The organism is Vibrio sp. R10-SG3-ISO10 (genome assembly GCF_059834185.1).
Genome location: NZ_JCBDHG010000011.1, coordinates 1 through 115,343, shown reverse-complemented (window position 1 = coordinate 115,343; position 115,343 = coordinate 1). Strand labels below are relative to the sequence as shown.

97 protein-coding genes (1 of these 97 running past the window's edge) are annotated in these 115,343 nt (G+C 43.5%); 43 read left to right on the top strand and 54 right to left on the bottom strand.

Going from position 1 to position 115,343, the window contains the following annotated elements; genetic code table 11:
- From pulA to AC6R16_RS05270, 5 genes are all read right to left on the bottom strand, one after another.
- Positions 1 to 3,428 carry the 5' portion of a pullulanase-type alpha-1,6-glucosidase gene (gene pulA, locus AC6R16_RS05290; RefSeq protein ID WP_500673804.1) on the bottom strand. The gene continues 2,614 nt to the left of window position 1, outside the view, so 3,428 of the gene's 6,042 nt are visible here — the first part of the coding sequence; the start codon lies at positions 3,426 to 3,428; its stop codon lies beyond the left edge, outside the window.
- A 324-nt stretch (positions 3,429 to 3,752) separates the two neighbouring features.
- Positions 3,753 to 4,451, bottom strand: a complete 699-nt coding sequence (locus AC6R16_RS05285) for a DUF1223 domain-containing protein (protein WP_500641010.1) — start codon at positions 4,449 to 4,451, stop codon at positions 3,753 to 3,755.
- A 129-nt stretch (positions 4,452 to 4,580) separates the two neighbouring features.
- Positions 4,581 to 4,772 (bottom strand): hypothetical protein, encoded by a 192-nt coding sequence (locus AC6R16_RS05280; RefSeq protein ID WP_004742675.1) that lies wholly within the window; start codon positions 4,770 to 4,772, stop codon positions 4,581 to 4,583.
- 286 nt (positions 4,773 to 5,058) lie between these two features.
- Entirely contained in the window at positions 5,059 to 6,018 is a 960-nt protein-coding gene (locus AC6R16_RS05275; RefSeq protein ID WP_239856160.1) for a TerC/Alx family metal homeostasis membrane protein, read from the bottom strand.
- Between the two features lie 498 nt (positions 6,019 to 6,516).
- Positions 6,517 to 8,268 (bottom strand): bifunctional metallophosphatase/5'-nucleotidase, encoded by a 1,752-nt coding sequence (locus AC6R16_RS05270; protein ID WP_500673803.1) that lies wholly within the window; start codon positions 8,266 to 8,268, stop codon positions 6,517 to 6,519.
- Positions 8,269 to 8,499: 231 nt separating this feature from the next.
- On the opposite strand from AC6R16_RS05270, the gene AC6R16_RS05265 reads away from it, so the two are divergent.
- A complete protein-coding gene (locus AC6R16_RS05265) occupies positions 8,500 to 10,131 on the top strand; it encodes an ATP-dependent endonuclease (protein WP_500641008.1) in 1,632 nt (543 codons plus the stop codon).
- Between the two features lie 111 nt (positions 10,132 to 10,242).
- On the opposite strand, the gene AC6R16_RS05260 is transcribed toward AC6R16_RS05265, so the two are convergent.
- Both AC6R16_RS05260 and AC6R16_RS05255 read right to left on the bottom strand, forming a co-directional pair.
- Positions 10,243 to 10,728 (bottom strand): DUF1097 domain-containing protein, encoded by a 486-nt coding sequence (locus AC6R16_RS05260; RefSeq protein ID WP_500673802.1) that lies wholly within the window; start codon positions 10,726 to 10,728, stop codon positions 10,243 to 10,245.
- Positions 10,729 to 10,893: 165 nt separating this feature from the next.
- Positions 10,894 to 11,799 (bottom strand): LysR substrate-binding domain-containing protein, encoded by a 906-nt coding sequence (locus tag AC6R16_RS05255; protein ID WP_049846217.1) that lies wholly within the window; start codon positions 11,797 to 11,799, stop codon positions 10,894 to 10,896.
- A 250-nt stretch (positions 11,800 to 12,049) separates the two neighbouring features.
- Between AC6R16_RS05255 and focA the strand changes: the two genes are divergently transcribed.
- Positions 12,050 to 13,498: a formate transporter FocA gene (gene focA, locus AC6R16_RS05250; protein ID WP_500673801.1), complete on the top strand. Its 1,449-nt coding sequence runs from the start codon at positions 12,050 to 12,052 to the stop codon at positions 13,496 to 13,498.
- A gap of 112 nt (positions 13,499 to 13,610) precedes the next feature.
- On the opposite strand, the gene AC6R16_RS05245 is transcribed toward focA, so the two are convergent.
- The 3 genes from AC6R16_RS05245 to AC6R16_RS05235 form a co-directional block, all read right to left on the bottom strand.
- A complete protein-coding gene (locus AC6R16_RS05245) occupies positions 13,611 to 14,180 on the bottom strand; it encodes a YceI family protein (RefSeq protein WP_004748099.1) in 570 nt (189 codons plus the stop codon).
- On the bottom strand, positions 14,177 to 14,716 hold the full coding sequence (locus AC6R16_RS05240; RefSeq protein WP_500673800.1) for a cytochrome b: 540 nt from the start codon (positions 14,714 to 14,716) through the stop codon (positions 14,177 to 14,179). Before AC6R16_RS05240 ends, AC6R16_RS05245 begins: the two co-directional genes overlap by 4 nt.
- Before the next feature lie 141 nt (positions 14,717 to 14,857).
- Positions 14,858 to 15,106 carry a DUF2164 domain-containing protein gene (locus tag AC6R16_RS05235; RefSeq protein ID WP_038197765.1) on the bottom strand — a complete coding sequence of 83 codons (249 nt, stop codon included), beginning with the start codon at positions 15,104 to 15,106 and terminating at the stop codon, positions 14,858 to 14,860.
- 103 nt (positions 15,107 to 15,209) lie between these two features.
- On the opposite strand from AC6R16_RS05235, the gene AC6R16_RS05230 reads away from it, so the two are divergent.
- The 4 genes from AC6R16_RS05230 (at position 15,210) to dcuC (ending at position 19,462) form a co-directional block, all read left to right on the top strand.
- A complete protein-coding gene (locus tag AC6R16_RS05230) occupies positions 15,210 to 15,845 on the top strand; it encodes a hypothetical protein (RefSeq protein ID WP_239854648.1) in 636 nt (211 codons plus the stop codon).
- A 76-nt stretch (positions 15,846 to 15,921) separates the two neighbouring features.
- Entirely contained in the window at positions 15,922 to 16,710 is a 789-nt protein-coding gene (locus AC6R16_RS05225) for a lipase family protein (protein ID WP_500673799.1), read from the top strand.
- 283 nt (positions 16,711 to 16,993) lie between these two features.
- Positions 16,994 to 17,839 carry an EAL domain-containing protein gene (locus AC6R16_RS05220; RefSeq protein WP_500673798.1) on the top strand — a complete coding sequence of 282 codons (846 nt, stop codon included), beginning with the start codon at positions 16,994 to 16,996 and terminating at the stop codon, positions 17,837 to 17,839.
- A gap of 255 nt (positions 17,840 to 18,094) precedes the next feature.
- The gene (gene dcuC, locus AC6R16_RS05215; RefSeq protein WP_500673797.1) at positions 18,095 to 19,462 is read left to right on the top strand and encodes an anaerobic C4-dicarboxylate transporter DcuC; all 1,368 of its coding nucleotides are present in this window, start codon (positions 18,095 to 18,097) and stop codon (positions 19,460 to 19,462) included.
- A 64-nt stretch (positions 19,463 to 19,526) separates the two neighbouring features.
- Here the strand turns inward: dcuC and AC6R16_RS05210 are convergent, their stop codons facing one another.
- Both AC6R16_RS05210 and narQ read right to left on the bottom strand, forming a co-directional pair.
- Positions 19,527 to 20,159, bottom strand: a complete 633-nt coding sequence (locus tag AC6R16_RS05210) for a response regulator (RefSeq protein WP_371718847.1) — start codon at positions 20,157 to 20,159, stop codon at positions 19,527 to 19,529.
- On the bottom strand, positions 20,146 to 21,879 hold the full coding sequence (narQ, locus tag AC6R16_RS05205; RefSeq protein ID WP_500673796.1) for a nitrate/nitrite two-component system sensor histidine kinase NarQ: 1,734 nt from the start codon (positions 21,877 to 21,879) through the stop codon (positions 20,146 to 20,148). The genes AC6R16_RS05210 and narQ overlap by 14 nt, the downstream gene beginning before the upstream one ends.
- 242 nt (positions 21,880 to 22,121) lie before the next feature.
- On the opposite strand from narQ, the gene napF reads away from it, so the two are divergent.
- From napF to AC6R16_RS05175, 6 genes are all read left to right on the top strand, one after another.
- The gene (gene napF / locus AC6R16_RS05200; RefSeq protein WP_500673795.1) at positions 22,122 to 22,604 is read left to right on the top strand and encodes a ferredoxin-type protein NapF; all 483 of its coding nucleotides are present in this window, start codon (positions 22,122 to 22,124) and stop codon (positions 22,602 to 22,604) included.
- 14 nt (positions 22,605 to 22,618) lie between these two features.
- Positions 22,619 to 22,930, top strand: a complete 312-nt coding sequence (locus AC6R16_RS05195; RefSeq protein WP_239854627.1) for a chaperone NapD — start codon at positions 22,619 to 22,621, stop codon at positions 22,928 to 22,930.
- Positions 22,927 to 25,416 carry a periplasmic nitrate reductase subunit alpha gene (napA, locus tag AC6R16_RS05190; RefSeq protein WP_500673794.1) on the top strand — a complete coding sequence of 830 codons (2,490 nt, stop codon included), beginning with the start codon at positions 22,927 to 22,929 and terminating at the stop codon, positions 25,414 to 25,416. The genes AC6R16_RS05195 and napA overlap by 4 nt, the downstream gene beginning before the upstream one ends.
- Before the next feature lie 72 nt (positions 25,417 to 25,488).
- Positions 25,489 to 25,944 (top strand): nitrate reductase cytochrome c-type subunit, encoded by a 456-nt coding sequence (locus AC6R16_RS05185; protein WP_004748078.1) that lies wholly within the window; start codon positions 25,489 to 25,491, stop codon positions 25,942 to 25,944.
- A 26-nt stretch (positions 25,945 to 25,970) separates the two neighbouring features.
- On the top strand, positions 25,971 to 26,549 hold the full coding sequence (locus AC6R16_RS05180; RefSeq protein WP_004748077.1) for a NapC/NirT family cytochrome c: 579 nt from the start codon (positions 25,971 to 25,973) through the stop codon (positions 26,547 to 26,549).
- A 13-nt stretch (positions 26,550 to 26,562) separates the two neighbouring features.
- Positions 26,563 to 26,700 (top strand): TIGR02808 family protein, encoded by a 138-nt coding sequence (locus AC6R16_RS05175; protein WP_500640996.1) that lies wholly within the window; start codon positions 26,563 to 26,565, stop codon positions 26,698 to 26,700.
- Positions 26,701 to 27,022: 322 nt separating this feature from the next.
- Here the strand turns inward: AC6R16_RS05175 and galE are convergent, their stop codons facing one another.
- Entirely contained in the window at positions 27,023 to 28,036 is a 1,014-nt protein-coding gene (gene galE / locus AC6R16_RS05170; protein WP_500673793.1) for a UDP-glucose 4-epimerase GalE, read from the bottom strand.
- 61 nt (positions 28,037 to 28,097) lie between these two features.
- On the bottom strand, positions 28,098 to 30,089 hold the full coding sequence (locus AC6R16_RS05165; RefSeq protein ID WP_500673792.1) for a diguanylate cyclase domain-containing protein: 1,992 nt from the start codon (positions 30,087 to 30,089) through the stop codon (positions 28,098 to 28,100).
- A gap of 222 nt (positions 30,090 to 30,311) precedes the next feature.
- Here AC6R16_RS05165 and AC6R16_RS05160 point away from each other — a divergent pair, with 222 nt between their 5' ends.
- From AC6R16_RS05160 to AC6R16_RS05150, 3 genes are read left to right on the top strand one after another with little or no spacing between them, the layout of a single operon-like run.
- Positions 30,312 to 31,067 carry a 5-oxoprolinase subunit PxpA gene (locus tag AC6R16_RS05160; protein WP_500640993.1) on the top strand — a complete coding sequence of 252 codons (756 nt, stop codon included), beginning with the start codon at positions 30,312 to 30,314 and terminating at the stop codon, positions 31,065 to 31,067.
- The gene (locus AC6R16_RS05155) at positions 31,064 to 31,771 is read left to right on the top strand and encodes a 5-oxoprolinase subunit B family protein (RefSeq protein WP_500640992.1); all 708 of its coding nucleotides are present in this window, start codon (positions 31,064 to 31,066) and stop codon (positions 31,769 to 31,771) included. Before AC6R16_RS05160 ends, AC6R16_RS05155 begins: the two co-directional genes overlap by 4 nt.
- Positions 31,768 to 32,700, top strand: a complete 933-nt coding sequence (locus tag AC6R16_RS05150) for a 5-oxoprolinase subunit C family protein (RefSeq protein ID WP_500673791.1) — start codon at positions 31,768 to 31,770, stop codon at positions 32,698 to 32,700. Before AC6R16_RS05155 ends, AC6R16_RS05150 begins: the two co-directional genes overlap by 4 nt.
- Before the next feature lie 20 nt (positions 32,701 to 32,720).
- Here the strand turns inward: AC6R16_RS05150 and AC6R16_RS05145 are convergent, their stop codons facing one another.
- The 3 genes from AC6R16_RS05145 to AC6R16_RS05135 all read right to left on the bottom strand — a co-directional run bounded on the left by AC6R16_RS05145 (position 32,721) and on the right by AC6R16_RS05135 (position 37,570).
- Entirely contained in the window at positions 32,721 to 34,166 is a 1,446-nt protein-coding gene (locus tag AC6R16_RS05145; RefSeq protein ID WP_500640990.1) for an FAD-dependent oxidoreductase, read from the bottom strand.
- A gap of 288 nt (positions 34,167 to 34,454) precedes the next feature.
- Positions 34,455 to 36,896, bottom strand: coding sequence for an ABC transporter permease (locus AC6R16_RS05140; protein ID WP_500673790.1), 2,442 nt, complete (start codon positions 36,894 to 36,896; stop codon positions 34,455 to 34,457).
- A gap of 2 nt (positions 36,897 to 36,898) precedes the next feature.
- On the bottom strand, positions 36,899 to 37,570 hold the full coding sequence (locus AC6R16_RS05135; RefSeq protein ID WP_500640988.1) for an ABC transporter ATP-binding protein: 672 nt from the start codon (positions 37,568 to 37,570) through the stop codon (positions 36,899 to 36,901).
- On the opposite strand from AC6R16_RS05135, the gene tesA reads away from it, so the two are divergent.
- The 8 genes from tesA (at position 37,569) to AC6R16_RS05095 (ending at position 46,452) form a co-directional block, all read left to right on the top strand.
- A complete protein-coding gene (gene tesA, locus AC6R16_RS05130) occupies positions 37,569 to 38,168 on the top strand; it encodes a multifunctional acyl-CoA thioesterase I/protease I/lysophospholipase L1 (protein ID WP_500640987.1) in 600 nt (199 codons plus the stop codon). The genes AC6R16_RS05135 and tesA overlap by 2 nt on opposite strands.
- A 77-nt stretch (positions 38,169 to 38,245) precedes the next feature.
- Complete coding sequence (gene fabV / locus AC6R16_RS05125; RefSeq protein ID WP_500673789.1) at positions 38,246 to 39,436, top strand: enoyl-ACP reductase FabV; 1,191 nt, start codon at positions 38,246 to 38,248, stop codon at positions 39,434 to 39,436.
- Positions 39,437 to 39,652: 216 nt separating this feature from the next.
- Positions 39,653 to 41,575 (top strand): bifunctional diguanylate cyclase/phosphodiesterase, encoded by a 1,923-nt coding sequence (locus tag AC6R16_RS05120; protein ID WP_500673788.1) that lies wholly within the window; start codon positions 39,653 to 39,655, stop codon positions 41,573 to 41,575.
- A gap of 78 nt (positions 41,576 to 41,653) precedes the next feature.
- Positions 41,654 to 43,309 carry a P-loop domain-containing protein gene (locus AC6R16_RS05115; RefSeq protein WP_500673787.1) on the top strand — a complete coding sequence of 552 codons (1,656 nt, stop codon included), beginning with the start codon at positions 41,654 to 41,656 and terminating at the stop codon, positions 43,307 to 43,309.
- A gap of 64 nt (positions 43,310 to 43,373) precedes the next feature.
- Positions 43,374 to 43,895 (top strand): GNAT family N-acetyltransferase, encoded by a 522-nt coding sequence (locus AC6R16_RS05110; RefSeq protein ID WP_500673786.1) that lies wholly within the window; start codon positions 43,374 to 43,376, stop codon positions 43,893 to 43,895.
- A gap of 153 nt (positions 43,896 to 44,048) precedes the next feature.
- Complete coding sequence (locus AC6R16_RS05105) at positions 44,049 to 44,810, top strand: ABC transporter permease (protein WP_500673785.1); 762 nt, start codon at positions 44,049 to 44,051, stop codon at positions 44,808 to 44,810.
- The gene (locus tag AC6R16_RS05100) at positions 44,794 to 45,495 is read left to right on the top strand and encodes an ABC transporter ATP-binding protein (protein ID WP_500673784.1); all 702 of its coding nucleotides are present in this window, start codon (positions 44,794 to 44,796) and stop codon (positions 45,493 to 45,495) included. The genes AC6R16_RS05105 and AC6R16_RS05100 overlap by 17 nt, the downstream gene beginning before the upstream one ends.
- Before the next feature lie 9 nt (positions 45,496 to 45,504).
- Positions 45,505 to 46,452, top strand: coding sequence for an ABC transporter substrate-binding protein (locus AC6R16_RS05095; RefSeq protein WP_500673783.1), 948 nt, complete (start codon positions 45,505 to 45,507; stop codon positions 46,450 to 46,452).
- 59 nt (positions 46,453 to 46,511) lie between these two features.
- Here the strand turns inward: AC6R16_RS05095 and AC6R16_RS05090 are convergent, their stop codons facing one another.
- Positions 46,512 to 47,129, bottom strand: coding sequence for a DNA-J related domain-containing protein (locus AC6R16_RS05090; RefSeq protein WP_500640982.1), 618 nt, complete (start codon positions 47,127 to 47,129; stop codon positions 46,512 to 46,514).
- Positions 47,130 to 47,261: 132 nt separating this feature from the next.
- Entirely contained in the window at positions 47,262 to 48,101 is an 840-nt protein-coding gene (locus AC6R16_RS05085; RefSeq protein WP_500640981.1) for an isopenicillin N synthase family dioxygenase, read from the bottom strand.
- A 230-nt stretch (positions 48,102 to 48,331) separates the two neighbouring features.
- On the opposite strand from AC6R16_RS05085, the gene AC6R16_RS05080 reads away from it, so the two are divergent.
- Positions 48,332 to 48,943 carry a DUF2238 domain-containing protein gene (locus tag AC6R16_RS05080; RefSeq protein ID WP_500673782.1) on the top strand — a complete coding sequence of 204 codons (612 nt, stop codon included), beginning with the start codon at positions 48,332 to 48,334 and terminating at the stop codon, positions 48,941 to 48,943.
- On the opposite strand, the gene cutA is transcribed toward AC6R16_RS05080, so the two are convergent.
- A complete protein-coding gene (gene cutA / locus AC6R16_RS05075) occupies positions 48,907 to 49,227 on the bottom strand; it encodes a divalent-cation tolerance protein CutA (protein WP_500673781.1) in 321 nt (106 codons plus the stop codon). The two genes, AC6R16_RS05080 and cutA, sit on opposite strands and share 37 nt — an antisense overlap.
- A gap of 9 nt (positions 49,228 to 49,236) precedes the next feature.
- Complete coding sequence (gene helD / locus AC6R16_RS05070; RefSeq protein ID WP_500673780.1) at positions 49,237 to 51,297, bottom strand: DNA helicase IV; 2,061 nt, start codon at positions 51,295 to 51,297, stop codon at positions 49,237 to 49,239.
- Positions 51,298 to 51,539: 242 nt separating this feature from the next.
- Between helD and yccS the strand changes: the two genes are divergently transcribed.
- From yccS to AC6R16_RS05050, 4 genes are all read left to right on the top strand, one after another.
- On the top strand, positions 51,540 to 53,708 hold the full coding sequence (yccS, locus tag AC6R16_RS05065) for a YccS family putative transporter (protein WP_500640977.1): 2,169 nt from the start codon (positions 51,540 to 51,542) through the stop codon (positions 53,706 to 53,708).
- A gap of 202 nt (positions 53,709 to 53,910) precedes the next feature.
- Positions 53,911 to 54,072, top strand: a complete 162-nt coding sequence (locus AC6R16_RS05060) for a hypothetical protein (RefSeq protein WP_004743716.1) — start codon at positions 53,911 to 53,913, stop codon at positions 54,070 to 54,072.
- Between the two features lie 53 nt (positions 54,073 to 54,125).
- Positions 54,126 to 54,407 (top strand): hypothetical protein, encoded by a 282-nt coding sequence (locus tag AC6R16_RS05055; RefSeq protein WP_500640976.1) that lies wholly within the window; start codon positions 54,126 to 54,128, stop codon positions 54,405 to 54,407.
- A gap of 88 nt (positions 54,408 to 54,495) precedes the next feature.
- A complete protein-coding gene (locus tag AC6R16_RS05050; RefSeq protein ID WP_500673779.1) occupies positions 54,496 to 55,755 on the top strand; it encodes a hydroxymethylglutaryl-CoA reductase in 1,260 nt (419 codons plus the stop codon).
- Between the two features lie 48 nt (positions 55,756 to 55,803).
- On the opposite strand, the gene luxQ is transcribed toward AC6R16_RS05050, so the two are convergent.
- The 6 genes from luxQ to AC6R16_RS05020 all read right to left on the bottom strand — a co-directional run bounded on the left by luxQ (position 55,804) and on the right by AC6R16_RS05020 (position 62,022).
- Positions 55,804 to 58,350 carry a quorum-sensing autoinducer 2 sensor kinase/phosphatase LuxQ gene (gene luxQ, locus AC6R16_RS05045; RefSeq protein ID WP_500673778.1) on the bottom strand — a complete coding sequence of 849 codons (2,547 nt, stop codon included), beginning with the start codon at positions 58,348 to 58,350 and terminating at the stop codon, positions 55,804 to 55,806.
- Positions 58,350 to 59,447, bottom strand: coding sequence for an autoinducer 2-binding periplasmic protein LuxP (locus tag AC6R16_RS05040; RefSeq protein WP_500673777.1), 1,098 nt, complete (start codon positions 59,445 to 59,447; stop codon positions 58,350 to 58,352). Before AC6R16_RS05040 ends, luxQ begins: the two co-directional genes overlap by 1 nt.
- Positions 59,448 to 59,594: 147 nt before the next feature.
- Entirely contained in the window at positions 59,595 to 60,752 is a 1,158-nt protein-coding gene (locus AC6R16_RS05035) for a conjugal transfer protein TraF (protein WP_500640972.1), read from the bottom strand.
- Positions 60,753 to 60,837: 85 nt separating this feature from the next.
- A complete protein-coding gene (locus AC6R16_RS05030; RefSeq protein ID WP_500640971.1) occupies positions 60,838 to 61,140 on the bottom strand; it encodes a GIY-YIG nuclease family protein in 303 nt (100 codons plus the stop codon).
- Positions 61,140 to 61,793, bottom strand: a complete 654-nt coding sequence (locus tag AC6R16_RS05025) for a YceH family protein (RefSeq protein ID WP_500673776.1) — start codon at positions 61,791 to 61,793, stop codon at positions 61,140 to 61,142. The genes AC6R16_RS05030 and AC6R16_RS05025 overlap by 1 nt, the downstream gene beginning before the upstream one ends.
- 34 nt (positions 61,794 to 61,827) lie before the next feature.
- On the bottom strand, positions 61,828 to 62,022 hold the full coding sequence (locus tag AC6R16_RS05020; protein WP_500640969.1) for a hypothetical protein: 195 nt from the start codon (positions 62,020 to 62,022) through the stop codon (positions 61,828 to 61,830).
- A gap of 184 nt (positions 62,023 to 62,206) precedes the next feature.
- On the opposite strand from AC6R16_RS05020, the gene AC6R16_RS05015 reads away from it, so the two are divergent.
- The gene (locus AC6R16_RS05015) at positions 62,207 to 62,524 is read left to right on the top strand and encodes a DUF496 family protein (protein WP_004743727.1); all 318 of its coding nucleotides are present in this window, start codon (positions 62,207 to 62,209) and stop codon (positions 62,522 to 62,524) included.
- A 306-nt stretch (positions 62,525 to 62,830) separates the two neighbouring features.
- Positions 62,831 to 63,070: a YgjV family protein gene (locus AC6R16_RS05010; protein WP_174263834.1), complete on the top strand. Its 240-nt coding sequence runs from the start codon at positions 62,831 to 62,833 to the stop codon at positions 63,068 to 63,070.
- Positions 63,071 to 63,155: 85 nt separating this feature from the next.
- Here AC6R16_RS05010 and AC6R16_RS05005 read toward each other — a convergent pair whose 3' ends face one another.
- Positions 63,156 to 63,773: an OmpA family protein gene (locus AC6R16_RS05005; RefSeq protein ID WP_500673775.1), complete on the bottom strand. Its 618-nt coding sequence runs from the start codon at positions 63,771 to 63,773 to the stop codon at positions 63,156 to 63,158.
- 279 nt (positions 63,774 to 64,052) lie between these two features.
- Between AC6R16_RS05005 and AC6R16_RS05000 the strand changes: the two genes are divergently transcribed.
- The gene (locus AC6R16_RS05000) at positions 64,053 to 64,673 is read left to right on the top strand and encodes a thiol:disulfide interchange protein DsbA/DsbL (protein WP_425667043.1); all 621 of its coding nucleotides are present in this window, start codon (positions 64,053 to 64,055) and stop codon (positions 64,671 to 64,673) included.
- Between the two features lie 17 nt (positions 64,674 to 64,690).
- The gene (gene bamJ / locus AC6R16_RS04995) at positions 64,691 to 65,164 is read left to right on the top strand and encodes a BamJ family beta-barrel-assembly machinery protein (RefSeq protein ID WP_425667042.1); all 474 of its coding nucleotides are present in this window, start codon (positions 64,691 to 64,693) and stop codon (positions 65,162 to 65,164) included.
- A 75-nt stretch (positions 65,165 to 65,239) separates the two neighbouring features.
- Here the strand turns inward: bamJ and AC6R16_RS04990 are convergent, their stop codons facing one another.
- The 5 genes from AC6R16_RS04990 to nrdD all read right to left on the bottom strand — a co-directional run bounded on the left by AC6R16_RS04990 (position 65,240) and on the right by nrdD (position 70,578).
- Positions 65,240 to 65,632, bottom strand: a complete 393-nt coding sequence (locus tag AC6R16_RS04990) for an NUDIX hydrolase (protein WP_500640965.1) — start codon at positions 65,630 to 65,632, stop codon at positions 65,240 to 65,242.
- Between the two features lie 213 nt (positions 65,633 to 65,845).
- Positions 65,846 to 66,502 carry an ATP-dependent zinc protease family protein gene (locus AC6R16_RS04985; RefSeq protein WP_500673774.1) on the bottom strand — a complete coding sequence of 219 codons (657 nt, stop codon included), beginning with the start codon at positions 66,500 to 66,502 and terminating at the stop codon, positions 65,846 to 65,848.
- 62 nt (positions 66,503 to 66,564) lie between these two features.
- Positions 66,565 to 67,746, bottom strand: coding sequence for an amino acid aminotransferase (locus AC6R16_RS04980; RefSeq protein WP_500673773.1), 1,182 nt, complete (start codon positions 67,744 to 67,746; stop codon positions 66,565 to 66,567).
- A 174-nt stretch (positions 67,747 to 67,920) separates the two neighbouring features.
- The gene (nrdG, locus tag AC6R16_RS04975) at positions 67,921 to 68,388 is read right to left on the bottom strand and encodes an anaerobic ribonucleoside-triphosphate reductase-activating protein (RefSeq protein WP_239855671.1); all 468 of its coding nucleotides are present in this window, start codon (positions 68,386 to 68,388) and stop codon (positions 67,921 to 67,923) included.
- A gap of 69 nt (positions 68,389 to 68,457) precedes the next feature.
- Positions 68,458 to 70,578: an anaerobic ribonucleoside-triphosphate reductase gene (nrdD, locus tag AC6R16_RS04970; protein ID WP_500673772.1), complete on the bottom strand. Its 2,121-nt coding sequence runs from the start codon at positions 70,576 to 70,578 to the stop codon at positions 68,458 to 68,460.
- 293 nt (positions 70,579 to 70,871) lie between these two features.
- On the opposite strand from nrdD, the gene AC6R16_RS04965 reads away from it, so the two are divergent.
- Positions 70,872 to 71,759: an endonuclease/exonuclease/phosphatase family protein gene (locus AC6R16_RS04965; RefSeq protein WP_500673771.1), complete on the top strand. Its 888-nt coding sequence runs from the start codon at positions 70,872 to 70,874 to the stop codon at positions 71,757 to 71,759.
- On the opposite strand, the gene AC6R16_RS04960 is transcribed toward AC6R16_RS04965, so the two are convergent.
- The 5 genes from AC6R16_RS04960 to AC6R16_RS04940 are packed head-to-tail and all read right to left on the bottom strand — an operon-like array spanning position 71,760 to position 77,371.
- The gene (locus AC6R16_RS04960; RefSeq protein WP_500673770.1) at positions 71,760 to 72,806 is read right to left on the bottom strand and encodes an efflux RND transporter periplasmic adaptor subunit; all 1,047 of its coding nucleotides are present in this window, start codon (positions 72,804 to 72,806) and stop codon (positions 71,760 to 71,762) included. It lies immediately after the preceding gene.
- Positions 72,799 to 76,140: an efflux RND transporter permease subunit gene (locus tag AC6R16_RS04955; RefSeq protein WP_500673769.1), complete on the bottom strand. Its 3,342-nt coding sequence runs from the start codon at positions 76,138 to 76,140 to the stop codon at positions 72,799 to 72,801. Before AC6R16_RS04955 ends, AC6R16_RS04960 begins: the two co-directional genes overlap by 8 nt.
- 17 nt (positions 76,141 to 76,157) lie before the next feature.
- Positions 76,158 to 76,616, bottom strand: a complete 459-nt coding sequence (locus tag AC6R16_RS04950) for a DUF6691 family protein (RefSeq protein WP_500673768.1) — start codon at positions 76,614 to 76,616, stop codon at positions 76,158 to 76,160.
- Positions 76,617 to 76,623: 7 nt separating this feature from the next.
- Positions 76,624 to 77,040, bottom strand: coding sequence for a YeeE/YedE family protein (locus AC6R16_RS04945; RefSeq protein ID WP_239855676.1), 417 nt, complete (start codon positions 77,038 to 77,040; stop codon positions 76,624 to 76,626).
- Positions 77,041 to 77,059: 19 nt separating this feature from the next.
- Positions 77,060 to 77,371 carry an ArsR/SmtB family transcription factor gene (locus tag AC6R16_RS04940; protein WP_171323384.1) on the bottom strand — a complete coding sequence of 104 codons (312 nt, stop codon included), beginning with the start codon at positions 77,369 to 77,371 and terminating at the stop codon, positions 77,060 to 77,062.
- A 164-nt stretch (positions 77,372 to 77,535) separates the two neighbouring features.
- Between AC6R16_RS04940 and AC6R16_RS04935 the strand changes: the two genes are divergently transcribed.
- The 4 genes from AC6R16_RS04935 (at position 77,536) to AC6R16_RS04920 (ending at position 81,718) form a co-directional block, all read left to right on the top strand.
- Positions 77,536 to 77,721 carry a YgaP family membrane protein gene (locus tag AC6R16_RS04935; protein ID WP_004743759.1) on the top strand — a complete coding sequence of 62 codons (186 nt, stop codon included), beginning with the start codon at positions 77,536 to 77,538 and terminating at the stop codon, positions 77,719 to 77,721.
- 11 nt (positions 77,722 to 77,732) lie between these two features.
- Positions 77,733 to 79,436, top strand: coding sequence for an FAD-dependent oxidoreductase (locus AC6R16_RS04930; RefSeq protein WP_500673767.1), 1,704 nt, complete (start codon positions 77,733 to 77,735; stop codon positions 79,434 to 79,436).
- A 187-nt stretch (positions 79,437 to 79,623) separates the two neighbouring features.
- Positions 79,624 to 79,806, top strand: coding sequence for a hypothetical protein (locus tag AC6R16_RS04925; RefSeq protein ID WP_069669565.1), 183 nt, complete (start codon positions 79,624 to 79,626; stop codon positions 79,804 to 79,806).
- 142 nt (positions 79,807 to 79,948) lie between these two features.
- Complete coding sequence (locus tag AC6R16_RS04920; protein ID WP_500673766.1) at positions 79,949 to 81,718, top strand: choice-of-anchor I family protein; 1,770 nt, start codon at positions 79,949 to 79,951, stop codon at positions 81,716 to 81,718.
- A 74-nt stretch (positions 81,719 to 81,792) separates the two neighbouring features.
- Here AC6R16_RS04920 and AC6R16_RS04915 read toward each other — a convergent pair whose 3' ends face one another.
- The 5 genes from AC6R16_RS04915 to AC6R16_RS04895 all read right to left on the bottom strand — a co-directional run bounded on the left by AC6R16_RS04915 (position 81,793) and on the right by AC6R16_RS04895 (position 93,430).
- The gene (locus AC6R16_RS04915; protein ID WP_500640954.1) at positions 81,793 to 82,272 is read right to left on the bottom strand and encodes an aminoacyl-tRNA deacylase; all 480 of its coding nucleotides are present in this window, start codon (positions 82,270 to 82,272) and stop codon (positions 81,793 to 81,795) included.
- Positions 82,273 to 82,454: 182 nt separating this feature from the next.
- Positions 82,455 to 82,787 (bottom strand): hypothetical protein, encoded by a 333-nt coding sequence (locus tag AC6R16_RS04910; RefSeq protein WP_500673765.1) that lies wholly within the window; start codon positions 82,785 to 82,787, stop codon positions 82,455 to 82,457.
- Positions 82,788 to 82,986: 199 nt separating this feature from the next.
- Positions 82,987 to 83,496: a hypothetical protein gene (locus tag AC6R16_RS04905; RefSeq protein WP_500673764.1), complete on the bottom strand. Its 510-nt coding sequence runs from the start codon at positions 83,494 to 83,496 to the stop codon at positions 82,987 to 82,989.
- Positions 83,493 to 87,062 carry an RHS repeat domain-containing protein gene (locus AC6R16_RS04900; protein ID WP_500673763.1) on the bottom strand — a complete coding sequence of 1,190 codons (3,570 nt, stop codon included), beginning with the start codon at positions 87,060 to 87,062 and terminating at the stop codon, positions 83,493 to 83,495. The genes AC6R16_RS04905 and AC6R16_RS04900 overlap by 4 nt, the downstream gene beginning before the upstream one ends.
- A 101-nt stretch (positions 87,063 to 87,163) precedes the next feature.
- Positions 87,164 to 93,430, bottom strand: coding sequence for a LamG-like jellyroll fold domain-containing protein (locus tag AC6R16_RS04895; RefSeq protein ID WP_500673762.1), 6,267 nt, complete (start codon positions 93,428 to 93,430; stop codon positions 87,164 to 87,166).
- Positions 93,431 to 93,894: 464 nt separating this feature from the next.
- On the opposite strand from AC6R16_RS04895, the gene AC6R16_RS04890 reads away from it, so the two are divergent.
- The gene (locus tag AC6R16_RS04890; protein ID WP_171323375.1) at positions 93,895 to 94,140 is read left to right on the top strand and encodes a hypothetical protein; all 246 of its coding nucleotides are present in this window, start codon (positions 93,895 to 93,897) and stop codon (positions 94,138 to 94,140) included.
- Between the two features lie 121 nt (positions 94,141 to 94,261).
- Positions 94,262 to 97,018 (top strand): immune inhibitor A domain-containing protein, encoded by a 2,757-nt coding sequence (locus tag AC6R16_RS04885; RefSeq protein WP_500673761.1) that lies wholly within the window; start codon positions 94,262 to 94,264, stop codon positions 97,016 to 97,018.
- Between the two features lie 75 nt (positions 97,019 to 97,093).
- Here the strand turns inward: AC6R16_RS04885 and AC6R16_RS04880 are convergent, their stop codons facing one another.
- Positions 97,094 to 98,533, bottom strand: coding sequence for an aerolysin family beta-barrel pore-forming toxin (locus tag AC6R16_RS04880; RefSeq protein ID WP_500673760.1), 1,440 nt, complete (start codon positions 98,531 to 98,533; stop codon positions 97,094 to 97,096).
- Positions 98,534 to 98,954: 421 nt separating this feature from the next.
- On the opposite strand from AC6R16_RS04880, the gene AC6R16_RS04875 reads away from it, so the two are divergent.
- On the top strand, positions 98,955 to 100,196 hold the full coding sequence (locus AC6R16_RS04875; protein WP_500673759.1) for an SGNH/GDSL hydrolase family protein: 1,242 nt from the start codon (positions 98,955 to 98,957) through the stop codon (positions 100,194 to 100,196).
- Between the two features lie 51 nt (positions 100,197 to 100,247).
- Here AC6R16_RS04875 and AC6R16_RS04870 read toward each other — a convergent pair whose 3' ends face one another.
- From AC6R16_RS04870 to AC6R16_RS04830, 9 genes are all read right to left on the bottom strand, one after another.
- Positions 100,248 to 101,417, bottom strand: a complete 1,170-nt coding sequence (locus AC6R16_RS04870) for an MFS transporter (protein ID WP_500673758.1) — start codon at positions 101,415 to 101,417, stop codon at positions 100,248 to 100,250.
- Entirely contained in the window at positions 101,414 to 102,106 is a 693-nt protein-coding gene (locus AC6R16_RS04865; protein WP_500640945.1) for an aspartate/glutamate racemase family protein, read from the bottom strand. The genes AC6R16_RS04870 and AC6R16_RS04865 overlap by 4 nt, the downstream gene beginning before the upstream one ends.
- Before the next feature lie 427 nt (positions 102,107 to 102,533).
- Positions 102,534 to 104,312 (bottom strand): class I poly(R)-hydroxyalkanoic acid synthase, encoded by a 1,779-nt coding sequence (phaC, locus tag AC6R16_RS04860; RefSeq protein ID WP_500673757.1) that lies wholly within the window; start codon positions 104,310 to 104,312, stop codon positions 102,534 to 102,536.
- 55 nt (positions 104,313 to 104,367) lie between these two features.
- Entirely contained in the window at positions 104,368 to 104,715 is a 348-nt protein-coding gene (locus tag AC6R16_RS04855; RefSeq protein ID WP_004743779.1) for a phasin family protein, read from the bottom strand.
- Positions 104,716 to 104,750: 35 nt separating this feature from the next.
- Entirely contained in the window at positions 104,751 to 105,959 is a 1,209-nt protein-coding gene (locus tag AC6R16_RS04850; protein ID WP_425667016.1) for an acetyl-CoA C-acetyltransferase, read from the bottom strand.
- Positions 105,960 to 105,971: 12 nt separating this feature from the next.
- Positions 105,972 to 106,712: an SDR family oxidoreductase gene (locus AC6R16_RS04845; protein WP_500640943.1), complete on the bottom strand. Its 741-nt coding sequence runs from the start codon at positions 106,710 to 106,712 to the stop codon at positions 105,972 to 105,974.
- A gap of 657 nt (positions 106,713 to 107,369) precedes the next feature.
- Entirely contained in the window at positions 107,370 to 110,432 is a 3,063-nt protein-coding gene (locus AC6R16_RS04840) for an efflux RND transporter permease subunit (RefSeq protein ID WP_500673756.1), read from the bottom strand.
- The gene (locus AC6R16_RS04835) at positions 110,429 to 111,484 is read right to left on the bottom strand and encodes an efflux RND transporter periplasmic adaptor subunit (RefSeq protein ID WP_500673755.1); all 1,056 of its coding nucleotides are present in this window, start codon (positions 111,482 to 111,484) and stop codon (positions 110,429 to 110,431) included. The genes AC6R16_RS04840 and AC6R16_RS04835 overlap by 4 nt, the downstream gene beginning before the upstream one ends.
- A gap of 1 nt (position 111,485) precedes the next feature.
- Positions 111,486 to 112,562, bottom strand: a complete 1,077-nt coding sequence (locus tag AC6R16_RS04830; protein WP_500673754.1) for an efflux RND transporter periplasmic adaptor subunit — start codon at positions 112,560 to 112,562, stop codon at positions 111,486 to 111,488.
- Positions 112,563 to 112,743: 181 nt separating this feature from the next.
- Here AC6R16_RS04830 and AC6R16_RS04825 point away from each other — a divergent pair, with 181 nt between their 5' ends.
- Together AC6R16_RS04825 and AC6R16_RS04820 are read left to right on the top strand one after the other, a co-directional pair.
- A complete protein-coding gene (locus AC6R16_RS04825) occupies positions 112,744 to 113,475 on the top strand; it encodes a TetR/AcrR family transcriptional regulator (RefSeq protein WP_500640939.1) in 732 nt (243 codons plus the stop codon).
- Positions 113,476 to 113,655: 180 nt separating this feature from the next.
- Complete coding sequence (locus AC6R16_RS04820) at positions 113,656 to 113,919, top strand: hypothetical protein (protein WP_500673753.1); 264 nt, start codon at positions 113,656 to 113,658, stop codon at positions 113,917 to 113,919.
- Positions 113,920 to 113,921: 2 nt separating this feature from the next.
- Here the strand turns inward: AC6R16_RS04820 and AC6R16_RS04815 are convergent, their stop codons facing one another.
- A complete protein-coding gene (locus AC6R16_RS04815) occupies positions 113,922 to 114,815 on the bottom strand; it encodes a LysR family transcriptional regulator (RefSeq protein WP_500673817.1) in 894 nt (297 codons plus the stop codon).
- 120 nt (positions 114,816 to 114,935) lie between these two features.
- On the opposite strand from AC6R16_RS04815, the gene AC6R16_RS04810 reads away from it, so the two are divergent.
- Positions 114,936 to 115,343 (top strand): NAD(P)-dependent oxidoreductase (locus AC6R16_RS04810; RefSeq protein WP_500673752.1); only part of this gene is annotated, 408 nt, incomplete at its 3' end.

The window sequence follows — 115,343 nt, the reverse complement described above, 5'->3', positions numbered from 1 at the left end:
CCACCATATTGGTAGTCTTTGCCATACACTACGCTGCCACTATAGGTTTCAAGAGGGTAATTTTGTAAGTTGCCTGTCATACCATAACGGATTAGATCCATTTTCGACTTCAATTCGTCGTCAAACCTCTCCCCCGCGTTTGCAAAGCCAGGAGTCTTCAACAGTGCATCACCACTATCGAAAGGACCACCACCACGTACTCCATCACGCAGCCTATCGTTATAGGTACCGATTCCTGTGCCCGCCATTGGCCATTGCGTTGCGTTTTCACCACGTTGACCATTTGCAACTTCACCAAAGTTCCATCCTTCACCATAGAACCAAGTGTCTGGGTCAACTTGTTTCGTCTTATCATAAACATGCAGCATGCTCGACTTCATCAAGTGGCCCATTAAATCAAAACGGAAACCATCAATCTTGTAGTCTTGAGCCCACATCATTACGCTATCTGCAACTAGCTTTTCAAACATGCGGTTTTCTGATGCGGTGTTATCACAACAAGTGGAGTTTTCTACCGCCCCGGTAATCGGGTTTAGACGGTGGTAGTAACCCGGAACAGTTTTATCGAGCACAGATTTGTCGTAAAGACCGGATGAATACGTATGGTTGTACACCACGTCTTGAACCACGCGGAATCCCATTTCATGCAGTTTCTTGACCATTTCTCGATATTCACGAATACGGTCTGTGCCGTCTTTTGACACTGCGTAGCTACCTTCCGGCGCACTGTAGTGGAACGGATCGTAGCCCCAGTTGAAACCATCGAGTGGCCTGATGTCAGCAAGAAGCGCTTGTGCCTCACCGGTATTAGGATCGGTCTTTTCTAGAAGGGATAAGATCGTCGAACTGTGGCTGGTTCCATCTTCACACAATTTCGCTTTAGGATTAACTGAACATAGTTTACCCACCGTATCATTTAGGTTGACCGTTTTAGATTCCTGTTCCGGAATAGAAGCAAGGTCATAGCTTGGCAACAAGTGAATCGTTGTTAAACCAGACTCCTTCAACGACTTGAGTTGCTTAACACTGTCACGCTCATCTTCTAAGAAAGCGGTATACTTACCGTTCCTTTCAGGCGTACCATGCTTGTCACTAACGCTGAAATCACGAATGTGCAATTCATAGATGATATGGTCTTCTGGATTTTGCAATACCGGGATATCGTGCGAGTCCCAACCGTTTGGTTTAGTTTGCGCAGAGTTTAAGTCCACAAGTTGAGAATGTAAGCTATCTGTACTCAAAGAAAGTGAATAAGGATCGGTACTCATCATCCATTCAACCTGATCCGTTTTCGGGTGATAAGCTTTGACGCGATAACGGTAGAAGATATTTTCTAATGAAGAGCTGCCTTGGTAACCCCATACACCAGTGTCTGAGTTTAACGTCATCTTAACCGGCGAAGCTTGAACAAGCGCTTTGTCACTATCGTATAGATAAAGCTCCACATCCTGAGCTGTTGGTGCCCAAACCGCAAAGTTAGCCGTATCACCGTCAATCCAACTCCCGAGCTTCGCTTCATCGGCATCGTTTGGTCCACTGGTGTATAGCGCATCTATCACTCCAGGGATCTGAATGCGTGTCGCGACCAAAGGTTTGCCTTGCTCATCAAGAGCAACTGCAATTAATTGCTGCTTGAGTAATGCCTTCGCCTCTTCCGCAGTTACAGCCAGATTGAACTGAACTCGACCTTTAAGGTGTGGGAATTTAGCATTATCAACTACGCCTGCTAGCCCTAGATCGAGTTTAGTAAACATCTCAGGTTTAGTTATATCACCCGCTCCCGCATAGGTAGACCAAAGCTGGTAACTTTTCGCTTGTGAATGATCAAACCAAGCTAAATTATTAAGATCTAGCCAGTGTGCTGCAGCGCCAGAGAGTTCAACAACCGTTTGTTCGTTCGGAGAATACTTAAGAGTTGAACTACCGTGAGTGGTATAGAGAGTATTGCCTTTGGTAAATTCAAGTTTGAGATCGTCGCCACCCAATGCCTTATCATTGCCTTTATGTACGATGAAGTTCATACATGTGCCGTGCGCATCTTTAAGGGATACAACAAATTTAGCGCCGAACTTAGGGTCAATTTCCTTCCAAGCAAGCGGGTTCGCCCAATCGACACCTTTCAATGCATCGTCACTTACTGCATCACAGCTTCCATTGTTCCAAAGGTGCAGTCCCCAATCGGCGTAATTGCCGTCTTCGCGCTTGTAATAGATAACCGCTTCTTGATACGTTGGGGCGGGTTCTGTAGACGTATTATCAGGGCTCTTAGGGTTAGGGTCGATGGAGTCAGGTATCCCATCTCCATCATCATCACTTGATGCAAAGTCTCCTAGACCATCGCCGTTAGTATCCTTGCTTTCGAGTCTATCCTTTGGAAATGCATCACTGTTATTAGGCGCACCATCACCATCAATATCTGTGTCTTCTGAATCTGCAATCCCATCTCCATCATAATCACTTGGCTTACTTTCTGCTGAGTAGGGATTGCTTCCCAGACGTTCTTCGTCAATATTGCTCCAACCATCGCCATCGATGTCTGGGTCTAAACTATCTGGAATTTTGTCTCCATCAAGATCGGCAGGTTGACTAGAAGCACTGTAAGGATCAGTGCCTAATTCACGCTCCACTTGGTCTGAGAATCCATCATTATCATCGTCTGTATCACGATGGTCACCAATTCCATCATTGTCACTATCAACGGACTCTTGAATATCGTGAGGGAAAGCATCTACGCTGTCTGCAACGCCATCGCCATCTGAGTCCAAAGTCACTATTGGATTACCGCCATTCAGTGCCAGTGTTATGCCTTCTAGTGTTCGGTTACCGCGTTTCTTTTCTTCACCTAAGGCCTTTGTACCCTGCTCTATTGTGTCTAAAAGTGGCTCTAAAGTTTGCTCTTCAATAGAGTCAGGCAAGATTTGACTTAGGGCTTTCGCACTTTTTGCTACAAGCGCATTGCCATTTTCAATGTAATCGGAATCTAGATCGAGATGGGGCTGCTTTAACTGACGACGGAGTTTTTTCAGTGCTCTCTTTTCGCTTTTACCATCCATCATTTGTAGCGACACATAGGTCGTCAGTGGCGTAATGTGACTGTACTCCGCTGGAGCGAGCATAACGTACTCACGTGCTGCTGTTACGCCGGGAATATCGCTATCAATCGACTCCCCTCGTTTTACTTTCGCTATCAGGTGCGCGTTTCTATCACGCTTAGAGAGCCCACTGATATCAAGTACCGCATAGCCTTTCTCGTCTGTAATAGATGAGGGCTCATCGCCATCTTGCTTGTAGTTTCCATTTACGTCTAGCCAGACTTCGGCTTTTTCAATGTAGCCATCCATCACTTGTACTTCTAGCTGATCATTACAGCCAGCTAGTAGCCCAAGCGACGCCATGGCGATGCTGAGTTTGGTTGGTTTGATGTTCATTTTTATATCCATTTTAAATTCACGTTCTAAGGTCAAACTTGTTGAAATAAAGTCACAAAACCTCAGGTTTACGTTATATTTGGATATCAAAATCTCACCTCATCCTATAAAACCTCTCTCATAGGCGTAGACAAAAAGGAGTAGAACTGTTTTTGGATTGAATCTCACATAGCTAAGGCTGAATTCGATCGGAACATTACACTCATGTGGCACATAGAGTGAGGAAAGTGGCACTTTGTAGCAGTAGATGGCCGATTATCTGTAGGATTACAACAATGTGCCTCAAATATGAGAATTATGATCTAGTACGTGTTCTAGCGAAAGTTACTCTATCTTGCCAGCAACTGTCTGAATTCGATTGAAACTTCCAACTGGAGTGATCCACGCAGCAACGGCATCTATATCGCTCAAGTTCCCTTCATAAGTAAAAGTCCAATGACCTTCTGAAGAGCGAGCTTGTGATCGGCTTACTGCGATAAAATCATGCTCTAGAGTCCTTCCTCTGTTTTCACCTGCTCGAATCTGCGTCGTTTGATTGTTTGAAAGAAAGATGATCGTTGCATCCAATGTCGAGTCATCATCGTATTTCAGTTGGAAAGCATTATCCTTTCTTACTAAGGTCAAGCGTTTTGCCGCAGTTTGCTCGTTTTCAGGCAGCTTCCTGTTTACCCAATTGAAAAAGCCTCGCCACTCTTTACCGTCGACGACAAAACCGGGAGTGTAAACACTTCCCACTACATCATAAGCGTTATACAGGCGTTGTAATTGGGAGAACTCTGGCTTAGCAAACTTATCTTTCCATCCGAGATAATCCCAATAATCTACGTGATAAACTACAGGGATAAGCTCGTCCCACAAGCCACTATTATTTTCAAATTTAGAGATGTATTTGTCTGCTGGTGGGCAGCTAGAACACCCCTCTGAGGTAAACAGTTCTACTACCTGAGCTGGCTGTCCTTCGTTAACCCAGATTTGGCCCGCGGATACGGTAGATACAACGGAGAGAGCGATCAAAGCGGTCATCATCAAATCCTTTCTGTGATACTTTTACTTATCTGAAGAGATTGACCGCCTGATGTTCGATTTAATTTCCTGAAAGCAAAAAAAAACGCTAGCGTTCTGCTAGCGTTTTAGTGAAATCTGAAATCGAAATTAACGATAAAGACCAATATCTTTCTGCATATGACCCGATAGATCACTCGCATAGTGAGAGCGAGGTTCACTGTTGTCAGTGAAAAGAATATCTAATAGGTGTGCAATCAATCCTTTGAAAGAAACCGCGTAGGTTTTTTTATCCATAGAGATAGGAGCTTCGATGTTACCGATTTGCATTGCTTGTGCCATGATTGCCTCTCTATAAACTGTGTAATTCGTTTTGATGCGGCAATATTAAGCAATAATTTACTGCTCAAAAAATGACTATTTTTATATTTTCGGATTAGTTTTACTTATAAAACAAACCATTAACAACGCGCCTTACCCATTATGCAAGCTAAGTGAATAGTATTTCATTACAACCCGCAAGATCTGAATTATTATTTTCTGAACAATAAAAAAGCCGCCCTCAGATCACAAATATTTTACAACATAATTGGTTTTACTGGCGGCTAGTCAGTTTTAAATTATTAGTTTATTTATCAACAACTACATTAGTTTTCATTGACTCATTTCTCTGCTTAATGACAGAAGCTATAACGGCAATTGTCATCGTCGTTAGCAGAACCAATAAAGAGACGACCGTCGGGATTTCCCACTCTGAACCAACAAGCATCATCTTGATACCGATGAAAACCATGATGAAAGACAGAGCCGGTTTAAGATAGATAAACTTATCCATCATACCTTGTAAAACGAAGTACAAAGAGCGTAAACCAAGTAATGCAAATACGTTAGCTGCTAGCACTAAGAACGGTTCTCTTGTTACCGCAAATATCGCTGGAATTGAATCAAGCGCAAACATAACATCCATAAACGCAATAACCGCAATCACAATGAACATTGGAGTCGCAATACGCTTACCCTGCTCTACGATTGTCAGAGCGTTGCCTCTATAGCTTTCACTTACCGGAATAAATCGGCGTATAATTCGCTCAGGTAGTGGGTTGATTTCTTCATCCCCTTTATCTCTCGCAAGCTGGATACCTGTCCAGATGAGGAATAACGCAAACACATATAGTACCCAGTGGTACTGAGCAAGCAGTTGAGCCCCCACAGCAATCATTATCGCACGTAAGATCAGCGCACCTATCACACCCCATAGTAGAGCGCGTGGGCGTAGGTGTTCAGGAACTGCATACTGATGGAAAATAATCGCGAACACGAACAGGTTATCGACACTTAACGACTTTTCTAACAAATAGCCAGTGATAAATGAAACGGTCGCTTTCTCAGCTGTGTACTCACTACCCGGTGCATAGAAATCCCAGAATAAGTAGATGGTAGCTGCAAACAAAAACGCTAAAGCGAACCAAAATACGCTCCAAACCGCTGCTTTCTTGATCGTGATTTGTCCACCGCGCGTTTGCCATATATCAAGCGCAACAAGGGCTAGTGTCAGTATGCCGAAGCTAAAGTAAGTAATTGGGGTCATAAATCCTCCAGAGGCGGAGGGATCGGATGTATATTGAAGTGTGACGATCCCTACCGCAAACAAACACTCTACCCCAATGTTTTTAAACACTGGTGTAGCATTTGATTACGTTGGTCTCGTCGAAATACTGCCTGATAGCGATTATCAGCAATACTTATACTTACCGGATAGAACTGCGTCTAACGAGATGACGATAAGTAAACCAGAGGCGACTACTCCCCAAACAAGGCGAATACTATTCCTAAATTGAGCGTGAGTCCATATTAAAAATCAAAAAGGAGCAAATTATTTGCTCCTTTTCCACTGCGTTCCTGCGGTGATATTTGTGACGGTAACATTGGCTTATATGGCCCTATACTCCACCGACAGGAATAAAGTAGACCAGTGCAGACCAAACGCCAACCCAGCTAACGACGACGGCAACATCTATCCAATCTTTACTCCACATAATACCCTCCTTTGAGTACTATTTATTCGTAGCACGAACCCATGGAGTATTTAGCAACCTTTATGCCATCGTTGGATAATCACGTCACTCACGTCACGGTTTAATACTTCTGGTTTGTCTGTGAGTAGGTTGATAAAGCAATCGGCCATAGAATGAGTCGTGACTACGCCTTCATCTTCCATGTTGCTGATAGCTTCATAACCTTCTTTCCCCTTCATGGTATAGGCGGAAGACGTTCCTATATAGAGGCGTTCGCTCTCTATTTGCTGCCATTCTCCGCTTTCGTTTTTCAGTTCAAGATGAGTTATTCGCTGGCCTTTTTGCTTTGAAGGTTGATACTCAAAGCGCAGATTATGGGTATAGGGATAAGAGCCGTCTCCTGTCCCTTCAATACCATTATTTAATGCATTATCTAACGCACCTTCGAGAATAAGCGGCAAGTATTGACCTTTAATCGTGTACACACCGATAGGAACGGCAAAAGGCAGGAGCCTACCGGCAACATCAGCCACTGAGATATCCCCAGGGTTAATTGAGTTTCGGACACCACCCGCATTATGAATCGCAAAATCAACGCTAAACCCGCATTGTTTCATCGCGTAGGTAAAGGACTCAGCGACAAGCGGCGCAAGCTCACTAGCACCTTGTTCATCAGGCACGCGGACATGACGCAGTTTTCTATCGGCGCTAGCGATAATCTTGCGCTGTAACTCGCGAACTTGCGTGGTGTATTTGTCGTTGAGAATATTTTGAACAGAAATGTCTTTTTTACACACAACCACATTTGGGTGGTTATCAATAAAGCTTCTCGCGGCGTGGTAAGGCACTTCGTTATGCGTTTCGTTCATGCTTGCATCGATGAACAATCTGCGCCCGAGCAATAACTCATTTTGCCCTTTGAAAGAAACTAAAGCCCCTTGTGTATCAAACTCTAAGTCACAATGGCCAATTGACAGCGCGTGGAACCCTGCTTGAACAACATGAGTTTGGTTCACTTTAATTCCGTACTCATCTTCCTTAGCAAGACCTAGCCCGCTAAAGTCACCCTGTAACCTATGACTGTGCCCACCGACAATAACACTGATTCCATCAACGTGTTTTGGCAGTTCCAAGTCCGCTTCGTAGCCCATATGACTGAGCAAAATGATTTTGTTAATCCCTGCTTTATGGATCTGTTCTACTGTGTTCTTGGCGGTTTCAATCGAATTAATAAAAGGCGTGTCCCAATCTGGGTTTGAGATATCCGCCATCTTATCTAAAGCTAACGAAAATATAGCAACGCTGTCGTCACCTATTTGCTTCTCTATCCAATTGGCTGATTTGTTTTGTCCATCGAAGCTTACGATGGTCGGGTTATCTGATAGTCGACTCGTTTTTTCAAGCAGTTCATTGCTCAGATCCCAATTGCCCGCTAGCAACGGGAACTTGATTAATTTAGCGAATTGAGCAACGGGTTCGTTACCCATGTCTAACTCATGATTGCCGAGAGCCATAGCATCTATTTGTAGCTCATTGAGCATGGTGGCGTTAGCTTCGCCTTTAAACAGTGAAAAATAGAGTGTGCCTTGAAAACAATCACCGGCGTGTAAAAATAAAAACTCTGAACCACTTTCACTCGCTTCACTTCGTAGTTGGTTGACACGTGTCTTTATACGGGCAAAACCACCAGCGCTGACAAATGGCGAAAGTGCTTTGCCGTCAACATCAATGGTAAGTTGTAATGAAGTGGGTTCGAAATAGGAATGGGTATCGTTAATGTGAGCTAGTCTTAATTTAGTTATTTTATTGTTTTTATCTGTCATATCTTCTCTCTCTTTTCACATTATCCTACCGTATTCCATATGACAGAATCATTATATTTCACACTTAATTTAAATATGGCGTTCCATATACATAGTTTTCTGAGATATTTGTCATTATTGAGCAAGACTTAATCACAAACGAAGTTATGCTTTGGATTGTGACCTAAACGCCTGCTGACACACAAGTTTTCGATTATGCTTAAATTAACCACAGCGTAATGGAGCCACTCTATGAAGCTAGAGCGAATAGAAATTTCTGGTTTTCGCGGAATAAAACGTCTTTCTATTGCATTTGATGAATTAACCACACTTATTGGTGAGAATACCTGGGGCAAATCATCGTTACTTGACGCGCTGTCTGTCGCGCTACCGCCTGAAGGCCTCCCCTATAGCTTCGAGCTTACAGATTTTCATGTCGATTACTCAATTGCCCACCCACAGAGTCAGCACCTACAGATTGTTCTAAGCTTAGTGTCAACGGACAAGAATGAGATCAATTCCGGACGTTATAGGAAGATCAAACCGGTATGGGTACAAGATCCGCAAGGGACAAACCGAATCATCTACCGTCTTAGCGCCTCTAGAGACCAATACGATATCAAAACCAACTACACATTCCTCGATTTGGAAGGGAATCCAATCCCCCTGCACCATTCTGAAAAGCTTGCACAAGAGTTAATGACGCTCCACCCAGTGATCAGACTACGCGATTCAAGGCGATTCGAACGCCCAATCGCCGATGCTAAAGACGTGAATGCGCGTGTAGAGAAACGTATTGATAATACCTGTCGACGATTGATGGCGATTCCCGGCCATGTGAACAAAGGCGAGATGCGCAGTAGTCTTAATTCAATGAATGCGTTAGTTGAGCACTATTTCTCGTTTAAATCGAACTCACGTAAAAATTTACGTAAGCAGCGTGACGGGATCTTCTTTAATGCATCTCCAGGCTCGAAAAGTATTTCTCAGGTTGTTGAGGAAACCAAAGACAAGCAGACTCGTTTATTGTTTATGGGCTTACTCAATGCTTATTTGCAAGCTAAAGGGCCGACAACGTTAAGACGTTGTGCTCGACCTCTTTTGATCATCGAGGACCCAGAAGGTCGACTCCACCCCACGCATCTATCTAGAGCATGGGGGTTGTTGCAGCTTTTGCCAATGCAAAAAATCCTGACCACTAATAGTGGCGAACTGCTTGGGCAAGTACCTCTCGCGAGTATCCGTCGCCTAGTTCGACTTTCTGACCGAACGATCACAAAATACATTCCCGACCAAGGGTTAGGCAAAGACGAGTTAAGACGCATCGGTTTTCATATCCGCTTCCATCGCTCTGGTGCACTTTTTGCTCGTTGTTGGCTGTTGGTTGAGGGGGAAACAGAAGTCTGGTTATTCAACGAATTAGCCAACCAATGCGGCTATAACCTCGCTGCTGAAGGGGTTCAAATCATTGAATTTGCGCAATCGGGTTTAAAGTCTCTGATCAAAGTAGCAAAAGCATTTGGCATCGATTGGCATGTGGTAACGGATGGCGACGCCGCGGGTAAGAAATATGCCGCAGCGGTGAAGGCTCAGCTGGACAACGATCAACAAAGACACCGGCTTACCGAACTGCCTGACCGAGACATAGAACACTACTTATACAACAATGGGTTTGAACCTTTCTTTAAGAATATGGTGCGCATTCCATTAGACCACCCGATACCTGCCAAAAAGGTAGTGACTCGAGTTCTGAAAAAGTTTGCCAAGCCTGATCTCGCTCTAGCAATCGTCACTCACTGTGAGAGCCAAGGTATCGAAGGGATTCCTATATTACTACGATGGACCTTAAAACGTGTCGTCACAATGGCTAACGGTAATACATAAAAAAGCGGCATCTAATCATTAGATGCCGCGTATCAAAAATGCTGCTGATACAAATCAATCGGGGGTAATCCTAAACAACGTCGGTTATGTTGCTAGGATGAGCATCAAAGGCTAAGAGCGCGTCTGTAGACCTGCATTAGCCTGAGATTGAGTCGACTTTTGATGAACCCACATACCACTCGCTTTCATTAAGTAGCCGAAGATACCACCTAAGATCAAAGAAGGTATAACAAGTTTCCAATTACCATCTGCAGCGAATGTTGCACAAGAACCTATAAAGGTACCTGGAATGTAACCTAGCCAAGATTGTTTAGCTTGCACGCACATGAAGAACGCAACAACTGCAGTAATGACATAGCCGAGGATCTCAAGCGAGGCAAATTGCGAAGCATGAATAATCACCATCGCCCAAAATACACCACTCATATTCGTTATCAAACTTACTGATAGCCCTTTTAAGCCGTCATTTGGTGAAGCAAAATAGCTGGTACAGCCTAAGAAACCTGCCCAAGATAGCAGCCCTAAAGAGATAGCTACCCATCCCCATAATCCGGATAAAATGCCTGTAGTAAGTGAAATTGCGACAAGAGTGCTCATTACGCCTCGCTCAGTGTGTGGTTTCACACATCAAAAGTACAAGTGCGCATAATAGGTAAAATATCGACACCCAAGTAATACATTGATCACATTATCAAAGCAACAGAACATTAATAGATCATTGTTATTGTGATGCAATCGTTATTTCAACAGTTTTAGTAAATACTAAAGAACCGATGGTTTACCTTTCATCATTCTAGCCCCCTCTCTTTTAATACACTCTACTAGCGGGTTTTCGACCATATCAGCGCGCCAAACAAACGAGAGCGTTCGTTCCATCGTAAGCTCAGGAACATTGAGTGCCACTAGCTGTCCGCTTTCAATTGAGCGTTCAACATCTAGATAAGGTAAACAGGTAAGATACTGGCCATTTTCGACCATACTGCGCAAAACAGGAACATGCTCATATTCACGCCAGACATCTAAGTCTTCAATAAGATGGTGAATAGAACTATCAAATATCATTCTTGTACCGCTACCATGCTCTCTCAGCACCCAACGGGCTTGTTCAAGCTGTGCAAGGCTTACGGTTTCGTGGCGCGCAAACGGATGATGGGCTGCGGCAACTACCGTCAAATGATCTCGACACCACACCTCTTGGTTTAATCGGTTGTCGTCACAGCGACCTTCGATAATCCCGATGTCATATTTATAGTCAAGTACGCCCTGTAAAACGCTGTCAGTACTTTTCACTTTGAGTGAAATGCGCATCTCTGGAAATGAATTATCAATAATACTGATAAGGTCTGGCACTAAGTGTTCCGCTGGGGTTTGGCTTGCGCCTAGCTTTAAATGCCCACTTAATAAGTGTTGCTCGTAAAAACCCATTTCGATCTGCTGAGCATCTTGCAACAAGCGTTTTGCTTTTGGTCGTAACCACATTCCCCAGTGTGTAAGCGCCATTTGCTTGCCTTGCCTTTCAAATAAAGGTCTGCCGAGCATCTTTTCTAATTGAGCGAGCGACATACTGGTCGCCGATTGCGTTAACGCAAGCTTATCGGCAGCCAAACTTACACTTCCCGTATCAGCAACAGCATCAAAAACTGCGAGCTGTTTTAATGAATATCGCATAGCGCTCCTATCCTTGTTTCCAATATTGAGTTGTTGTCTGTAACACTCTGATCTCCCGCTTATTGCACTCCCAATAAGCAAGTCGTTTCATTTTACCTATCAAACTATCCTTATCAATATTTTTGATGTGGTTTTTAAAAATTATCAATTTTACCTGTAGTTGTCAGTTACCTATTCTGATTTGGCAGCGAACATTACCTCGCTGAATTTGTAAGGAGGTTTACTATGAAATTTGCATTTGGGAGTGGTTATGGCGTCAGCACAAACGAATAATCAATACTTTTCGCCCATCGAGATGATGGCTGAAGCTGAAAAATTTGCTCTCAGTAAAGCAAAGAAAAGCAGCGGAATGACGTTAAGTCTTGCCATTATGGCAGGCGCATTCATTGGTCTCGCGTTTTTGTTCTACATCACGGTGACAACCGGCAGTGCCGAAGCTGGATGGGGATTGAGCCGTTTAGCTGGCGGCCTTGCTTTTAGCATGGGGCTTATTCTTATTGTGATTTGCGGTGGAGAGTTATTTACCAGCTCTGTCCTATCAAGCATTTCATGGGCGAACAAACAAATTAGCTTTAGCAAGATGCTTTCTATTTGGGGCAAAGTTTACCTTGGTAACTTTATTGGAGCCATGCTGCTACTCGTTATCGTTTCTGCAGCTGGTCTGTATCAAATGGATCACGGCCAGTGGGGTCTCAATGCTCTAAACATCGCGCAACATAAATTGCACCATACTCCTGTTCAAGCTTTTGCTCTGGGCGTTCTGTGTAACTTACTGGTTTGTTTGGCTATATGGCTCACTTTCAGCAGTGCCAATGCGATGACAAAAGCAGCAATGACCATCATGCCAGTTGCGATGTTTGTTTCAAGTGGCTTTGAACACTGCGTCGCAAACATGTTTATGGTGCCGTTGGGTATCGTTATTCACAACTTCGCACCAGAAAGTTTCTGGCAGCAAATCGGAGTCGCGTCCACTCAATATGCTGACCTCAACATTCAACAATTTGTCTTCGCCAACCTTATTCCTGTCACGTTAGGAAACATCGTCGGCGGCTCTGTACTCGTCGGATTGGCTAACTGGGGAATCTATCGTCGCCCACAGTTGAAAGCGGCAAATGTACACGCAATCACTACAACAACTCAGATTAATTCGGCTAAGGAAATCACTATGAACAGCAACATTACTGCATCAGCAATCATGAACCAGCAACCTCTAGTACTACGTGCAGAAATGCCAACGTCAGTGGCGATCGATACTCTGCTAGACAACCATCAAGTCAGTGCCCCGGTTTGTGACGTTGAAGGTCGGTTAGTCGGGTTCTTCTCAGCTCATGACGTCATGGTTGATCTTTGGTGCCAAGATTACATTCCAGCTCAAGACCAGAAAGTCGTCGACATTATGTCACGAGACGTTGTTGCCATCGATGCTAATGACAAGTTGGTCGATATTGCTGAGTTCTTGTGCATTGATAAAGAACAGCTTTACCCAACGACTAGCATGGGGATTGCCACTCAGTTCACGACACTTTCTTTAGAAGAGCGTGCTAAAGCAATGAAAGTAAGTAAACCGCATGTGCTGCCAGTGTTGGATAACGGCGCATTAGTTGGTGTGATTTCACGTGAACATGTATTAGGTGCTCTTCGCCCTATCTATGGTGAGCGCGTAAATGTCGTAGAACAGCGCGAACTTGAATCAGCATAAAGGTAAGACCTAACAACGATATGGCTAGATTTTTGGTTAGGAAATAAGTCGCTTGACCAAAAAAGCCCCCAACGTAAGTTGGGGGCTATTTTGTCGTTAAGCAGTAAATGGATTACTTCTTGATACCTTCTACGTGTAGTTCCATATCAACGTAGCTTGATGCACCCATCACTGGAATATTGAAGTCTGCAAGCTCTAGGCGAGTTGAGCCTAAGAAACCAGCACGTTCACCACCCCAAGGGTCTTGACCTGCACCGATGAAGGTCGCATCAATAGTAATTGGTTTAGTTACACCGTGTAGGTTTAGGTCACCATTAACTTCAAGCTTACCATTGCCTTTGTCGACAACACTTGTACTAGTGAATGTCGCAGTAGAGTACTTCGACGCATCAATAAAATCCGAGCTACGAATGTGCTTATCACGCTCTGCATGGTTTGAATCTAGACTTGTCGTATCTACATTCACTGTCACTTTTGATGCAGCAACGTTGGCTGGGTCGTAAGAAAATTCGCCATCAAATGTGTTAAAACGACCTTGAATAAAGCTGTAGCCTAGGTGACTAACTTTGAAGTTAACCGAAGCGTGAGCACCTTTTGTATCGATCATGTAATCCGCCGCGCTTGCACCAAATGGTAATGCCATTACCATTGCTAATCCGGTAGCAAATAACGTTTTTTTCATTTTGAAGCTCCTATCATTTTGCGTAGCGTGTTGTCTTTATTAATAAAGTGGTGTTTCAAAGCCGCAATAGCATGCACTGCAGCAATAATAATCAGTGACCAAGCAGCGTAAAAGTGAACTTGACCTGCGATGTCAGCTTGGTTTTCAAACAAGGCACCTAAACCTGGTACTGTAAACCAAGTGAATACATCGATGCCTCGTCCATCTTCAGTAGAGATTAAATACCCTGAGGCAAAGAGTGCCAAAAGTATCGCGTACATTCCTAAGTGAGCCAGCTTGGCACCAATGATCTCATAGGCGGCTCCTTCAACTTTAGGTGACACCGTCACTATTTTCCAAAAGAGTCTAAATAGGGTTAATCCCGCCAATAACAAACCAATGGATTTATGCCAATGAGGTGCTGTGCGGTACCACTCACTGTAGTAAGACAAATCAACCATCCATAGACCTACAGCAAACAAACCTATAATCACTAATGCAGAGATCCAATGAACCCCTCTCGCGACCAAGTTGTAGTTTTTTACTTCCGATTTCATCTGACAGTCCTAAAAGTTAATGACTCTTGTTTTAATTCAGAGTACATATCTCATCTTTCTTGCAACAGATTATTTACCATTCTTTACATAAGCGAAATGTCTTTAGCTTGATTAAGTCGTTCGAAATTTTTGAAGGAACTTTTAAAACTCACTTTCTTGTTCTATTTCGTAGATTTCATCTGCGATATCAATAATTTTCCTTTCGATTATCGATTGCGCGTCTGACAGTCCTTTGTTGTAAAACGCAGCGCCAAATTTGCTAACAATGAAGTCAAAAAGAAAGTCTGCATCGAACTGCCCAATTTCAATATCAAGCTCTTCTTCTATATAGCTTTGAAGTTCTCTCGACATCGCCTGCTTTTGTTGTGATGTAAATTCAATCTTAGACATAAACCCTTCAAGTCCCTTATTATTTTGCCGATTAAGTGTAACGAAAGTTAACTAGCGCGTGTTAGGCTAGTATCGCATATTGCTCATTATGGAGAGATGGATCTTGTTATTGGATGTGCTGGTTCAAAGTGTTAATGAATTTCAGGCCGATTGTATGGCGTTGTGTGAAAAACACTATCCGACCATTCACAACAAAGGGATGAGTGAGCATCACTTGGGTCTCGCATTTGCTCGACGATTGTCGCGCACGCTCACAGAGTTTGGGCACGATTATGAATACAAACCTCTCGACAGCAATCCAAGTGCTGATTTCCCACACCACTATCGAGTTAGCTCTGAGATCGGAACCGTATGGGTACTCACCTCTCACTTAGTCAGTGCCGGACCATCATGTCGTAAAAAACTGTTCAGAACGATTGCTCAGTGGCAGGAAGAATATGGATATGCTGTTCAGCCCAACGATCTTTTGCTTCTGCTGACCGACCACTGGATTACTCGTAATAAGCAAAGCCGTGAGTTACTTCATTGGTGGACTGGGCAGCTACCCGATGAGATTGACGAATATCGTATTCAAGGAATAACACTTTATGAGAGCGAGTCGCTACTCGCACAGTCTCTAGAGCAACATTTCAGCATCAGCCCATACTTTGTAAAATTTACTCATCCACTAAAGAGAGCGACAGATAAGCAGCTTGTTAGAAAATACATCCAACTCTACTCGGTTATCCAACTAAGTTAATTAAACGCTTTGTCACAACACATTCACTGTTTTCTATCATACTAATAAGGGGATTGTGTCTGCCTAAGAGTATCGAGTGAAGACGTTAAAGCGCTATCAGTATGAAAGGTACGCAGTGCTGTGTAACCTTGCCTATCACCCCTTCCTTCGTCAAACCCAATATGGTTTTTCACCCAAGGGACAAAAAGTTATCTGTAATCGTTTTGGACAGCCAATGATTCGCGTGCTCTGGCATGATGACAAAGAAGAGGCGATTGTTGTTATTAAAGGGTCACATAATCCTTATGACTGGCTGCTAAATCTCGCACTATGGCAACGTTGTTGTCAGGAATTCGAACTCCCTTATTCTATACATGCTGGATATCACTTTTTACTTCGCCAAGAAAGTCAGCCTAAACGAAATGAACAACTAACAGGCACCAGTGTCATCGACAGCCTGTTCACTACTCTTGAAAAACTGGTTGCAGGTGGGAAACGTATTACATTTACCGGCCATTCATCAGGTGGAGCTTTAGGCTGCGTACTCGCCGATAAGCTAGAGAGACAAAGCCCCAAAAGCATCAAACGTGTTGTTACCTTTGGCCAGCCCGCGATTGGGGGATATCAGTTTGGCAATCACTATCTTCTTTCTCATAAAACATATCGTATATGCTGTGATTTAGACATCGTCACTTTTCTTCCCCCTATACCTTATATCTATTCCCACGTTGGTAAGATGCTGTGGCTGTATAACGGAAAAATACACGAGAATACACCGACATGGCGAAGGCTATCGTTATCAATCGTGTCTTGGGTGATGCGTCCCTTTTCTTACCACTTAATGTCTAAATATATTCGCAATAAAGATTTCTTTGATGAACGTTGATGAGAGCTTCGCCCAAAAATCTAGTGATTCAATGAGAGTTATGTTTTGTTACTTTTCAAAATAATATAACTTGAAAAGTAACCTTTGACGTTATTGATATTACAGCCATTAAAACTTATTGATAAATGGCAATGTATTACTCGAATTCGAGCTCAGTTCAAAACTTTAGACGCCTAGAAGTAAAGAACCATTGACAGCATTGTGTCGATGTCAATATTATGTCAAATGTTTGCACTATCCCATGCGGAATAATTTGTTTACACGATAGAGGTCGGTAGTACGTATGATTCTTTCCACTAAGCAACAGTTTGTGGATTGCCTTTCAATGAATGAGGATTCTCAATATATTGGTACCTATAAGAGCCTAACGCTCTACAGTGTATACCAGCCTATTTTCGATACCGACGATAACATTATCGGAGTTGAAGCCCTTGTTCGCATTGAAGACTCTGTCAAAGGGACGATTAGACCCGATCAGTTTTTTCAAAGCCACCAAATCGATTTTGATGACAAGATCAATGTTGAGCGCCTAAGCAGAGTTATACACATCCGTAATTTTGCACGCTCACAGTACCGCCACCTTAACTTATTTCTTAATGTCTTACCTTCAGCAGGTGAATATTTCGCTTTAGAAAACATCGATTCAAGCTTACTTTCTCAACGCTTAAAAGCCCTTAATATTGAAAACTCCCAGCTAGTAATGGAAGTCGTTGAGCTTGATGCGTCTAATGAAGATCACCTAAAACTAGCGATGAAAAAGCTGTCTGAGTGTGATTTTAATATCGCTGTTGATGACTTTGGAGTTAATGCCTCAAATCGCCAGCGTGTTGAACGGTTAAAGCCAGATATTGTAAAGCTAGATCGTTCATTACTCATTTCTTACATGACAGGCGATCAATTTCCGTTATTGTCTGCTGTTAAACTTGCCAAGAATCTTAGTGCGAAAGTTGTCGTCGAAGGTATCGAAACTCAACAACACCTTGATGCTATGCGAAGCTTAGACATAGATTTTTTTCAAGGTTATTTTCTAGCGCTTCCAGAGCCATTACCTGCCATTTATGATGATGAAACGAACAATTTTAGTTCACTTGGCGACCCAAGCATCGTCTATCGTCAGTCGTATCGATAAAGCACGCCAAAAATCATTCACCGAAACAATAATTGATCTAGTTAATAGTTCTACAGCTCGAATTATCACGAACATTTACATCTTAAAAACGATTTAACTACACGATCTTATACGAGTATTAATACATTTATAGATTTTTTGTTCTAGATCATCAGAAGCTTAACTATCACTCGTGCCACAGCATAGAATTCTGTACATTCCTTTTCATAGTTTGAAACAGTTTCTTTATATTTTTAATATCTTGAGGAGATTTCTATGCTGGAACTCTTAATTGGCTTAGTCGTCACTGTTGCAGTCGGCTACTTCATTGTTAAAGGTTACAAACCCGCTGGAGTACTTTTGACGGCAGGTGTGTTGCTACTCATCCTTACTGGCTTAATCGGACACACAGTTCTCCCCGCTAAAGTCGCATCAACCGGAAACATGTTTACCGATGCACTAGAGTACGTGAAATACATGCTTCAGTACCGCGGTGGCGGTCTTGGTATGCAAATCATGCTACTTTGTGGCTTTGCTTCTTACATGACGCATATTGGCGCTAACAATGTTGTGGTAAAACAGTTTTCTAAGCCGCTATCCTTCATCAAGTCTCCATATGTATTACTCGTTGCTGCTTACATCGTAGCCTGTTTGATGTCTCTTGCCGTAAGTTCAGCAACAGGCCTCGGCGTTCTCTTGATGGCAACGTTGTTCCCTATGATGACAGCAATGGGCATCTCACGCCCAGCTGCCGTCGCAGTCTGTGCTTCACCAGCTGCAATCATCCTTTCACCAACTTCTGGTGATGTGGTTATTGCCGCTGAAAAATCAGGCCTTGCACTAGATGTATTTGCTGTCCAAACCGTGCTTCCAGTCTCTATCTGCGCAATCATCGTTATGTCGGCCGCGGCTTTCTTCTGGAATAAATATCTAGATAAGAAAGATAACTCTCCGATGGAACGCGTAGACGTTTCAGAGATTGAAGTGAATGCACCAGCGTTTTATGCGGTCCTACCGTTTCTACCAATCATCGGTGTTTTCTTATTTAACGGTCGCACTATCCCTGGTCTATCTTTAGACATTTACACGATCGTTGTTCTTTCAATCTTTATTGGTGCCTTGGTTAACTTTGTTGTTAAGCGTTTCGATGGACAAAAAACACTCGAGGATCTCGAATCCTGCTACCAAGGAATGGCGGATGCTTTCAAAGGCGTTGTAATGCTATTGGTTGCGGCAGGCGTATTTGCGCAAGGCTTGATGTCTATTGGTGCTATCGATAACTTACTTCACCTTGCTGAGACAGCTGGCGCAGGTGGTATAGCACTCATGCTTATCCTAACGGGATTGACTGTTGCGGCAGCTATCGCGACAGGTTCAGGTAATGCACCTTTCTATGCATTCGTTGAACTAGCGCCTTCACTGGCTGCTAAAATGGGACTTAACCCAGCCTTCCTGATTATCCCAATGCTACAAGCTTCTAACTTGGGCCGTACAATTTCACCAGTATCAGGCGTGATTGTTGCGACGTCTGGAATGGCGAAAATCAGCCCATTTGAAGTCGTAAAACGTACGTCAGTACCTGTACTTTGCGGTTTAGCAACGGTTATTGTTGGTACCCTAGTTCTTGTACCAATGTCAGCATAATTTACGAAATCTTTATAAGACAAGGGCGCTCAGTTGAGCGCCCTTTTTTGTATTTAGCATAAAGCTATTTAATTTCACCGTATCGCTCAAGATAGAGCACAGTTGCCGCTGTACGCGAAGGAACTTGCAGCTTTTTGAGCAAGCTCTTCATATGAACTTTAACGGTAGATTCAGAGATAAACAGTGTGTCGGCAATTTGCTTGTTTCTAAGCCCTTTCGCGACTTCTTTGAGTATCTGCATTTCGCGGTCAGTTAGCTCATCAAAAACCGTCGTGCTGTTTTCGCGCTCCGCTAAGTATTTAGCGACTTCTTTGCTGTAAGACTTGTTACCTTGTAACGAAGATTTTAATAACTCTATAAGCTCATCAGGTTCTGTATCTTTCAACAGGTAACCATCAGCACCAGCCTGCACAATCGCTTCGATATCTGCAGGGCTGTCTGAGACTGTCAAAATGACAATAGTCGCATCACAGTCATCAGCACGCAGCGCGTTTAAAGTGTCTAAACCTGACATCCCTTTCATGTTTAAATCGAGTAAGATCAAGTCTGGCTTGTGTTCATGATTTTGAGCCACGGCCTCTGCACCATTACTGGCTTCAGCGACTACGTTAAATTCATCTTCAAAACTCAGTAATTGGTTGATACCGCGGCGCATCAATGGATGGTCGTCGACCAATAAAACTCTATACTCTGTCAATGTTTGAATCCTTTAATTTTGGATACTCTAAATATACTTCACAGCCTTGATCAGGATTAGTGGAGATACTCAACTCACCATTCAGCCGAGAGGCGCGCTCTTGCATGATGCTTAAACCGTAATGATTGGCTTTTTCTGTGGTTGAGTCAAAGCCAACGCCGTCATCACGAACCGCGACTTTGATATGGGTATCACTTTCGTTGCACTCTATTGTTATTGTCTTGGCATCTGCATGCTTGATCGCATTGGTTGTTGCCTCACGGATCAATTGCAGCAAATGTACTTGCTGATTCGTATCGAGCTCGATTGAAGAAAGCTCATTTGTTAATTTAATTTCAGCGTCTGTTTGATCAGATAGCTGTTCTGTCATTGTATGTAGCGCCGAGCCAAAACTGCCTTCTTTTATAGACAGTCTAAATGTTGTCAGCAGCTCTCTAAGCTGGGTGTATGCAGCCGACAGTCCAGTATCGAGCTCTGCAAGAACAGGCGTCGTCTTAGCAAGTGCTGGGGTTTCGGGCAGTTTCTTCATACCGCGCTTCAAGATTGAGACTTGTATCTTCAAATAAGAGAGCGCCTGAGCCAGCGAGTCATGAAGTTCTCGAGCAATCGTTGCACGCTCTTCCATCACCAATAATTGCTCAGCTTGCCTTTGAGCCTGATTGTAATATACCGCACGGGATAATATCTGTACAAAGTTGTCAATCAATGCTTGATCTGGGCACGGTAATGATACCTTCCAATACAAGGTTCCAAGTTCAATCCCGTCTAATGACAGAGTTTGACTTTGGCACTGCTTGGCGCATTTCTTACATCCATTACCTTCAGTCAATAAGATCGGCCTTTCTCCGGGCTCATTGATTTCTAAGCGTACTGACGTGATCCCTTCAAGACTAACAATATGCTTCAAAATTGCTGAGAAGTTATCTTGAGTGATTCGCGAAACCGTCAGTTCTTGAGAAGATTGATAGAGAACACGCAACGAATCATTAGCGTGTTGGAGCTTTTGGGTTTTCTCATTGACGGCCTGCTCTAGCCCTCGATAGAGGCTTCCAAGATCTCTTGCCATCTTATTGAACGCTTTGGACAAGATACCCATTTCATTTTCACTGTCTATATTCAACTCGATATTGAAAGATCGAGATTGAATTTGCTCGCTCGCGATAACCAGAGAGTTTAACGGCTTAACGATGTGCTTACGGGTGTAATGGACGATAAAAATACTGATCAGTAAGACACCTCCTAGCCCTAAACCGCCGACCCAAGCTAAGGAAATGAGTTTCTTTTCTGAATAATCTTGAAGCTTAAAAACAAACGAATCGATCTGATTAACAAAGCCAGCAACCAAGACCAAATATCGGTCTCTCTCATTGCCTTTTAGTACATGCTTTAGCTCGTGCCAACGTACAATTAACCGATAGTAATCATGTGTAATATCTTCAGGCACAGCCCAATTCTGTAGCGCTTTCATCGAATCTGAGTAAATCGATCGTTCAAACTGAACAATATGCGTCGAATAGTCGACCGATTCAGACTGTATATCATGAGCAAGTCGATAACTCTGCATCCGCATAGAACCTGCAACATTCACTGCTTCCGCATCGTTCAAACTTGAAGCTAGAGTAAAAATTGCGAACCCGGTCGTAGTTACCGATAAGAGCAAAATTAGCACCATGGCTTTTGCAACCGTTGTGGTCACAGAGCTTTTCACATTTTTTAACACTCGAACAATACAACCTTAAATAGAAAACCTGCGATTAAATACTAAGCTTATTAGTAATTGTCGCGACAATATGTGATCACTTACGCGTAAGTTTGTTGATCTAAAACAATTTTAGTCGGCATTACCCCCAAGGGGGTATTTATACAAATATGTCAAAACCTACAATTCATGTAAGGATAAATTACAACTTATGAACAGTTATTTAGCCATAAAAACAACATCTAACAAACTTGGGTAAGAGAGTGGTAGACCTTACTAAAAGACGGCTATTTTCTAAACGTCTCGTTGACGATAACACTATTCGTCTACCTTGGCTTGTGAACAGTGCCGAATTTACTGACTTGTGCACACGTTGTGGTAAGTGCAGTGAAGTCTGTGAAACGAACATAATTATTAAAGGTGACGGTGGTTTTCCTCAAATCGATTTTTCTCGCGGCGAGTGCACATTTTGTTATCAGTGCGCTGATGTATGCCCAGAACCATTATTTGCCGATAAACAATCTTTACCTTGGAATGCTAAAGCTTCGATCAATGAGGCATGTTTAGCGAAGCAAAATGTCGAATGCCGAAGCTGTGGCGATATGTGTGACACCATGGCAATTAAGTTCAAACTAGAAATAGGCAAAGTCGCACAACCCAATTTAGAGCTTGATGAATGTACAGGATGCGGCGCTTGCGTAGCAGTTTGCCCTACTTCATCCATCAATGTGAGCAATTTAGTTTAATACGGAAGAAGTTTATGTCACTGAACGAAGTGCATATTTCGAGCTTAGTCGTGCATTGTTCGCCAGAACATCTCGGTGAAGTGAAATCTCAAATTGAGCAGTATGACAATGCTGAGATCTACGGAGACAGCCCTGAGGGCAAAATCGTAGTGGTATTGGAAACTGAGAATCAAGGCTTTATCACCGACACGATCGAAACCATTAATAACCTCCCAAATGTGTTGAGTACGGCTTTGGTTTATCACCAAATCGAAACCGATCTCGACGACGAATCACAAAATAACAACACTGGAACTCAATATTCCCAAACCGAGGGTGAAGTATGAAGATGACAAGACGAGCGTTTGTTAAGGCAAACGCAGCAGCATCAGCGGCAGCAGTTGCGGGCATCACCTTGCCTGCGTCTGCAACGAATCTGATCGCTAGCTCAGACCAAACTAAAATCACATGGGACAAAGCACCTTGTCGTTTCTGTGGTACTGGCTGTTCAGTTCTTGTAGGTACGCAAAACGGCAAAGTCGTTGCGACACAAGGTGACCCTGAAGCACCTGTCAACAAAGGACTAAACTGTATCAAGGGCTACTTCCTGTCTAAAATCATGTACGGTCAAGATCGTTTGACCCAGCCACTTCTTCGCATGAAAGATGGTAAGTACGATAAAGATGGTGACTTCACTCCAGTTTCTTGGGATGTTGCTTTTGACACTATGGCAGACAAGTGGAAAGAAGCACTTAAGAAGCAAGGTCCTTCTGGTGTTGGTATGTTTGGTTCAGGCCAATGGACCGTAATGGAAGGCTATGCTGCTGCTAAAATGATGAAAGCAGGTTTCCGTTCAAACAACATCGACCCTAACGCACGTCACTGTATGGCATCTGCGGTAGGTGCTTTCATGCGTACGTTTGGTATCGATGAGCCAATGGGTTGTTATGATGACTTCGAAAATGCGGATTCATTCGTACTTTGGGGTTCTAACATGGCAGAAATGCACCCTGTACTTTGGACTCGTATTACCGACCGCCGTTTAAGCCACCCTCACGTTAAGGTAAACGTACTTTCTACGTACTACCACCGCTCTTTTGAATTGGCAGACGAAGGCTACATCTTTGAACCACAAACTGACCTTGTCATTGCTAACTATATCGCAAATTACATTATTGAAAATGATGCGGTTAACTGGGACTTCGTTAACAAACACACCAACTTCAAACAAACAGCAACCGACATCGGTTATGGCCTGCGTGACGATGACCCACTACAAAAAGCAGCGGCGAACCCGAACTCAGGTAAGATGTCTTCGATCTCGTTTGATGAGTACAAGAAATCAGTTGCTCCTTACACACTAGAGAAGTCTGCAGAGATGTCTGGTGTTTCTCAAGAAAAGCTACTAAGTCTTGCGAAGCAATACGCTGATCCAGATACCAAAGTAATGTCTCTTTGGACTATGGGTACTAACCAACACACCCGCGGGGTTTGGGTTAACAGCTTAATCTACAACCTGCACCTACTAACAGGTAAGATTTCAACTCCAGGTAACAGCCCATTCTCGTTAACTGGTCAGCCTTCGGCTTGTGGTACTGCTCGTGAAGTAGGTACGTTTGCACACCGCCTTCCTGCTGACATGGTGGTGGCTAACCCTAAACACCGTAAAGTAGCAGAGAAGATTTGGAACATCCCTGATGGTGTTATTCCACCTAAACCTGGCTACCACGCAGTTCTGCAAGACCGTATGTTAAAAGACGGCAAGCTTAACGCTTACTGGGTAATGTGTAACAACAACATGCAAGCGGGTCCAAACATCAATGGTGAACGTTTGCCGGGTTACCGTAATCCAGAAAACTTTATCGTTTGCTCTGACCCATACCCAACAGCGACAGCGCAAGCTGCCGACTTAGTCCTTCCGACAGCAATGTGGATTGAGAAAGAAGGTGCTTACGGTAACGCTGAACGTCGTACACAAGCTTGGTACCAACAAGTTGGTACGGTAGGAGAGGCGAAATCTGACTTATGGCAGGTAATGGAGTTCTCTAAACGCTTCAAGATGGAAGAAGTTTGGACTGAAGAGCAGCTTGCAAACGCGCCTCAGTACCGCGGAAAAACAATGTATGACATGCTGTTCGCAAACGGCGTTATCAATAAGTACCCAGTAGAAGAGGCTCGCGAGCTCAACGACGATGCTCACCACTTCGGTTACTACGTCCAGAAAGGTCTATTTGAAGAATATGCTACTTTCGGTCGTGGCAAAGCGCACGACTTGGCACCATATGATGTCTACCACCAAGTACGCGGTCTACGTTGGCCTGTTGTTGACGGTAAAGAGACGCTTTGGCGCTACAAAGAAGGCTCAGATCCGTATGCGAAAGCGGGTTCTGGTTGGGACTTCTACGGTAAGCCAGATGGTAAAGCGTGGATCATTTCAGCACCATACGAAGCGCCACCTGAGGTTCCAGATTCTGAATATGATATGTGGCTATGTACAGGCCGTGTTCTTGAGCACTGGCACACAGGTACAATGACTCGTCGTGTTCCAGAACTATACAAAGCGGTACCTGATGCAGTTGTTTATATGCACCCTGCCGATGCTAAAGCTCGCGGTGTTCGTCGTGGTGAAGAAGTTCTTATTGAGAATAAACGCGGTGAGGTTCGTGTCCGCGTAGAAACTCGCGGGCGTAACCGTCCACCTGAAGGCTTGGTATTTGTACCATTCTTTGACGCACGTATTTTAATTAACAAGTTGATTCTCGACGCGACTGATCCTCTGTCTAAACAGACAGACTTCAAAAAGTGTCCGGTTAAGATCACTAAGATCGCTTAATTATGAATGCGCTGACTGCCCTGCTTTGGGCAGTCAGAATCAAGAATTTAGCCATTAGGCGGAGAATGAATAATGAAGAAATTTCTAATTGCACTGTTATCGGTAGGTGCTCTAGTAAGTGGCGCTGCAGTAGCTGAACTTGAAAACCCAGGTGGTATTGGTGGTCTAGAGTCATTGCGTGGAGCAAGTGAACTTGAAGCAACACGTTCAGCTGATGATTTTAAAAAGTATCCTCGTGAGCAAGTTTTAGAGAGTAGCTTTGTTTACCAGCCACCTCTAATTCCACATAACATTCGTAGCTATGAAGTATCATTGAACGCGAACAAGTGTTTATCTTGCCATAGCTGGAAAAACGCCAAAGAGATGGGCGCGACCAAGATCAGCGTAACCCACTACGTTAACCGTGAAGATGCTGTACTTGCCGACATGTCTCCTCGTCGTTACTTCTGTCTTCAGTGTCACGTTCCTCAAGCAAACGCGAAACCTTTAATTGAGAACGATTTCAAGAGTGTGGATGCGCTTAAGTAATCACGTGAGTAAATAAGAGGTTATCTATGAAATTATTGAAAGCGTTTTGGAAGCGGTTAGCAAGCCCGAGTAAAGCAGCAGTAGGTGTGGTTTTATTCATGGGTTTTGCTGGCGGTCTTCTATTCTGGGGCGCATTTAACACGGGTATGGAAGCGACCAACTCTGAAGAGTTCTGTTCAGGTTGTCACGCTCCTATCGTTGCAGAAATTCAAGAAACAGTGCACTACTCTAACCGTTCTGGCGTACGCGCTATCTGTTCAGACTGTCACGTGCCGCACGAATGGACAGATAAGATCGTACGTAAAGTTCAAGCGTCTAAAGAGCTGTTTGCACACTTTGTTACTAAGACCATTGATACACCGGAAAAATTCCAAGAGCGTCGTGCTCACCTTGCGGAACGCGAGTGGGCGCGCTTGAAAAAGAATGACTCTCTTGAATGTCGTAACTGTCACCAGTTCGAATACATGGATTTCTCTGAGCAAGGTTCAAGAAGTGCCAAACAGCACTCTACTGCCCTAGCATCTGGTGAGAAAACGTGTGTAGACTGCCACAAAGGCATCGCCCATAAACTACCAGATATGCATGGCATTGAAGGCTGGCAATAAGGAGCACTGAATAATGAGTACTTTAGAATCTATTATTTGGCATGTTCTTGGCTATAGCGCTATGCCTGTAATCATCTTGTCCGGCTTCGCGGTCGTTGCCGCTATTTCGGTATGGTTGCTGTCGTTAGGAAAAGATAAAGAGGCTGAATAAAAACCTCTCAGTTTTTGGCTAGGTTCATTCCTAGCCTCTAATACCAACCGTAAATAGCTTCGGTTCAATTTTGCCTATTTTGTATCGAACATAAAAAAGCCACCTTAGTTTTGCTAAGGTGGCTTTCTACTTTTCGTTGGTTGTTATACCAATCACACCAATTATCTGGTCATTCTTGCTTGTTAAAACCGCTTATAACTGCGTTAAAGCTGTGTCTTCAAAGAATGGTGAAGGTAGAAAAACTAGCTAACTACAATCTTTGCCTTGTTCTTAGCGGTTTTTCCTAAGCAATTTTCTGAACATCTAATTAATGCGATTCGTATTACTCTGGATAACCATTCGGGTTATTCGATTGCCAGCGCCAAGTATCTTCGGTCATTTGCTCTAAACTACGAACCGCTTGCCAATTAAGATCTTGCTTTGCTTTAGCCGGATCTGCCCAGCATTCAGCAATATCGCCCGGTCTACGTTCAACGACTTTATAAGCAACGGTTTTACCCGATGCTTTTTCAAATGCTTTGACCATATCCAAAACACTAGATCCATTACCTGTTCCTAGGTTGTAGATATGTAAACCTGAAGTTTGTCCAACTTTCTGTAAAGCAGCAATATGACCATCAGACAGATCCATAACATGAATGTAGTCACGTACTCCAGTGCCATCCGGTGTCGGGTAATCATCACCAAATACAGATAGACACTCTCTGCGCCCTACTGCCACTTGCGAAACGAAAGGCATCAAGTTATTCGGAATGCCCTGAGGATCTTCACCTAACTCACCTGACGGATGTGATCCAACAGGATTAAAGTAGCGGAGCAAAGTAATACTCCAATCTGGGTTAGCCTTTTGGAAGTCGGTCAAGCACTCTTCAACCATAAGCTTACTGCGACCATAAGGATTAGTTGCACTTGTAGGAAAATCTTCACGAATAGGCACTGAAGCAGGGTCACCATAAACCGTTGCTGAAGATGAGAACACCATTGTTTTCACGTGCGCTTCACGCATAGCGTCAATCAAAACAAGTGTTCCGTTGACGTTATTGTCGTAGTACTCCAGTGGTTTTTCCACCGACTCTCCTACGGCTTTCAGTCCTGCAAAGTGAATAACCGCCTCTACACTATGTTTCTTCAATACTTCGACAAGCTGGGCTTTATCACGAATATCTCCATGGACGAAATCGAGTCTAGTTCCTGTGACTTTCTCGATTCGATCTAACACCGACTGCTTACTATTATATAGATTGTCATAAATCACAGGAGTCATTCCTGCTTCAATCATCTGAATACAAGTGTGGCTACCTATATAACCCATTCCACCGGTTACTAAAACTTTCATGTCGCTAACCTTTTAAAAACATGCTCTTATACTAATTCAATTTACCTCTTAGCCAAAGTGGCTAGCTGACGTTTGTTTCATTTTTCTCAAGATGGATAACATATTGCCCCTTTCCACTGGTTTTAGCATGATACATCGCCGTATCCGCCGCTTTTAACAACGCTTCAATATCAGATTCTCGCTGCTCGGTATATTGAACTCCTACGCTTGCTCCCACACTCAGAAACTGATTTCTATATTCTATACGTTGTTCTAAACGCTGAATGGCTTTACTTGCGAAGGACGTCGCTGCATCTTTGTCGATACAACTGATGACGACGACGAATTCGTCGCCAGAAAGCCTAGCAACGAGATCACCTTCATGGACGAGTGCAAGCAGTCGTTTAGCTACCTGCTTTAACACTTCATCTCCTGCATCATGACCATATGTATCATTAACAGATTTAAATCCATCGAGGTCAATATAGAGCAGTGCTAATCCACAGCAATTACGACGTTCCGTTTTTAACATTCCGTCAAGCACTCTATACAATTCAGTTCTATTGGCTAACCCGGTCAATGAATCATGGTGAGCAAGGTAGTCGAGCCTTTCCATTTCTTTGTCGCTTGACAGATCGCTCAACAGATAGACGAAATCATATTCATCTTGTTTTTCGCTACTCGCTATTCGCGATACTTTGACAAACAGCGGGACTTTCTTGTGTCCGAGCTTGTGTTGCTCCCAGACTTCGCCTTGCCACTGACCATGTTTAACGACTGATTCCTTAATCACCGGCATAAGAGATTTGAATTGCTGCCAATCAAATATTTGATCAGGTCGTTTTCCCAATAAATCTTGCTGGGAGTGACCAAGAAGCTTCGATACCGCAGGGTTAACCATCGTAATGGTGTCCAACTGGTTCGTAACTATAAGGCCATCTTTGCTATTCTCGAACACACCTGCGGCGAGTCGTTGTCTCCTCTGCGCAGCTTCCACTTCAGTCACATCTTGTATGGCAAATAGTACCTGTTCACCTTTACTCAACTGAGTAGCATTAACACACAAGAGTTGATGGTTTCCAAACACATCGCGTATCCACAACTGCCTATCGGAGATTTCCGCATCCTTTTGTAGCGCTGTCGATATAATTGGTTGTCCACCATCGCCAAGCAATTCCGCAAGTCGCGCGCCTTTAAGATAAGCGGGAGTGCGACGAAAAATATCACAGGTTGCTGCGTTGAAATGCACAACTTCGCCAGCTGCATTCAACACGACTAGCGCATGCTTGACCGTTTCAATAACTTCATTAGCGAACGATTTTTCTTGTTCCAGTTTTTTTAATGTATTAGTAACTTGTATGTCGCGTTCATTTAATCGGTCTAACATGGTATTAAACGCTTGAACCAGCCCACCTATCTCATCATCTGCGGCATGAGTTATGTTTAACGTTTCGCGTTTATTTTCGATGTAGGACCAAATTCCAGAACTCAACCTGTAGACGGGCCTAATAATGTACATTTCCACCATCAGGTAAAGGACAAGTGCTGACACGGCGAGTAACAACAGATAGTTCATACTACTGGACATTGCGTCTAGATAGATGGCATTAAGTGATTGTTTAGATAGCGTAATGCGCAAATGCGCGATCACATCTGAATCACTTTTAATGGGCACCAGTAAAAAGATATGCTCATCACTCATGGCATACCGGTTGTTTCGAATCTCTGCTCTCTGCTTTTCCGTTGGTACTGGGGCGATCGCGCCCTGCTTCTCATACATCGCAAAAAGCTGGCCATCGGTCATATAAAGCTTTACCCGTACGACATCTTCATCGGCCGCAAAAGCAACCAATATTCTTTCTGCAGTGTTTTTGTTTCCTGCAAGAATAACGGTTTGGAGGCTATACGCGACACCAGTTGCCAAAACACCAGCTCTATTTAGGAGATTATCTTTTTGAGTGAGATAGGACTGAAGCAATGAATATCCCTGAGAAAAGACAAAAACAATCCCTGTAAAGAACACAATCGGTACAATTAGCTTACTCTTTAGAGATAAATGCCTAAATGGTATCAATCTAACTCCTGTACTCACTGACGATTAGAAAACGGCTTGGCTCCATTGCTATATGTATCTAGTAGCAACACTCTCTACAAACGATAGACACTTAGTTCATGGATAGCGCCCCGAATTGAACTGTTTTTATTAATTATTCACCAAATAATGAGTTTGATCACTGTTTAGCAAAAGTAATTGAAACATCTTAGTAGATGATTTAAATAAGGAAATTTTTCGTCAATGGAAAAACGTTCGATCTGTCTTAATTGTGATATGGGGGAAAGTTTCGGCGCTTGGAAAATGGGTGCCGATGAATCTGTAATGCCTCATATCCACATGGCGAATATCGCTTGTGGCTTTCATGCATCTGATCCGCAAGTGATGAATGAAACGATAAAGCTTGCCATCAAGTACGATGTTCAAATTGGCGCTCATCCTAGTTACCCTGATTTACAAGGATTTGGTCGGCGCAGTATGAATCTGGCTCCTGATGAAATCACTAATATGTTGATCTATCAGATTGGTGCCCTAAAAGGGCTCGCGGATAGCCACAACAAAGACCTTAGCTATGTGAAACCTCATGGTGCTCTCTACAATGATATGCTTAAAGACCTTTCTATTTTCGAGTCTGTTGTAGATGCGGTATCAAGCTTTGGCTTACCACTAATGACACTTGCCGTCGCTGACACCCAACCTTACCTAGATATCGCAGATCGCTACGATGTTCCCTTGTTGTTTGAAGCATTTGCAGACCGCAGTTATTTGGCGAATGGATTTTTGGCTCCGCGTGGACAAGATAAAGCCGTGTTAACGAGTCACGAAGATATTCTGAGTCAAGTTTTACAAATTGCACGTTACGGAAAAGTCCGAACTATTGATGGATTTTCTATCCCACTTGAAGCCGATACCATTTGTGTCCACGGCGATAATCAAGAAGGTGTCGCTATGATTAAACAGATTAGATCTCTGCTTGATAAGGAGAATCACAATCCATGATTATCGATACCTCTATCGACCCCGTCGCGGAGTGTTCAATTTTGATCCGCTTTCATAGCGAACCCAATGATCACCTATCTTGGGTTATAGGCGAAATTAGCCAATATCTCACCAATCAACTCGGTGCTTGGGTAATGAATGTAACCCCATCTTTTGATTCAATTCTTGTTGACTACCTTCCACACCGCATTTCTATTTTTGAGTTCGTCCCTTATCTAGAAAAATTAGTAACTCAAGCGCTACTCAACATGCCAGAAGCACATGTTTCTGAAGTCATTGAGTTACCTGTTTATTACGATCTTTCCGTCGGCCCTGACCTAAAAGATTACGTAGAATCAGGCCACTCCATCGAATCCGTCATCAAAGCGCACTCGGAAACGGAATATACCGTTGGAGCAATAGGATTTACCGCAGGGTTCGCATTTCTCTCTGACGTTGCAGAAACCATTAGACGACCTAGAAAGCCGACCCCAAGAGTAACCGTGCCTAAAGGTAGCGTTGCCATCGCCAACAATCAAACCGCCGTGTACCCAAGTGAAACACCTGGAGGTTGGAATATCATCGGCAATTGTCCTGTTGAACTTTATCACCCAACAAGCGCTAAAATTCTGCCCTTTTCTATAGGGACCAGAATTAAATTCAAAGCGATTAACCAGAAAGAGTTTCTAAAGCTTGGCGGAACAATCAGTGAGGGGTGGCAATGACAATTGAAAACTATATTGAAGTGGTTAAACCCGGACAACAGACGCTTATTCAAGACTTTGGCCGGTTTGGTTTGGCACATTTTGGTATTGCTCAAGGAGGCCCTGTGGATGATTACGCCTACAGCTGGGCAAACCATCTTCTGGGTAATACCATCAACATGCCAACGCTTGAGATCACCTTAGGTCAAGCAGAGTTTTTGATCCATCATTCTTGCGAGCTTGCCATAGCGGGAGGCGATTTAAATGCAAAGTTAGATGGAATAAGTATTGAAAACTGGTCTACATGTCGTGCCTTAAAAGGACAAACAATCACTTTTGGCCTTCCGCGTAACGGTCTAAGAGCCTACCTAGCCGTTAAAGGAGGATTTGATGTACCGACTCAACTCGGTAGCTCTGCTACTGTAGAGCGGGATCAATTAGGTGGGCTAAAAAGTGGAACCTCACTACAAGTTGGTGATGTTTTACCTTTTAGCCAACACACTATGTCATCAAACTCTGTACAGATGACCTTCAGATATAAGCCTGACTATAACTTGCCGTTAGAACTGCGTGTCATTGAGGGCTATCAAGTCAATGATTTTTCGCGAGACGCCGTTAATTCACTGTACGCACAAGAGTTTGAAGTGAGCCAACTCGTTAATAGGATGGGATATCGGCTCTCAGGAGCCACAGTGAAGGCGCCCAACAAAGAGTATCTGAGTGAAGGGATTGCACTTGGCTCGATTCAAGTAACGCCAAATGGAGAACCAATAGTCTTGTTAAATGACAGACAAACTATTGGTGGTTATCCGAAAATTGGCTGCGTTGCCCGCATAGATTTGCCACGGCTAGCACAGGCAAAACCAGGACAAAAAGTGAAATTCGTTCGTGGTGATTTACTTGGTTTACAAGACGTATGGGGACAGTGGGCTCGATTTTTTGGCTATTAGGGCGATTTTATCGCCCCTCTCTAGCTCAAACTACCGTAGTACTTAGCTAATTGCTCTGGGTACGCCCTCTCTGTAGCGAGCTCTCTCGCTTTTGCTTCTATATTCTCAGCCGACAAGCTCATTGTCACTGGGTGAAGCGATTCAATATTGTTATCTTGGTAGTCATGTAGTCGCCACTCCTTCACCAATTTAATCGCTGCTTCATAGGCAGACGATCCTTTTACCACTTCAACCCTAGCGTAATGCTCACCTTCAAAAGTGACATCCGCAGCTCTGAGGGTGTCGTCTCTTCCCGGTATCTGCTGTGCGCCAAACAGTGGCGTGCCATGTTCTTTTGCTTGCTGGTAATCTGGGATAAATCGCGCCATATGAGCGATAGCCTTTCGACTTCTCTCGACAATGACCTCTTGATTCCAGCCTTTCTGAATTTTGCGCTTCAATCGTAAAGGTAAATGCGGTTGTGATGTCGATTCATTCGACGCGACTAAGCCATCATCAAATAAAGTGATATCTTTCGTCATGCCATGTAACTGAAACACGCCATCGGGATAAGGAGTGAGCTGCGCCATTCCATTTGGCGTTCCCCTCGGTCCGTGGAAAATTACTTCAGGCCAAAGCTCGTTGCATTCGGCCCAACGAGTGACATAAGCAGCTTTAAACTCGACCAATCTTTCGCGTGGTTTATTCGCTAAGTCGTCGATAGAACCTGTCTCATAACCACAGGCGTTAACAAGGAAATCGAACTCTAAGAATTGCGTGTGCTCACCTTGACTAACACACTCAATCATCCAACTGTCAGAACGCTCTTCTACCCCTATTACCTGTGTATTAGTCATCAAGGTACAGTTTGGAATCGCTTCTAAGGCCAAAGTCGCAGATGCAGCAATACGGAACACGCTCCATCCATGCTCCTCCACAGCAACAACAGGGAACTTAAGCGCATCTAAATCAGTATGTTTTGCGAAAGGAATCATCCACTCGTCGATCGTTTTTGGTTGAGGCGGTTGTTTTTGCTCAATCAGTTCATCCAAATCTTCGCGACTGTAGAATTTGTAATAGTCACTAGGCTCACCTAACACTTTGTTCGCTGGATCTTCAGCGACTAATTCTGCATAGCAAGATTGAATGGTAATGAGCCTTTCATACAACTCTTCAGGACTACCGCCATCGGAATATGGCACCGCAATTACGGTCGGTCTGCGATTGATCGTCTGTGGATAAAGACGTGCAGTATCTATAGATTGCTTAAGCAACTCAATACACTGTTCAGTAGAAATCTCTCTGTACAAATTTCCACCAGCATGAAGATGACATATTGGAGGGCCGCTGATCAGCCCATTTCCCTTTTCAATAAGGTGGACACTTAAACCTAGTTCGGCCATGTGAACTGCAGCCGTAGCTCCAGCAATACCGCCGCCAATAATTGCAATTTTAGGTGAACTTTTTGTTTGGGTCTTAGAGAGCATTTATATGGCTAATTCATTCATTCTAAGTGCATTTTACTGGTAATACTAAATGAATAAAATCACAAATTTTTCATGGAGAAATTATGACGTTTTTTCGAAAAAAAAATGAAAAAAACTGCTTGACTCAAAAATGGAGAAGTTACAAATAATCACTTTTGTGAATAACAAATCTTTGCTGAGCTACGCGTGCTCGGGGCTGAGAGAAAATTGAAGTTATCTACAGGCCAAGTTATCCCAAACTTTATCCACTGTTTTTGTGGATAACTGAATAACTTGACCTGCGTAATTTCAGCTAAACGCTTTATTGATAGGGGTTAAGAGACGATTTATCAAACTGTTCACAACTAAAGCAAGTGTGAAAAAAGTACCAATTGGTAGTAGAATCCAGAGCATCCAGTGCATCTGTGGTTGAAGCTCAAATCCGAATACCATTATCGCGCCTACAACGATTTCTGAGCCGACAATCGCGATAACACCTGCGATAAGCGCCATTAAACCATATTCGGCCCAGATGGTTTGTTCTACCCTCTTTTTACTTGCCCCCAAAGTACGATAAAGCTGAATTTCTTCTTGTCGTTGACCTAAGCTCAATCGAAGCAAAGTGAATATCAGTAGAAGACCCGATAGAACACCAATACCAGCAAGAAGTGTAATAGACCAGACAATCTGCCCTAACAGTTCCTGAATTTTTGCTCCCATCACTCTTATGTCCATTAAACTGACGGTTGGATGTTGACGTGATAGCTGATTGAGGAGAGGGTCATGCTCGTCTTCGACTTTAAAGCTCACTAAATATGTCGCTGGAATATTCTCTAGAACATCAGGCGTAAAGATAAAGTAGAAGTTTGGCTTCATATCCCGCCACTCTACATGCCTAATAGAATTAACTTGCGCTTTAACTTCAATACTATTGATAACAAATTCAAGTTCGTCACCAATACTCAAACCTAAGTCATTTGCGACATCTGCTTCTACTGAAACACCATGGCTTTGTGTCCACTCTCCTGATAGCACTTGATTATGCTCTGGAATACCGGTTGCAAAAGTGAAGTTAATTTCACGCCTTAACGCATCACTACCTTCTTCTCCCTTAGCTCTACTTTTTGCATCAACGCCGTTAATGTTCACAACACGGCCTCGAATAATTGGGTAGTCTTCTGAACGCGAGATCCCTGCATCATCAAGGACTTTTAGATAAGCGTCTTTTTCATAAGGGGCGATATTCAGAGCAAACGCATTAGGCGCATCTTTGGGCAAAGTTCGCTGCCAATCAGTCAGTAGGTCTGTTCTAACAAGCCACATGGTGGAAAGCAACATTAAAGAAAGCGCGAGTGCCCCAAATTGGATTCCTGTTGCCATTGTTGACCGATTAATCCTGCTTAACGCCAATTTTAGCGCTGCGTTAAGTGGGACTTTACCTAGAGCGCGAGTAACCAACACACTGACAAAGGCCAGTATTACAAATAACGCAACGATACCGCCCAACACAATCCATACTAACAGGTTGTCATAATAGGCTAGGAGCATGGGAATGATAGGAACCAACACCAACCAGTACCTGCCCTTTGAAGCTTTGGATTCTGCTTGAGGTTGCATGACGTTCACCGCACTGACATTCGTTAACCCCACCAGTGGAATCCCTAACGCAGGAATAGCGATTAGAACACTGGTAAAAACAGAAATGATGATCGGTTTCAAACCATAGGTCGGTAATGGGTTAGGCAGCAATTCGACAAGTGGAATACGCAATAGGTACTCAAGTACGACCCCTAAAGAAACACCAAGCATAACAGCCGCAATCAGTAAGATAGACACTTGAGTCAACAACCAGCGTACTATCCATTTTTTACTCGCGCCTAAACTCTTTAGCATGGCTATTGTTTTGCGGCGTGTTGTCACGTAGTGCTGACAGGTTAACACTAAGGTTGTCGCCGCCATAATCACCACAATGGCGACCGTCAGTGATAAATACTGCTCGGTACGCTGAAAAACTTCGTTAGTACGACTTGCGCTATTTTGATCTCTCCAGCGATCACTTGGCGTTAGCTCTATATTGGATTTTAAACGTTCGATATTTGCTTCATCACCATTAATGAACTTACTGTAGCGAACACGACTGCCTAACTGCACCGCTCCCGTGCGCTCGATGTCATCGCTGTGAATAAACGCTGAAGGCATCTGTTGAAAAGGATTAAAACTCAGCCCAGGCTCTTCCACTATTCGCCCTGTAACTATGAAATCAGCATCACCAAGAGTGACCGCGTCACCTATAGAAACACTCAGCTGCGAAAACAGTCGTTCATCGAGCCAAAGTTCGCCTTGCTTAACATGGCTGTAGTTTTGCTCGTCATCAGAGAGCACCATCTCTCCTTGCAACGGATAAAGACTATCGACCGCTTTGACCGTGATAAGCTTCATGCCGTTATCACTAAACGCCATGGTTCCGAAGCGGGTTTGTGAGGATGTTGTAAGCTCATTTTCTACAGCAAGCGTCTCAAATGACTCACTAATCGGGTTCGATGATATAAATACCGTGTCCGCAGTTAGCGCCTGTTTCCCCTGTTTAACAACAACCTGCTCCATTCGCTCTGCTAACGCTGTTAACGCGAAAATACAGGCAATGATCAGGATTAGAGCGATAGTGACAGGCCAAAGTTGCCCTTGCCTAATCTCACTAACGCTCCATTTAACTAACCGCCTATTCAAAGAGGCAGAAGCTGAATCAGACATGGTTAATCCTCCAACTTGCCAGCTTTCATCTTAAAGGTTCGATCACAGCGCTCAGCTAATTTTGAATCATGTGTAACCAACACGAGTGTCGTGCCATGCTCTTTGTTAAGAGAGAACAACAGTTCCACGACTGTTGATGCGGTTTGTTGATCTAAATTGCCCGTAGGTTCATCAGCAAATAGTATTTTAGGCTGAATCATAAATGCACGTGCCAACGCAACACGTTGCTGCTCCCCACCCGAAAGTTGAGAAGGAGAATGATGAATACGGCTGCCAAGGCCAACAGATTCTAACAAACTGATTGCTCGTGCCTTGTCTTCCGGCTCTCCTTTCAGTAAACAGGGCAAGGTGACATTGTCTAGCGCAGACAGACTAGGAATAAGAAGAAAGCTTTGAAAGACAAATCCGACAGACTCACTGCGTATAGCCGCACGCTCTTCGTCCGTAAGACTATGAAGTGGCTTACCTAAAAGATCCACTTCCCCTTGTGTCGGCGTATCTAATCCTGCTAGCAGAGTCATCAGCGTCGATTTTCCTGCCCCAGAGGTACCAACAATCGCGACACTCTCCCCTTCTTTGATGTCTATATTTACATTATCAAGGATTGTTAATTGTTCTTGTTTGGTAGAGACTATTTTAGACAATGATTGTGCTTTGATTACGGATGTTTGCATGTTTCGACTACTTTCCCTTGTTCTTATAATTTTGTCTGTAAGTCCTGCTTACAGCAAAACCCTTATGATTCTAGGTGACAGCTTAAGCGCTGGTTATCAAATGCCTATTGAACAGGCCTGGCCTTCTCTTCTTACGGATGACCTTGCCAAAAGCGGTCAACAAGTATCGGTCATCAATGCCAGTATCTCTGGTGATACCACTGGCAATGGTCTGGCACGGCTTCCTCATTTACTCCATCAACATAACCCAGAATATGTCCTCATAGAGTTAGGTGCTAATGATGGTTTACGTGGCTTTCCAACCGGCATTGTCCAAAAAAACCTGTCTGACATGATCACTATGATTCGAGATTCAGATGCAACACCACTGCTTATGCAAATTCATATTTTGCCTAATTATGGAAAACGCTACACCGAAGCGTTTGCCTCTGTCTACCCGAAAGTGTCACAAAACCTTGATGTACCTCTGCTGCCCTTTTTCCTTGAAGGCGTCATCATTAAGCCTGAATGGATGATGTCAGATGGTTTGCACCCTAAGCCGGAAGCTCAACCATGGATTTCAAATTTTGTTGCAGATGAGTTAATAAATCACTTCTAATTGCTTCAGCTCAATAAACTTTACAAAGCTTTACGCTAGCTTGGGTTAGTTGCCAATCGTTGGCTAAAGGAGACCGTATGATTATTGAGCCCATCATTGATGGTGTTGTCGCGCGTAGTGCCCACCCGCTTGGCTGCGCGCAATATGTATCCAATCAAATCGAATATGTAAAGTCTGCCAATCCAATTAAGCAAGGTCCGAAAAGAGTGCTCATTATCGGCGGCTCTTCAGGCCTTGGTTTGGCGGCCAGAATCGCCCTCACTTTCGGCGGGGCAAAAGCTGACACCATCAGTGTCTCATTTGAAAAGTCACCGTCTGACCAAAGTTCCGGTTCAGCGGGATTCTACAACAACTTCTATTTTAAGAAGTTTGCCGAGCAAGAAGATAGACTCGCCATCAATATCCACGGTGATGCGTTTTCGACACAGGTCAAAGATGACGTAATTGAAGCGATAGAAACCTATTTCGAAGGAGAAGTAGACCTCGTCATATACAGTTTAGCCAGTGGTGTTAGACCTAACCCTGAGACAGGTGAACTATGGCGTTCCGCTATAAAACCCATTGGCGAAGAGGTAACAGGCGATACACTGCTATTAGAATCGGATAAATGGCATCAAACAACGCTTCCAGCGGCAACAGAACAAGAAGCTTTGTCGACGTTAAAGGTCATGGGTGGTGAAGATTGGGAAGATTGGATTAACGCCTTGATCAACTCAGAGTCAATTGCTCAGGGTTGTAAAACTATTGCTTTTTCGTACGTAGGGCCTGAGTGTACTCACCCTATTTACCTCGACGGTACGCTAGGAAGGGCTAAAATCGACCTACACCAAACCAGCCATTCGTTAAATCTCAAACTCGCTAACTATGGTGGAGGAGCCTATGCCACTGTGTGTAAAGCTTTGGTGACCAAAGCGAGTGTTTTTATCCCTGCACTTAGCCCTTATATCATTGCGCTTTACAAAGTCATGAAAGAACAAGGAACGCATGAGGGCTGCATCGAGCAAATGCAGCGTCTTTTTGCTACAAAACTTTATCATTCAGGTCCGCCCCCTGTTGATTGTGAACGCTTGATTAGAATGGATGACTGGGAGTTAGATCCAACCACGCAACAACGCGTGACTGAACTGCTCGAAATACTGAATGAATCAAACTTTAAACAACTTGCCGACTATGATGGGTTTAAGCAAGAGTTTCTCAATTTGAATGGATTTGGTTACGAACATATTAACTATTTAAACGACATAGATATTGACAATTACATCAAATAAACTTGTTGTTTAAAAACGACCTCTCATTTATGAGACAAACATATAGACAGAGCCTTAAACAACCGTTTAGGGCTTTTTTTTAGCGGATCCATGATGCATGCTAACTCTCAAGTTTGCGTCAATTACTTAATCTTTGTTTCAATGACTGTTTCTACGACTATTATTAAAGAGAGCAAGGAATGCTCGGATTGGTACACTAGCCCACAGGGATCAAATATGTCTAAGTTGAATACAGGGACGATTACTATTCCTGAAGACATGAGTGATAATTGGCAAACCATCGTCAATCTACTCGCAGAGATAGTTAACGTTCCTGCAGCATTGATTATGAGGATACATAAAGAGCATATTGAAGTATTCTCAGCAAATAATAATCGCACTCACCCTTACCATGTCAGTGATAGTGAAAAGCTAGGGCAAGGTTTGTACTGCGAAACTGTTGTAAACAGTAATAGGCAGCTTGTTGTCCCCAACGCCTCTGCTGACGAAAAGTGGCGTAACAATCCAGATATGAAATTTGGATTACTTGCTTATTGCGGCTTACCCGTACGTTGGCCAAATGGTGATATGTTCGGCACGATTTGTGTTTTGGATGATCGAGAAAACCCGTTTGGCGACACATACCAACAACTACTGGTCTCCTTTCGAGACTCAGTGGAAGCTCAACTAAAAACACTTTATCAAAATCACTATTTGCAACAGCTAAATCTGGAGCTTGAATCTAGGGTCAGCACTCGCACTCAAGATCTCGTCGATCTGAACTATTCTCTCAACTTAGAAATCGACAAACGCCGTGCCGCTGAACGTAAAGTTCGTTATCAACAATTGCATGACCTAGGTACAGGCTTTTTGAACAGAAGTGCTTTGGAGTCAGAAACACAACAACTGCTCGACACCTTACCTTTAGAAGCTCATCTAGACGACCATTTTAAAATCGGCCTTTTACACATCGGTTTTACTAACGGACGCCGAATTCAAGCTAAATATGGTTATGGAGCTTGGGAAGATGTCCTTAAGGAATTCCGTCAGCGACTCACTCATCACACCGAGTTGAACGTCATCACAGCCAGACCATCATCGACAGATTTAGCGTTTGTTTTCAGAACCCATCATTACGAAAGTGATATCAATACTTTGTGTCGAGAACTTGTCGAAGTGAGTCAAACTGAATTCATCGTAGAAGGCGAACACCTGCACTTGCATAGTTATATTGGTGTGGCAAGTTCTGACGACACCCAGTCCGCAAAGTCATTGCTTAAGTATGCGGCCGAAGCAATGCAATCATGCAAAGATTCCGGGCATAAATTTAGTTTCTATTCTCAAGATATTTCAGACACCCAAAAAAACATCAGCCAGCTTGAGAGTTACTTACTACAAGCGGTCCGAAATGATGACTTATTGCTCTATTTCCAACCAAAAGTGTCGCCGCTGACTCATCGTTGGATTGGTGCTGAGGCCCTACTTCGTTGGCGTCACCCCATTCTTGGCGATATTTCAAATGAAACATTGATACATTTGGCCGAACAGAATGGTCTAATTTTTGAAGTCGGAAGCTTTGTCCTTCGTTCTGCAATACAGAAAGCGGCTGAATGGGCGAATCATGTCAACGATTTTGTCATCAGTGTCAACGTTTCAGCTGTGCAACTTCAAAGTCCACAGTTTGTTAATCAGGTACAAGATTTGTTGGTTGCTTACCAACTACCAGCACGCTATTTAGAATTGGAAGTGACAGAAAGCGGCTTAATCGCGGATGAGATTGTTGCACGTAATACGTTGATTTCCCTTAGCGACCTAGGCGTGACATTGTCACTTGATGACTTTGGTACCGGTTATGCGTCATTTAATTATCTTAAGAAATTTCCATTTGATGCTATTAAGGTTGATAAAAGCTTTGTACATCAGTTGTCACACAGTGATGAAGATAAAGAAATCGTCCGCTCTATTATTTCAATCGCCAAAAAGCTTAACCTTAAAGTCACAGTTGAAGGCATCGAAAACAGCGAGCATGAGTCCTTTATACTGGCGGAAGGCTGCGACATCGGTCAGGGCTTCTTATATGGTAAGCCAATGCCATATGATGAGTTTGAAGCCCACCTACTAAACCAAAATAATTTATCTCCCAAGTACTCATACTCCTAGTAAGCTCACAATCACTTTACTCTGAGACGAGCGATTTCTATAATCCTCGTCTTTCTTGTTCCCACAATAGAGATCAATATGGATCAACTCTCCGCTGCACTGAAAAAAATAGAAAAGCAAAACTACCATGCCTACCAACAGATCAAAGGCCAGTATGATTTTGGCGACTATACATTCCATATTGATTATGTTCAGGGTGACCCTTACGCCTCTGCGTCGCGTGTTCGTGCCGTTCGTCCTTGGTCAGTCACAGGATTAACTTGGCTACGTGATACATCCCCTTCATATCAAATTGCAGCCCGCGATTTTATAGCGCGAAGCTTTGCCCAGTTTGCCAAACAAGAAGCGAGCATCAGCATTGCACTGACAGGTCAAACAGTGCTGGATAACACCGCCGTGTTGTTTACCGAAGAAGGGATTGAACTGAGGTTTAGAATCAACTTACCAGCAGAAGGTCGATCAGTGCTCGGTAAAAAAACTGATAACATACTGACCTTCCATCTACCTAAATTTATTCGCAAAGCGACGCTGGAACGCGAACTCGATCAACAAGCGCTGATTAAGCACTGCCAAGTGATTGAAGATCAAGCGGCTCTACGTAGCCAATTAGAAAGCAAAGGGCTGCTTGCGTTTGTCGGTAACGGTTCTGTCTTACCTCGAATTTCAGGAAACTGTGACTTGCCGATGAAAGAGGCCGTTGAGTTTGTCGCACCTCAAGCGCTTGAAGTGACTTTAACCACCCCGAATAACGGTGAAGTTAAAGGTTTAGGTATTCCTAAAGGAATCACGTTAATCGTCGGCGGTGGCTTTCACGGTAAATCAACCTTGCTCAACGCCATTGAGCGTTCAGTTTACGATCACATCCCGGGTGATGGCCGTGAGCGCGTGGTAACGAACACGCTCGCTATGAAGATAAAAGCGGAAGATGGCCGCTGTGTCCATTCGCTTAATCTATCTAATTACATCAACCACCTGCCTATGGGTAAGGATACTTCAGATTTTTCTACCCAAGACGCTTCGGGTTCTACATCACAAGCCGCTTGGCTGCAGGAGTCCATTGAGTCCGGCGCTAAGGCCATTTTGATTGATGAAGATACTTCAGCAACGAACTTTATGATTCGAGATGAGCGCATGCAGGCGTTAGTGAGTAAGGGTGATGAACCAATTACTCCTTTGGTAGACCGTATTGCACAACTTAATGAACAACTCGATATTTCAACCATCGTCGTCATGGGCGGCTCTGGTGACTACTTAGATGTTGCTGACACTGTCATTCAAATGCATGACTACCAAGCAATCGATGTGACGGAAAAAGCCAAACAAGTCGTCCAATTACATCCGACACAAAGACAAAATGAAAGTGAATCTAATCTTGAGTCATTCCGCCCGCGAGGATTTAACTGTGCAGCGCTACAGAAAATATTGAGCGAAGGTAAATTCAGAATCGCCGCCAAAGGACGAGACTCATTAAGATTTGGTAAAGAGTACACTGATTTAGCGGCCTTGGAACAATTAGAATCAAATAACGAACTCAATGCCGTTGGCTGGGTTTGGTTTCAATTCGCTCAGCAACCTGGTTGGTCTAAGCTTCCAGCCAAAGATATTGAACGCTACTTAAGTGACGATTGGTACACAACCATGCCAAATCAAGGTGACTTAGCCAAACCGCGCGTACTTGATGTTCTAGCGGCCCTCAATCGCATGCGTAAGTCTCAATTTCGACCTTCCAAATGAGGTTAAAACTGTAAACTGATGTATAAAGCGCCTATTGATTGGGCGCTTTTCTTTTCTAACTACTATGAACTTCACTATTACCACTTCAAATCTCATTCTTCGCGACTTCACTCCATCAGATGTAAAACATTATGTCGACCAATGCCAAGATCCTAAATACCAACGCTATTACAACGAAGAAGATTGCTCAGTAGAAAAAAGTACCCTACTTGCAAATATGTTTATTGAACAAGCTTTAGAGTCACCACGAACCCAGTACCACCTAGCAATTCAGTGTAAGTTCTCAGGCCACTACTTAGGTCTTGCAGCGTTACGCCTGGAGCCAAACAATCAAGCCTCAATCGGCTGCGGCTTGGCAAGAAACAGGCAAGGAAAAGGTGTTGCTGAAGAAGCGATGCTCGCCTTGGTTAACTATGGGTTTAATCAACTTGATGTGATGCGCGTCTACGCGGAGACACTCTCTAGCAATAAAGCGGCGATAAGACTCTGTAAACGTGTTGGTATGTCGATTGATTGTGAACGCACCAATGACCGATTCTTCAAAGAGAAATGGTGGACCACAACCGTTTTACATAGGACGCGTTAACCTTTATTCCCCTCTTTTACCTAGACTCATTTTTGGTCCGATATAGCCACCCTAAACAACTCAAACATCCAATCACGTCTATTTGTAATTTGACATCAAACGTTTATTTCATTATTGTGCACAGCATCTAAGAATAGTTATCATTTTTAATCAATGAACTTAAGTTCTCAATCTTCTCGGACTTATTGGTTAAAGTCTATCGTTGTCCCTACCTTTATCGTAATTGTATGGCACTTGGCCACCGTCTACGGTGATATCAGTAGTTACATCTTGCCTTCACCTATTACGGTCGTCTCTGCATTCACAGATATGTTAATGAGCGGTGAACTAGCCGAACACATACGTGCTAGCCTCCAGCGAGTTGGGATTGGGTTCGGTACAACAGCTGCAATAGCGATTGCATTCGCCATGCTATTTGTTCGCTTTCAAGGTCTATACGATTACTTCGAATTTCTATTTGAATGTCTGCGTGCCATCCCTGCTTTGGCATTTAGCCCTTTGTTTATCGTCTGGATGGGAATTGGTGAAGCGCCAAAGTTGATGATCATACTATTTGCCTCGTTTTTCCCAGTGTTTCTCAACGCATATGGTGGCTTACAAAGCGTAGATAAAAAATACCTAGAGCTGGGCAAAAGCCTTGAGCTTAGCCAGCGTGAAGTCATCAGACATATTCGCTTACCTGCCGCCATGCCGCAAATCATCACCGGGCTTAGGCTTGGGTTTGGGTACAGTTGGCGAGCATTAATGGGCGCAGAACTTATTGCCGCAGCGTCTGGCCTTGGTTTTCTCATTGTTGACGCTGAAGAACTGGCTCGAACCGATAAAGCGATGGCAGGAATCATCGTCATTGGCGTGCTTGGCTTTTGCTTAGACTTTATCTTCAAGAAGGTTACCGCTCATGCTATCCGTCACTAACCTTTCCAAATCTTTTGATGATCCTCAGCAAGGAAAATCCTATGTCCTTAAGGACATTGATTTACGTATCGAAGCCGGTGAGTTTGTCGCCATCTTAGGTAAAAGTGGCTGTGGAAAAAGTACGCTGATTAAATGCCTATCAGGGATGCATGATGTCTGTAGTGGGCAGATTCAGGCTGCGAGTAACTTGGTTTCAGGGTACGTGTTTCAAGAACCTCGCTTGTTACCTTGGTATACTGTCAAACAAAACCTGCAACTCGCATTCAATAAACAACAGCGGAACTCCCACGAGACGCTCAGCGCCATTAAGAGCGCGTTAACGTTAACGGGCATACTCGACCAAATTGACGCACACCCTAATCAACTTAGCGGAGGCATGGCTCAACGCGTCGCCATTGCTCGATCTTTGTGTCGAAAGCCAAATCTTCTTTACATGGATGAACCATTCAGTGCATTGGATGCTTTAACCCGTCAAAAGATGCAGACCGAGTTAAAACGTATCCATCAGAAAACACAATGTAGCGTTGTTTTCATAACTCATGATGTGAGAGAAGCCGTTGCACTCGCCGATCGTATTTTAGTGATTGAAAGCGGCGTTTTTAAATTTGAATACAACGTAAGTCAATCCGGTTTAACACGTGACCAACTTACACAAACAATAATCCAGCAATCATTCAACTACTAGGAGAAATCAGTGAAAAAACTTATTGCGGTCTGTGCTGCGGCTGCTTCAATTGTGTGTAACAGCGCTTTCGCAGATACAAAAAAAGTCGTTAACGTCACTTACGTGCCTACACCGTTTAATCTGCAGCTTATGGTTATGCGTGAGCAAGGGATCCTTGATCAAGAACTGGCAAAGCATGGTGCTACTGTCGAGTGGCACAAAATCAGTTCAGGGGTTCACCAAGCGAAGGCAATGGCGGCTGGCTCGGTAGACATCGCTTCCGTGATGAACACAAACTCTTTTCTGATGGCAAACCGTGAAGGAAATAGCTTAAAAGTGATTGGTACTGTTGCGCGACCAAGCAAAATTTTCTCGCTGGTCGTCTCACCTAAATTTGAAGGCGATATCAAAGCGCTAGCCGGTAAGAAAGTAGCGGGTGTCAAAGGGACTGTAGTACAACAAATGCTTGTCGCGCAGCTCGCTGCTAATGACATGACTCAGTCGGATGTTAAATTCATAAATATGGCGACACCGAAAGCATTTAATGCATTAATGGCTGGCAGCGTTGATGCTGGTCTTCTTACTTCAAGTTATATCCTCAAAGCTCAAGATGGGGGTGCTCGCGTCCTTGCAACAGCAGATGGTTACATCAACCCAATTCTAATCAGTGCTACAACAGATAAGTTTGCTTCTGAAAACCCACAGCTAGTTGAAGCCTTCCTTGAAGCTCAACGTAAAGCGATGAATTACATTAAAACAAATCATCAACAAGCAATCGCAATTGGTGCAAAGGAACACGGTGTATCTATTGAACAGGCAGAAAAACTAACGGATTGGTCTGCGCTAGCCAGTTACTTCGGTAAGGCAGATATGCAAGCGTTGAAAAACGACACTCAGTTTTTAGTAGAAAACGGCCTAATGCGCGATGGACTAGATGTAGAAAACTTAGTCGCCCCAACGTCGGCAACTTACCTGTAACCATCCATTAAAAACTAAAAAGGTCATGCTAAGCATGACCTTTTCTTTAACTTCTCGATTCAGTGACGCAAGATATTCCAAGCCTCACACAACACTCTGAATCTATCGCTATCACCATTATCTCGATCAGGGTGCCATTTTAATGCGAGTTTACGCCATGTTTTGCGTATCTCAGTTTGAGAAGCGTCATGCGGCAGTTCAAACAAGCTTAATGCTTTGGCGCGATCCATCTCTTTGCCATTGGTACTTCCGACAAACTCACGGTAACGGGTCCAGAACTCATTAAGAAGACGTTTCACTTCTCCCTCTTCTGCTTCATAGTTTTTCCAATGGATATAGTAGTCCCTTAGAGGATCATGGTGATCCACTTCATGGCCAGGCACTTGATGTGAAGGCATCAAAATAATATCCATAGCTTGCACCTGTAACCAGTTATCGGGATAGAGTGTTTCCTGTAACTGATACAAAGCATTCATGATTAGAAAGTTGCGTTTAAACAAGTCCTTTTCTGGTGAATCGTCAAGCAATGGAATGAAACCCAAATCACCAAGATGAGAAGCTAGTGTATGAACTTTCCATCCACTTGGCTTTTTCCGAAGTACTTCAAGAATTGGCCAAAGCAAAGGGTTTTCCATGTATTGCTGAAACTGCGCTGTGAGTTCTTGTCGTTCTTGCATAGACTACCTTATCTCCTTCCTTTTCAATAAATGACATAAAGCGTCCTTTGTCGAGTTTCTACATTGATAATTGTCGCCTGCGCCATAAAAAAAAGAGCCGCATTCGCGACTCTTTCCTTATTGAGTTTATGGTTAAATAACACCCAACTCGCGAAGGCGCTCCATAAGATAGCTGTCTGCAGTATGACGTTCAGAAAGCACAACTTCAGGCTTAGGGTGCAAGAACAATGGCAGTGAGATGCGCGACTGCTCTTGACGAGCGCCAGTCGGATTAATCACTCGGTGCGTCGTTGATGGGAAGTAACCACCCGACGCTTCTTGCAACATGTCGCCAATATTGATGATTAAGTTGCCAAAGTCACACGGAACGTCTAGCCAGTCACCTTCTTTACTCAAAACCTGCAATCCAGGTTCGTTTGCAGCTGGCAATACGGTTAATAGGTTAATGTCTTCGTGTGCCGCAGCACGGATAGCACCTGGCTCTTCATCACCAGTCATTGGCGGGTAGTGAAGAATACGTAATAGTGTCTTGTTGCTTCCATTGATCATGTCTGACAGTGCAACAGAGAACTTTTCTTGAACTTCCGCAGGAGCGTGAGCTTCGACCCAACCTAAAAGCTCTTCAGCAAATGCATTAGCTCGGTTGTAGTAATCCATGATTTGCTCTTTTAGCTCTTCAGGCATTTGCCCCCAAGGGTAAACGTGGAAGTACTCTTTAATATCTTTTACTGTATGGCCCTTTGCCACTTCAGAAACACTCGGTGGGAAGTAGCCGTCTTGTGTTTCTACATTAAAACGAAATTCATTTTTACGCTCAGTCATAAAGAACTTGTACCAATTCTCGTAAATAGACTCAACGAGCTCTTTTGGAATTGGGTGATTCTTTAGAACACCGAAGCCTGTTTCACGTAGAGACGTAACAAACAGTTCGGCAGCATTTTCCGCTTGATAATCGACAGTTTCCAGTTTCATGACTTTTACTTTCTAATAGTTATGTATGTGAGCAAACGATTGTAGTTGTGACAAATAAGTAAAGCAAACGATAAGCTACGAGTGACATTCATTTGAATACAGAGTGTGCAAAAAAGCTAAGTTTCAACATATTTTGTGACTACGAGCGGATTTTGAGCATCAAAAAAAACAATTGTACAGTGTTTTATTAAGTGCCATTATAGACCTGTATCAATCAAAGGAGAGATTTGATGAATAGTGGTTATTCAAAAACGTTGATTACACTTTCAATTGCCTACAGCTTCGTCTTTTTGTTTTCAGCTATAGAGCCTTTGTCACGCGCGGTTTGGTTAGCGGAAATTATCCCAGCAGCATTAATATTCGGGGTAATATGGACAGTGTCACGCAACTATCGGTTTTCGAATACCGCATACCTACTAATGTTTGTTTGGTTATCCCTACACACTGTTGGTGCCAAGTATACTTTTGCGGAGGTCCCTTTCGATTGGTTTAATCAGCTTATTGGCTCTGAGCGCAACAACTTCGATCGCGTAGCGCACTTCTCTATAGGACTTTATGCCTACCCGATTGCAGAATACCTTATTGATAAGAAAAAGGTTGGTTTTGGCATTGCAACGAGCTATGCGCTATTTGCTATCATGGCACTAGCAGCGGGATATGAAATCATCGAATGGTGGTACGCTGCCCTTGCCGGTGGTGACGAGGGCATCGCATTCTTAGGTTCACAAGGCGATATCTGGGACGCTCAAAAAGATATGTTGATGGATACACTAGGCGCAATCAGTTCTCTGGTATTACTGACTGCTCAGCATCGAGTATTTTCTTCTATCCACGCCAAATAAGGATTAAACCCTTCAACAAACGGAACTTGGACGATTTGCGGCACATCGTAATCATGTACTGATGCGATTAGCTGTTCAAGTTCCGCATAGCACGCCTTCTTTGTTTTCATGATCAACAAGGTTTCTTTGTCACTACACAGCGAGCCATTCCATACATAGTGGCTTTCTATTGGCATAGTCTGGATGCAGGCCGCAAGCTGCTTTCCGAGAATTGCACTTATAATGCTCTGACTGTTTTCCACACTATTTGTCGTCGTCAAAACGATACAAAATTGGCCGCTCATTACTTTCCCTTATTTTTGATTGATGATTGGGTAGTCATCATTGATTAGTTCTTTAACAAAGCTTGAACCACTTCCGGTATAGGTGATCCATACCTTTCTCTTAGCGCGTGTCATTGCGACGTAGAAAAGCCTTCTTTCTTCCGCATATGGGTACTGGTCATCAGATTGGGTTAGCGCGCCATCAATATGTAGAGCTTTCACACGAGTTGGAAACTGCCCTTCATCTACATTTAGGACAATAACAAAATCCGCCTCTTTACCTTTACTGGCGTGACAAGTCATAAATTGAATATTCAATAACCCGAAACGCTTTTGCCAATCCCCGAGAAGTTCAGGTTTGTGGTAATGGTTTCGACCTAGCAACAAAACGCTCTGTGTTGATTTAGCACTTCGATTGAGCTGATCAAGCACCTTTTCAACGTTAGCGATAGGCGTCAGTGTCACGGCTTTCGATTTTTGCTCTTTATGACTGTTCAACTGTTTTTCTAATTGAGCAGGGTTTTGTTGCACAAATCGATTGGCTACTTCACCGATCTGGTTATTGAATCGGTAAGTTGTATCTAAGTGATGAACGGTCGAGTGAGGGAACCGCTCTGCAAACCCTGTCGTGAGATCCACGTCTGAACCTGCAAACTGGTAGATCGATTGCCAATCATCACCTACCGCAAATAAAACGCAGCCTTGTTCTTGTCGGCATAGAGCTTCGATCAATGCGAGCCGCTGGGGCGATATGTCTTGATATTCGTCGACCATAATGTAACGCCAAGGTGCCTTAAACTTACCTTTTGAAACGTATTGCGTCGCTCGGGTTATCATCAGATTAAAGTCGATATGACCTTGCTCTTTAAGCTGTTGCTGCCAAGCTTGGAAACAAGGCCAAACTAAGGCGAGCTCACTATTCAGGCGCGTATACTCAGGATGGTCAACAAGCCTCTGCTGAATTTCTTTTTTTGTTGTTCCCGTGGCTGATAATTGCATGAGTTGTTTTTCCAACCACGCTATTAATTTAGGGTTTTCAACATGACTGCCCAACTCGTCATCACCTGCGAGATACGCGATAGGCCATTTAGAAAGATGTTTTTGCCAACGTTTAAAGTTTGTCGGCGTCATCCAGTGCTTTTTGAGCCAGTCGATACACCAATTTTGACGTTGATTATCTTCCAAGGCCAACGGGGAAATAGTCACACCCTGAGGGTCTACTTGATTTAGTATATATAGGCCAAGTTGATGGAACGTATTAACTTTTACGCCTTCCGCACTTAACCCGATTTTGTCACTCAAACGCTGATTCATTTCTTCAGCGGCGTCTCGACCAAAAGCTAACATCAGGATGTCTTCTGAGCGGGCTAAATGACTCTGAAGTAGATAAGCAACACGAGCCGTAAGCACACTTGTCTTGCCCGAGCCTGCCCCCGCTAAGACAAGATTGTTGTCGTCATTGAGTAAAACCGCCCTTTTTTGCGAGTAATTTAAAGGTGAGGTTTCGATTTGTGAAAAGAGCACTTGCCAGTTCTCAAGCTCGGTCTCCATCCACTGCTCGTTCCTTGCTCTTAATTCAGTATCTGAGCGAATAATCCAAGGTTCAATGCAAGCCATTCGACTTGGCATGCGTAGCATCGCATCGTCGAGCGTAATCTCCATTTCGTGAAGATCTTTGGTTATCTGGTCTCGCCACTTTTCAACTGTCGAGTGGGTTAAAAAAGAAGGTTGCTTAGTAAAGCGTTGTACGCCATCCTCCCACTGAGGCAAATACTTGATCAGTTGCTGACACTGATTTTTATGCCATTGTTGATACGCAGCAACCGCGTATCTGGCAAATTCACGACATTTGCTTAAAGGAAGTCCTTGTATTAACCAGGCTCTCTGCTGCCCTTCATGGTGGTGGGCAAAAAACATCAAGCTGCCCCAGATAAGGCCATTTTTAACTTGTACGCGACCACTCCAAACATTAAACGGGATATGCTCTTCGCTTGATTCCGAACTGAGTATAAGTGAATCTGACGTAATTTCGATGTGGTAGTATTCGTGTTGAACAAAAAACTGTGCAGTCTTGTTAGCGGTTAGCTGCATTCTTTTTAGCCTATAATCTGTCTTATCAACATCATAACTGAATTACCTTTTCTTTTTTAAGTTTCAAGCAAAATTTCTCGTTAAGGTCCCTGTTTTAAACCACAATTTGATCAATTCAATAGCGTCAACCTGTTTGTTGCTCAAAACTTCTGCAAACTCTCTGGTATCTTTATTTAGATCAGATCGTTACCATATAAGCCATGCTAATGTAGCTCCACTTGCGAATACAAAGTTATCTGATAGTGAATTTATATAGTCAGCTCCGCCATTTCTGGGCAAACAAAACGTTTAACTATAGCCTTCTAATACTCGTCACCCTTTTAGGCGTGGTGATACCGACATGGTACTTGCAACTCAATACACTTATTGTTCCTTTGATTCTGGGGATTATAGCCGCGGCTCTTGCAGAAAGTGACGACAGCTTCACTGGAAGGTTAAAGTCCCAATCGTTAACTTTGATCTGTTTTGCCATCGCCGCTTTATCCATTGAAATGCTATTTGCTACACCGTGGCTGTTCGCTGTTGGTCTTTTTGTTTCAACATTCGGCTTCATCATGCTGGGTGCTATAGGTCCTAGATACGCTAGCATCGCCTTTGGTTCATTGCTCATTGCTATCTATACCATGTTAGGTGCGCATGAAAGCACCAATGTTTGGTTTCAACCTTTAATGCTCCTGACTGGTGCAACCTGGTACTACTTTGTTTCTATGGTTTGGCATGCACTATGGCCAATGCAGCCCGTTCAGCAAAACTTAGCGAATGTGTTCCTTCAGTTAGCCAACTACCTCGATTCGAAAAGTCAGCTATTCTATCCGGTTTCTAATCTCAAGCCTCAGCCGTACCGTATTGAAGAAGCGCGGCTCAATGCCGCAACGGTTAATGCACTTAACTCTTGTAAAGCGACGTTTTTAACTCGTTCTAAGCGCGGCCATGTAGACGGTGCCAGTGACCGATTCTTAAACACCTACTTTCTCGCTCAAGACATTCATGAACGAATCAGTTCAACTCACTATCGCTACCAAGAGCTTGCAGAGCATTTTGAACGTTTTGATATACTCTTTCGGTTTAAACACTTGCTTCAAAACCAAGCAACCTCGTGCCGCGAGATCGCTGAGGCGATACGACTCGGTAAAGAATATCAACACAACGATGACTCGGTTTTAGCGCTTGATGAGTTACAGAACTCTTTAACCTATCTTCAAGACCAACAAAACCCTAAGTGGCGTTTGTTACTTGCTCAGCTCGGCTATCTGTTCAATAACTTAGCGACGGTTGAAAAGCAGCTAAGCAATGTTAATAATCCAGATACAAATAAACTAGAAGAAGACGTTTTAGACGATACAGAAGCTCACACCTTGAAGGTAATGTGGCAACGCGTAAAATCAAACTTCACTAAAGACTCGATGCTTTTCAGACACGCGGTAAGGATGTCAATAGCATTGACACTCGGTTATGGCATTATTCAGTTGTTTGGAATTGAACGCGGTTACTGGATTTTGCTAACGACACTATTTGTTTGTCAGCCCAACTACAGTGCCACGAGACAAAAACTGGTTGCCCGCGTACTGGGTACTTTCGCTGGCATATTTATTGGCGTACCACTTTTGACCCTCTTTCCATCACAAGAGAGCCAGTTATTATTGGTCGTGGTATCGGGAGTCGCGTTTTTTGCATTTAGGCTCGCAAACTATGGCTACGCGACTGGCTTTATCACTGTCTTAGTGCTGTTTTGTTTTAACCAACTAGGACAAGGTTTTGACGTTATCCTTCCACGTATCGCTGATACCTTGGTTGGCTGTATTCTCGCCGTCGCCGCAGTAACCTTTATCCTTCCCGATTGGCAATCAAAGCGTTTACATAAAGTAATGGCAGACGCTATTGCGGCCAATCAGCACTATCTTGGTCAGATTATTGGTCAGTATAGAATAGGCAAAAAGGACAGCTTAACGTACCGAGTCTCAAGGCGAAGCGCTCACAACCAAGATGCCAACTTAACTGCAGCGATTAGTAATATGCTTGCAGAGCCAGGTCGATATGTTGCTGCTATTGATGAAAGCTACCGCTTCTTAACCCTAAACCATGCCCTTCTGAGCTATATCTCAGCCTTAGGTGCACACAGAACACGCATCGCTGATGAAGAGACTCACAAATTAATTCTCGATGCCCATCGCGTTATCCACCAGCACCTGAACGTGTTATTTACTCAATTAAACGAACACTGTAATACATGTGACACAACTGATATCGACGATCCGGTACTGGAACAACGATTAGCAGAGTGGCGCGAAGAGGATGACAGTTCAGTGCGTATGGTATTGCAGCAATTGCACTTGGTTTACCGAATGCTGCCAGAACTGCATTCCCTCGCAAGCAAATTTGCAGTTCGTGTTTCGCATAAATCGGCTGAATAATAGCCTGTGTTAGTATTTTTATTACGCAAAACTCCGCAGCTGCTTACTTATTCTTAACATGCCCTGACATTGTTCGGACAAAAAACCGACAGTGTCAAAATAAACTTGTCTGTACGATTATTCGTACGAGAGTAAGACGATGAAAGGAGACATCTCTTACCTGTATAAATCTGATACATCAACGATTGGCAGGTGCAAAAATATGACTCCCCAACAGTTTGAGGCAATGAGAGCTCAGCTCAAATCACTCACCCCTCAGCAACTGAGAATGCTAAGAGGCGAGATCAACAATAAGCTCGATTCTGACGATAGAGTCGTGGTGAATGATGAAGAGTTAAAAATGATTTCGAGCCTATTTTCGTAGCACAACTTGCTCAAAATGCAAACACACCTTAAGCTTAAATTAAGGAGGTGCTTATGCCTGTTTCTTCTGTTCAGTCTGGCTATCAAATCATTGATATGTCATCTAAGATGGCTGAAGACGCTGCGCATGAAATTCAACGTAGTCAACAACTCCAATCTATGCCAAAAGACAATACCTACGACTTCAATCAAGTAGAGTTTAAAGTCGCCCCTCCACCTTCAAATATTGAGTCTCTGACAAAACTGACTAGTGCCGAACAGTACAGTAAAATTGGTACCAATGTTATGCAAAGAGACCAAGAAATGATTGGGACGCTTTTAGATATTCATGTTTAGCGACTAATTTGTAGCAATCCGTTAAGCAACCATTGTGTTCCCTACTCCATACGCTAGAATGCTCGCAAATTTATCGCTTTAAGCCGCAATGCCGAAATTAAATCTTTCTCGCCAAGATAAAACACTTTTCACCAAAACAGAATCCGATGGTTCTACATTAGAACAAAAACTCAGTCCGCACTTTGAACGTTCTACACTCAGGTTAACTCCAAGCCCGTATATATCAGAGAAGGCTATTGCGAAACGTTGGTCTAAGCTAGAACATCTAACGCAACAAGATCTATTACTCGATGCGCAAACTCTGGCTCACGCAGAACTCTATAACAAGAACATAGAACACTTTATTGGTACGGTTAAGCTCCCCGTAGGCGTCGCTGGCCCCTTGAGAGTGAATGGTCTTCACGCTAGCAATGATTATCTTGTTCCACTCGCGACAACAGAAGCTGCACTGGTTGCTTCATACAATCGAGGTGCCCAACTGATCACTAATGCGGGCGGTGCAAGCGCAATGCTAATCAATGAAGGAGTTACGCGCACTCCGGTTTTTATATTTGATTCATTGGTAGACGCAGGTCAATTTGTCGCTTGGGTTGTGACTCAGTATGAGCACTTTAAACATCTTGCTGAGTCTACAACTTCACACGGTACGTTGCATGATATCAACGTCAATATTGAAGGTAATCATGTTTACCTTGTGTTTGAGTATCATACTGGTGACGCGTCTGGTCAAAACATGGTAACTATCGCAACCAATGAGGTTTATCACTACATATTAGCGCACTCTCCTATTGAGCCCAGAGAAGCATTTCTTGATGGCAACTTGTCAGGCGATAAAAAACCAAACTCGCATACGCTGCGCCATGTTCGCGGCAAGAAGGTCACGGCTGAGATCCATCTAGACAAAGAGCTGGTTGAGAAATATCTCCACACTACACCTGAAAAAATGACACGTTTTGGCCAAGTCACTACAACCGGCTCTGCCCTAAGCGGCGGTATCGGCGTCAATGCGCACTATGCCAATGCATTGGCAGCTTTCTATATTGCCTGTGGTCAAGACGCGGCTTGTGTCGCTGAGTCGGCCGTTGGCATCACTCGGATGGAAGTAAATCAAGACGGTGGTTTGTACGCATCTGTTACCTTACCCAACTTGATGGTTGGCACTGTTGGTGGTGGTACAGGCTTACCGACGCAAAAAGCTTGCTTAGATATCATGGGGTTACACGGTAACGGAAAGGCGAAGGCGTTAGCTGAAGTTGCAGCAGCTTTATGCTTGGCTGGTGAACTCTCTATCGTAGGTGCGTTTTGCGCTGATCATTTCTCTCGCGCTCATCAAAAACTCGCGCGATAGACGCTAACCATTTTGGGGCGCTTCCTGTTTAGGTCGCGCCTTTTGGTATTACTCTACTAACGAGTAGTGATGCTCTTTAAAGTAGATAAAGGCTTTGTTTAATGCCGCTTCTTTGATTGGTTTGACAATCACATAATTTGCCCCTGCCCGTAGAAACTCATTTTTAGTTTCTTGCATACCGTCTGCGGTACATGCATAGATAGGGACACTAAGCCCTAAATCACTACGAATGATTTCGGTCGCTTCAATACCACCTAAGTTGGGTAGTTGATTATCCATTAACACTAAAGAGATCGATGAATCTGTCTTTAGCAGATCAATCGCATTGATACCATCTTCTACCCAAGACACTTTCATCCCGTACTTCTCACAGAAAGCTTTCGCAATGAAGGCATTGGTATGATTGTCTTCTACCAAAAGTACATGAAGAGTTTCATTAAACAAGGTTGCAGGATCAGCCTCAAGCCCTCCACCACTCACTACTTTCTCAGTGCCAATCTGGAGCGGGACATTGACGGTAAAACGAGTACCTCTGCCAACGGCACTGTTTACGCTAACCTCACCTTCCATCAGATTGACAAGACTGTGGACGATTGCCAAACCTAAACCGCTCCCTCCGTATTCACGCGTGGTAGTCGCTTCGGCTTGTACAAAAGGTTCAAAAATATCCTTTAGACGTTTTTGTTCAATACCAATACCGGAATCCTGTATATCAATCGTGAATATGCAGCCTCCATTTCTACGTTCCCGGTTCAGAACGATTCGTACGCTGCCCTCATGGGTAAACTTAACGGCATTGCTGACTAGGTTGAAAATTATCTGATTTAAGCGCACTTGATCACTGTACACCCATAAATCATCTTCAATGTTGCTCTCTACAATAAATTCAACTTCTTTACTGTCGCAAAGTGGTTTAAATATTTTATCTACAGTACTTGTCAGCTCTATAAGCCTGAAAGCACTTTTCTCAATGTGAAACTTTCCTTGCTCTATTTTTGAAAAATCAAGAATATCATTCAATACAGCTAACAAATGCTCTCCGCTGTTGCAAAGGATATCCATATGCTCAACATCTTGTTCGCTTTCCATTTTGCCTTTTAGCAGCTGAGAAACGCCGAGGATCCCATTCAGCGGCGTTCTTAACTCATGGCTCATACGAGCGAGGAAATCCGCGCGTGCTCTCGCTGACTCTTCCGCCTGCTCTCGCGCCGCCTCACTTTGACGTTCAGCCTCAATAAAGCTCGTAATGTCTTGCCCTTGAGCCATGATATGCGTGATGTGACTATCGCTCGAGATAGGCGATAGATTCCAACGAAATGTCTTGTTCGCTATGGTAGTGTTAATACCGGTAAGTGTCGCACCTTGTGCACACATTCTGATATGAGGTTTTAAACTATCAATAAGCTGTTGTTGCGCTTGGCCTCGACGAAATGATCTTTCAGCGGCTGGATTAAACCGGCTCAATTCTCCGTTAGCCTCCCACAAAGTGATAGGAGACAAGGAAAAATTAAACAGTTCTGTAAACTGCTTCTCTTGTTCGTGCAACCGCTTAAAAGAACGTTCAAACGAGTTTCCAATTTGGTCAAACTCTTCAATACTCGAACCGACAAACTTACTGACTTTCTGTTCTTGTATGGTCGCATCGGTATAGTGCATCAAACTTTGTAATTCATTTGATACTCTTTTCCCTAACCAAACCCGAGTGTAGATTGCAATGCAAATGACCAGAATAGTGGTAATCGTGATCCAAATATAATGACTGCGAACAAACGTCATGACGTGTTCGTTGCTCTGTACCGTGTATACGGAAAGAAAAGTTGGAACATTATTAACCGTTAGATCAGTTCTAGACACCATATAACGGCTTGCATTGAGTGATTTAGAAGCTTGTTCTAACCACTCGATGTGTTTAGTGCTCTGTTTTTTTGTGTTTGTCGCAATGACCTCTGAACCAACAGCCAGCAAAATCTCGTCGGCATTACCGCCTTTCGCAATAGCATTTACAAGCGCAAAGTTGTTGTTTAGCACAATCCCTATGTATAGATGCCCGACAACCTCACCAGAGCTGATGTCGACTATCGCCGTGCGACGCATACCTAGGTAACGTACACCCAGAGAAGATGGTGTCTGCGAAATATGCCACTCAGGTCCGGTCATCATTTCCTTGCTTAGATGATTAATCTGGCTCTGAGACATGCCATAAAACTGATAGTTGCCATCATCCCAAATCAACTTGTTTCCGCTTCTGATATATCGAAAGTCCGGCGCGACATCAGGTGAAAGTTGATCAATGCTGTTGAAAAAGCGGTCTAAAGAGTGTGCATCTTCCTCCTGGGTTCCCTCTACCAGCAATTTATTTCGACTATAGCTATCTTGTGTAATTTCCAGCGATTTGATTCTAAGATTAAAAATCTCTTGAACAAGGCTTTTCGTCTGTTGCTTAGTTCGAGCTACTTCTTGCTCAACAACATCACGATTCACCTGATAGTTCTGAAGCACTATCACCACGATCAATACACCAATGCAAAGAAAGATTGAATTGGTAAGAATTGTCGCTAATTGGCGCTTTCTGCCTTGTTCTTTAGTTAGTCGCATTACTGATCAGAGTACCTAAATGCACGCTGCTTAAGCTTTTCTATACGTGCAGAACTGTCTTTATTCGTAACTAGCTCGAAATCACCTGAGTATACGTGGGGGACGCTGCGTCCTTCGAGATCCCATTTGATCGCTTCTGCCATCGCAATACCAGTATCATCATTCATACGCATTGCCGTAACGTTTAGAGCGCCTTCGCCAATTGCTTTTAATTCAGCAGTACCGCCTCCCCAGCCATTCAGTAGGACATCTTTCCTACCCAGTTCCGCAAGTGCATCTGCCGCTCCAAGCGCCACATCTGTTGAACAAGCATAGATAAACTGGATATCCGGATCTTTGCTCAGAGCAACTTTCGCGGTTTCATAGCCAGAAGATCGTGTCGCTTTGGTGTAGAACGAGGAGGAAAGCTTATAGGTGTCGTGATGGCTCATCTCTTCTATAAACGTATCGCCTCTAGCGTCACTCACATAGCCTTCAGAAAAGTAGAGAACCGAATAACGGCTATCTTTAGGTACCATGTTTTTGTAATACCCCTCAATAACGCGTGTACCTTTGATGTGGTCAAACCCAACATACATAAAGGGCTGCTGCTCATCCCAAGCCCTTACCGGCGTGGTAATATTTTGTAAAATCAACTTGGTATCAGTCGAGCTCAACACATGCTCGATAAACTTACGATGTCGTGTGGTATCGAGCGTGAAAATAAGGTAATCAGCCTTGTTTTGAATGGCTTCTAGTAACGATAAGCTTTGTTGCCTTACATCGACACTCGGACGAGTAAAGACCTGATTTATTTCGTAGTTCACTCCAAGCTTTTCTAATCGCATTTCAAACGCTTTGATATTACGACTCCAGTAGTCAGAGACTTGCTGACCTGGGTAAACCACCGATATGGAGATAGGAGAAGATTGTTGCGCTGTTAGAGGGGTTGGATACTTTCTAACCGTTTGACTAAGCTGCTCGGTCAGTTCTTTTTGTTTTGGGTGTGCTTCTAGATATTCGTCATACTGCCAATATCCATTCAGAACTTGAGTGGTGTGAGCCGACGCTGAAAATGAGCACAATACCAATAAAGGCAATATTGCTTTTTTAGACATTTGGTTCTCTCTTTATCTAGCCAAACAGAACATATATTTATTATATTAGTCTTTTATATAACAAAGACTAATTAGTAAGCCGAGATTGCTTTTATAATATGCAACTTATTAATTTTTCTCGGCTTTTCTTATTATGCCTAATCCTATTTAGAACGTAAAAGACAAATTCCCAGATAAGCCAAATTGGTTGTCTCCGGCATAACTACCAGCCAAGTCGATACTAACCAAATCGCCCGGACTTATCCCTAGTCCTAATGTAAAAGAGCTATCTAAGGTATCTTCGATATCCATCTCATACCCAGCCCTTAACTGCGCCCAGCCAAACGCGTTACCTTCAACGCCTAAACGCAGAAACTGTGTATCATCGGCAAGTTCAGTAAAACGTTTTTGCTTGGTTAAATCCCAGTCTATGGTTGTCGTAAAATACTCCATCGTGTACGCACCAGAGACGGTAACCTGTGGACTAAGCTTATAGGTACTAACCCCAGCAATGTCCAATGTATCAATTTCTTTGGAAAACAGATCTTTAACAGCAAAACCTAGACGGTATTCATCAACGAACCAAATAGCCCCTAAATCGAGATTAAAGGTATTTTTCTTGGTTTCGCTCTTATCATAGTCACTGACATCGAAATCCTCGACGGAGATGTTCTGCTTGTAAGTTTTCAGCTGTTGATACTTAGGGCTAACGCCAATCGACACGTCTTGCCCTTGAATAGTAAAGCGCTTCGCAAACGCAATACCAAACTCGGTATAGCCGAAGGCAATCACGTCGACGTTTGAAGCTTCATACCTTGTTTTTACATTAGCCGGAGCATCACCGCCGTTAGGAGCAATTTTAGGTGCCGCGATAACTTCAGCGTAGCCACGTGAAAACACATTGGCTGATACTACGTTAATTGGGAATGCAACAGCCAAAGCCGCACCACCAGTTACAGAGAGGGCTTTGTTGTCGGAGAGTTGAGTGAGGTAGCTATTAAGCTGAGCAGCTTGCGCGGGGTCTGTACTGCCACCACTTTCAAATGCTTTAATGGTATCTTGTAAGCTATCGATGGTGTCGATGTTTTCGTCTGTATCTCTCAGGTTTGCTCCTATTGCAGGAACAAGTAGCCCAAAATCGTCTTCATCGCGATGAACAGAAACTAGCGCGGGGTTGTAAAAAGGTGCGAGAACATAATCCGCACTTGTTACCCCCGTATTACCCATCCCGTTACCACGGCCATCAGGAACCACGGTTGCTGCATGGGTTCCACCCACTACCACTAAGGAACTAACCACCACTGATATTTTAATTAATTGATTCATATCCGTATCAACCTTTTTTATTACTCATAATCAAGATTAATACAAAATCAGAAGTTTGTAGGATTATTAATCAATTAGTCCCATATCAATCGACAACAAAATTTTGCTGAGTGGTGATAAGTTGCTCTTTCTTGTATTTTGGGAGACGTTTGATCTGATATTCGAGTTTAGAGGCAGTGCTGCGGTCTGCTCCGGCGGGTTTAAACCACTCGAGTTTTAACGGGCCTTTGCCTTTAAGCGCTTTAGCCCCGACACCCTGCTGATGTTGTTGAAAACGGCGTTGTACATCTGTCGTAATGCCACAGTAGAGCGCATTGTTGCGCATTCGAATCAGATAAACATACCACTTCGAACACGCACCATGCTCATCCTGTTTTCGGTCTGGCATTATTCAGTGAGCTGCTCAACAAGTGAACGTAATTCAGACAATTCTGCTTTAAGACTTGCCACTTCCTGCTCCAACTCATCAAGTCGACTGTTATTATTACCCGCAGCTGTTGGTGCCACAGTCGCTAATGTTTCAATATCAACCTCACCGCTGAAGAGGTGCATGTAACGGGATTCGCGTTTTCCCGCTTCACGTGGCAGTTTAACCACTAGCGCGCCCTCTTCTCTCGACGCCATATTTTCGAGTACCGACTCAAGCTCTTTAACATCGGAGAAATCTGCTAATCGATTTGTTCGTGTACGAAGCTCACCAGGGGTTTGTGCTCCACGGAGAAGTAAGCAGCAGACAATGCCCTTCTCTTGTTTTGTGAGCTTAAGATCTCCAAACTCCGTGTTACAGAAACGGTGCTGGAACTTATTAGCTCGGCTGTTAAAGCCACTTTCATCGCTCACAAGTCTACGTGCTATTAAAGCGTCTACAGCATCTTGCACTTCTGCATCACTTAGCGACATTACAGGCTCTCGGTTACTTTTTTGATTACATGCCGTCGTTAAGCTATTGAGTGTGAGTGGGTAGTAGTCAGGCGTAGTGACTTCTTTCTCGATAAGACAGCCAATTACGCGCGCTTCTATATGGGATAGCTCGATATTCATGTTATTTCCTTATTCTTTCATCTCAAACACTAATCTAGTGCTCGGCGAGGATGGGAACTTTTTTAACATTTCCGTTCTCATCGATCATCACTATTTTGCTTCGATTCAGCTCTACTTCGGTCACTTCTTGTCGAGTACGCTCTTTTTTATAAGCACTAATGAGCTTGCTTGCTCGTGGAGTTTGATCTTCAGACTCACACTTTGGGATAACGATCTGCGACATTCGCATTTTGAATTACACATAAGCTTCTAATGCTTGAATCATATCTCGAAGTTTCATTACTCTCAATTGGATGCAAACAGATTGGCGATAAAACCGTCAACGTACTGTAATGATTGATCTTAGGACTGTTCTCATGCGGTTTGTTGTGATTTAATCCTTGTTAGTTATTCGAAAATTAGGAAAGGGACCTATGAGTGGTGTATTTGAAATCGTGTCTCAAGCACGTCGTAAGAATAAGCTAAAGCGTGAGCTTATTGATAACGAAAAGAAAGTACGTGACAACCGTAAGCGTGTTGACTTACTAGAAAACCTGCTTGATTACATTAAAGCGGACATGAGCAACGAAGAAATCGTTGGCATCATCAAAAACATGAAAGCAGACTACGAAGATCGTGTCGATGACCACATCATCAAGAGCGCAGAAATTTCTAAAGAGCGCCGTGACATTAGCCGCCGTATCCGTGAGCTAACTGAAGAAGACAAAGTGATTCAAGGTAAGAAGAAGTAAATTCTATTACTGCTCAAAATCAAAGCCTACACCTCTGTGTAGGCTTTATTTTTTCCGAATAATCATTCGGCTGTTAACCAACATAATTGGTTATTATATTTCTGTAGGTAACGTAAAACGTTTGCGTAATCGCTAACCTTCTCCGTTCCTATTTTTGGGGCTTTCATCACACATTTAGCCCTGTTATATTTCACACCAGTTAATCATTTAGACCATTCGAGGCACGGAGCTTCCTCACTTATCTCAAGAAGAGAAGAATTGGTACCGACCGACGTCGGCAAAATTATAGAGGGTCAAATTATGGATATGGTTGAAATTTTAGGTTACGCAGCGTCAATCATGGTTGCGATTTCACTAACAATGAAAGATATCGTTAGACTACGAGTATTAAACTTCATTGGTTGTGCATTATTCACTGCGTACGGTCTGATGATTGATGCTTGGCCTGTCGTTGTAACTAACGGCTTCATCGCATGCGTTAACGTATACTTCCTTGCAAAAATGCAAAGTGAAAAAAAAAGCGAACAAGTTAAAAGCGCCGCTTAACTAAGCCTACCTATTTAAAAAAGCCCCAGATTAGGCAGCTAATCTGGGGCTTTTTGTTGTCGTAATATACATTAAGTAATTAGAGTTAGTTATTCGCGACAATAAACAGCACTTCTACTCGACGGTTACACGCTTTACCAGTCTTAGTTTTATTGGTACAAGCCGGGACATATTCCCCATAACCGCGCGTAAAAATTGAATCCATAGCGACATTGTTACGAACCAACTGCTGTTTAACCGCTGTCGCTCGCTTAATCGAGAGTTTATCATTGAAAGTCGGAGCCCCAGTGCTGTCTGCATGGCCATCGATTACAATGTCTATCCCTGGTTGCGTAGATAGATAGCTACCCATCATATTTAACCAGTATTTAGAATCAGGAGAGACATGCGAAGAGCCTGTATTAAACTTGATGGTATCTTTCAATTTAACCATAACGTGGTTGCCTGGTAGCAGTTCATAATCAACACCGTTGCTCACCAGGAAGTTCTGAAGGTCACTGTAGCTTTGTGTGCGTTGCTGACCCATCGGTCCTTTGACACCTGAAGAAGCCAATACTGGTGCAGCTCCCCACTCGGGATAGCGTACTTCAAAGTCTGAAGTTGGCGCTGTATCCAGAAGGTCCCCTCCTAGCATTGTCATATCGTCTGGCAAACTGCCACACCCAGAGAGCGCTAGAATTAAAGGAAAGATTAAGTACTTCATTGATTCACCGTGAGTTCCATGCCGATACATAATCTATATCGGCAATCTCGCTGTTACTTTAGCCACCGCGGTAAATTTTTTTCCTTTTAAGATAATTATAGTGAAATTAGCTCAAGCAATAATCAAAGTTCACGATTAGAAATAGTTTTAACCCTCAAAGCAGTCTCACTATTGTTTCTCTTCAGGATAGGAACAAGTAGAATCAACACACGAATCACTCACGAGTAAACGCTTTGAAATCTCTAGTTTCGTTTACTCGCGACAAATAGAGAAAATCATATGAAAAAAATTGCGTCGCTTTTCCTTATCGCCGCTTCTGCATTGATCGTAGGTTGCTCTGATAACTCTCAACCTGTTGAGGGTAAACAGTACGAGCAACTACCAGCAAATCTATCCACTTTTAGACTTCCTCAAGTCACTGAAGTTTTCTCTCTAAATTGTGGCCACTGCCGTCATATGGAAAACGAAATCCCTGAGATTGAAAAGCTCACCGGGCAAAGCATTGGTAAAGTTCATGTGACTTTCAATGAGAGCGCTCAAATTGGCGCGATGATTTACTACGCTGCGGAAATGCAATTGGGTAAAAAGCCTGATCATGACATGATGACAGAAATGTTTGCTGCAACTCAAATGGGGGACGGCGCAACACTTTCAGAAAAGAAAGCAGCGCTTGACCTCGTATTCCACAGTCGCGACCTAGTCAGCCCTTACGACTTCAACGAAGAGCAACAAAAACAACTGTTCGCAGCGATGCAGATCGCGGATGATATTACAACCAAAGGTCAGATAAATGCGGTACCAACCTTTATCGTCAATGGTAAATATCAGATTATTACCAGTGGTCATCAAGATGCAGCAGGTATTGCTGAAACGATCAACTTCTTACTTACTCAACCTTAATTCAACGGATAGGATTTATGTCTAAAATTGTCTTCCCGATTATTATTTTCGTACTTGCGGGATTCTTCATTTATCGTACATACACAAACCATAAGGCTAGCGAGTCAAACTTCGCAGCAGGTCAAGCCTTCTTACTTGAGAACCAGAAGAAAGACGGTGTTGTGATGACTGAAACTGGTCTTCAGTATGAAGTACTACACAAAGGCGAAGGTAACGAACATCCAACACCATCTAGCAAAGTTAAAGTTCATTACCATGGTACATTGTTAGATGGAACGGTATTTGATAGCTCTGTCGAGCGTGGCGAGCCTATCAGCTTCAAGCTCAATCAGGTAATCAAAGGTTGGCAAGAAGGGTTAACTTATATGTCTGTAGGTGACAAGTTCCGCCTTTACATACCTAGTCAGCTTGCATATGGCAAGAACGGAACAGGTCCAATCCCACCAGCAGCTACCTTAATCTTTGATGTAGAATTATTAGAAATTCAATAATCGAACACTGATGATTTAAGATAAAAAAAGCCAGTCAACTTATTCGTTGACTGGCTTTTTTAATACTGATTGATTCTATACCAGTTTTTCTTGCATCAAGTGACGCTTGATAAAGTCTACATCCGCTTGGTAAAAATCGTTCAATGGAATTTGATCTGGTGATAACCAATGAAACGTCTGCTTCCTATCGCTATCAACCACTTGTGGTTCTTGCTGTTCGTTGGCATTGAAAATCGCATAATAGATGCGTCCGCCAAAATCATTAACAGCGCTATACGTCGCCGAATGTTTCACGCTTTTCATCTTCGTTTCTTCAAACAGTTCTCGTGCAGCTGCGTCAGTACCCGACTCATTGTGATTAACTGCACCACCTGGAAACTCAAACACCATACCCTTTTTAGCACGATAGCGCTCTTGAACTAGCACCTTGCCATTCTTACGCACGATAGCCATCGACAGGTGTTTCATATTTGACTCCTTTCTCATTATATTTTTCGCAATATCATAAGCTTATTTATATGGGGGAATTGTTTATGAATTGCAACGTACCGACAAACTTCACCCGAATATTAACTTAATGGCATAGATTTCAAAGACGCAAACGATAAAAACATGATCTAGGAATTAAAAAAGCCAGCACATTGTTTGTGTGCTGGCTTAATCATTAGTGAGTTAACGTGTTTACTTGTGCTTATCTTGGATGTATTTCTGGCTAACATCGACAACGGCAACATCTTTGAAAAAGCTGCGCCCAAGTAGTAATGGGAAGGTAAGATGCGTTCTATCCGCTAAAGTAAAATCGGTCTTGTCTTTCAAATCACCTAGTTGAACCCAAGCTTCTACAACAGCACGCTTATGTGAATCTTCGGAACTAGACTGTCGGACCTTAACCCAGCGTTTAACAGGGAGTGCAACTTCCTTGCTCTTAATACCATCGTGCTCAATTTTAAACTTAACCCAGTCTTTTCCATCACGCTCAAAAGGCACGATATCTACTGCACTAATGGAAGATGTGGTTGCACCTGTATCTACTCGCGCTTTGAAGCTTTCTTCTAAGCCAGGCACGTAAACCCATTCTTCAGCACCTAACAAAAGCTTTCCATCTTGGGTTTTCTTTGGTTGCTCTTTAACGACTGGAGGTTTCGGTTTCTCTTCGGGCTTAGCAGGTTTTTCAACCTCTTCTTTTGGCTCTTCAACCTTAGGTTTCTCTACTTCTTCCTTCGGCTGTTCTACTTGTGGCTTCTGCTCTGGTTCGACGGGCTGTTGTCCTGTGGTTGAACACGCCATCAAACCGCCACTTAAAATAAATGGAATCAGTGTTTTCCACGTTTTATTCATTTGTTCACCTAACTCGACAAAACAGAAGTGCTTAAAATGGGGTCTAACGACCCCTATTACACTTAAGAAACTTTAATTATCGCTTCGGCTACATAAGGAATGTCCTTTTCAGTCAGTCCAGCGATATTGATTCGACCATCACCTACCCCATAAATGCCATATTCTTCACGGAGTTGCGTCATTTGGTCTTGGCTAAAGCCTAGCACAGTAAACATACCTTTGTGACTTTCTATAAAGTCGAATTGTGAAGTATTGTGGTTATTTCTCAATTCATTACATAAAGTCTGGCGCAAGCTGACTAAACGTTGCTGCATTTCGCTTAATTCTTGTTTCCACACACCTGTCAGTTGGTCACTTTGCAAAATGGTCTTAACCAACGCTGCACCGTGATCAGGTGGCATAGTGTAAGTTGCGCGTGCGAGTGTCAATAGCTTACCTTTTGCGTTGTTCACATCACCTTGTGATTTGCCTACCACGATGGCAGCACCAGTTCGCTCACGGTATAAACCAAAGTTTTTAGAACAAGACGTCGTGATCAGCATTTCTTCGACGTTGTCCGCCATAAAGCGTAGACCTTTGGCGTCTTCTTCGAGTCCATCGCCAAAGCCTTGATACGCGATATCAACAAACGGGATGAAACCATTTTTCTGAGATAGCTCTGTGATCGCTTGCCAAGCAGCAAAATCGATATCAGCACCTGTCGGGTTGTGACAACAACCGTGGAGCAAGACAACATCTTCTGGCCCTGCTTGAGCAAGATCTGACATCATTTTGTCGACATCAACTTGCTTAGTTTCAGGGCTAAAGTAGCTGTAATGTTTTACTTTTAAGCCAGCGGCTTCCATAACCGGACGGTGGTTGACATAACTTGGATTAGAGATCCAGACCGTGGTATTAGGCTGAGCCACTTTCATTAAGTCACCCAGCATGCGCAGCGCGCCACTCGCACCCGGTGTTTGAATTGCAGCCACGCGCTCCATGGCTGAAGTGCCATCAAGCAGCAAATTAACCATCGATTGGTTAAACTCTTCACAGCCTGCTAGGCCAACATATGATTTGGTTTTTTGCTCAGCGACAACGATATCTTGAGCTTGAGAAATTGCTCTCATCACTGGTGTTTCGCCAGCGCTGTTTTTGTATACCCCAATGCCAAGATCCACTTTTTCAGCTCGTGGGTCATTGCGGTATGCAACAGATAAAGAAAGAATAGGATCCAATGTAGGAGTCGGTAAATGAGAGAACATGAAAGTCACAACCCTTTGAAATTCAAGTAACGAACTTCAACTTACCATCTAATCGATAGATCTAGAAATAAAATTTCATCCTGTCAGAGCAAAACAGGATAAAAAACCAAACCAATTAACAATTATTTAACTTTTACATTTACAACAGAGAAATCTACTGGATGATTTTCAACACTACAGCTTAAAGCTATGGATGATTTGGTTCGAGCTCCCACGCCACTCTAAGTTTAAGTCTCGTTTGTCTTGCTCATATTTGCCATCAATCAACGTATCAATGTACTGAGTAATTTCCCTTTGTTCGTCACTTAGATCTGCAAGTGTATATCCCGTCCAAACCCAAATGTCTTTATCGGGGCATTCTTGTCGAACGCGTTTAACCAATTTTAGAATATGTGGCACATTTGCAGGATGAAGCGGATCGCCGCCTGATAGGGACAAGCCTCTACGCTTTATTCTTGTATCGTTGAGATCCGCAATGATTTGGTCTTCCGCCTCTTGGGTAAACAACACACCAGAATCTAATCGTTGCGTCGATTGGTTGTAACACCCTCGGCATTGGTGAATGCAACCTGATACAAACAGTGTGCATCGTGTGCCCGGTCCGTTAACGACGTCGATTGGATAATACTGGTGGTAGTTCATGATATCGCTCTTAAAATAAAATGAGCCCTAACATCTAGGGCTCGATTAGAAGTCGTTTATTACGGAAGATTACAGGTGCTTCACGCGTCGTTTCACTTCTTCTTGCTTGCCGAAGTTGAACGGTCTTGCATCTGGACTGCCTAGGTAACCACAAACGCGTCGAGTAACCGAAACTTTGGTCGAGTCATGGTTACCACAGCTTGGGCAGGTGAACCCTTTGCTCGTACAATCAAACTCGCCTTTGTAACCACACTCGTAACACTCGTCGATCGGTGTATTGGTACCGTAGTAAGGAACGCGGCTGTAGCTGTAATCCCAAACGTTTTCTAGCGCTTCAATGTTACGCTGCATATTTGGAAACTCGCCGTAACAAATAAAGCCACCACTTGAGATGTACGGATACGGCATTTCAAAATCGATCTTATCGTATGGGTTAACCTTCTTCTCCACGTCAAGGTGGAAGCTGTTTGTGTAATAACCCTTGTCTGTTACCCCTTTGATAACACCAAACTCTTTAGTATCAATTCGGCAGAATCGGCTACACAAGTTTTCACTTGGCGTTCCGTACAGGCTATAACCATAACCTGATTCCTCAGCCCATTGATTCACTTTGTCTTTAAGATACTTAACCACGTCGATCGCTTTCTGACGTAATGCAGAATCATCGTAAACGTGCGTCTCATCGCCAAACAGCGCATTGATAGTTTCATGGATACCAATGTATCCGAGTGAGATTGATGCACGGCCATTTTTAAAGATGTTCGCGATTGGCTCATCCGCTTTTAGGCGAACGCCACAAGCGCCCTCCATATACAGAATTGGAGCAACACGCGCTTTAACGTTTTCAAGGCGAGAAATGCGCGTCTCTAGTGCGCGGCGAGCGAGGTCTAAACGCTCATCGAGTAACTTGTAAAACTGCTTTTCGTCGCGGTTTGCTGCAATTGCAATCCTTGGTAGGTTTAAACTCACGACACCTAGGTTGTTACGACCTTCGTGGACAAGCTCACCATTTTCTTCGTATGTACCCAAGAAACTACGACAACCCATAGGCGTTTTAAATGACCCGGTGATTTCAACCACTTTGTCGTAGTTAAGAATATCTGGGTACATGCGCTTAGAAGCACATTCAAGCGCAAGCTGCTTAATGTCGTAGTTCGGATCTTCTGACTTGTGGTTCAGGCCATCTTTGATGCCAAATACCAGTTTTGGGAACACCGCTGTTTTACGGTTTTTACCTAGACCGGCAATACGGTTCTTCAGGATCGATTGTTGAATAAGTCGTGAAGCCCAGCTTGTACCGAGACCGAAACCAAAAGTGACAAATGGGGTTTGACCGTTTGCTGTGTGAAGTGTGTTTACTTCGTATTCTAGAGACTGAAATGCGTCATAACACTCCTTCTCAGTGCGAGCTGTTGCAAAGGCTTCAGGGTTAGGAATATCCCACTCTTTAGCGATCTCTAGATGCTTGTGATAGCTTGTCATCACGTATGGCTCAAGGACTTCATCAATACGGTTGATCGTTGTACCACCGTAAATATGACTCGCAACTTGGGCAATAATCTGCGCAGTTACTGCTGTCGCTGTCGAGATTGATTTTGGCGTGTCGATCTCGGCATTACCCATCTTAAAACCGTGAGTAAGCATTCCTTTAAGATCAATCAGCATACAGTTAAACATTGGGAAGAACGGCGCGTAGTCTAAATCGTGGTAGTGAATATCACCCATTTCATGAGCTTGAACGATATCACGCGGTAAAATGTGGGTCTTCGCGTAGTGCTTCGCAACAATGCCTGCCAATAAATCGCGCTGAGTAGGAATAACCTTACCGTCTTTGTTGGCGTTTTCGTTAATTAAGTCAACATTGCTTTCTTCGATTAAGCCTTCAATCTCGCGAGTCAACGCACTTTGCTTTTCGCGCGCAATATCACGGTCATGTCGGTATTCAATATAAGCACGAGCAAGAGACTTGTATGGCCCTTGCATTAACTCATTTTCTACTCGGGTTTGGATGTCATTGATGTGTACTTCATCGTGATCTTTTAGCTGAAGCTCCACCGCAAGTGCTACATTCAGTGCATAAATTGCGATTTCTTTATCAACGTGCTCTGCTGCTGATTCCACTGCAGCTTGAATACGATCCCTGCTAAACGGAGCTCTTGAGCCATCACGCTTGATTACGATTGGTTTCACCTTTTCTCCTTACCCCAGCATACTCACAGACTTATCCACAAACACACTATATAGGGCGATTTATTTTTCGACTGACACTATATGTTGTGGCGTATTTAACGAGATGACACAGGAGAAAGTATTGATTTTGATCAATAAAATTAGACCCTCGCTCAAGATCAAATCGATCTTAGTGGCACTGATCTCAGTTGCAAAGAAAATGATGAAAATTAGAAAAATGCAACAAATCCTACTTGCATTTTTGGGATGTCTTGTAGCATAAAGGCTGCAATATATTTCATTGAGTTAAGCCTATGCTACCCCCTAAAAAGTGGTCACTTTTTGTTTCTCTGTTATGTTTGCTCTCTTTTTACTCTAGTGCCAACGACACCATTTATACGACTTGGAATATCGAGTGGTTGAGCGACACACCTTCTGAGCAGTTTTCTTCATCACAGCGAAACGAAGATGATTACCTCGCTTTGAGCCGTCATTTTGATTCTATTTCCCCTCAAGTTCTCGCCTTTCAAGAGGTCAACGACCCTATCGCGTTAGAGCGCGTTATCGGCTCTGACTATCAATTATTTTTTTCACAAAGAAGTTTACCGAGTAATAGAAAGCACCAGTTTGATGAGATTAACCAATACACAGGATTTGCGGTAAAGAAAGGAATAAACGTTTCTAATCGCGAAGATATCCGTCTCGATAGCAGTAGCAGCAGTAAACTAAGATTTGCGACTTATATTGTGCTAAACCCAAACAGTGCTAATTCAGTCCATGCATTGTCTGTCCATTTGAAAGCACGTTGCTCTGGTGCCTACCGCAATAGTCGCGATTGTAAAACGCTAAAAGAACAAGGCAAAAACCTAAATCTTTGGATTAAAGAGCGAGAATCGAATGGTGAGTCTTACGTTATATTGGGCGATTTTAACCATAATCTCAGTTACCAAGGCGACTGGCTATGGAAAGAAATGACCCAAGGCACCTCTGCTCGCCTCGCATCAAAACAGACCAAGGCTGAGTGCAAAGTTAAATCGCGTAACAACCCAAAAAGGACTCACCAATTCAGGTCATTGATTGATCATATCATTGTTAGCGAAGCACTCACGGCAACAAAGCCTGAGCAAAACGTTTTTCCAGTGTCAGACGTCCTCGATTATACACTGAGCGATCACTGCCCATTGAGCATGCAATTACACTAGTTAAATATCGCTCGGATTGAGTACCACGATATCGCCCGCCTTAAGGCCTTTGCGTACACGGAAATCTTCACCTAGTTGAACTAACCGTGTATGCACCTCACCACCTTGAACGACTTTGACATAATCCAGTTGCCCTACTTGATAGATGGCCTCTAACGGAACACGTACGACTTGCTGTGTGCCTAGCTCGACTGACACTCGTGCAAAGTTACCTGGGTATACTTCTTTCTCGGTTTCAAACGCTAATTTAATGAGATAGCTACGAGAGCCAGCGTCTGCTGACGGTGTAATTTCACTCACAGTAGAATCTATGATGATGCCATTAGTGGGTAAATCTAATGCCAGTGTTTTACCCAGTTCAATATGAGGCAAGACAGATTCTGCAATATCTGCCTCTACGACAAGGGATTGCGGGTTATACATAGATAACAAGGCGGAGCCCGGTGTCGCAGTATCCCCTTGATGAGCAGTTTTCTGAGTAATGATGCCATCAAAAGGAGCAGTAATAACACTATAGCCAAAAGTGGTTTCTGCCTCAGTAACGGCGGCTTTAGCTTGCATTAACGCTGCTTGAGAGGTTTGTAGATGATTCTCTGCTTGGTCATATTGAGACTGAGGCACAAGCTTTCTGTTCAGAAGTTCCTTAACGCGTTGATACTCTTTTCTCGCATTGTTTAACGTTGATTGGGCGGAGACAAGCGCTTGCTCTGTCTGTTCTACCTTAGCATCGAGATCCCCGCTTTCTAGGCGTATCAGAATATCCCCCTGCTTTACCTGATCACCAACACTCACAATAACTTCGGCGACGGTGGCGGTTAACCTTGAGGCAACCGTCGCTTTTTGCTCAGCAACCACACGCCCTGAAAACTCTCTTTTTATCGTTTCTTCACTTGCGACAAGCTTAACGGTATCAAAGCTTGGAGCGCTCATCATACGGACTTGGCGCTCTACAGGCAGTTTTGGCGTAAACACTCCCGCCATATACAAAAACAGAACAGCTAAACCGCTAAACAGTAATCCACCAAGCAGCCATGTTTTCTTATTCATTGTCGTCTCTCCTGCTTTCTCGGTGTTTTGATTCTTTGTTATGCATCGGCATACCATGCCCTTCAACTCGCTCATACGCGAGGTTATAAACCACTGGAATCACAATTAAAGTGAAGATGGTTGAGGCTGCGATACCGAATATGATCGCCCACGCTAAGCCGTTAAAGATTGGGTCTAGCGTGATAATAACATTCCCCAACAGCGTTGTTCCGGCTGTGAGCAGTATCGGCCTCATTCTTACAGCACCAGACTGGATTAGTGCCTTGTGTAGTGATTCCCCACTGGCAAGAGATTGCTGAATAAACTCAATCAAAACCAGTGAGTTGCGGACCACAATACCCGCGAGAGCAATCATACCAATCATGGCGGTCGCAGTGAACAACGCAGGGTTTGGATAACCGTTAATCTCTTGACTCATACTGTTGAGCAGCCAAAAGCCGGGCATGATACCAATAACGGTTAAAGGTATTGCCAGCATGATGATCCCGGCAACCGCAGGTAAACTTGTTTGAATCAGCATAACGATAAACACGCCAAATAGTGCTGCGCCATAGGCAATACCTAAGTCTCGAAACACATCGACGGTAATTTTCCACTCGCCTTCTCCACTCCAGACTACGTCGATACCTTCGTTAACCTGCCAGGGCTTACCTGAACCGTTGTTTAGGTAACTACGTTCGTTCCATTCAACCCAGTTGTTTTCATGCACCCTATTTTGGTCAGCTATGACATCAGCAATGATTTCACCGGGCACTCGACCCACAGTTTCTGCGTACACATAAACAACAGGTTTTAGGTTCTTATGATAAATCGGCGTATGTACAATGCGTTTTTCAAACCGCCCTATCTCTCCCAACTGTACCAATGGTTGCGGGGCGTCAACCAGCGAGCCATTGTTGAGCGTCTTCACTACACCCGCTTGCCCCCTAACATAAAGACGCAACAGGCTATCAAGATCATCCCTTTGGTCACGAGGTAAACGAATTTTTACTGCCAGTGGGTTTACTTCTCTATTAGAGCCCAACTGACCAATGACATAACCGTTATTTGCCGCCGCTATTGTCTCGTTGACTTCTTGTATCGACACACCAGACAAGGCGGCTTTTTCTTGGTCAACGATAAATTGCCAAGCTTCTAGCTGATCATCAATGCTAGTATCAACTTCTGTAACAAAAGGCTCTAGAGAAAGGCGCTCAGCAACGCGCTGTGCCTCCAGCATTAGCTCTTGGTAAGAGGTATGATCTTCACCATAAACTTCCGCGGTAATTGTAGCGATAACCGGAGGCCCCGGGGGAACTTCGACAAGCTGAATTGATGCATCAAAACGATGAGCAATCTGTTCTAAATCACTGCGAAGTCGAGTCACTATTTCATGTGACTGCATAGAACGTTGGTCTTTTTGTGCCAAAACAATCCGTAGCTCGCCTTGATACGGTTGGCTACGCATAAAGTAGTGTCTAACCATACCGTTGAAGTCCATTGGTGAAGCAATACCCGCAAAGCCAGATACCGACTCTACTTCAGGTACAGTCACTAGATAGTCAGAAAAAACACGTAGCGTATTCGAGGTATCAACAAAGCTTGAGTATTCAGGCATGTTTAACACCAACTGAAATTCATTTTTGTTGTCGTAGGGTAAAAGCTTCAGTGGTACAAGTCGCATTGCCGGTAAAAGTGCCGCAGCAATAAACAAGCCCGCGACAATCGTCAGAAATAGCCACGCTTTTTTACGGCTTTTAAGCAGCGGTGTCAGCAAACGCGCATAACCCTGATAGAGCGTTGATGACTCAAAATCATACTGACCTGACGAAGCGGCTCCTTTGAGGATCTTTTTAGCAAGCCAAGGCGTGACAAAAAACGCCACTAAAGTACTCACTACAACGCTCACAGGCACATTAAAAGCCAATGGTGCCATATAAGGCCCCATCATCCCTGTAATGAAGAACATTGGCGTAAATACAATGACAATAGCAACCGTCGACATTATCAGCGCGCTGCGTATTTCTCCCATCGCAAGTACAATTGCCTTTGCGCGAGGCAGATTTTTGCGCTTCAAATATCGTTCGATATTGTCGATACTGGCTATGGGGTCATCCACAATCAAACCCAAAGCCAGAATCAGCGCAAACAAGGTAACTCGATTGATCGTGTAACCAAACAGTAAGTCGAGCCCTAATGCCGCGCCGTAACTCAATGGAATCGCAATACCGACGACTAGCGCACTTCGCCAGTTTAAAAACAGGCCGACAAACACAACGACCGTCAGCACTGAAATGGCTAAACTTGAGACCAGATTGGAAACCTTGTCATCCGCGGTTTTACCGTAGTCTCGAATGATGTCGACTTTGACCGAGGACGGGAACTGATTTTGTTGCAACTCATAGAGCTTCTCGACCGTTTGACTCGCTACATCTACCGCATTCGCCCCTTTTTGCTTGGCGACTGAAATGAACACCGCCGGATGTTCCACTTTGTGTTTCGCATCAATGTACCAAGTGTCGTTGGAAGGCTCCGCTGCGCGCTCAATTACCTTCGCGACATCGCGAAAAAACACCGGTTTGTTATTGACGACGGCGACAACCAGATCACCGACCTCCTGAGCACTGGTAAGCAATCGACCCGACTCTATGAGATACCGATTGCCGTCAACCTGAATCGAGCCCGCTTGCTGTTTATTGTGGCTGACGTCAAATGCAAAGTTTAAATCCCTTAAGGTAATTCCATAGCTTTCCATCGCAACAGAATCTAACTCGACACTAATCAGCTTAGATTCCCCACCGACCACTTGAACACCGTTTGTTGATGGAATTGATTTGATGCCAAGTGTTGCTTGGTCTGCTATGCGCTTGAGATCGTGCCTATCTACCTGTTTAGGATCAGTTGAATAAAGCGCCGCAACTACGATAGGCACATCATCTATTTCGACGGGCTTTACCAACCATCGAGTGACGGAAGGAGGAATATGATCTTGATTGGAGTAAAGTTTGTTATACAGCTTAACCAACGCCTCTTCACGCGGTTCGCCGACAAAGAATCTAACAATAACCTGTGCGGCGCCATCTGATGAAGAGGAGTAAACGTACTCAATCCCATCGATTTGGCTGAGCAATTTTTCGAGAGGCTCTGTTACCTGTCTTTCAACTTGTTGTGCACTTAAACCTGGCGCTTCAATCAGCACATCCGCCATTGGCACGACAATTTGAGGATCTTCTTCCTTAGGCGTCAGCCACAGAGACACCGCACCAACTGCCAATAGAAAAACAATGATAATGGGCGGAAAGAAGCTGTTCATTATCGAATGAACGACACCATCCTTGGTTGAACTTCTATTCATTCTGTTCTCCTAACGCACTAATTCGCTTTAATCGGTGAGACGGACTTTTGAGTTGATGAATCTAGCGCCTTGATGAATAGCGAACCTAGAAGCATCGAGCTGAAAAATAACAATATATCACTATTGCCAAGCGCCAAACTTGTCACCGCAGGTCCAGGGCATATACCGGCTATCCCCCACCCCAATCCGAACAGGGCCGCGCCAATAACCAGTTTGACGTCAAGGTTAGTTTGGGTAGGGGTTGAAACAACCGAACCATCCATCGCCCTAGAGGTTTTCTTGATGTGTAACCAGTAAAAAGGCATAAACACCAACAAAGCGCCACCCATGACAAAAGCGAGACTCGCGTCCCATTCACCCATTACATCAAGGAAGCCGACCACTTTCTGTGGTTGGATCATACCTGACATCGTCATTCCTACACCAAACAATAGTCCGCTAAATAACGGAGCTAAACGTAATACAGTCGATTTCATCTGTCACTTACCCAAGTATATGAAGTCGCACGTAAACCGTGACTGCCGCTACACACATAAAGATAGAAGTGGCGACAATTGAACGTTTCGACAATCGTCCTATGCCACATATCCCGTGTCCACTTGTACAACCATTGGCAAGGCGAGTCCCCGCTCCAACAAGCAGACCAGCTAATACAATCCCCATCATTGGGGTATTGCTTGTATCCGGTGCATCAATCCCAGTGAACAAAACAGTAATCACTCCACCAGCAATCAATCCAATAGCGAAGAGCAATCGCCACCAATAATCGCCCTCTTTTGGGCTAATTAAGCCATTGATTACGCCACTAATCCCAGCGATTTTGCCGTTTATCAGCAGCAGTAATACAGCCGAAATACCAAGCAACATTCCCCCAACTAGGGAATCCCAAGGAATATTCATTTCTTCAATCACCTTAAAACTACTTACCACAAAATACGGAATGTAACGTTTGAATTAGGGTCTCGACTCGTGGATCAGACAATGAGTAGAAAACCTGCTGAGACTCTTTACGCGCTTTGATTAGGTTATGTTTTCTCAATACAGTTAGGTGCTGGGAAAACGCAGACTGACTAAGAGAAGAACTCGACTGTAGCTCCCCAACTCCCACCTCTCCCTGAGTCAATTGACACAACACCATCAATCTTTCCGGATGAGCCATCACTTTGAGTAATTCGGAGGCTTCTACTGCATTGCTCTGCATCTCTTTTAAATCAGAAAATTCAACGTTCATACAATCACTCCAAATACCTAAACTATATTAGATGATACTTATAAACCTACTTTAGTCAATGCTAATTTAGCTTTTTAATATTTAGACAAATTAACATTAGACAATGCTAATTTATAACTCTATAGTAAATCCCAACAGTGCATGAATGAAACGGATACTTTGTTATGACACTAGAAAATGCTATTCGAGTTCTTGCCGGTGGAATGGTCATTTTATCAGTCGGCCTGACAATGACAGTCAGTTCAAACTTTGTTTGGTTGACACTTTTCGTCGGAGCAAATTTGATTCAGAGTGCGTTCACAGGATTCTGCCCTGCGGTTGTTGTACTAAAGAAGCTTGGGTTTAAGTAACAGAGGTTGATATGACTAAGATTTTAATTGTTGGTGGTGTAGCTGGTGGGGCTTCCGCTGCTGCTCGTGCACGCCGTTTAAGTGAAGATGCCGAAATTATCATGTTTGAACGAGGTCCATTCGTTTCGTTCGCAAATTGTGGCCTTCCTTACCATATTGGGGGTGACATCCAAGAGCGAAGCAAATTACTTCTACAAACTCCAGAAAGCTTCTTAGCGCGCTTTAATGTCGACGTGCGTGTGATGAATGAAGTGATCTCTATTGAGCGCAGCAGTAAAACGGTTACAGTACGAAATCTAATCGATAGCAGCGAGTATACAGAAAGATACGACTTTTTATTGATTAGCCCGGGCGCTGGCCCTGTGGTTCCGCCAATTCAGGGGATCGATAACCCACTCACTCATTCGCTGCGTAACATTCCTGATATGGATCGCATCATTCATACCATCCAAATGAACAAGCCTGAACATGCAACCGTGGTTGGCGGAGGCTTTATTGGTCTTGAAATGATGGAAGCTTTTCATCAGTTGGGAATCAAAACCACCTTAATCGAAATGGCCGACCAAGTGATGACGCCCGTCGATCGCGAAATGGCTGGCTTTGCTCATGCTGAAATTAGGCAAAAAGGCATCGACTTGAAACTAGGGGTTGCCCTTGAAGCGGTTGAGTACGTTGCGAACGAACATATCGCCTCACTTGAGTCAGGGGAAGATGCGGCACACCAGCACATCGAAGGCGAGCTAAACCTAACACTGAACAATGGTGAAACCTTAACCACAGATATTTTGATCATGGCAATTGGTGTACGTCCAGAAACCAAGCTAGCTCAAGAAGCAGGACTTCAAATAGGTGAGCTAGGTGGTATCTACACCAATGAGATGATGCAAACCAGCGATCCAAGTATTTACGCGGTTGGTGACGCCGTCGAAGAAAAAGACTTTGTCACAGGTGCTCAAACTCTGGTTCCACTAGCTGGGCCTGCTAACCGTCAAGGTCGTATGGCTGCCGACAATATGCTAGGACGTCAAGAAACCTATCAAGGAACACAAGGCACTGCTATCTGTAAGATCTTTGATCTCGCAGTGGCATCTACAGGTAAAAACGAAAAGCAACTTAAACGTGAAGGCATTGACTACGAAAAAGTCTACGTGCACACAGCAAGCCATGCGAGCTACTACCCTGGCGCTGAAATTGTCTCATTCAAGATGTTGTTCGACCCTAAAACAGGCAAGATCTTTGGCGCGCAAGCGGTCGGTAAAGATGGTGTTGATAAGCGCATTGATGTTATGGCGGTTGCACAGCGAGCAGGTATGACAGTAGATCAGCTTCAACACCTTGAACTCACCTATGCGCCACCTTACGGCAGTGCCAAAGATGTGATTAACCAAGCTGCATTTGTCGCCACAAACATCATCCAAGGTGACTCTACCCCGATACATTTTGATCAAATAGATTCGCTTAGCGAAAACCAAGTGTTACTTGATGTTCGCAATCCCAGCGAACTAGAGAATGTTGGATTTATCGAAGGAGCAATCAACATTCCTGTCGATCAACTACGTCAACGTATGGCTGAGTTACCAAAAGACAAAGAAATCGTCATTTATTGCCAAGTTGGGTTACGTGGTAACGTTTCTTACCGCCAATTGGTGAATAATGGATACAAAGCGCGAAACCTCATTGGCGGTTACCGCACATACAAATTTGCTCAAGCCTAGCAATCACTTGCAGACATCTAATTAAATCAAATTTGGGGAGCTTCGCTCCCCTTTTGTTTTTGCTGCAGGTGAGATCACTACTACCTTGGTCTAGTCATGGATTTAAATTGATCCAGATCATTTTACCCTGATTTTAGTAAGGTTATGTTGTTATTGTGTTAACGGAGAATTAACAAGGAAGTATCAAATGGAATTAAAAAAAGACCCTCGCTGCTACACTGACGTTTGCATTAACGGCAAATGGTTTCATCACGACCACTGCACAACAAGTGCTTACATGCTGAAAGGTGGCGCTTCATGTGCGGTTGAGTTAGAAAGAATGCCAGAAACCGAGTCTGAACTGATAGAGCTGATCTCTTCACAGTTTTAAGTTCGTAACCCAAACGTTATCGCTGCCCCTTTGTTACAACCCAACTTTAAGCCGATAACTGTTATCAGACTGTCATCAAATCAACATCCTAACTAAATATATCCTTCATAGAATTCTCTAACTTTTTCATGGAGGATATATTTTGTTAACTCGCTCTCTATCAACCACTTCACTCGCTATCAGCGCAATTATTGTCAGCGGTTGTGCAACTCAACAACCCAACGATGTTTCTGTTCAATGCTCACCTACCCAATCTGTCGAAATTTCCGAAAGCTCTTTGTCTGGCTTAACCCTTGTTGGGTCTTATGTGTCTAATAGTCCGTTTGATTCGTCGGCCGCTGAGATCGTCACCTTTGATAGTTGTACCGATCAATTGTTTGTCGTTAATGCTCAGTCTAAACGTGTGGACGTACTTGCACTCAATGGAAACAACCAGCCTTCTCTAAAGACTGAACTTGATTTGAATGTCGCCGCTTCTCACGCCAACATTCGCATTGGCGCTGCGAATAGCGTGGCGGTCTATGAAGGGTTACTTGCAGTTGCGATAGAAAACGCAGTTAAGCAAGAAAATGGTCTTGTGGCTTTGTATCGAGCTGACAGTCTAGAGCTCATTACCACATTTGAAACTGGCGCACTACCCGACATGGTTACTTTTTCAAAAGACGGCCAATACATCGCGACCGCTAATGAAGGTGAGCCAAACTCCGATTATACGATTGACCCAGAAGGCAGTATCACGCTTATAGATCTAAGCCAAGGGCTTGGAAAAGCTAAATCGTTCCAGATAGGCTTTAGTGACTTTAATCAAGGCCAACCTCGTCATCATGAACTTGATAATGACGTCAGAATATCTGCCCCTAACGCTAGCGTCGCGCAAGATCTTGAACCAGAGTATCTAAGCTTTTCTGATGATGGTTATCTATACGTGGCTCTACAAGAAAACAACGCACTTGCCAAAATAGATCTCAGCACCAAACAAATAGAGCGAATCAAAGGTCTAGGTGAAAAACATTGGGCAGACAATAAGCTCGATGCGTCTAACAAAGATAAAATCATAGGAAATTTTCAGTCCTATCCAATGCTTACCGGGTTGTATATGCCTGACTCGATAGACAGCTATCAGGTTGATGGTAAAACTTACGTGATCAGCGCTAACGAAGGAGATGGGCGGGAATACGGTTTTAAAACGACTCAGAAAGCTTGTGAGAACCAGGGTTACAATTGGGACGGAGATGACTATTCCGGCAGCGACAAATATGGCTCTGAGGTGGACTTTTGTATCGCCTATTCTGATGAAATCAGAGGTGCCAAGCTAAAAGTGCCGTCATCCCATCCATTGTCATCTGCGCTGAAAGACAAAAAACAGCTCGGCAGATTAAAAGTGATTAAACCAGAGGGTCAGCTGAGTGATGATTCGCACATACAGTCTTTTGGTACGCGCTCTTTTTCTATCTGGGATGAAAATGGTCAGCTTGTGTTTGACAGCGGCGATCAGTTTGCCGATATCGTCTATGCTACACAGCCTGAGCACTTAAATAGTAGTAACGACAGCAATAGCAGTGCCGATAGCCGAAGTGATGATAAAGGTGTCGAGCCTGAAGCCATTGAAGTAGCAGAGATCAATGGACGCCAAATTGCGTTTATCGGTTTGGAACGCCAAGGCGGAATCATGGTTTATGACGTGACCAACCCACATTCGCCGCTGTTTCTTCATTACAAGAACAACCGTGATTTTTCAAAACCTGTCTGTACTGAGGTCGATGACGGCGATTGTGCCAATGGAAACTACAACCCTGAGGCTGGTGATTTAGGGCCAGAATCAATTCATTACTTTACTCGTAATGGTCAGCATTTACTCGCTGTGGGCAATGAGGTTAGTGGCACAACTACCGTCTATCGACTTGAATTTTAATTAGGGTCATAATCGCCTGCCGATAAAAATCAAAGCCATCGAGGTTATCGATGGCTTTGAATTAGGTGACTGTCTCAGTGAAACAATTCACTACTAAACCTCATCATTCTACTTTCACCCATTAATCTTTGGAAAGACTCTTGGTCAAGCTTAATCAAGGTTTCGTGGTCTCCAGCCTCAAGGTAGACATAGTTTTGCCGCGTTAACACTTCATCAAACGTCATCGACATATGATATGCGCTCCCAACTGGTGGCACCGCACCGTTCTCGCAGTCTTCAAACATCTCGTACAGTTGCTTCTCTTTGACAAGGTGAAAACTCGCGTTCAACTCCTCATTAAGCCTTGAAAGGCTAATCTTATTTTTGGCGGGCAATACAGCCATCATATGATGACCATCATGATCCTCTAATACGATCCCCTTAGCTAAAGAAACTAAAGGAATCCCGGCCGCCACACCACTTTGCAGTGAGCTTTGGCTATGGCTATGCCGAACAGTGCCAAACGGGATGTTATGTTCACTCAAATAGCGATCCAATCGGTTTGCAATACTCATCTTTGCCTCCGTAAAGCAATACCCTATTTGAGTATAGACCTCCTAACATGCGCTCTCCATGTGGCTTTTTGTTCGAAAGATGCATCACCTAATTATTCTGAAGCAAGGTGTTATACCCTTTGGCAAAAGAATTAACTGATCCGATTAGCATTTTCTGGAAACAAAGTCCTATTATTTAAATTTCAATGGCATATCAATGTATAATTAGGAGTCTGATTGAGTATGCTGCTACTTTTTTTAAGAGTCATATAGCTCTTATCAATTTCACACGCTGGTAGCGCATAACCGGAAATTTTCTCACCATTTTTCATCCCCTTAAACCTGCATACATTGTTTGATTCAGCGCCATTAGCAAGTCTAATTGTTGGCTTACAATAAACCTCCACAATTTCAAACTCTTCTATCTCACTCGAACCACCCCCTACTAGAGTTAATAGGAACATCATAAAAACCAGTACGAACGCTGTCACTGCAGCTAACATCATTCTAATTTGGCTTTTCAGAATATTTCTCACATACAACTCCCTTGACCGATCGATTATACGCCTCGACCTCCACACATAGAGACACCAGCGGCCCAACTAGGCTTATAGAAAGATAATAAAGAAGGAACCTTACTTGCTATCATTTCAAGTTGTTACTCGAAAAGAGCACAGTGTACTTATTTGGAGACAGAGTCTTTTGCCCTATAGCAAAAAGCAAGACCTGACCCCTTTATCTTGTTTTTCTTAAAGACAAGTATTCATCCTCTATTTTTACTTCAATTGAGCAATCATCAATGTTGGTTTTGATTAAAGGCATTGGATAATTAAATACTCCTTTATCGTCGACGACCATTAACGCATCAAAAGCATTCACATCAGAAAAGTAGTGAATTTTGGAACTATACTCAATTAAGTATATCTTTTTCCCCCGAATCTCTTCTTCTAGCTTAATCCACGATCGTTTCTCTTCCGGTATTTGACTCATATTCTTTCCAAATGCAATCGTAGCACCCAGAGTCTTATTATCTAAATACATAAATGCATAAGACCGTTCATTTTTCGAAAGCAATAGCCAATCACTCGATATTATATAGCAAGTGTCATCATCTAATATGACATCCTGACTAACTAACCTCTTTAATTTTAGAAATAAAACCTTACCCCTCCCATCATCCAAGCCAGAACTCAATAAATAACCAATTAAAATAAAGAAAGTTAAAGATATTAGTTTCTTATTCATAAAAGCTCTCCGACAACATACCCTGTAGCTAAATCAACTTGACTACCTGGCAGAGGTCCCGTCACGCTTGTACCTGGTACAGATTTTGCTGCGTTGTAAGTAGCTGAAGCTGCTTTCTTGTATTGGCTCTGCATATCATCATAGAAGTCATCACAGTACTGCTTAGCCTTCTCTCCACTGCATGATTTATCGAACATGCAATCAATAGCTTTTTGCCGACTATCTCTAGCTGAGCTTCCATAATCCATCGCATCAATGCCGTCTTGACCTGCATCCAGCATGCCATCCAGAATTCCATACGCACCAGCAGTCGCTAATATAGCTATCACCGGATACAAATAGCGCCCATCCGGATCTACATACCCTAACGGGTCACCATTCACATATGCGTAGAGGTTAATCCCGCCTTGCTCTTGTAGTGGATCGCGGTTAAGCCAACGGCCTAAGTTGGGCATGTAAAAGCGATAACCAAAGTAAACTATACCACTGGTAAAATCGCTGCGTTTGGTCGACATGCCAAACGGCTGTAGAGCGAAATCACCGCCACTTACTTGACCGTAAGGCGAATAACCTCGCTGACTGAGTCTTTCTCCGGCCTGGTCAAACACACCATAGACATGACCAAGATGGTTAGTCATGTAGTAAGTATTTTGCTGGCTCTGCTGACGCATTAATAAGCCAGCGACACCGCCTTTTCTATCTGGTCGCCATACATTGTTTGCTAATACGTTGTTTTCGCTGTCACGCTCTTGAAGCTCAATAAGACCTAAGCGAACAAAACGTTTCTCTGCGGTTTTAATATTGTTTTCAAAGCGCTGGTACACTCTTAGAAAATGATCGTGACCATATTCAAAGCGCTCCTCAACCTGAGCGCCATTTTTCTCGAAACGAATCTCGGTCAGTCTGTTTTCAGCGTCATAGTCTGCGAAAAATGGAGTCTCACCTGATAATAAGCCTTGACTTAAATTCCCGTCTGCATCGTAAATAAAAGCCTTGCTATCACCATCCCACGAGGAAATCTGGTTAAGCGAATTGTACGTGGCTTGTACTTGTGGTCTCTCTAGAGGAAGTAACTCGCTAGACTCTAATTGGGTGAGTTTACCTGCAACGTCAAAACCGAAAACAAAGTTACCGACAGTCTTCTCACCTTTTCGATACTCCAATTTGGAGATATCACCAATGTCGTCAAAACTTAATACCTGTTCCATACCGTTGGGGTACGTCAAACGACTGGCTACATTTTGCGGTGTATCGTCGTAAGTGAGTTCAAACACTTGCTCTAACGCTGATACACTGGTCAAACGCCCAAATGTATCGTACTGATACTTGCCAAAGTTAAGACCGTTTAACGTGACTGCTGAAAAACGGTTGAGCTTATCAAACTCTAGCTCTATGGTATCGTCCTGCCACGGGCCATCGATACGCTTAAGTCGACCATCGGGATAATAGTGATAACCCGTCGTACCTTGAGCATCAGATACTGAGCTCAATCGGCCCAATGTGTCGTATTGGTAGGAAACCTCAGGCGTCGCATCACTGTAACTGACGCGAGTCAGTTGTTTTTTGTCGTTGTAATGAAACGACTTGGTGATGCCACGGGCGTTAGTTGTACTGCGAACATAACCTTGCTGATAGTCGTGTGTGATTTCACTACCATCGGCATAACGCTTGGTTGTCAGCTGGCCAACCGAGTTGTATTCAAATTCGGTTTTGTTTTGATTGGCGTCGATTAACACTTCAATACGCCCAGAAGCATCACGCTCTATTCGTGTCACACCTTGCATAGGATCAACGATAGCAACCAGTTGCTTGGCTGAATTATACTGATATTGGTAAGCTCGACCTCCCGGAAGAGTTTCGCTCTCTAAAAGGCGAGGACAACTCCCATAAACAATCTCTGTATCACGAGAACCCTCTTCGCTGACATGAGTGAGTTGGTTAATTCGGTCATAACGGTACTGTGTGGCTTTACCATGTATATCAGTAACTTGGGTTACACGCCCTAGCTCATCATATTGATATGAAGCCAACGCTTTACCCTGACTAACAATCGATTCGAGTCGCCCAGATGAGTAACTAAAGTCGACAACATTACCGTCAGCATCCGTTACTTGCAATAACTGCCCTTGGTCGTTGTATTTGTAGCGAGTTTTAGCTCCGTTTAAATTAGTAGCACCAATCAGTAAGTTAGTTTGGCTGTATTCAAAACCCTTTTCGCCTGTCGGCGTAACCGCTTTAATTAAGTTTTGACGATCATCGTAAACATAAATCGTACTGTTATTAAGCGTATCAATAAACTCCACGACTTTACCAAACGAGTTGTTGCGATACTTGACGGAATTACCATCTGAATAAACAGTTTTGGATAGATTACGATTTTGGTCGTATTCGAAACGAGTCCATGTGCCATCCGGGCTAGTAACCTGTTGAACGCGAGAATAACCTTTGGAGTACCGCTGATAATCGTAAACAGTTTTGGGAACGTCAGGCTGACTATTGTTGACATTGACATCTACGTAATCGACGTAGTGCTGTGGCGAAACGTACCACGCTTTACCGGTTTGCGAATTGTAAAAAAACTCTTCTTTGAAACCCAAGGGGTTCACGACCGTCATTCGACTACTCATCCCCATCGGGTCGCCAAACGCAGGATACTCGTCAATTCGACTAGAGTCTGGTTTCCCGAGTTCAACGATGAACTTTGTTGTTCCTTTGGCATCCGTTAACGATGAGATTATCCCCATATCATCGTAAGTAATCTGCGCTGAGTACCCTTGCATGTCCTCTAGCGAGATTAGCTCACCTTTCTGGTTGTAATCGAAATGAGCTTTATAGCCTGTTGGACCTGTCACTGAGACAACTTGCTTGGCCTGGTTATAACTAAGAGTAAGGGTTTGATCTAGTGCGTTAGTCACACTCATTAGCTGGTTGTCTTGGTAGGCAAACTTAAGCCCGTTACCACTTTGATCGACCACAGAACTTAATCGGTAGTCGCCATTTTTAACCTGAGTAAACGTTTTGTAGCTACCATCAACATATGTTGCTTTGATCACGTCTTCTTCAACACTCAGACGAGGCAATAGTGTCGCTTCTCCCGAGAGCAGCGACTGCGAGTTCAAGATATAGTTGGTTCCGACTTGTTGGTATTCATCGACACGTCCAGTACCTGACACCAGTACTAATGAACTGGAATCTTTTGGTTTAGAAACGTAATCAGCGTAACTGTGTTTCCAACGCGACCCTACCGAGCTTTGTTTGTCTTCTTTTCCTAGTGCATTGTAGGTAAGGGTAAACTCAATACTTGGCCCGTAAGCTGAATCTATCCATATTGGCGTATCTTGAACGACTAGGTTGAGGTTGTTGAAATCAAAATGCCAAATCGGCGCGCCTCTTGAGGTATAACAATCTTCTTCGTTGTTACTAGTCCCACCACGATGAGAGTGACTTTTCTGGTAAGCACTGTCAGATACCCCTAACGGTCCTGTAGGTGGTTCCATTGCTGGCGCGCATGATTGAAGTAGCGCAAGAACGACAATAGCAAGCGCGACAAAAATAGCCAAAAGCATCAATATTTCCTTAATTGGATTGGTTACTTGTTGTTTTTAAAAGGGAACAGTTCCAGTTTAGTTGCTTATGTTTAGGTGGTGTGTACCCCCTACGACTCACTTTAATTGCTCTCTTGAGAGCAGGGAGAAGTTGCACCTTTTAGCTCTTCCGCATCAGAGCGTCCATCCCCATCAGTATCTGAATTATGAAAATCTGTGCAGATATGATTTTCAACAAAATCCGGAATGGAATCCCCGTCAGAGTCTTGAACTTGGAGGCTTTCGATATGAGTCTCCCCTAAGAGCAGTAGATCATACTCATCCCTAGCTATATTCTTGACCCAATTACCTTTTATAGAACTAAAATTGTACATCGCATGCAAATCTTCAGCGCCCTTATCAGGTGTTAAGGCCATATAAGTCTTTATCTCATTATCGGAGAGCGCTTTATCCCAAATCTGCACGTTGTCTATAAAACCGTTAAAGTAATCAGAACCCTGACCTTGTTTATTCAATGCACCTAACCACAATGCATGGTTAAAAGGTTCCGTGATGCTTGACCATGCACGAGGATTTTTAGTTATAAGTACCCCGTTAATAAATAACTTTATCTGCTCATCACTTATTACCAACGCGAGATGGTTCCACTCATCGACAGAATATTCTGGTTCGTTAAAAGAATAACCACTTGTTCTATCTTCGCCCCAAGCAAACTTTCTCTGCGCATACTGGACACCGGCATAATAATGTTGCTCGCTGTTTTCGCTTACACCTGACAGCTGAGAATCTAAACCGTCTGATTTAAACCAGTACATAAAGGTGGAGTTGTTGCTTTTGGGGAAGAAAGGAGTGATCGCATAACCTTTGCTAAGCGATAAACTTCCGGACTCCACCGATGTCTCAGGCAAATGTGCCGTTTGTGTTTTCCGGTATTCATCCCAATTGGAGATGCCGTTGCCATTGCTGTCGAAGTTGGCATCTGCAATTAAGCCGTCACTGCCATGAGAACGTTCAAAATCGTCAGTTAGGCCATCATTATCACTGTCAGGATCACAAGGGTTGGTAATAAGAATAAATGGTTTACCCACTGACAGTTCATCACCATCACTGATCCCGTCACCATCGCTATCAGCGGATAAACCATCAGTACAAAATGCCAACTCTAATCGGTCAACCAACCCATCACCATCACTGTCTTCGTCGCTCGGTTCCGCTACTAAGTGGGCACCATGAGTTAATTTTAGATCGTATTCACCTGTAGCCAGATTCATGACCCAATCGCCTTTTGACTGAGTAAAGTCGTACCATGCTGCTAGGCCTTCATCACTAGGCGCCGGCGCGGTAAACATATACTGATAGATTTCCGAAGGACTGATTGCGCGATTCCAAATACCAACATTGTCGACCAAGCCCTCCATATACTCCTTTGCTATACCATTATCGTTTACAGCACCAATATAGGTCGCCCATGCATTAGACAACTCTGCTCTATGTGGATATTTTTCATCCACCTTTAGGCCATTGACATAGAGCTGGGTCTTACCACTGTTTGAAAGAATTAGAGTTAGATGAACCCAACCATTCTCAGATAGATTTCGAGGCTCAAACCTCTGACTATGCTTGTCGCCGAACGTCACATCACCATGAGAAAAACCTAGCTTGTGCGTGTCCATGTTTCCCAGCCACTGCTGGCCCTTTGCCTGATACTGCCCCCAGAACATTAACGTCATATCGTGGGAGTCAAAAAAGTGATTACTAATCGCGTAGCCACTATTATCACTAAGTTGTAAAGCGCGTTTTGCATTCATCTGAGACGCTTGAGGCAGCTCTTTGACTTGTGAGTTTGCATAAGCTTGCCAATTGTTTTGCTCGTCTGCCGAATTAGCCATACGCCCAGAGTCCGCGATTAAGGGATTAGTCTGGTGCTCAAGTTCAAAACTATCAGGAATATTGTCGAGGTCGGTATCTACCAAGCAGGGGTCAGTAATCGTTGAGTAGTTTGAGTTTACGCCATACTCTTGCCCATCTAACAAGCCATCTCCATCGGTGTCAGATCGTGTAGCATCTAAGCAACTGGCTATTTCTAACTTGTCATCCAGACCATCCTTATCTAAATCAACAACTGGACGCTCTGCTGAAATTTTCGCGCCGTGAACAAGTTTCAGATCGTAAAGGTTTGTCACCTCATTCTTAACCCAACCATTTTTAGTGTGGTCAAAGCGATACAGCCATTCCAAGGTACTGTCTGACTCAGGATTCGGCGGCGTGATCATAAAGCGGCGGACTTCTTCACGAGTGAGTTCACGTTTCCACTTTATGACGTTATCCAGTTTGCCATTCATATGACGCCCAGCCAGCCCTTCTAAATTGGCCGCGCCTAAGTACAAAGGGTAACCAATCGTTTCTAGAGTGCTCTTACGTAGCAGTGCTTGCTGCCCATTGACATAAAGCGTTGTGAACTCACTGCCAATAGTCAATGCGATATGGTTCCACTGCTCATTAACTAATTCATGGTGATAAGCTATCTCGCTATAGCTACCGGTTCTATACAACGTACCATACATACTATGACCCAACGCAAATGACGAGCTATTGCTCACATCTGTCACCCCAGAGAGCGAATGATCGTAAACAAAAAGTTTTTCATTGGGTTTATACCAAAACATAATTGTGACTGGGTCTGTTGTCGGGTAGTAACCTGTAATGGCATACCCTTCTGAACCTTCGACGTCTAAAACTCCAGGTTCGTTTTGCTCACTGACCGATTGAAACTCATCACTTCGGTTAAGTTCTTCTATAAAGCGTTCCCAATGTGTCTGCTGACCTTGAGCATCAACAATATGACCATCGGCTAATGCTGGATTCATGCTATTGATAACTTCAAACGCATCGTCGATGCCATCATTATCGGTATCTGAGGTGCATGGATCTGTCGTCACTTTTTGACCGTTGATAATCACACCAACATTGATTTCTTGCCCGTCATTCAGACCATCGCCATCGCTGTCACTTTTCTCAGGGTCTGTACAATAGGTGGTTTCAAACTCGTCACTCAATCCATCTCTATCGCTATCGCTAGATTGCTCCGATTCAATAATATGCGCTCCTTTAACCAACTTAAGATCATAGGTATCAGTCGCTGCATTTTTTACCCAACTACCTAGGTACTGGGAAAAGTCATACCAAGCAACTAAGCTTTTGTCGCTTTTCTCGGGACGCTTGCGCATATAGTTGATTATGTCCTGCTGAGAAAGTGGCTTGCTCCAAAGTTGAATATCATCTATCTGACCACTTTGGTGAAACGAGTCTTCGCCAAGATAATTGACCGCACCAAACCACATAGCGTAGGTCGAAGCTGCGTCGCTACCTAAATAGTCGTTAATGCTAACCACTTGTTCTAGCTGGCCATTAACATAGAGTTTTTTGGTGTTATCAGAGATAACCAACGATATATGCGTCCAGATATCATTTTTTACTGTAGCGCTAGTTTCTAATTTCTGACCCCAAGAGCGAGCAAAGGGCTTGTTGAGTTTGTCGATACCTAAATAGTGTCCTCTATAGGTATCTTTCTTTACGCCACTGTACTGCGCCAAATCTGACTTATCAGGTTTAATCCAATACATTAAGGTCGCTTGCTGTTGGTACTTGTCAAACGAGATACCCGAAACCGCATAACCTAGGTTACCCGATACGTTAAGCTCGCCACTAACGCTTTCAACCGTTTGGCCTTGGGTCAATAGTTGTTCTTTACGACGAGTCGCATAGAATTGCCAATTAGTGATGTTTCTCTGCGGCGACACTTGGTTAACATCATGGAGAGTTGGGTCAAACCCATGTTCTTGTTCAAACTTATCGTCAATACCATCATTGTCGGTATCTATCGAACAGGGGTTGGTCGATTTTAATCCGTTGGCTGGCACGAGCTCTTGTCTATCCGGTAGGCCATCGTTATCTGTATCCGGCTGATTAGGATCAAGGCATAGTCCCGACTCAAAGGCATCCGAGAGCCCGTCGCCATCACTATCTTTTACTAGTTCAGCAGGCTTCAACCGTGTCTTATCCGTCAACTTCAAGTCAAATTTAGCACTCGCTTTGTTGTAAACCCACGCTCCACGAGACCTAGCAAAGTCATAATAAGCGACTAATCCTTCCTCTTTCCCCTCCGGAGGCTCGGTCATATAGCGGCGAATTTGGTGTTGAGCTAACGAGTGATTCCAAAGCTGAACATCATCGATTACACCATTCATATAGTGCTTTGGCTCACTTGATGCATTCAGGGCACCAACCCATAAAGCAAGGGTCTCTTCTCGATTGAACCAAGACGGTACGGTACCGCTGTAGGCCAACTCGCCATTTAAGTAAACTTGAAAATGGTTAGTAGCGGAGTTCCAGCTCAAAGAAAAATGCTGCCAATGATTTGGGACAATTGACTTACTGTTGTAAACAGAAAAAGCACTGGAGAACGTATTATACTTGCCTTCGATTGCCCTATCTCTATCTATTCCCAATGCGAGTTTATGCCGACCTGAGCCCGAAAAACCAGAATATTGCTCTGATAGCATCTTAGGTTTGAACCAATACATTAACGTGAAGTCTTCACGGTTATTCGTATGTCCGGTAATGGCATAGGCCTGATTGTCCGTTACGTCAAAATGCCTGTCTTGGACAATAACATCAAGATTGCTATCAACACTTTCCGAATGCGATACATAACCTTGCCAATACGTTTCTCCTGTCTCAGAGTCAAGTTTCAGAACATCATTTACCGATGGATTCATTCCCAACTTATATTCGTAGTCATCTGGAATACCATCATTGTCACTATCCACTTGACAGGCATTGGATATAGCGCCGATTCGGGATTCAATACCAAATTCTTCACCGTCGGAAACCCCATCGCCGTCGCTGTCGGGATTATCGCTATTAGTACACAGAGCCTGTTCAAATGTATCGGCGAGTCCATCGCTGTCTGTATCGAGATAGTCTTCTTCTGCTGACAGCTCTGCACCTGCCGCAAGTTTCAAGTCAAACTTGTTCGTTACTTTATTTTGAACCCATTCGCCGCGGCTGTGATTAAAATCGTAATAAGCAATCAAATTGGGATTGGTTATGCTGGTGAGAGTAAACATACTCTTTACAACATCTTGATGCGACAGTGCTATATTCCAAACACTGAGGTTATCAACTATTCCTTCGATACTTTCCGGTTTCCAAGCTCGTTTATGGTGCCGAGTACCGAACCAAAGCGCATACTGGCTCGCTTGCTTGAAGGTTATCCCTTCTAGGGTATCTTTCAACTGACCGTTGATGTATAGCTCAGCTTTACGATTGGCGTAAGTCATTGCAAAGTGGGTCCATTGCTCGGCTGCGATAATTTCTCCTTTGAGCATCCTCGATTTGTTGCCAACCCCGAAGCTTATCTGGTTACTCTCATTAATTCCTAGATAAAATCGGCGATCATTATCGTCATGACTACCCATGGTTTGTTTAGTGTCGCTATGAGAGTACTTAATCCAATACGTTAAACTCAACGCTTCTTCATTGGGCACAATACCTGAAATGGCGTAGCCATCACTTTGGCGTACATCGAGCACTCGTGGTTTAGAAATCACCTCGACTTGCTGCTGTTGATGTTTTTGCGCAATCCAATCTACATATCCCAACCAAGCGTCACCACGGAAGCTGTCTACCACCATGGGATCGGTTCCCACTTTTACTTCGTAGGCATCTTCGATTCCGTCGAAATCACCATCTTGAAGACAAGGGAAAGAGGTCGTTACGATTGATTCGCCAAAGCGTATTTCTTGGTTGTCAGCAAGACCATCGCCATCGCTATCGGAGTGTTGAGAAGAGGTGCAGAGGCTCTCTTCAATATGATCGGGGAGCAGATCACTATCACTATCTAATGCAGAGAACGTACTATTATTACTGGCACTGCTTATGCCATGACCATTGTTCGCAATGACTTTCCAGTATCTGGGCTGGCTATCTACAATATGATTCAACTCGACCATTATCTGAGTGTCTTTGATACCCGTTTTAAACTGCTTGAGATTCGATTGGTCTTTTCCAAACCACAAGTCATAAGAGGCAGCACCGGTGACGGCTTCCCATGAGAACAAGACAGGCTGACTGAAATTGAATACCGCCCCATCGACGGGTGCATTTAGAACAGGGCTACTTAATCGCGAACCATCGTAACCATGTAAGATACTTAAACGATTTCCCAGAGCATCTAGGTTGTGATAGTTACTCTCACCAGTCCCCTTTTCACTCACCAACTGTCCGCGCAAGTTGTATCGATACTCAATTTGGTTTGCACTGGTATTAAAACAGAAGGTTGCCGAAAAAATAAGGCAAAGTCTCAGGAAGACACTTAATTCACGCACAAGGTTTGACCAATAGGGGAAATGACAAGGATTGATGGTATTAAATCTATCGACAATAATGAAATAAACTAGCTTTATGTGGCTATAAGCCTTTCTTATACCCCTAAAATCAAAGCGTATAATTTACAGTACGAATGCAACTTCAAACTTTTAAATATTTGTGTTTCAAAATTTAGACAAAATAACTAAGTAAAGTCTAATTCACTAATTTAATGCACACTAATATCCCCCCCCCTAGATATATGGTCCGAATCTGTTCTGTAAATATGTAACTTACATATTTACCAGTTATTTATTCCTTTCAATAGAATATATATACGATTAATTTGTTAATAGAGCCTTTATTTTATATTCACTTTTTATGTTGATAAGAAGACATAGACCCACCAATGAGATCCCACACAGTTACATTTGGGTTAAATTAATTATATTTTGTTACAAAACACAGCGTTATAAATAATAATATGAAATCAGTCAGTGGGTTATTAATTCTAGTTTGTTCATCCGCAATCTCAGGCGGCATTGATGACGAGCGACTGCTAGAATCACTTATCAAACAAGGTATAATTTGTGAAGACCAAAGCGAAATTGAAAAGCAAGAGTCATTACAAATATATCTCTCTCAGAAATTTTCTAAAACCTCAAAGCAATCCCATAAAGAAGATCCTTCTGACAAAAAAAGTACCGACTGTATTTCAGCAAAAGAATAACGATACTCCCGTTAGCTAATATCTCGCACCAAACTTTAGGTGCTCGATTATTGGTGCTAACAGCGTCGTTGTGTCTGCTATTTGGCAGATTGTTGGCAATAAAAATTAATAAGGAAATATAATGAAAATGATGAGGAAATCACTGTTGGCATCAGCAGTGTTCACTCTATTTAGCACAAGTGGTAACGCTCAGACTCCGATCGATCTGGGTGTCATTAATGAAGACAAAGTCATTGAAATGCTTGTTGCCCAAGGGAAACTTAATCCCGATGCTTCTATAGAAGAGCGTCAAATAGCGCTAGATAAGTTTATCGATGGAAAACTAAACCGAGGATTTAAGGGCGACGCGCAATTTGGCAAGAAAGCGTTGGAACAACGTGCCAAAATCCTTAAGTCAATTGAGTTTGATAAAGGCTTGCGAAGAGCTCACGTCTTTTCGTTCGATGCTAACAACAAAAGAACGGACAAAGTTTTAGCCGTATTGGTGGACTTTCCGGATTTACCTTGGGATGAAAATAGGCTCACGAAAGAGCATACAGAAATGCTCTATGACCGATACGAGCCAAGCCACTATCAAGAGCTTCTGTTCTCTGATAGCGGCTACACTGGGCCAAATGGTGAGAATTTCATTTCGATGCGCCAGTATTACGAACAAGAATCTGGTGATAGCTACAGTGTTTCTGGTCAAGCCGCTGGTTGGTATCGGGCCAAAAATAATGCCTCGTTTTATGGAGGTAACTCCCCTACTACAGACAATGACCAAAATGCGCAGGAGTTGGTTCGTGAAGCACTTAACCAACTTGCGAATGACCCAACCATTAATCTAGCCGACTATGACATTGAAGATCGCTATGACTACGACGGTGATGGCAACTTCCGCGAACCCGATGGTGTAATCGATCATTTGATGGTTTTCCATGCGTCAGTGGGCGAAGAAGCTGGTGGTGGTGTACTCGGAGCCGATGCGATATGGTCTCACCGATACAATCTAGGTAAGTATCACGTCTTGTCTGGTACTTCTAGCACCGTACCTGGTCGATTCAACGGACAATACGCCGCATTTGACTATACGATTCAGCCTATCGACGCTGCTGCTGGTGTTTGCGCACATGAGTACGGTCACGATTTGGGATTACCAGATGAGTACGATACTCAATACACAGGTAAAGGAGAGCCTGTTTCGTATTGGTCTATCATGTCTTCAGGCAGCTGGGCAGGTAAAATTGGCGGCACACAACCAACCGCATTCAGCTCTTGGGCTAAACAGTTCCTTCAGGCTTCTATTGGCGGTCGTTGGGTGGCCAATGATGTGGTAACTCTAAGTGATCTCGAGAATAAGCCACTTGAAATCAAGCTGCATCAAACAATTGACAACGACAAACCCAACATGGTTCGCGTTGACCTGCCTCTTAAACGTACTGCAGGACTTGCACCTTTTGAAGGCAAATTCGGCTTCCATAGCGGTAAAGGTGACGATCTTAAAAACAGCATGGAACGAAAAGTAACGTTGCCAGCTGCTTCCAAAATCACGCTAACTTTTAAAGCTTGGTATCAGATTGAAAAGGACTACGACTTTGCCCGTGTGCTTATCAACGGCCAACCGATTGCAGGCAATATCACAACAAATGAAGATCCTAACAGCACAGGTTTAGTTCCTGCTATCGCTGGCGACTCGAAAGGCTGGGTTGACGCTGAATTCGATCTCACACAATGGGCCGGACAACAAGTTAACCTTGGTTTCGACTACGTGACGGATGGTGGCCTAGCGATGGAAGGTCTTCATGTAGACAACATTGCTTTAGATGTTGATGGCACACTTTCTTCTCTCGACAACGCAGAATCACAATCTACTTTCACCCTTAATGGATACCGTTTAAATGATGGCTTCAATGAAGCCCCGCACTACTATCTACTCCAGTGGCGTAGCCATGCAGACGTGGATGAAGGGCTCAAGAACATCAAACGTTTCGGCCAGATGATGTCTTTTGAGCCAGGACTGATCGTTTGGTACGTTGATGAGTCGATGACAGACAATGCGGTAGGTAAACACCCGGGTGAAGGCTGGCTTGGCGTTGTCGATGCTGACCAAAATGCAATGGTTTGGGATAAATCAGGTACAGCAGCACAGACCCGCTATCAAGTTCGCGACGCGGCATTCTCACTTCAAGACCAAGCCACTATGCGACTTGTAAATGCTGATGGAGATGTACTGGAAGATGTCAGCCTAATTGCCAACAGTTCATTTTCGGATGACCAAGATTATTCCAACCCAGGGGCACCTGATTCAGGTCGTTTGTTGACTGAATTTGGTGTAGCCATTGAAGTTATCGAGCAAGATCCTTCAAACAAATACGGTGTGATTAAACTTTCAAAAGTTCAGCAACCTAATCTACCCCCTGTTTCGATCTTTGAGCTTACAGTAAACGGTCTCGATGTTACTGCATTGAACTCTAGTGTTGACTCAGATGGTGAGATCTCTGCTTACCTATGGGAGTTTGGTAACGGCGAAACCAGTACAGACGCAGCCCCTAAATGGCAGTATTCGGACTCTGGCTCTTACACTGTTTCACTTACGGTTACTGACAACCATGGTGCTAGCCACACAAGTAGTCAAACAGTAGAAGTGGTTGCTCCAAATGTGTTGCCTGTTGCTAACGCGAAATACATTCACCTCGGCCGTTGGGTAACCATGTGGTCAACAAGCCACGACCCTGATGGTCGTATCGTTGACACTGAGTGGGTTTTACCAAATGGTAAAGTCAAACGTGGACGTATTTTTACTAAGATTTTCCCGAGCTATGGAAAACATGAAGTGAAAATGACCGTTATGGATGATAGCGGAAGTAAAACCACGAAAACCATTGTCGTCGATCTTTAATAACCGACTTGTTTCTCCCTATTCCCATACTTCCATGTGAAGTTTTGCGCGGCTCTCAAGAGCCGCGCTTTTTTCTTAAAGTTTCGGTACTGGCACAACTTCTACACTGAAGTTTTTAATACCATATTGTTCCAACTCATCATCTGTTAACGAATACTCTGCAGAACGCTTCGTTCTACTTCCTAAAGGAATCGTCTTGCCAAATCTCACATCAGAACCAAACGATGCATCGGCAAAAAACTCTCCAGTAATTTGCGTCTGTATTGGTCTGAGAACCTGACCTAGTAAACTTTTCACATTGTCAGCACCATATTCTCTGAGCAACCAAGGCCAGTCCCATTCGTTCGAGGTTGCAGGAATATTGCGGTGCTCATATTGGTACTTGAGGTTTTTGTCGTTGCCTCCATTGCGTCCAATTACCCAGTTTGCGGTATAGGTAGGTCGGTCATCAGGGTGGTGACTCAGAGCATTTCCAGACCAACGCATAAAGCCCGTTAATGCGAGTTCATAACTTAACTCAGCATTAAACGTGTAAGGGTAGCTAATTGATGAACGGAAAACCTCCATAAAGACTTCTTGCTTGGTGTTAGGGGCAACATTAACAACAATCGTATTTGAGATCCCCTTAGACTCTGAGTCACCGTTTGTCGTTGCCCAGCTTTGATTTGCACCAATCTCTATCGACAACTCAGTTTCCCCCACAAGAGGCCACTTAAACTTATTCTTCGTTGAGACTTTTTGACTCAAGCCATAAGTGTCTGTTTTGGACCAATTTGTCGATTTCTCGTATTTAAAGGTAACTCGATATTGTTGTTCGAGGTCAGATTCATTGGTCACAACCTCTGAGCGACGACCGATCAGTTCTTTATCTGATTGAGTAATTTGGCCTGCATTAAACGTTTCCGGATCAATGTGATATTCGAAACCTGATATATCCATTTTTAAACGTTCGTTGCATCGGTAGCCTTCACAAGATCCCGAATTATCCGCATCAATATCATAGTTTCCTAACCCACCGGTAGATGTGATCATATCATCGCCGACATATTTGCTACCTGTACCACCAGCCCAGCCAAAGCCAAGATAATGAGCCAGCAATGCTAGCGGTTGATAAAACTCTTTCTTATTGACTAGGTACCATTCGGTATGAGCTTCGTCATTTTCAGGCAATACAAGCGCTGCATAGTCCGGGATACTGTGGTCTGGTGGCGTGTTGTATGTACACCATGTTGTACCAGCTAACCTGTCTTGCTTGATAGTTCCATTATACCCCGACCCCATCAAGACATAGCCATCGGCAATATTTGTGATTTGCCATGGACCCATTTGACCTACTAAATCAGACTTAATTGGCATGACTTCTTCTGAGGTGATAGGTCTAAAACCAACCTCACAGCTTTGACCCTGAAGTTTTATATCTAAAATGTCTACCGCTGCATATACATTAGATTGCATCATGCTAAAGACAATTGAACTAGCGACTAACGATGTTTTAAAAACCTTATTCTTATTCACGTTATTCTTCCTGTTAATAAATAGAATACAATGCGAAATGTTCTTGTTTTCGCACATATTTTTTACTTCTTTTAACAGTTATCAATAAAGCCAAATTTATTATTAACGGACAAAATCTCACATTGACATATTAAATTTATTCAGAGGCATTGTTGTTTATTTTTCAATCTGTTAATTTTAAATTAGCGAATAATTACATTAGCTTTTGTTAAATTAATCACAACTTAAATTGCATATCCTAAATTAGCAGAATAAATAAGCGACAAATCTAAATTAGTACTTTCTTAATAAGAAAATAATTTGATCTTAGTTCACCTTTATAAACATTCATAAAACCAATTCTTTGACTCGACACATTCTCATATGAGATACAGGTCAGAGGAGTTAATACTCTATTAACCAACAATTATGAGAACGTCTTATGAAGAATGCACTTTTATTGGCTAGTTCGTTAATTGCAGTTCCTGCCGTCTCCGCTGAACTACCAACCACACCAGAGGCTGTAACAGCGGCATACGCAGCGTCTGTTCAAAACGATGAAACATACACCTACGTCAGATGTTGGTATCGCCCAGCTCAAACTCACAACGATCCAGCAACATCATGGGAATGGGCTCTGGATGAAAATGGAGACTATCTAAAGGTACGAGGTTATTGGTGGTCGTCAGTTTCGTTTAAGAACATGTTCTACACCAACACACCACAATCAGAAATTAAGCAACGCTGCCAAGAAACACTCAATGTTACCCACGATACGGCCGATATGCTTTACTACGCTTCCGACAATCGCTTTTCTTACAACCACTCAATATGGACAAATGACAGTACATCAGTGAGTAAGATTAATCGCTTAGTCGCATTTGGTGATAGCCTTTCAGACACTGGTAACCTGTTTAATGGCTCGCAATGGGTATTCCCCAACGCTAACTCTTGGTTTTTAGGGCACTTCTCAAATGGATTTGTGTGGACAGAGTATTTAGCTGAAGCCAAAGATGTTCCTCTGTATAACTGGGCTGTCGGTGGCGCTGCTGGGACAAATCAATACGTTGCATTAACAGGGATTTATGATCAGGTCACTTCCTATCTTACATATATGAAGATAGCCAAAAACTATGATCCTAAAAACACATTATTTACCCTTGAGTTTGGCTTAAATGACTTCATGAATTACGACCGCGAAGTCTCTGACGTAAAAGCGGATCTAAGTAGTGCCCTAATCAGACTGCGCGATGCAGGGGCGCAACACCTGATCCTACTGACACTACCCGATGCAACCAAGGCTCCGCAGTTCAAGTACTCAACTCAGCAAGAGATTGAAAAAGTTCGTGCAAAAATTGTGGCGTTTAATGCTTTTATCAAAGAACAAGCAGATTTATACAAAACTAAAGGTATGAATGTGGTGCTCTACGATGCGAACACCTTGTTCAACGCAATGACCAGTAAACCTGAAGAGCATGGTTTTGCCAATGCCAAGGATGCTTGTCTAAATATCAATAGAAGTTCGGCACTTGATTATTTATACAGCCATAGCTTCACTAACGATTGTGCTCATCACGGTTCAGATAAATACGTTTTTTGGGGCGTAACTCACCCAACAACCGCGGCGCACAAATACATCGCTGACAACATCATTAAAGAAGAACTAAACAAGTTCCCATTCTAATATAAAGGCAGAGGTTTTATCCTCTGCCTTTCTTTTTAACCCTTTATTTTCTTACGCAATTGCCTTGTTAGCCCTATAGGTGTTAAGACCAAAGATAGCAATAACCGCGAGAACAAAAGGCAATACATAAACATTCATCGTTTGCCAACCAACGGTTGACTCTAACCATCCAGACATAAGCGCTGTAACCGTGACACAGCTAAATACAAAGAACTCGTTAAAGGCTTGCGCTTTCGATTTATTTTTGGGCTTGTACGACTGACTGAACAACCCAGTTGCGGCAATAAACATAAAGTTCCAGCCCACGCCCAACAAAATCAAGGCTACGCTAAAGTGCCAGATCGATTGCCCATGTATATTGATGGCAATACATAACACAAACAGTAAGCCTCCCGTAAGAATCATGATTCTTGAACCAAAACGTTCGATCAGGTTTCCGGTGAAAAAGGCAGGGACAAACATTCCAAGTACATGCCATTCAATCACACCCGCCGCTTTATTAAAATCAAAACCACAACCTATCATGGCAAGAGGCGTTGCCGTCATCAAAATGTTCATCACCGCGTACGCAACCATCGCCGCAAACACTGAGATCATAAAGTTCGGCGCTTTAATAATCTCGCTAAGCGGCTCTGAAACAACCTGCTCATGCTGCTCAATCGGCGCGGGAAAACGAATGGTTTGCAGTAAACAAAGCGCAATAATATTGAGGACGATTAAGGACATGAACGCGCCAACGTATAGTCCATCAGAAGACCACTGCTGCGAATAGACTGCTAGGTTTGGCCCTAGCATCGCGGCTAACACGCCACCTGCCATCGAAATAGAAATCGCCCTGTGTCTTGCACTCTCATCACATACTTCGATTGCCGCAAAACGATACAAAGTACCGAAGCCGATACCAATCCCCAAAAGAAATGTTCCGACACAAAACATCGAAAAGTCTTGTAGTGACAGCGCGTAGGTAGCTATCGAAGCGCCACTGATACCAACCAGATTGCCAATACTGAACCCTTTCTTTCGCCCCAATTTCCCCATAATTAAAGAAGCGGGAATCGTCGCACTCATTAAGCCTAGAAACTGCAATGCCACAGGTAGCGTGATAAGACTGGAGCTAGGCGCTAATGTTTTTCCCACCAAACCGATTACCGATATTAATAGTATGTTACCTGTCATCAATAGAGCTTGGCATAATGACAACAGCCAGACGTTCCGGTTCATTTTAGCGCCTCTTCTACTGCCGCATTAGCGTGAATTGCGACGGTATCTAACAACGGAACCTGTGTATCACTCTGTTCAACAAGCAAACCTATCTCAGTGCAACCTAAGATAACCCCTTCTGCACCTGATTCGGCAAGGTCATCAATAATGGTAAGGTAATCATCTTTTGAGCGCCTGTTAATTTCCCCTAAACAAAGCTCGTTGTATATGATGTCGTGGACAAGCTTTCTCTGCACCCCGTTAGGAACGATCACTTCTATGCCAAATTTTTCGGTAAGCCTTTGCTTATAAAATTCCTGTTCCATCGTAAAAGCAGTGCCAAGGAGGCCGACTTTAGTAATGCCTCGCTCTTGAAGCTCAACTCCCGTAGCATCAGCGATGTGAAGCAAAGGTATAGAAACTGACTCTTCAACTTGCTCGGCTACTTTATGCATAGTGTTTGTCGCAATGAGAATGAAGTCAGCTCCTGCCTTTTCAATAGATTGCGCTGCTTGGCAAAGAATGCTTGCGTTAGCTTGCCAGTCACCCGTTCGCTGTAAAGCCTCGACCTCGGCAAAGTCGACACTGTTTAAAATAATTTTCGCCGAATGCAGCCCACCTTTAGCACGTTTAACACCGTCGTTTAACTGCTGATAGTAAGTCGCGGTTGACTCCCAACTCATACCGCCAATCATGCCAATTGTTTTCATTCCTTTCCCCTCGACTGACTTAATACCAATCACACCAATTATCTGAACATCTAATTGATGCAATTGGTATAATTAATTTAATTAAACAGATATCTAAAAGCATTACAAACAAAAAAGCCCCTAGCATTGAGAAGCTAGAGGCTTTTGCTTTAGGGTCTGTTGACCTTTTGCGGTTAAATTTTGTTCGAGATAAAAGCGTTTTAGTCGCGGCGAGAGGTTTGTCGCCTAGTCATTCTAAGCAAAACACCTCTCAACAAAGAGTAAAACGCTTTTAGCCGAACCCTTCGGGCAGCGTTTGTGGCTCCTTTCTGCTGCGTTATCGGCTTATCTGGTAGAGCAACTACAATTCAAAGCCTCTGCCTTGCATAAAGAACCCACAAACTGCTGCAAAAATCAGCGCAAAGGGTCAATAGACCCTAGAAACAATCTAGTTTGTTTCTTTAATTGGCAATACCTGCTTGACGTAATTGCCGGGTGCTGGTCCCAATACTGGGAACTGTTCACTACCTACTTTGAACGGTTCAACTTGCTCGTCTGGATTAAAGCCAAGAAGCCACTGATGCCAATGTGTCCACCAAGAACCTTCTGTATGGTTCGCGTTTGCTAACCATTCATCGGCATTGTCGTCCAAAGAGTCGTTGGTCCAGAAACCATACTTTCCTTTTGCAGGATGATTGACGATACCTGCAATGTGTCCAGATTCACCAAGCACGAATGTCTTGTTACCGCCGACATTTAGCGCGCCACGATAAGTCCCTTGCCAAAGTGCGATATGATCTTCCTTAGTAGAGATAAAGTAACTAGGCACTTTAATCTTGTTCAGGTCGATCCATACCCCGCCAATTTTCACACCCTTGTCTTCTACCAACTTATTGTTTAAGTAGAGTTCACGTAACATGAAGTTGTGGGTATCCGCGGCTACGTTGGTACTATCACTGTTCCAGTACAGAAGATCAAAGTCGACCGGACTATTACCTTTTAGATAGTTATCAACGTAGTAATTCCAGTAGAGGCTGTTTTCACGCAACAAACTAAACGTCACGCTCAGCGAGCGGCCATCCATATAGCCTTTAACAGCGTTCTGAGCTTCTATTGCATTGATGATCGTATCATTGATATACGCACCAACTTCTCCCGGCTGAGAGAAATCTAATAGCGTAGTGAAGAAAGATGCGCTCTTAATTCGCTTCTTCATTCTCTTCGCTGCATAGTAAGCAATCGTAGACGCCAGCACAGTACCACCAATACAGTAACCCGCTGCGTTGATTTGATCTTGCCCAGTGATGTCTTCAATGGCCGATACCGCTTTTGCCACACCATCGGTTACATAGTCACCAAATTCAACGTTGCGCTGTTCTTTGCCCGGATTTCGCCACGACATCATGAACACAGCGTGTCCCTGCTCAAGAAGCCAGCGAACCATTGAATTCTTCTCTCGTAGATCAAGAATATAGTACTTGTTGATAAACGGAGGCACGATCAAGAGCGGCGTTGCGTTGACTTTTTCCGTCATTGGACGGTATTGAATCAACTCAAACAGCTCATTTTGGAAAACGACGTCACCTTGCGTATTGGCAATATCCTCTCCAATTCTAAATGCGTTGTTGTTTGTCATTCGAATCTTGAGGATATCAGCACTCGACTCTACGTCTTCTTTAAGCTGCTCTAGCCCGGCAAGTAGATTTTCACCATTTTGCTCTAACGTTAGCTTAAGCAGTTCTGGATTGGTGGCGATATAGTTGCTCGGAGACATAGCATTGATAGCTTGGCGTGAGAAAAAGCTGATTCGTTCTTTGCTTTTCTCATCTAGGCCTTCGATGCTTTCAATCGTCTCTAGGTAAGTTTTACTAAATAGAAGATAAGACTGCTTGATGAAGTTGAAGAAGATGTCTTTTTGCCACTCTTCATGGGCAAATCGTTTATCACCTTTTTCTGCTTTAACAATTTCTTCTGTATTGGCAGTCAATGCTACATTTTGCCAAATTTGTAATTGCTGCTGCCACCAGTCCGCTTGAATTTTTAACAATGCAGCGGGTTGATTCGCGGCGCTTTCGAAGAGCTTGGTAGTATCTTCGAAGTTGACCTCTTGCATTGCTTTATTGAGGGGAGAGTTCGCGGCTGCCCTGCTGAGTTCTAGATCTTCCCACCATTTTTGATTGGTTTCTTGGAGCTTAACAAGGTAGTCCGAAAAGAAGTGTTGTAACATATTGCTACTCCTAAGATCGGAAAAATGCCGCCTTTCGGCGGCAGAGAAGTCAGTGTTACGCTGGAGTCACTGTCTTAAGGTTTTCCGATGTCATTTGCTCAACATCATCTTTAAACTCTTTGGCGATAGACTGAAGCTTGTTGCTGTCGTCCATCATCTGTTGAGATAGCTTAGTAAGCACATTAAGCTGTTGGCTATTGAAAGCTGTTAGTGATGTTACGTCTTTTACTTCACTTGCTGCCTTCATTTGAGTTAGACCCATTTCACTGTAAGTGCGGATGGCATTTAGTTGAAGCTCTGTAAGCACTTCTACATTTTTTGTCACAAGCTTGTTGAACTTCACGTATGGTTCTAGGCCTTTTTCAGTTTGGTCAGTAAATGTTTTGAAGAAATCTGTGTACATGAGTATCACTCCTAAGTTAAGTCCATTTAAATGGTTTAGTTAATTGATTTGATTACAACTGCAGTGCCCATACCGCCACCTACACACAGTGAAGCGACACCATATTGACCTTGCCCACGATTTAGTTCGTGGATTAGTGAAACAAGGATGCGGTTACCCGAAGCACCTAGTGGATGGCCTAAGGCTATCGCTCCACCATTTGGGTTGGCTTTATCGAGTATGGAAGAAACAGACACTTGATGTTTGTCCGCTAACTGATGAATAACACCAAGCGCCTGAGCGGCAAACGCTTCATTCAACTCGTAGACATCAATATCATCGGTTTTAAGCTCAGCTTTTGCTAACGCTTTAGTCACTGCTTCGACTGGGCCAAGTCCCATAACTTCAGGTGCCAGACCAGACTGAGCGTAACTTACGATTTCAGCAACTGGCGTGAGCCCATGTTTTTTCACTGCTGACTCACTTGCAACGACAATCGCACTCGCGCCATCGTTAATTCCTGAGGCGTTGCCCGCAGTCACCGTACCTTCACGGTCAAAAGCTGGTCGAAGCTTTGCTAATCCGCTTAATGTTGCCTCTGGTTTTGGGTATTCGTCCGTATCAAAAACAATCGTTTCACGACGCTTCTTCACATCAACGGCAACAATCTCGCTTTTAAATTTGCCAGCTTCGATTGCTGAAACAGCTTTCAACTGACTTGCAAGCGCATATTCGTCTTGCTGCTCGCGAGAAAGGCCGACTTCTTTCGCGACATTTTCTGCCGTCACACCCATGTGGTACTGATTGTAAACGTCTGTTAAACCGTCATTAATCAGCAAATCAGTTAGGTTCATGTTACCCATTTTATGGCCATCACGAATACCTGAAGGAACTGTGAAAGGAATCTGAGACATCACTTCGACACCTGCAGCCACGACTACTTGAGCATCACCAGAGCGGATATGGCTTACTGCGTCCATGACTGTTTTCATTCCGCTGCCACACACCATATTCAGTGAATACGCAGGAACTTCATTTGGGATACCGGCATAGATTGCCGCTTGGCGACCAACGCCCATGCCTTGACCAGCAGAGACCACATTACCAACAATTACTTCATCAATAGAGTCGACACCCACGCCGCTTTCAGAGACTGCAGCTTTGATAGCAATTGAAGCCAAGTTACCTGCTGAAATATCTTTCAGTGAACCGCCAAAAGCGCCAATCGGTGTGCGTTTAGCACCAACAATAAATACTTTTTCCATTATCCCTTCTCCTTAATGCATGTGTAAGCCGCCATTTACAGAGAGCGTTTCCCCTGTAATGTAGGCACCAGCTTCACTTGCTAAGAAAGAAACGGATTTAGCCACTTCCTCTGGAGTCGCTAAGCGACGCATTGGAATTTGAGCTTTAATAGATTCAAGCACTTCTGGTTTCATCTCTTCCACCATTGGTGTACCTGTGTAGCCAGGGGCAACAACATTGACGGTCACACCCGAGCGAGCACCTTCAGCAGCCAACGCCTTAGAAAAGCCAATCATGCCCGCTTTAGCAGCAGAGTAGTTTGTTTGTCCAAACTGACCTTTGATACCGTTAACTGAGGAGATATTGATGACTCGACCGTTGCCCTTCTCACACATCGCAGAGAACAGAGGCTGAGTAACATTGAACACGCTGTTCAAGTTCGTTTCAATAACCTCTTTCCAAGCGGACGCAGTCATTTTTTTAAACGTGCCGTCGCGTGTAATCCCAGCATTGTTGATGACAACATCAACCGTACCTTCCTCCACGAGTAGGCTTGCTAGACGCTCTGCGCATTGCTCGGTATCAGTAACATCAAGTTCGAACAAGCGTACCTGATCTTCACTGAAACCTTTCTCGTTAAACCATTCTTGAGCACATTGCTTTTTACCCGTGAAATGGGTGGCGATGACACGAAAGCCATCATTCACTAATTGGGTAGTAATAGCAGAACCGATTCCGCCTTTAGATCCGGTGATCAAAGCGATTTTCTTCATTAAGAGACTCCATTCTTAACAGCAATAAATAACCAAACGATTTTTTAGTGATGCTCGCCATTAAGCACCAACCAACGTCATTAATAAATTCTTATAAGACTTTTTCTTGCGTCTTTTAATTATCAAAACTAATGCCTATTTATTACAGTTCAAATACTTTTCGAAATTAAGTGCATAAAGTTGAACAATGTCTCATATAGAATGTAATGTTATATGATTGTTAACTTGCAGTAAGTTGTTGATTTAGAAGAATTTATTGTTATCAATATGTAAATCATTAAACTCTATCATACTGTTTAATAAGGTTTTTCTTCAAATTACACTCATTTCATTAGTCTTCATCACTCATTAAACAAATGCTATTCGCTGCCATTATCAATCCGTTTTTCATGACTATATTGTTACTAGCGGACATTGACTTTTGGTGGATTAAAACGCTATTTAATTTAATACAAATATCAACTAAATTATTTAAACTACTGAATGGAATGATATTTCATATATATTTCTTACTTATACTTTAGTATTAATAAAACAAGATATTTAGGAAAGCTAATTATTGATAAATAAGACAATAAAAATCAGAAAAATGAAGATAAAAAAAGCCCGGATAAAAATCCGGGCAGGCTTAAAGCGAATCGTTATTCAGTCCATGAATTATCCGGCAGTGGATGGTTTGATTCGATAGAAGATGGCGAAAAGTACAGGCACTACAATCAATGTAAGTACCGTAGCAAAGCCTAGTCCGGCCATGATTGTTATCGCCATGGAGCCAAAAAATGCATCAAACACTAGAGGTATCATCCCTAGAATCGTTGTTAATGCCGCCATGCTGACAGGGCGTACACGTGATATCGCACTATCAAACACGGCTTGATAAGGGTCCTTACCAGAGCCGAGTTCGATATTGATTTGATCAAGTAACACAATGCCATTTTTCAGAATCATTCCACTTAAGCTCAGCAGACCTAGAAAGGCAGTGAAACTAAACGGCATATCCGTCGCAAGTAAACCAATAGAAACACCTATGATTGATAGCGGAACGGTAAACCAAATAACCAATGGCTTTCTAAACGAGTTAAATAGCAGCATGGTAATAATGAACATCAATAGGTAGCCCATCGGCAATGAGCCGAACAGCGCCTCTTGAGCGTCTTTTGACGACTCATATTCACCACCCCAGCTAATTGAGTAGCCTTCTGGCAGTGCCAACGCTTCTACTTGTGGTCTAACTCGACTAAATAAGCTCGCTGGTGTTTCATGCCCCAATACGTCGTGGTCAGCTAACACTGTCAGCGTACGTTTTCTGTCTCTGCGCTGAATAAGTGGCTCTTGCCAATCAAGCGCAACGCCATCGATAACTTGCTCTACTGGAATATAGCTTTGTAGACTTGGGCTCCATATCTTAACGTTAGCCAATGACTCAAAATCAACACGCTCTTGCTCAGGCAATCGAGCAATGATTGGGAGCATGTGTGTGCCATCACGAAGTAAACCAATCGGTGTGCCGCCAAAAGCCATTTGCAGCGTATTGGATAACTCCTCTTTAGAGATACCTAAACGACGTGCTTTAGATTCATTAAACTGAGGAACCAGTTCTTTGGTACGTTCACGCCAGTCGTGTCGAACATTTCGTGCACCAGGGTCTTGCAAAAGTACATCTTCGACTTGTAGCGCGATGTCTCGTAGAACTTGAGGATCTGGACCCGTAATCCTAGCTTCAATCTTAGAAGCCGGTGAAGGGCCGAACTCCATTAATTTAAACTGAAAAGTCGGTTGATTGAATGTCACTGAAAGGTTTTTGTCTAACTCTTCCAGTAGCTCAAACATAGTTTCACGATCTTGGGTGCGAACCTGTAGCTGCGTATACGCCTCGTAACTCTTCTCAGGTTGGTAAGTCAACGCAAAACGCTGTAAACCTTGACCTGTCGTTGTGGATACAAACTCAACATTCTCTTGCTCACGAATGTACTTCTCTACTTTCTTGGTTTCTTCAATCGTCTCGCGAATATCCGTCCCTTCAGGCATCCACATGTCGACATAGAACATCGGCGTGTTTGATGGCGGGAAGAACTGTTGCTTGACCATACCGAAGCCTGCTACCGCAACCACTAGCAAACCCACCATACTTACGACGGTTAACCAACGGAAACGAAGTGCGAATTTTAAGCTAGCACCAAAAACGGTAAACAGGATGCCTTTGTAAGGGTCGACTTCTTCTGTTGTGTCCCCCTTCTCCTCTTCTTTTAGCAGTAGATCCGCTAAGAAAGGCGTGAGAGTAAGTGCCGTAATCCAGCTTAAAAATAGCGAATAGCATAGTACCCAGAATAGTGAGCCCATGAATTCGCCCGTCGCATCTTCTGAAAGGCCAATAGGTGCGAACGCGGTGATAGCAATGACGGTTGCTCCCAGCAAAGGCCACTGCGTTTGTTTAACAATATCTACCGCAGCCTGAACCTTCGTTTTACCGCGTTTCAGACCAACTAAGATGCCCTCTACGACTACAATCGCATTATCAACTAGCATACCTAATGCGATGATGAGTGCGCCTAATGAAATACGATGAAGCTCGACATCATTTTGTTTCATTAGGATAAATGTACCCATAACGGTAAGCAGTAACACCGCACCGATGATGATGCCGCTACGTAAACCCATCGCGAACAACAAAACAATAATGACGATCGCAACCGCTTGGCCTAGGCTCACAATGAAGTCATCAACTGACTTTTCCACTTCAGCAGACTGATTGTAAAAGTAGTTAATCTCAACACCCGCTGGGCGAATATTTTCCAGTACTTCTAGCTCAGATTCTAAGGCTTTACCTACCTCAACTACGTTGACACCCGCACCAAAGGAAATAGCAAGGTTGATTGCAGGTTTACCGTTAAATGTCACGACGTTTGAAGGTTTTTCTTGGATGCCACGGCTGATAGTTGCAACGTCTTTAAGGCGAATCAAATTACCAGTATCACGGCCATGGATGATGAGCTCTTCTAACTCCTGCTCTGAACTCATGGTCCCGTTTGGACGAATGGTTAATGTTTGACCGTTAACCATCACTTCACCCGCAGATTGAACACTGTTCTGCTGGCTCAAAAGACCAACAACGGTATTCATATCCAGATTAAGCGCTGCTAAACGTTCCAATGAGACTTCAACAAATAACTGCTCTTGTTGATCTCCAGCTATGGCGACTTTACCAACCCCATCGACAAGTTCTAGCTCTCGGCTTAGGTAGTCGGCGTAACGTTTAAGCTCGATGTAGTCATAGCCATCCCCCGTCAGCATGATCATGATGCCGTATACATCGCCAAAATCATCAATGATCTGAACTGAGTTTACACCGCTAGGAAGATTCGGCCTTAGATCATTGATCTTTCGGCGCATTTCGTCCCATATCTGCGGCAGCTCGTCTGGGCCGTACTCCATCTCCATACTCACCATGATTTGAGACATGCCATTAGACGATGTAGACGTAATCTTATCGATGTAAGGTAACTTGCGGATATCTTTCTCTAATGGATAGGTTAGCTCTTCCTCCACTTCCTGTGACGTTGCCCCTGGGTAAGTCGAAATAATCATCGCATCTTTAATCGTGAATGCAGGGTCTTCTAATCTCCCTAGATCCATGAAAGATGTATAACCGCCAATTGCCAGTATGATTAGAAACAACCAGCTAATAACTTTATTTTTTATCGAGTACTCAGCAATGCTCACAGCTCAGCTCCCTTGATTTTCATACCGTCGCGTAATTTTCTTAAGTTCGATTTAATCAATACATCGCCTTTTTCGATGCCAGTGCCAACCAAGGCACCATTGCCAGTTATCTGGTCAACCGTCACTGGATAACGATGCGCTTCACCTCGTTCAAGCTTCCAAACATAGAACTCTTGGCTTTGTTTACCCGCGTCAATTGCGGTCATTGGCACTTGAAATGCTCTATATGTATTCAGGCCAGCTTTAACTAAGTCGACCGAAACCTTTGCACTAGTACCAGGCAGAACCGGTTGCTCAGTTTGTGCCATTCTTAACCACAATTCATAGGTCTGGCTTTGCGGGTGAAGCTCACTGGTATGCTCGTAATACGCAATAGGATAGCTACCATTGTGACCAGCAAAAGTCGCCATTGGCTTATAGTCCTGCGCGTTAGTTTCCGGGTTTAACATTGCTAGAACCGAGTCAGACACTTCTATCTTTACGTAAACTTTGTTGTCTTGATAAATGGCAAAAACCTGCTCACCAGGCGAGACATTCTCAAACTTTTTCTTATCGACTGAAGACACTACGCCATCAAAAGGAGCACGCAAGCGCATGTACTTCATTGTTGCCTTTGCTGACCCGAGATTCGCTTCTGCTAGCTGGAAGTTCGCTGTTAGCTCATCAAGTTCAGCTCTCGAGATCATCTTATTTGCACGCAGATCCTGACCACGTTTCACCTGCTTCAGCGCAAGCTCATATTTCGCTTGAGCGTCGTTTAGTTTTTGTTTTGCTTTTGAATCATCAAGTATCGCTATCGTTTGACCTTTAGTGACATTGTCACCTTCCTTAACCAAAATTGATGCAATTTCACCATCTAAACGAAAGGCAAGTGGCGTTAGCTCAGCAGGCATTACCTGACCGTTGAAATTGCGATATTGGCTTTCGGATGCAGCTGCAACGCTAAATGTGTCTACAATAAATGGATTCGCTTCACGATGTGTTGAGTCTGGTGTACAAGCCGACAGCATGCCTACCGAGAGAGCCGCTAGCGCAAAAGTTCTGATACGCATGTTAAATTCCACCTTCTTTCGTCCATGCTTTAACTTGTTGACCTGGTGAAAGATTTTCCACTCCAGCTTGAACGATCAGATCACCACTCGTCACTCCACTAATAATGTTTCCATCGGTATCTAGCTCTACGTCAACCAAAGATAGAGTTTGAGTGCTAGCATCGAAACGATATAGCTGTCCTTGGCCTTGCTGCTTTGTTACCCAAGCTGCTGAAGCAATGTTAAAAATATCGGAGTTTTGATTGTTAAGAAGTTTCACCTGCCCCGTCATTCCCGGCAGTAAGTTGAGAGACTCTGGTCGCTTAAATGTTAAACTCGCTTTGTAGCTATTTGTATCTGGGTCTGGTTGAGTCGAAATCTCTTTAAATTCAGCTGGCATTGAAATTTGCTTGTGACTATCCATCACGACTTGGAATGTCGAATCTGCGATATGGTCTAAACCGTAAGTCTCGGCATAGCTCACCGGGACAGTCAACACAACATCTAGGACACTGTTGTCGATGAGATTTAGTACAGGCTGATTTGCGCCTACAACTTGATGCTCTTTGCTAAAGGTGATGGACACTACTCCATCAAATGGCGCGACTATTTGTGTGTAATCGAGATCTGTTTTTGCTTGCTCTAATGCCGCCTTTGCTGCTTTAAACTGAGTTTCATTTTGATCATAGGTATCGACACTGATTAACTTTTTATCATGCAATTGAGCTGCTCGCTCGAAAGCCGTTTTGGCTAAGTTGTATTCAGCAAGACGCGCATCAAATGCAAGTTGGTAGTCTGTAGGATCGAGTGTCGCCAGCACCTCGCCCTTTTCCACAACCGTCCCCATTCGAACTTTAATACTCTCTATTTCACCCGCCACTTGAAATGACAAAGCTGCACGGTCGGTCGCATCGATAGTAGCGATAAACGAGTCGTAGTGGTTGAGCGATAAGTCGGGCACTTCCACCAGCTTAACTGGCTTCACGACTGGCTCACTGATTTCTGAATTTGCTTTATTGCAGCCTGCAACCGCAAGAGCAATAGCCCCAACGGCTAAAGCCTTTGTTACTTGTTTTATTCTTTCTGATGATGTGTCCATGATTTAGCATCTTTGTTTATTACACACCCGTGCAGTATATAAAGATTGTGCCCAAGATCAATATTTATTTTCCATGCGTGCAATATAATAATTAAACGATCTATACTGTTTATAGGTTCTTTGATGAAATGAAATGAAATTTCTGGTAGAAAGAAGGCGTTCCACGAGATTGACGAGAATTATGACTGAAAGAAAGCAAGGCCGAAGAAGTGCTCAAGATGCGGAAAAAACAAAATGCGAGATAATGCGTGTCGCTACTGAGCTGTTCTGTGAGTTAGGTTATGAACGTGTATCACTTCGAAATATCAGCGACAAAGCAGGTGTTTCTCATAGTTTGATCCGTCATCACTTTGGTAGCAAAGAGCAAATTTGGTACGCAATCAGTGATGGCCTGCACCATTACATGGAAAAGTACATCAGAACGATCATTCAACATATGCCCGCTGATGTCGGCTCAAACGTCAAGCTATACAACTTTTCTGTTCGACTTTTAGCACATATGCTCGAATTCAAACAGCCAATGCAGCTTATCGCCGATGCAGTCAGACAAGAAGACGCGCTCTTCGATTATTTCATCGATAATTCAGGTGAAATTGAACAACTTATTTTCCAATTGGCTAACCAATACAACGAACAACACCCAGAAGCTCAAATCAAGATATGGGAAATCAAGTGGCAAATGATCATGTATGCTCATGGTGCGGCCAGCTTAACGCCTTTTATGAAAGAAACTTGGGTAGATGAAACCGACTCTTTGGAAGTTTGTCTATTAAAGCATTGGGAGATGTACAACACTATGATGGCATGTCGCTTCCAAGTACCTGATGAATATATCTTGCGCCCAACGAAGGTGTCGGATTTGCTGTATGAAGTTGAATGTGACTTGAAAGGCTTATCTGAAGAGATTTCATAGCTTTTGCTACACAAACCCGCACAGATCGGCATTAAAACCATAGCTCAATAACCAACAATAACCGTGCTTAATCAATCTGTTTAGTATTGAATTGTTTGATTGGAAATTGATCCTAGTCAATTCCAATCGAACTCGCTTATCGTATGTTCTGTACAAAAATTCACTTGAGTGAAGCTAATAATGATGAGCATACAAAACAATACTTCAATTACACTGGATCTGATCCACTCAGCAATAAGCAAAGTCGAGATAGCCAGTAAAATCGATCTTGACGCTTTGAAGGAATTTATCAGCGCAAACACTACCATCGCAGTGGCCTCCTTCACCGAAATGAGCCAATGCGATAGCTTAGATGATAAATTTAAACTGGTTACTTCAAGTTTTCCTCAATTTATCGATCATTCCCAGCAACTGATTGAAACTTCGATTCTTCTTAGTTTATAGCGTTAAATCAAACGATTGATATCCTTAGACCAACAATTCGCTAAGAAATCGATAAAACTGCGTACTAATGGGGTTTGGTAACTTCTCGAAAGATAGACGGCCCAAAGCGCGTAGCTTGGTGACGTATAGTCGGTAAGAATGTATTCTAGCTTTCCTTGTTCAACCAATGGGTTAGTTAAGTCACAAGGCGCTCTTATAATTCCTTTGTCGCGCATTGCAGCGGTCATTAAGGTTCCTAACTCATTGGCGCGAATCGAGCCTGCCACACTAGGTTCAAATACCTCCCCTCCTCTGACTAACTGCCAATGATTGGTTTCTAGGTGTATTAGACAGTTATGCTCTTCAAGATCTTTAGGGTTGGTCGGAGTGCCATTATCTTTTAAGTACTGTTGACTTGCACAAATGGCAGAGTCAATCGACATCAGTTTCCTCGCAATTAAACTATCGTCAGGCTTTTCTGTATAGCGTAACGCGATGTCTACCCGCTCATCGACTAGTTCGGTGAAGCTATCCGATGCGATAATATCGATGACCACGCTTGAGTTCTGTTGAGTAAATTCAATTACCGCATCAATCAGCATATTCTGTGCTAAACCAATGGGTGATGCGACTCGGATGGTACCCGTGAGCTCTTCGCTTAATTGCGTCGATTCAAATACCATTGCAGCTGTTTCATCAAGTATTTTCTGGCAACGGATGTACGCCAGCTCACCAGCTGCCGTTAAACTCACCTTTCGGGTCGTACGATGAAGCAGTCTCTGATTCAACCAACTTTCGACTTCTTGTACATGGCGTGAAACCTGTAAGCGACTCAACCCCAAAGATTCTGATGCCTTAGTGAAGCTTCTACGATTAGCAACTTCGACAAAGCTTTTAATAGCAACTAGCCGATCCATAACTTGATTAGTAACCTCAAATGAAACAATCAATGTCATTTTTGCCAGTTTTTCTCTAAAAACACAACCATTAGAGTGTACATAAGTTTTCAAGCAATCTATTCCAAAAGGGGAATTATCATGAAAGTTGTAGTATTAGGTGCATCAGGTTGGATCGGCAGCCACATTGTAAATGAAGCAAAGTTAAGGGGACATCATGTTATTGCTCTTGTTCGCAATGCTGAAAACTACGCAGTGGAAGACGTCGAAATACGTCAATTTGATTTGAACAGCAGCAATAGTTCGTTACTCGACGCAGTTCAAGGGGCAGATGTAGCAATCGCCTCTATTGGTGGACGCGCTAAAGGCAACCATGACATTGTTGCAGCCACGGCAAATCGACTTCTAGAAACACTGCCTGACGCGAACATCGATCGCTTACTGTGGGTTGGCGGCGCTGGCTCACTTGAGGTCGCTCCTGGTGTACCTTTGATTTCTGTCCCTGAGTTTCCTGCAGAATACAAAGCTGAAGCGGTTGCTCAAGGTGAA

Excerpts from the sequence above, each read along its gene's own strand:
- AC6R16_RS05285 (WP_500641010.1), bottom strand. The coding sequence starts at position 4,451 with ATGACCGCTTTGATCGCTCTCTCCGTTGTATCTACCGTATCCGCGGGC.
- AC6R16_RS05280 (WP_004742675.1), bottom strand. The coding sequence starts at position 4,772 with ATGGCACAAGCAATGCAAATCGGTAACATCGAAGCTCCTATCTCTATG.
- AC6R16_RS05275 (WP_239856160.1), bottom strand. The coding sequence starts at position 6,018 with ATGACCCCAATTACTTACTTTAGCTTCGGCATACTGACACTAGCCCTT.
- AC6R16_RS05270 (WP_500673803.1), bottom strand. The coding sequence starts at position 8,268 with ATGACAGATAAAAACAATAAAATAACTAAATTAAGACTAGCTCACATT.
- AC6R16_RS05265 (WP_500641008.1), top strand. The coding sequence starts at position 8,500 with ATGAAGCTAGAGCGAATAGAAATTTCTGGTTTTCGCGGAATAAAACGT.
- AC6R16_RS05260 (WP_500673802.1), bottom strand. The coding sequence starts at position 10,728 with ATGAGCACTCTTGTCGCAATTTCACTTACTACAGGCATTTTATCCGGA.
- AC6R16_RS05255 (WP_049846217.1), bottom strand. The coding sequence starts at position 11,799 with ATGCGATATTCATTAAAACAGCTCGCAGTTTTTGATGCTGTTGCTGAT.
- focA (WP_500673801.1), top strand. The coding sequence starts at position 12,050 with ATGGCGTCAGCACAAACGAATAATCAATACTTTTCGCCCATCGAGATG.
- AC6R16_RS05245 (WP_004748099.1), bottom strand. The coding sequence starts at position 14,180 with ATGAAAAAAACGTTATTTGCTACCGGATTAGCAATGGTAATGGCATTA.
- AC6R16_RS05240 (WP_500673800.1), bottom strand. The coding sequence starts at position 14,716 with ATGAAATCGGAAGTAAAAAACTACAACTTGGTCGCGAGAGGGGTTCAT.
- AC6R16_RS05235 (WP_038197765.1), bottom strand. The coding sequence starts at position 15,106 with ATGTCTAAGATTGAATTTACATCACAACAAAAGCAGGCGATGTCGAGA.
- AC6R16_RS05220 (WP_500673798.1), top strand. The coding sequence starts at position 16,994 with ATGATTCTTTCCACTAAGCAACAGTTTGTGGATTGCCTTTCAATGAAT.
- dcuC (WP_500673797.1), top strand. The coding sequence starts at position 18,095 with ATGCTGGAACTCTTAATTGGCTTAGTCGTCACTGTTGCAGTCGGCTAC.
- AC6R16_RS05195 (WP_239854627.1), top strand. The coding sequence starts at position 22,619 with ATGTCACTGAACGAAGTGCATATTTCGAGCTTAGTCGTGCATTGTTCG.
- napA (WP_500673794.1), top strand. The coding sequence starts at position 22,927 with ATGAAGATGACAAGACGAGCGTTTGTTAAGGCAAACGCAGCAGCATCA.
- AC6R16_RS05185 (WP_004748078.1), top strand. The coding sequence starts at position 25,489 with ATGAAGAAATTTCTAATTGCACTGTTATCGGTAGGTGCTCTAGTAAGT.
- AC6R16_RS05180 (WP_004748077.1), top strand. The coding sequence starts at position 25,971 with ATGAAATTATTGAAAGCGTTTTGGAAGCGGTTAGCAAGCCCGAGTAAA.
- AC6R16_RS05175 (WP_500640996.1), top strand. The coding sequence starts at position 26,563 with ATGAGTACTTTAGAATCTATTATTTGGCATGTTCTTGGCTATAGCGCT.
- galE (WP_500673793.1), bottom strand. The coding sequence starts at position 28,036 with ATGAAAGTTTTAGTAACCGGTGGAATGGGTTATATAGGTAGCCACACT.
- AC6R16_RS05160 (WP_500640993.1), top strand. The coding sequence starts at position 30,312 with ATGGAAAAACGTTCGATCTGTCTTAATTGTGATATGGGGGAAAGTTTC.
- AC6R16_RS05155 (WP_500640992.1), top strand. The coding sequence starts at position 31,064 with ATGATTATCGATACCTCTATCGACCCCGTCGCGGAGTGTTCAATTTTG.
- AC6R16_RS05150 (WP_500673791.1), top strand. The coding sequence starts at position 31,768 with ATGACAATTGAAAACTATATTGAAGTGGTTAAACCCGGACAACAGACG.
- AC6R16_RS05145 (WP_500640990.1), bottom strand. The coding sequence starts at position 34,166 with ATGCTCTCTAAGACCCAAACAAAAAGTTCACCTAAAATTGCAATTATT.
- AC6R16_RS05140 (WP_500673790.1), bottom strand. The coding sequence starts at position 36,896 with ATGTCTGATTCAGCTTCTGCCTCTTTGAATAGGCGGTTAGTTAAATGG.
- tesA (WP_500640987.1), top strand. The coding sequence starts at position 37,569 with ATGTTTCGACTACTTTCCCTTGTTCTTATAATTTTGTCTGTAAGTCCT.
- AC6R16_RS05135 (WP_500640988.1), bottom strand. The coding sequence starts at position 37,570 with ATGCAAACATCCGTAATCAAAGCACAATCATTGTCTAAAATAGTCTCT.
- fabV (WP_500673789.1), top strand. The coding sequence starts at position 38,246 with ATGATTATTGAGCCCATCATTGATGGTGTTGTCGCGCGTAGTGCCCAC.
- AC6R16_RS05120 (WP_500673788.1), top strand. The coding sequence starts at position 39,653 with ATGTCTAAGTTGAATACAGGGACGATTACTATTCCTGAAGACATGAGT.
- AC6R16_RS05115 (WP_500673787.1), top strand. The coding sequence starts at position 41,654 with ATGGATCAACTCTCCGCTGCACTGAAAAAAATAGAAAAGCAAAACTAC.
- AC6R16_RS05110 (WP_500673786.1), top strand. The coding sequence starts at position 43,374 with ATGAACTTCACTATTACCACTTCAAATCTCATTCTTCGCGACTTCACT.
- AC6R16_RS05105 (WP_500673785.1), top strand. The coding sequence starts at position 44,049 with ATGAACTTAAGTTCTCAATCTTCTCGGACTTATTGGTTAAAGTCTATC.
- AC6R16_RS05100 (WP_500673784.1), top strand. The coding sequence starts at position 44,794 with ATGCTATCCGTCACTAACCTTTCCAAATCTTTTGATGATCCTCAGCAA.
- AC6R16_RS05090 (WP_500640982.1), bottom strand. The coding sequence starts at position 47,129 with ATGCAAGAACGACAAGAACTCACAGCGCAGTTTCAGCAATACATGGAA.
- AC6R16_RS05085 (WP_500640981.1), bottom strand. The coding sequence starts at position 48,101 with ATGAAACTGGAAACTGTCGATTATCAAGCGGAAAATGCTGCCGAACTG.
- AC6R16_RS05080 (WP_500673782.1), top strand. The coding sequence starts at position 48,332 with ATGAATAGTGGTTATTCAAAAACGTTGATTACACTTTCAATTGCCTAC.
- cutA (WP_500673781.1), bottom strand. The coding sequence starts at position 49,227 with ATGAGCGGCCAATTTTGTATCGTTTTGACGACGACAAATAGTGTGGAA.
- helD (WP_500673780.1), bottom strand. The coding sequence starts at position 51,297 with ATGCAGCTAACCGCTAACAAGACTGCACAGTTTTTTGTTCAACACGAA.
- AC6R16_RS05060 (WP_004743716.1), top strand. The coding sequence starts at position 53,911 with ATGACTCCCCAACAGTTTGAGGCAATGAGAGCTCAGCTCAAATCACTC.
- AC6R16_RS05055 (WP_500640976.1), top strand. The coding sequence starts at position 54,126 with ATGCCTGTTTCTTCTGTTCAGTCTGGCTATCAAATCATTGATATGTCA.
- AC6R16_RS05050 (WP_500673779.1), top strand. The coding sequence starts at position 54,496 with ATGCCGAAATTAAATCTTTCTCGCCAAGATAAAACACTTTTCACCAAA.
- luxQ (WP_500673778.1), bottom strand. The coding sequence starts at position 58,350 with ATGCGACTAACTAAAGAACAAGGCAGAAAGCGCCAATTAGCGACAATT.
- AC6R16_RS05040 (WP_500673777.1), bottom strand. The coding sequence starts at position 59,447 with ATGTCTAAAAAAGCAATATTGCCTTTATTGGTATTGTGCTCATTTTCA.
- AC6R16_RS05035 (WP_500640972.1), bottom strand. The coding sequence starts at position 60,752 with ATGAATCAATTAATTAAAATATCAGTGGTGGTTAGTTCCTTAGTGGTA.
- AC6R16_RS05030 (WP_500640971.1), bottom strand. The coding sequence starts at position 61,140 with ATGCCAGACCGAAAACAGGATGAGCATGGTGCGTGTTCGAAGTGGTAT.
- AC6R16_RS05025 (WP_500673776.1), bottom strand. The coding sequence starts at position 61,793 with ATGAATATCGAGCTATCCCATATAGAAGCGCGCGTAATTGGCTGTCTT.
- AC6R16_RS05020 (WP_500640969.1), bottom strand. The coding sequence starts at position 62,022 with ATGCGAATGTCGCAGATCGTTATCCCAAAGTGTGAGTCTGAAGATCAA.
- AC6R16_RS05015 (WP_004743727.1), top strand. The coding sequence starts at position 62,207 with ATGAGTGGTGTATTTGAAATCGTGTCTCAAGCACGTCGTAAGAATAAG.
- AC6R16_RS05010 (WP_174263834.1), top strand. The coding sequence starts at position 62,831 with ATGGTTGAAATTTTAGGTTACGCAGCGTCAATCATGGTTGCGATTTCA.
- AC6R16_RS05005 (WP_500673775.1), bottom strand. The coding sequence starts at position 63,773 with ATGAAGTACTTAATCTTTCCTTTAATTCTAGCGCTCTCTGGGTGTGGC.
- AC6R16_RS05000 (WP_425667043.1), top strand. The coding sequence starts at position 64,053 with ATGAAAAAAATTGCGTCGCTTTTCCTTATCGCCGCTTCTGCATTGATC.
- bamJ (WP_425667042.1), top strand. The coding sequence starts at position 64,691 with ATGTCTAAAATTGTCTTCCCGATTATTATTTTCGTACTTGCGGGATTC.
- AC6R16_RS04990 (WP_500640965.1), bottom strand. The coding sequence starts at position 65,632 with ATGAAACACCTGTCGATGGCTATCGTGCGTAAGAATGGCAAGGTGCTA.
- AC6R16_RS04985 (WP_500673774.1), bottom strand. The coding sequence starts at position 66,502 with ATGAATAAAACGTGGAAAACACTGATTCCATTTATTTTAAGTGGCGGT.
- AC6R16_RS04980 (WP_500673773.1), bottom strand. The coding sequence starts at position 67,746 with ATGTTCTCTCATTTACCGACTCCTACATTGGATCCTATTCTTTCTTTA.
- nrdG (WP_239855671.1), bottom strand. The coding sequence starts at position 68,388 with ATGAACTACCACCAGTATTATCCAATCGACGTCGTTAACGGACCGGGC.
- AC6R16_RS04965 (WP_500673771.1), top strand. The coding sequence starts at position 70,872 with ATGCTACCCCCTAAAAAGTGGTCACTTTTTGTTTCTCTGTTATGTTTG.
- AC6R16_RS04960 (WP_500673770.1), bottom strand. The coding sequence starts at position 72,806 with ATGAATAAGAAAACATGGCTGCTTGGTGGATTACTGTTTAGCGGTTTA.
- AC6R16_RS04955 (WP_500673769.1), bottom strand. The coding sequence starts at position 76,140 with ATGAATAGAAGTTCAACCAAGGATGGTGTCGTTCATTCGATAATGAAC.
- AC6R16_RS04950 (WP_500673768.1), bottom strand. The coding sequence starts at position 76,616 with ATGAAATCGACTGTATTACGTTTAGCTCCGTTATTTAGCGGACTATTG.
- AC6R16_RS04945 (WP_239855676.1), bottom strand. The coding sequence starts at position 77,040 with ATGAATATTCCTTGGGATTCCCTAGTTGGGGGAATGTTGCTTGGTATT.
- AC6R16_RS04940 (WP_171323384.1), bottom strand. The coding sequence starts at position 77,371 with ATGAACGTTGAATTTTCTGATTTAAAAGAGATGCAGAGCAATGCAGTA.
- AC6R16_RS04935 (WP_004743759.1), top strand. The coding sequence starts at position 77,536 with ATGACACTAGAAAATGCTATTCGAGTTCTTGCCGGTGGAATGGTCATT.
- AC6R16_RS04930 (WP_500673767.1), top strand. The coding sequence starts at position 77,733 with ATGACTAAGATTTTAATTGTTGGTGGTGTAGCTGGTGGGGCTTCCGCT.
- AC6R16_RS04925 (WP_069669565.1), top strand. The coding sequence starts at position 79,624 with ATGGAATTAAAAAAAGACCCTCGCTGCTACACTGACGTTTGCATTAAC.
- AC6R16_RS04915 (WP_500640954.1), bottom strand. The coding sequence starts at position 82,272 with ATGAGTATTGCAAACCGATTGGATCGCTATTTGAGTGAACATAACATC.
- AC6R16_RS04905 (WP_500673764.1), bottom strand. The coding sequence starts at position 83,496 with ATGAATAAGAAACTAATATCTTTAACTTTCTTTATTTTAATTGGTTAT.
- AC6R16_RS04900 (WP_500673763.1), bottom strand. The coding sequence starts at position 87,062 with ATGCTTTTGGCTATTTTTGTCGCGCTTGCTATTGTCGTTCTTGCGCTA.
- AC6R16_RS04890 (WP_171323375.1), top strand. The coding sequence starts at position 93,895 with ATGAAATCAGTCAGTGGGTTATTAATTCTAGTTTGTTCATCCGCAATC.
- AC6R16_RS04885 (WP_500673761.1), top strand. The coding sequence starts at position 94,262 with ATGAAAATGATGAGGAAATCACTGTTGGCATCAGCAGTGTTCACTCTA.
- AC6R16_RS04875 (WP_500673759.1), top strand. The coding sequence starts at position 98,955 with ATGAAGAATGCACTTTTATTGGCTAGTTCGTTAATTGCAGTTCCTGCC.
- AC6R16_RS04870 (WP_500673758.1), bottom strand. The coding sequence starts at position 101,417 with ATGAACCGGAACGTCTGGCTGTTGTCATTATGCCAAGCTCTATTGATG.
- AC6R16_RS04865 (WP_500640945.1), bottom strand. The coding sequence starts at position 102,106 with ATGAAAACAATTGGCATGATTGGCGGTATGAGTTGGGAGTCAACCGCG.
- phaC (WP_500673757.1), bottom strand. The coding sequence starts at position 104,312 with ATGTTACAACACTTCTTTTCGGACTACCTTGTTAAGCTCCAAGAAACC.
- AC6R16_RS04855 (WP_004743779.1), bottom strand. The coding sequence starts at position 104,715 with ATGTACACAGATTTCTTCAAAACATTTACTGACCAAACTGAAAAAGGC.
- AC6R16_RS04850 (WP_425667016.1), bottom strand. The coding sequence starts at position 105,959 with ATGGAAAAAGTATTTATTGTTGGTGCTAAACGCACACCGATTGGCGCT.
- AC6R16_RS04845 (WP_500640943.1), bottom strand. The coding sequence starts at position 106,712 with ATGAAGAAAATCGCTTTGATCACCGGATCTAAAGGCGGAATCGGTTCT.
- AC6R16_RS04835 (WP_500673755.1), bottom strand. The coding sequence starts at position 111,484 with ATGCGTATCAGAACTTTTGCGCTAGCGGCTCTCTCGGTAGGCATGCTG.
- AC6R16_RS04830 (WP_500673754.1), bottom strand. The coding sequence starts at position 112,562 with ATGGACACATCATCAGAAAGAATAAAACAAGTAACAAAGGCTTTAGCC.
- AC6R16_RS04825 (WP_500640939.1), top strand. The coding sequence starts at position 112,744 with ATGACTGAAAGAAAGCAAGGCCGAAGAAGTGCTCAAGATGCGGAAAAA.
- AC6R16_RS04820 (WP_500673753.1), top strand. The coding sequence starts at position 113,656 with ATGATGAGCATACAAAACAATACTTCAATTACACTGGATCTGATCCAC.
- AC6R16_RS04815 (WP_500673817.1), bottom strand. The coding sequence starts at position 114,815 with ATGGATCGGCTAGTTGCTATTAAAAGCTTTGTCGAAGTTGCTAATCGT.